Here is a 112,954-nt window from a genome sequence, read left to right as displayed (position 1 = left end):
TTGGCCGGAATCAGGTAGTTGAACCCGAACGCACCGATCTGAATGACGTTGTCGGAAATACCTGTGCCCGCCGGATTTTCGGCATCGAACTCATAGGCCGTGGCCTGAAAGCGCGTCAGCCAGTTGCCGTAGCTGCCACTCATGCCCAGGGCAGCCTGCCAGCTTGAACCACTGTCGTTGGTGTTGTTGTTGTAAAGCTGCCCACCCTTGAGCGAGGCGTTGAGCTCAGTGGTGTAGTCGGTGCCGTGGCCGAAGGTATAGGCCACACGCCCGGCCAGCTGGTTCTCTTCGGTATTGCCCTGATCGCTGCTGCCGACCGGGTTGGCGCCATAGTGTTCGTTGCCATCGCCCAGCTGGTCGGACTTGAAGAACGCAAGCGAGGTGCTCCAGGGGCCATTGTTGTGGTCCCACTTGATCCCGGCGTTCTGGTTGTCATTGAAGCCGGCCAGATATGGCAGGTTGCCATACCACCCCAGATAGCCGTAATCCATGTTGCCGAAGGGGGTCTGGACCAGACCGAGCTTGACGGTGTCGTTCTCGGAGAAGTCGTAGCCCGCCCAGGCGTGATGGAGGAAGCGGTAGCCATCGTAGAAGCGGTACTGGAACGAGTAGGACATGTCGCCGTCCTCACCGGACAGCCCCAGGATGAACTTGCTGAAGTTGACGTCGCCGGCGGTGTCCTTGTCGGCTTCATCCCAGTCGTTACCGACGTAGCCCAGCTCAAGTGCCCCGGTGAACGTGCTCTTCTTGAGCATCTTGATGGCACTGCTGTTTTCCTGCGCAAGCGTTGGCTCATCGGAGGATTGGGCATTGGCGTCCACGTTTTCCGATTCCGGCGTACGCGTGGAAGCGGTGGACTGTTGGCGCTCGAGCCGGTCAATCTGCTGCTGCATCTGCTCGAGCTGGGCGCGAAGGGCTTCGATGGTCGCTTGATCGCCCTGCTGAGGAGCGGCCTGGGCGGCACCCGCCCACATGGCAGTAGATACGCTGACGGCGAGAAACGCCGACCTGACCTGACAAGAAGACGGAGTGAGTCTCATTGGCGAGGTTCCCTTTGGATGTTGTTGGGTTTTGTTGTTGTTGGCTGCGCCCCGTGACGCAGCGTTTAAAAACGTATCACCGACCGGCAAAATGATAAATAGGTGTTATACGCACTCACTCTTAAAAACGAAGAGTTATCGATCCAGCAACCCCACATCTTCACGCGTCTAAAGGCTGGCGATGCCCACGATCACGGCGAGCGACAGCACCGGGCCAATAACGGCCACCACCAGCACATCGAGATACGATTTGGCGTGCGTCATGCCACAGATCGCAAGCAGGGTCACCACCGCCCCATTGTGCGGCAGCGCATCGAGCCCGCCGGTCGCCACCGCAGTCACCCGATGAAGCACCGCCGGATCGATGCCTGCCGCATTGCCAAGCGCCAGATACCGCTCTCCCAGCGCCTCCAGCGCAATACTCATACCGCCGGAGGCGGACCCGGTGATACCGGCCAGAATATTGATCGACACCGACAGCGAAATCAGCGGATTGCCAGGAGAGATCGCAAGGATCATTTCCTTCAACACGCCGAACGCAGGCAGCGCCGCAATCACCGCCCCGAACCCCACCAGTGACGCCGTGTTGAACATCGGCATCAGCGCGTCCTGTGCCCCGGGGCTCATCGCGTCGAGAAGCGTCCTGAAAAGACGCGGATTGGTGGCCAATACCGACAGACAGGCCACCACCAGAGACACGATGATGGCCCACACCCCGATCACCGAGGCTGGCTCGATGCCGCCCCACTCAGGCTCACGCAAGAAGCTATAGTCGAACGCCGGCAACAGCCAGATCGACAGCACCAGATTCAGGGCAAGCACCAAAACGATCGGCAATAGCGCCTTCGAAAGCGTCGGGTCGGTGGGCCGTGGCGTCGAATCGGTGGCGGCCTGCTCATCGGCGCCATGGCAGCCACCGAAGCCCTCACCGGCTTGGCGCGCCTGACGTTCGCGGTACTTGAGCCACCCATAACCGACAAGAGCCATGACTGCAGCGGCCGTAAGCCCGAGCCACGGCGCGGCAAACGCGGTCGTACCGAAATAGGGCATGGGAATGGCGTTTTGAATGGCAGGCGTCCCTGGAAGCGCCGTCATGGTGAACGTGAAGGCGCCAAGCGCAATCGTGCCCGGAATCAGGCGCGCCGGAATGTCTGCCGCCTCGAACAGCGCTTTTGCAATGGGAAACACCGCAAAGGCCACAACGAACAGGGACACGCCGCCATAGGTCAACACCGCGCAGCACACGATGATCGCAAGGATCGCGTTGCGCTGGCCGAGCGCACTCACGGTGCGGTGCCCGATGGTGCGCGCCGCACCGGATTCCCCCATGAGCCGGCCGAACAACGCGCCCATCAGAAAGAGCGGAAAGTAGGCCACCACAAAACGCCCCATCGCCTCCATGAACACCTGCGTGTAGCTTGCAAGCACTGGCGCACCGTTTAAAAACGCGGCCACCGCAGCCAGTGCCGGCGCGGCAAGCAGCAGTGACACCCCCCGGTAGGCCAGAAAGATCAAAAGTATAAGAGTGGTGAAGATCAGGACAATACCGAGCATGAGGCACCTGCGATCGTTATTGGAGAGGTGCGCTCAGTCTAGTGAAAAATATTAACTATTACGGATATTCGAATATGACTTTGGTCTGGCCATGCACGGCCAGATCGGCGTGAGACGTAAACGATGACCCTAAAAAAAGCGCCCGTGAGGGGCGCCTTTTCGAACTCGAGCGTGACCGTTCAGGCCAGCTTGGCTGCAGTTTCCGCCACCAGCTTGCCCTGATACCGCGCGATGGCAAGCTCACGATCATCGGGCTGACGCGAACCGTCACCACCGGCAAGCGTTGTCGCGCCATAGGGCGTGCCGCCGCTGACCTTTGAGATATCAAACAGCTCATCGGTGCCGTAGCCGATCGGCACTAACACCATGCCGTGGTGGGCAAGGGTCGGCCAGAAGGTGGTAATGGTCTGCTCTTCGCCACCGCCGGTTCCGGTCGAGGCAAAGACGCTTGCGACCTTGCCGAAAAGGGATTTGTTGGCCCAGAGTCCACCGGTTTGATCGAGGAAGGTGCGCATCTGCCCGGCCATGTTGCCAAAGCGCGTCGGCGTGCCAAACAGGATGGCATCAAACTCGGCAAGCTCCTGAGGCGAGGCAACTGGATGAGGCTGGTCGGTCTTGCCGCCGGCCTTTTCAAACGCGTCCTGGTCCATGGTTTCCGGCACCCGCTTGATGGTCACGTCGGCGCCCGCGCCTCGCGCGCCTTCGGCCACGGCTTCAGCCATGGTCTGAATATGACCGTACATCGAGTAATAAAGTACCAGTACCTTAGCCATCGATTTCTCCTTCACTCCTGAATGGGCGATGCGTGCCCTCCCAGTGTAGACAGGCTGGTCGAGTGTTCGAATGAATTCGATCAACCCGACCGTTTGATGATATCGACGAAACGAGCGCGCTTACGTAAGCGTGGAGCGCTCGAGACGAACCTTGGCCGTGAACGTGCGCATGGCGTTTTCAGACAGTGCCAGAGATTCCTGATACGCCTCTCGATTGAACGCGTCTGGCATGAACTCGTTGGGCTCGATGGCCACCGACTGACGAGGCCGCGTCGCAAGGCCTTCCCCGGTAAAGATCTGCACCACCCCACCCGACTGCTCGACCACGACCGCATACGGCGCGCCCGGCGCCTCGAGCCGGGTGGTAAAGGTCGGCGATGTGGCGGAATCGTCCGGCACGAAGCAGCAGTCCAGCGCATCGTCGCCAAGGGTAAGGCTGGTGGTCTTTGACGGCTCGAGCGCCTGCTCGCCCTCGAGCGGAATCAAAGTGTCGTCGGTGTTCACGGCGTGTGAAGGCGGCAAGGTAATACGACACACAGAGAGATCACCGCCTGGCGGGAGGAAATACGGGTGCCAGCCAAGCCCGACCGGCGCTTCGAACTCGCTCTTGTTGACCGCCTTGAATGACCAGGTCAGCTCGCTGTCGGTCAACACCATGTCGAGCTCGAGCGTCAGATTGAACGGGTACCCTTCCAGTGAGTCCGGCGTGATGGTCGCCTCGAAGCTCAGCTCGGCCACATCGTGTGTGGCATGGTGATTGACCAGCCGCCACGAAAGCGTATGCGCCACGCCGTGCAGGGCGTGATCGCCGCCATTGGTCGGCAACTGATACGTCGTTTCATGCCACGTGTACTGCCCGTTGGCCACGCGGTTGGAAAACGGCGCCAACACGGCACTGCGCGCGCCGTCGCCCGCGAAAAGCTCGTCACCATTTCTATAGCCGTCGATGACCTCGACCACATCGCCTTCAGGCGTTGCCAACGCAAGCGACATGACCGTCGCACCGAGCGAGGATTGACGAAGCCTGAGCTGTCCGTGCCCATCGAATACATCGGTGCAAGGGGCGCCCTCGACCGAATCGCATACCACTACAAATCCCATGTGCTGCCTCGCCTGACGGGGCTTCGGTGAATCGAAGCTGGATTTGCTAGATTAGATCAAAGACAGCCTCCGCGCTGCCCATTCCGCCTTATGTCGTAGAGGATTACATGACGCTTCAGATGCTCGTCGTCACGCCTGTTTCACGCCATCACCGCCACATGCTCGAACGCGCCGGCATCACGCTGCACCTCGCCCGGGACGAACAGAGTAAAACTGCCCTGATCGACTCGGCCGGTGGCGACATCGAGGCGGTCCTGACCATTGGCACCATCGGCTTCTGCGCAGACGACATGGATCGCCTGCCCAACCTGAAACTGATCTGCGCCCAGGGCGTGGGCTTTGAAGGGATCGACGTGGCGGCGGCGCACGCACGCGGCATTCACGTAAGCCATGGGCCGGGAACCAACGCCGAGACCGTGGCCGATCATGCCCTCGGGCTGGCGCTTGCCTGTGTGCGCCGGATTCCTCAAAGCGACCGAGCCGTGCGTGAAGGGCAGTGGCAAACGGCTCGTCGAAGCCTTCCAGCCCTTCATGACAAGCGCCTCGGCATTCTCGGCATGGGCCATGTGGGCCAGGCCATCGCTCGCAGGGCCTGGTACGGCTTTAACATGGCGGTCGAGTACTACAGCCGCTACCCGAAACCGAACCTGCCCTATACGCATGTGTCCTCCGCCCAGGCGCTCGCCGAGCGCAGCGACATTTTAATCGTTGCCCTGCCGGGCGGCCCCGACACGCACCATCTGGTCAATGACGCCATGCTCGCCGCCCTGGGAGAAAACGGCATATTGATCAACATCGGACGCGGTAGCGTGGTCGACACCCATGCGCTTGCAGAGGCCCTTCGCACCGGCACCCTCGGCATGGCCGGTCTTGACGTTCTCGAGACCGAGCCTGACGTGCCCGAGGCCCTGACCGCCCTTGAAGACAACCTGATCATGACGCCTCACACCGCTGGACTTTCACCCAGCGCGCTGGACGCCACCATCGATCTGGTCATTCAGAACGTGCAGGCGGTTGTCGAGCGCGGCACGCCGGTTACTCCGGTGCCAACGTAGCGGCTGCCAGGGCCTTACGATGATCAAGCCACTCCACGATGATGTGGGGCACCGTCAGACAGGCAAGACCGATGAAGGTCATCTTGAGAAGCGGCGACGCGACAGAGTATTCAGCCATCAGCGCGTAACCGACGCTGGCTGCGCCCCAGGTCGCAAGCACGATGGGGCCGGCCATGCGCAGCACCTGCCCGGACGTTCGAATCTTGAGCGCGTGACGAATTTCCTGGAAATGAATCGGGCTGTGGCACGCGCAGAAATAACAGGCGAAATACACCAGCGGGTGAAACACCGTACCGGTTGCGAGCAAAAGTCCAAGACTCGCCATCACGTGGCGCTTCTCAAGCAGCGGCCTGAGCCGGAAAAGCGCTACCGCAAGCGCCCCCCAGAACGCGACTGGCGCGGCGTTGATGAACGGTGTGGCGTCGCTTACCAAAAGTGCATGCAAGATATCTTCGACATCGCGGGGGTGAGCGTAAAACGGCGTTGCGATCACCAGCGTGCCCCACACCAGACGAAGCGACATCGGCAACGTATCGCGCCAGTCGGTGCCGAAATGCGCCGCCGACATCACCAGAAACACAAAAAGCCCGAGCGCGGGCATCAGCACCCAGCCCACCATGAACAGAGCAGACAGGCTGACGTAAGCCAGAAGAAACAGGGACAGCGCCAATACCGACTGGCTGTGATCGCCCCTTAAGACCCCACCGCGCAGCAGGCGCCTTCCGATCACATGATCGAACGCCCCATGGGGAATCCCCAGTATCGCCACCCCGAAAACCAGGACGGCCAGCATCGCGTGCGGGGAAAACGTCATGAGATGCGCGCCGAAAAGAAGCGCAGCCCCCAGGGCGAAACGGTAGAAAACGCGTCTTGAAAACGAGCGAGCGCCGTCCATGAGCCATCCCTCGCAGAATGGGGCGACCGACCGGCCGCCCCGGTGAGCCATCAGCTACGCTTTCGAACGGCGTTCAAGGCCACAAACCCGAACCCGACCTTCGCGGTCACATCCAGAATCAGATAGAACCAGCTTTCGACCGCAGCCGAGAACAGGCCGGCACCCGACGTCCCGAGCAACCACACGATGGGATAGCAGCACCACAGCACGGTCAGCATCAGCGAGAGCGTGCTGAACTCACTGCGATACGCGCCCTGGCCGGCCACTTTTTGAAGCGGGCCCCAGATGAGCGCGAGCACCACCAGAAACGAAACCATGCTGACCAACCACCAAAGGTAGTTGTAGGGCGATTCCGACAGGTTGCCCACAAGCCCGGTGACGATCATGTAGACGTCAGCCGCGATCAGCGCACACACCAGCGTGCGAATGGGGGCAAGCGTCTTGGACGCCACCATGGCAAGGCTCACCAACAGAATTGGTGTGGTGATGACCCAGTCGATGTAGCGCGCGAAAAACACATCCCGGCCGTTATGAATCAGATCGCCCTGCCCCAGCGCCATGGCCAGATAGTTGGCGAACGCCACGAACACAATGGTCATCGCGGCAATGCCGTGATGCTTCTGGTTCTCCGGCAAGCCCTTGCTCATGCGCCAGAAGGCGATACCGCCGGCGAGCATGGCTATCCAGCCGATAACCAGGGGAAATTGTACTGCTGAAGACATGACTGCACTCCTTTGCACTGTCTACGTTGAGAGACGGTTTGAACCCCTTAAACCCATTTTCTTTATCGAGACTTAAGGTGATTTCAAACGTAGACGGCCACACGGGTGCCTCGCCAGTTTTTTCCAGCGAATTAATCAAAATTTCATGATGTACGATTCAGGAGGGCTGAGCGGGCAGGCCAGCAGCCAGACCTGCCCCCTCAAACACACTAAAAACGCGGCGTCACATCGACACCCGCAATAGTGTGTAAGGCGTCTCACTGGCGTAACGCTCATCGCGCTCTGACGCGGAGCGAAGCGCCATGTCGCGGTCGTTGTCATAGGCGACGAACAGGGTCGAGGCGTCGAGTACGGCAAGCCCTTCGGCCTTGTGCTCGAACTCGAGCGCCGTGCCCTCCCGCGTGCGACAAAGCTCGGGCGCCTCGCCTCGTTGAAAGGCCTCAAGCGTCAAGGACCACAGGTAGCCCCCGATGCGCTCACCGCTGTCGTCTTCGACCTCGAAGCTGGTGAGCAAATAAAGCCGCTCGTTGAACGGATCGTACTCGAGACTTGAAAGCCCGCACTCAAAGCGCACGTCGGTTTCGGCCTCGGGCTCGAAGCGATAGATCGACGTCAGCGGTGACACGAACTCAAGCGCCCCCTGTTCGGTCACGCGGTACGGCGCACCCACGATGCGGGCCACATACTCGAAATCATCAAAATGCGTGCCCTGCTCGCGAACGCCAAACAACAGCATCCCGTCGCCCTGATCGCCTGGCACGGTCGCAAGCCCCTCGATCTTGTAATAGGGCGTGCCGATGGCGTCGGTCAGCTTCTGGCGAAGCTCGAGCGACCCGTAAATATCGTTGCGTGGGTCCGGGTCGACAACCTTGACCGCCGAGGCGTCCTCGAGCGGCCAGATCAGCAGATGGTTGTAGTCATTGAGCGCATGGCTTTCAGCATCGATCCGATCAAACCCGGTGGTCGCGATCATATAGCGCCCATCCACGGTCAGGGCAAAGTCCTCATACTTGATCGCCTGCTTGATCAGAGGCGCCGTCAGATACTCGAGGCTTTCCTCGAGCGGGTGATGGTCCTCAAGCGCGACGGCAAACACCGCCGAGCGATGCTTGCCGGGAATCGGCTTGTCGCTTGCCATCAAAAGCCGGTGGCCGTCGAAGGCCACCGCGGAAATCTCGGCGTTGACCAGTTCACCGTCGTCGTCCTTAAGGCCCGGCTCGAAGCAGTGCAGTACCCCGTGGGCCTTGATGTCCACACTCATGAAGCGCTCCCGAATCGTTGAAATGAGAAGGTGGGCTGCTGGATCGCCTTTGGGGGGGCGAGCGAGCCTCACCCCTTGGCGAGCCCGCCCAGCCGCGCAGGCTCGATCACCTCGATCCAGTAACCGTCCGGGTCTTTCACGAACGCCACATCCTTCATCTTGCCGTCGTCCGGGCGTTTGACGAACTCGACGTCGTTTTCATCGAACCAGGCAACCGCCAGATCGAGATCCGGGACCGACATGCACAAATGGCCGAAGCCCTGCGGCGCATCGTTGCCGTTGTGGTAGCTCACCTCGGGGTCCTTCTCACTGCCCCAGTTATAGGTCAGCTCGAGAAGGCCGGTGCGGGAAAATGTCCAGACAGTGCGCTCACCGTCGTCTTCCGGCAGCTGGGTTTCATCGTCCACGTGACCCAGAAAGTAGAGGGTGAACTGCATTTCCGGGAATTCGAGAGCGCGCAGAAGGCGCATGCCGAAGACGGTCGAGTAGAACGCAAGCGAGGCCTGCGGGTCCTTGACGCGCACCATGGTGTGATTGAGTCGAAACCCCTGGGTCTGCTCGGGCGCCCGGTCGCAGACACCGGGGCTTTGTTCGGGTTTTGTCATGATCAAACTCCTTGAATGGTGTCATTCAAGGGTATCTCGCCCTGTACAGGGTGCAAGCCTAACCAGGCAGCCCTCGCAGATGCGCGACCAGCATGGCCTGCCATTGAGCGCGGGCCTGCTCGGCGCAGCGCTCCTCCCCCAGATGCACCATCGCCCGCATCGCATTGACCACCACCACCGCGGCCACCTCGGCCTCACTCGCCGAAAGTTCAGGGGCATACGCCACCAACACCCGCGCCGTGCCTTCGCGTAACCCCTTCCTAAGGGTTTGCCGCTGCTCGGGCGGTACGCTTTTCGCGTCCAATAGCGCCATGGCGCAGCGACGCTCCTCGGCAAGCGAGGTTAAAAGTCCGAGCAGGCGTGCAACGATCACGTCAAGCGAAAGCGTGGGCACGGCCTGTTCGATGGCGCTCAAGTGCGCGCTCATGTGCGCGCCGTAGCGCTCGAGCAGCGTTCTGGCAAGCGCGGTCTTGGTCGGAAAGAACTGATACAGAGAGCCGATCGGCGCGCCCGCCGCTCCGGCAATCTCGGTCATGGTGGCGGCATCAAATCCCTTCGCCGCAAACACCTGCGTCGCCGCGCTCAAGAGCGCCTCGACCCGCGCCTTGCCCCGTTCGCGCTTGGGCGTGCGCGCCTGGTGGCCGTCATTTGACTTTTGTGAAGCCATCTTCATAAAATTCGTTTTGTGAGGATAGCCTCATGTATATCATGGCCGACCCAAGGCGTCGACCGCACCCTGAAAGCAACCGCAAGTTCTTTACGACAGTGAGCGAACACCGTCATGATCCAACTCGACCCGACCACCACCGCCGTAATTGCCATCGATCTCCAACAAGGCATCACCGGCATGTCGCTCGCCCCTCGAACCGGCGAAGACATTGTCCAGGCCACCGCCTCCCTGGCCGAGCGCGTGCGCCAGGCAGGCGCCACCATGACCTGGGTTCGGGTCAACTGGGGGCCGGATTTCAAGGACGCACCAAGCAACCGCGTGGATCTGCCTGCCAAACGCCCCGACGCCGGCATGCCGCCTGAGTGGGACACGCTCGAGCCGGGCCTGGCCCACGATGGCGACCTGCACGCCCTCAAGCATCATTGGGGCGCCTTTACCGGCACCGACCTCGATCTTCAGCTGCGAAGACGCGGCATCAAGACCGTCGTATTTACCGGCATCGCGACCAACATGGGCGTGGAATCGAGCGCGCGCAGCGCCTGGGAACTGGGGTATGACGTGGTCATCCTCGAAGATCTCTGCACCAGCTTCAGCGCCGAGCTGCACGAATTTCCGGTCGACAACATCTTTCCAAGAATCGCCCGAGTGATTAAAAGCGACCAGCTCGCCTTCGGGGCGTAAGCACGTGAAGCACCTGCTTCATCTGCGGCTTTCGAGGCTGCCGGCCACTCTTCAATGGCCGCTGCTGCTGGCGGTCTCGGCGGCCTTTGCAGCCGCGCTCGAGCTTGTGCGCCTGCCTGCGGCGCTGCTTTTGGGGCCGATGATCGCGGGCATCCTGTTCAGCCTGCGAGGCAGCCCGCTTCGCATCGCCCGGCCCCTTTTCTTCATGGCGCAGACGCTGATCGGCTGCATGATCGCCTCGAGCATGGATGTTTCCATCATTGGTAATCTGGCCAACAGCTGGTGGCTGTTTCTGGCGGTCACGCTTCTGGTCATCTTCGCAAGCAGCGTGCTTGGCTGGTTGATGGCCAAGTGGCAGGTGCTGCCGGGTACGACCGCCATCTGGGGCTCGTCGCCCGGCGGCGCCTCGGTCATGATGCTTCTGGCCGAATCACAGGGCGCCGATATGCGCCTGGTGGCCTTCATGCAGTATTTGAGGGTGCTGTTCGTGGCGGTGCTGGCGTCTGTCATCGCGCGCCTGTTCCTGCCGGAGGACGCCGTCGGTGCCCAGGCGATCGACTGGTTTCCAACGCTCGATGCCGTTGATTTCACCCAGACCCTCCTGATTGCCGCGATCGGCGGCTACGCGGGCCTGAAGCTCAAGCTACCGGCCGGCCAGCTGCTGGTACCGATGATCGCAGGCTCGCTTTTGAGCATGAGTGGTGCCGTTACGCTTCAGTTGCCGGAATGGCTGCTCGCGATCAGTTACGCCGTATTGGGCTGGCGAATCGGTCTCGGATTCACCCCCGCCATCATGCGCCACGCGACCCGGGCCCTCCCAAAGATCATCCTGTCGATCGTGTCACTGATCACGCTGTGCGGGCTGATTGCGACCGTGCTCGTGTACGCGTTCGACGTCGATCCGTTAACGGCCTACATGGCCACAAGCCCCGGTGGACTTGACTCGATCGCGATCATTTCCGCCTCGAGCAACGTCGATATCGGTTTTATCATGACGTTTCAGACCGTACGCTTTTTGATGGTCCTTGCCATCGGCCCGCCGCTTGCCAAGTACCTTGCCGGGCGGCTGCCGTCGCACTGAGGTCGTCGAACGCGCGGCGTCTCCCAGTTTTCAACTCGGCGGCCGATAGAGCCTTGAGGTCAAGCGTGGCGTTCGAGATACCCATTGCCGAAGACGGTTGGGCGTTTCATCATGAGCCCGAAATAGCTCGGAGCACGGCTTACGCGCGCCCTGCACCTACCTGCTTGCCGAAAGGATCATTGTCATGGCTTACGCACTGCCCCTGTCATTCCCAAACGCTGCCGCTCTGCCCCGGGTCGTGCTGACGCTTGTAGGACTTTGGGTCGTGATCGGTCTGAGCGGCTGCGCCAGTTCAAGGCCCGCACTTGAAACTCAGGACGGTTACAGCCTCGACATGACTCAGGCCCTGATTGTCTCGAGTGCCAAAAACGCGCTTGGAACGCCCTATCGCTGGGGCGGTACCACGGCATCCGGCCTCGATTGCAGTGGCCTGACGCAGCGAAGCTATCAGAGCGCCGGCATTTCGATTCCCAGAACCTCGAACCAGCAGTTTCAGAACCTGCCACGCCGTGAGCGGGCACGCCCCGGCGACCTGCTGTTCTTTGGTCCGAGAGGCCGTGCAAGTCACGTCGGCATCTACATCGGCAATAACGAAATGATTCACGCCCCGGGCGCTGGCCGCACCGTTCGGGTTTCAAACATCACCAAGCGCTACTGGCGACACCACTTTCTGGGCGTCGCCGGCCCGCGCAACTGAGCGAGGCCTGCATCCACCATGCGTGCTCCCCTTCTGTTGATCGCACTCCTTGCACTTGCAGGCTGCCAACCCAAGCTTTCCGAGGTTGCCCAGAGCAACCTGCGCGCCTTCAAGGTGGCCGACCCGAGCTCGAATCCGAATAGCCTTCCGGGCAAGCTTGAATCACTCAAGAGCGTACCGGTCAGCCGCCACATCACGCCGGAGGACTGCAAGACAGACGCATGCCCCTCCGTTGACCTGAGCTATTACCGGTTTCCCAACCGGCCACCGCTCAACGAAGCGCTTTTGAAAGCACTGGGCAAGCTCGGTAATGCGTCCGAAACCAACGACTCCCTGAGCGATTTTGTCGACACGTTTTTCAAGCACGCCAAGGGCCATCCGGACTACAACGCGCAGTTAAGCGCCAACATGCTCGATCATTACGACCATACCGTGGTGATCGCCCTCAACGGCTACGCGTTCACCGGCGGCGCCCATGGCAACGCTCAGCTGCGCTACTTCAACTACGACACGCGCCTGCAGCGCGAGATCACACTTGACGACATGCTGGCCAAGGGCGGCCGGGATACACTGGTCGCGCTTGAAAAAAATGCGCACCAACGCTGGCTCGATGCGCAGAACCTCGGTGATGAGTTCAAGGAAAAATGGCCCTTCACGCCTACTGACAACGTGGCACTTTTAAGCGACCGACTGCTGATCACCTACCAGACCTACGAAATCGCACCGTATGCGATGGGCCAAATTACGCTCTCGATCGACTACGATGATCTTAGTGGCGTATTCAAGCCCTCATTCCTGCCGGAAAATACCGACGATCAGGATGTTGAGTTCAAGGACCCGGAGGCCCAACGCATTCATGAAGCCAGCCAGAAGCTTTCCTCCCAGCGCATGCGCCCGTGATTCACTCAATGCACTCACGCCACTCACGCCTTGCCTCGATGCCGACCATCGAGGTGACGCCCTTGCGTTAAACTTGCTAGGATGGTCGGTTAATCTTTTGAAAAAGCCCACTTCATGTCTGATCTAAACGCTGGGCAACGCCCGGCGAACGGCCTGTTTACAGGCGTCGATAAGCCTCTGGCGATCACTTCATTTGCAACGGTACTGGCGTTTATCGCCTTTACAGTCCTCTGGCCGGACCGCGCCAGCGACACATTCAACGCCACCATGGCGTTCATCGAGCAGCGCCTTGGCTGGTACTACATCCTGGCGATCGGTGGCCTTCTGTTCTTTGCCATCTACCTCGGGGCCAGCCCGGTCGGGCGCGTTCGGCTCGGACGTGATGACGATGTCCCCGAATTCAGCAATTTCTCCTGGTTTTCCATGCTCTTCAGCGCCGCCGTCGGCACCGGACTGCTGTTCTGGAGCGTGGCAGAGCCAATGTCGCACTTTCAAGGCAACCCCTACGCCGCGCTTGAAAATACCGCGCCGGGGGGCACGGCCGCCGCCGAGCTCGCGCTTCGCATCACGGTCTTTCACTGGGGGCTTCACGGCTGGGCGGTGTACATCACGGTCGGCCTGATTCTTGGGTACTTTTCCTACCGTCGTGGGCTGCCGCTGACACCGCGTTCGGCGCTCTATCCGCTGATCAAGGACCGCATCTACGGCCCGATCGGGCATCTGGTCGATCTGCTGGCCATTTTCAGTACGCTGTTCGGCACGGCCACCACACTGGGGCTTGGTGTCTCGCAGATGAATGCCGGGCTCAACGCGCTATTTGGCATTCCGATCTCACCGACGGCCAAACTGATACTGATCGGCACCGTGACGCTTCTGGCAACCCTTTCGGTCTGCACGGGCCTTAAACGTGGCATCCGCATGCTCAGCGAATGGAATATTCACCTGAGCCTGATTCTGGTGCTGTTTTTTCTGATTGCCGGGCCGACCACGTATCTGCTCGGGCTGTTTTCGACCACGGTCGGTGACTATTTGAGCCACGCCATTCAAATGGGGTTCTGGGTCGACCCGAACCCGGACGATCAGTGGCAGGGCTGGTGGACGCTCTTCTACTGGGGCTGGTGGTTCTCCTGGGGCCCCTACGTCGGCATGTTCGTTGCCCGCATCTCCAAGGGCCGAACGCTGCGCTCGCTCATTTTCGGTGGCATGGGGCTTGCCGCCCTCGGCTCGATGATCTGGATCGTGATTTTTGGCGGGACTGCGCTTCACCTGCAGCTCGGCGATCAGGTCGACCTGGTCAGTATCGTCAATCAGGACAAGACGCAGGCGCTGTTTGAGACCATCAAGGCGCTCGATGTGCCCTGGGCCTCGACCGCCATGATCGGGCTGACCACGCTGATGATCGTGACCTGGTTTGTGACCTCGGCCGACTCAGGCACGCTCGTGATCTGCACCATGCTGTCGATGGGCGACAGCCAACCCCGCACGCTCTATCGCGTCATCTGGGGGCTGGGCCTTGGCGGCGTGGCCGCTGTACTGCTGTTGGCAGGCGGCCTGCAGGCGCTTCAAACCGCGGCCATTATCGCTGCACTGCCCTTTTCATTGGTGTTTTTGGTCATGTGCTACAGTTTGACCGTAGCCCTTCGCGATGAGGACGGTACACCGCCTACCGTCTACGCCAGTGCGATGCATGAGGATGTACAGCGCAAGGTTCATTCCGCATAACCGCGAACGCGTTCGCGAAGGTGGCGTTTTAAGCTAGCCTTTGGCATTGAACACGCATTCAATGGGGAGAGCTCACCATGCACACCATCGCGACCGTCAGCCTTGGCGGCGACCTGATGGATAAGCTGGATGTCATCGCTCAGGCAGGCTTCGGCGGTGTCGAAATCTATGAGCCCGACATTCACCACAGTCGGGCCAGTGCCTTCGACGTCGGCCAGAAGATTCGAGCGCTGAATCTGAAAGTAACGGCACTTCAGCCCATGAAGGACGTCGAAGCCACCGGCAACCTCAAGCGTCAGCTCGAGCGCCTCGAGGTTCGCCTGGCCATGATGGGCGCACTCAACACCTCGCTGCTGCTGGCCTGCAGCAACAGCTCTCCGAACGCTCACGATGATCGAGAACAGGCGTGTACGGATCTGCTTGCGATGGCGGAATTCGCACACCAGCGCGGATTTCGAATCGGCTTCGAGGCCCTATCGTGGGGGCGCTACATCAACTCCTACCGCCAGGCGCTCGATCTGGTCGAGACCGTCGATCACCCAGGCCTAGGACTGGTGCTCGACAGCTTCCATATTCTCGCGCGCCGTGAGCCGCTCGATGCACTGGCCACCATCGACGCCAAACGCATCTTTGCCGTGCAACTGGCAGACGCGCCCTGGTTCGAGGAAGAATCCTACCTTCACTGGAGCCGCTACCACCGCTGCCTGCCCTATGCAGGCGATCTGGCAATAGACGACTTCTTAGCCGCGCTCAAGCAGACCGGCTACAACGGCCCCTTGTCGCTTGAGCTTTTCCATGCCGCCAAAAGCGCTGAAAACTCACACGTTCGGGCAAGCGACTGTAAACGCACGCTCGACCGGGTCGAGGCCAAGCTTCATCCCGTCGAAACTACCTGAATCCCGTCGAAACTACCCGAGACCGCACGTCGAAGAACCTGAGATCACGGCAAGGAGGATGCAATGAAGTGGATCGGCCACATCGGTTTCGCCCTGTCAGGCGCGCTCATGAGCTTTAATGCATTGGCCGCCAACCCGGCCAACCCTCTTGTCAGCGATCAATGGCGAGCTCGCCCTCTGGTGCTGGTCACCCCCTCGGCAGGCAATCAGGGGTATCAGCGCATGCGTCGGCTGATTTCGAACCAGCAGACTGCATTCGATGAGCGCGACATGGTGCTCTACACCATTGAAAACGGCATCGGTCAGCGCAACGGCGCGGACATGACCACCGCCGAAACCGAGGCCATCCTCGAGGATCTGGGCGTCAAGCCGGATGGGGCGCTGACGGTAATTCTGATCGGCAAGGACGGCGGCAAGAAGGTACAGCAGACCGGATTCGTCAATCCCGAAGAGCTTTTCACGACCATCGATCGCATGCCGATGCGGCGTCAGGAGCGCACCGCTGATGACCGTGCCTCCAAGCCCGAGTAAACAGGACGTGTCTCGTGAGCCTGCTTGAGCAGGATGGCTTCAATCAGTTCACAGGCACGCGACGCGCCCTGACGGTGCTCCCCTCGAGACATCACCTCCGCCATTGCCGCGGAAAAGCCGGGCTCATCAAGTAGCCTCGACAGCCGCCTGGCAAGTGCCTTAGGGCGAGCCCGAAATGGCGCGCTCAATCCAATCCCGTGATACACCACCCGCGCGGCCACGCCGGGCTGATCGAAGGCAATCGGCAACACCAGCATCGGCACCCCAGCATCGAGTGCGTCCATCACCGTATTCAAGCCGCCATGGGTGACCACCACCCGCGCGGTTGTCATGACCTCACGCTGATCCACATTCGCCACGACTTCCGCCCCTTCTCGCGTAAGCCTTGCGCACTGACGGTCATCGAGCTGGCCACAGTGGGTAATCAGAAGCGTTCGATGGATGCGGCGACAGGCGCGGGCCAGATTGAGAAACACGGAAAACCGCCAGCCCTGAAGCGTGCCAAGGCTTGCAAAGACATCGATCGGTGTAGTTGTGCGCGCCTGACAAGCCGCGCGCTCGGGCGCAGCCGATCGAAAGGGGCCAACGCGGTGTAGGCTGGGCGCGGGGTGGGCGCGAGGAAAATCCAGCGCTTCATGCAGTTGCGCAACCGTCCCGAGCGGTGAAAGGCACTCCTCCATCGTGCGGGCCTCGACACCGAATCGCTCGGCCCACTGGCTGAGAATACGCCGATGCCGGCGCATCAGAAGCTCACTGACTCGATAGCCCCCCTGATTGCGCTTCATGCCCTGCTCTGAGGCGTCGAATGCCCAACCCAGAAAGGGCGGCGGCAACGCCGGATCCCGATCAAGCGGCAGCGCGCAGGCAACCGACAGATAAGGCAGGTTCATCGAGCGCGCCACGAGCGCCCCCGCGGTTTCCATCTGATCGACCAGCAGGGCATCGATGCCAGCCGCGCCAATGATGTCCGGCAGCCGCGCGCATAAAACATCGGTCATCCGGGCCACGTCGTCGAGCATGCGCTTGAACCGAAGCGGCCCCCGGGGGTTGGACGCCCTGGCAACCATCGCCTCGACGCTCAAGGGTAACGGGTGCTCGCGGTCAACCGGGATCAGCCCGTGTTCTGCGCCCACCCAGCGCCGACAGTACTCCGGCAACAGAAAGCTGACCCGATGACCGCATGCGCGCAGCCGATCCGCCAGCGCGCATAGCGCCGCGAGATGGCTTGGAAACGCCGGAGCGACAATCCCGATGTGCGCCACACCTACCCCCATGAACTTGACCGTCTGTCAGGCACGGCCCTTCGGCATCCGCGCACTGGCTTTCTGGCGTCACACAGGCAAAATGGCGCCAGACCATCCCAGGGCGCAGTCTATCAGATGGAATCGATACGAACGCTTAAGTGCCGCCATCGGACGCACTGATTCGTTCAATGCGCGCGGCCCTGTCGGCCCCTTTACGACACCGCTTACCCTGTACACTGTGCCAAGGCTCATGCATCACGCCCTTGCCACAACGACCCCCGCAGGATTTGCCACAGGAGACACCCATGACCACACCCACGCTTTACAACTACGGCTCCATCAACATCGACCACGTTTACCGAGTGCCGCATTTGGTCAAACCCGGTGAGACGCTCTCCAGCACGGATTACCAGCAGGTGCTCGGCGGCAAGGGCGCCAATCAATCGGTCGCGGCTGCGCGCGCTGGCGGCCAGGTCGCCCACTGGGGTCAGCTCAACGCGGGCGATCAATGGGCACTCGACGTCCTCGATGAGGCAGGCGTCGACACCCAGGGCGTCGCACGGGTCGATACCCCAAGCGGCCACGCACTGATCCAGGTCGATGATGCCGGCGAAAACTCGATCGTCCTGTTCGGAGGTGCCAATCAGAGCATCGACCACGACTTCATCGCAACGCGCCTTGCCAAGGTCGAGCGCGATGACTGGGTACTGCTTCAAAACGAGTGCAGCCATACCGCCGGCATGATCGAGGCCGCCCACGCCCGTGGACTCAAGGTCGCCTTTAACCCGGCGCCCATGACTCGGGACGTCACCGAGATGGCGCTGGATACACTCTCGATCCTGTTCGTCAATCGTGGGGAAGGCGCCATGTTGGCGGGCCTGGACGATAACGCCGACCCCGACACCGTTTTATCTACCTTGGCACAGCGCTATCCGGATACAGAGATCATACTGACACTGGGTGCTGACGGGGTTTACCATCAAAAAGGTAAACAATCATTATTCGCACCTGCAGAGCAGGTCGACGCCCGTGACACTACGGCCGCGGGGGATACGTTCATTGGCTACTTCATGGCCGCGCGCCTTGAAGGCAAGGACGTAAGCACCTGTCTGAAACACGCCACGCGCGCAGCTGCCTACAGTGTGCAGCGCGCCGGAGCGCACACCAGCATCCCGCGAGCGTGCGATCTCGAGCAGCCATAAGGGCTGGCGGGCAAGAAGACGATGAGAGAGGCTTCTTGATGGATTGGATGGATATGGCATACCCCATGCCGGAACCGCGGTTATCCCACGCAGCCGCCAGGCGCAACCGCGATCCGATACTGACCGTGCTGCAATCGGTACTGCGTCAGAATGATCACGTGCTTGAAATCGCAAGCGGCAGCGGCGAGCACGTGGTGCACTTTGCCAAGGCCTTGCCGCACACAACCTGGCAGCCCAGTGACCCGACGCCACAGTCGCTGCGATCCATCCAGGCCTGGTGCGAGCATGAAGACGTCCAGAACGTGCTCTCGCCCATCGCCCTCGATGTCACCAACCGGAACTGGCCGACCATGAGCCTGCCGGTCAGTGCCATGGTCTGCATCAACATGCTGCATATCGCGCCCTGGGAGGCTTCGATCGCCTTGTTCGACAAGGCAAGCGAGCTGCTTCCCAGGGGCGCGCCGCTGACCATCTATGGGCCGTTCAAGCGCCACGGCGAGCACACCTCACTCGGCAATGAAGGCTTTGACACCCGGCTTCGTCGGGACGACCGCCGCTGGGGCGTGCGCGACCTCGATGGGGACGTGCTGCCGCTGGCCAGCAACGCGGGTTTCGAATTCGAAACGCTTCATGAAATGCCAGCCAACAACCTGATGGTGGTGTGGAAGAAACGCTAGCGCTCTGCCCGGTCGGCGTCGACGACCGCCTCTTTACCCGCGCGTGAAATGTAGCCACGTTCGAACGCATGGCAGGCCATCTTTTCACTGCTCGAGGCAAGAATCAGTTCGCATCCAGCGTCCTGCACCTTGGCCGCAAGCCGAGCGATGGACTGATCACGGTCTGACTGCTTGTGGACACTTCGGATGTAGATGGTCTTGATACGATTGGGATAACGCTCGACGATGTCGGCGTAAATTTCCGGATCACGCTGACCACTGTCACCGATCAGGACAAACGGCAGTTCGTCATAAAGCGAGAGCATGCTCTCGATCAGATGGGCCTTGTGATCCTCGGCCTTTTTCGGCAACGGATGCTGAAGAGTAAGCCCCCATTCCCGCAGGAACAGCACCGGCCCGGCTGGAATGTTGTTCAAGTGGAAAAACGCCTCGAGAATTTCATAGATGCTCCACGGCCCGCGCGACACGTAAAGCATGGGCCGCCCCGCATCGCCGGTCGCGCCTCCGTGAAGCGCCTGATAGAACGGCGCCACGCCCGGAAACGCCGTGCGTTCATCGGCCTTTTCCATGAATAACCGATACATCATCTTGATCTTGTTGGCGACGCCCGTGTACATCACGGTGTCATCAATGTCGCTTATAACCGCCAGATCAATGTCCGGTTTCGGCACATAGATGTCGGCCACTGCCGGCAGCGTTTCTTCCGTACCGAGCACCTTGAGTTCGGCCTTGTGCCAGACCGTATCGGTCGGCAGGCTCCGGCTCAGCGTGATATGGGCATAGAAATAACCGTCGCGGTCGGTGGTGACCACGCTCTCGTGATGACCGACGCTAATGGCCACCTCACGGTCTGCAAGCCCCCAGCGCACCATGCGGCGCACGATGTCAGCCATATCACGAAGTACCCCACTCTTGAGCGGAAGCCCAAGACTTGGCTGATGGAACACGCGCCCCATCAAAAAGATTTCACGCTGGGAACCGTACCCTCGGTACGGATAGATCAGGGTCCCGCCCTGGCCTCGGTCACCCTTGACTGGGCGGGCCAGTACCTTGAGCAGCTTGCGAAACGTATACTGCGCCACCCGTTTGTGTCGGGCCATGATGTCTCCTCAGGGGCGGGTTGCGCCGTTACCGATGTCGTGCGCTCAAGATAGGTGATCTTGCCCGGGTCTGCCGCACGATGGCTTTACCCTGCCGTTCTGACCCGCTCGAACTTGCCAGTTCTCTAATGAAAACGTGCAAGAAATGCGCATCGCCCGCCCGTGCATGGTACGCTTTGCAAAACCGCGCAATGAACACTCGTTTCAGACTGCGCCATGTCTCACACAAGGTTCCGGCCCCGCATGGTTCTTGAAGAGTTTTTTATTGAAGATGACGATCGTCGTATCGTCATCACCGCCGAACAGGCCAGTCGTTTTGCCAAGGAGATGGCCGGCGACTTCAATCCGATCCACAATCCCGGCGCCCGCCGCTTCTGTGTTCCGGGAGACCTTCTATTCTCGCTCGTGCTCGCCCGATTCGGCCTTTCGCCCTGCATGACGTTCTATTTCCGCGGCATGGTCGGCGACAGCGTACCGCTCACGTTCGAGGAAAGCGGTGAGACCATTACCGTTTCCGACGCCCGCGGCAAGGTCTACCTTCACGTGGACAGAAGCGGTGAGCCGACCTTCGACCCCACCGTCATCAGCGCGTTTACCCGACGCTACATCGCCTTTTCCGGTCGAAACTTCCCGCACTACCTACAGCCTCTGATGCAGGAACATGGGGTGATGTTCAACCCCGAACGGCCGCTGGTGATCTACGACAGCATGGGCTTTTGCCTGAACCGCCTCGACGCCGAAGCACCGACGCTTCACTTCGACAAGGCTTGGCTCGATGTAGCAGGCAAGCGCGCCGACGCCCACATGCATTTCGAAATGATCGCCGGCGACGAGCGCATCGGTACCGGCGAGAAAAAGCTGGTGGTCAGTGGCCTTCAGCCCTACTGCGACGAAACCATGCAAGGCATCATCTGCGACTTCAACAAGCTGAAGGCCGCAGCGACCGCTTAAGAACGGCAGCAGTGTTTTGACACCACGCCTGGGCCGGCACTGAGTACCGGCCCACCTTGCATCAAGGCCTAGCGGGCACCGCTTCCGCTGTTGCCGCTGTTACCACCATTACCTCGGTTCCCACGTCCGCCACGGCGGCGGCGACTCGGTTTCTTGGGCTCGTCAGTGCGCGCTTCGCTGGAGGCGTTCGACGACCGACCACCGCCGGAGGGCTTGCCACTGCCCTGCGCCGGCTTCTTGCGCTGAGGCTTCGGTCCACGCGGCGGATTCAAAAGCGGAAACTGGGTCTTGGCCCGCACGATGTCGAAGTCGGACATGTCGGTTTCGGGCAGGTTCGATTTGATCAGCTTTTCGATGCGCCTGAGCAAATCCTGCTCTTCCCGGTCCACCAGCGAAATCGCCTGACCTTCGGCGCCGGCGCGGCCGGTCCGGCCAATACGGTGCACGTAGTCGGCAGGCGTTGCCGGCAGCTCGAAATTGACCACCTGCGGCAGCTGATTGATGTCGATGCCGCGCGCGGCCACATCGGTCGCGACCAGCGCCGTGATGCTCTTTTCCTTGAAGCCCGAAAGCGCCTGGGTGCGCGCGTTCTGACTCTTGTTGCCGTGGATCGCGGCCGCGGTCAGCCCGGCCTGTTGAAGGCTGTAGGTGACCTTGTTGGCCATGTGCTTGGTGGCGGTAAACACCAGCACCTGATCCCAGTCACGCGACGTGATCAGGTGAATCAGCGCCGCCGCCTTGGCGCTTTTCTCAACGTGATAGACCGACTGATCGACGGTGCGCGCCGTACTGTTGCGTGGCGTCACGTCGATCTCGATCGGATTGGTCAGAAAGCCGGTCGCAAGCGTTCGAATCTCGCTTGAGAATGTGGCCGAGAACAGAAGCGTCTGGCGCTTGGAGGGCACCAGCTTCATCAGTTTCTTGATGTCGTGAATGAAGCCCATGTCGAGCATACGATCGGCTTCATCGAGCACCAGCGTCTCAACGCCATCAAGCGCCACGGCCTTCTGACCGATGAGGTCAAGAAGACGGCCCGGGCAGGCCACCAGCACATCCACGCCCTTGCCGAGCGCGCTGATTTGCGGGTTGGCGTTGACGCCGCCGAAGACCACGGTACTGGTAATCGGAGTTTCGAAGGCCTTGCCGAATTGCTCGACGACCTCGCCGACCTGCGCGGCAAGCTCTCGCGTCGGGGTCAGAATCAAGGCTCTGGGGCGGCGCGCCTGCGCCGGACGGTTTGCCGCGGCCAGTCGTTGAAGAATCGGCAGAGCGAAGCCTGCTGTCTTGCCGGTGCCGGTTTGCGCTGCGGCCAGCACATCGCGGCCCTCAAGGCCTTCGGGGATGGATTTGGCCTGGATCGGTGAAGGTGAAGAATAACCCGCGCGCTCAATCGCACGCAGAAGCTCGGGGCAAAGGCCCAGCTCGGAAAATGACATTAACGTAACCATCTCATGCCTGCCGCGCGGGCAAGCCATCTAGAAATCAAAAGGAAGGAATGATGCGGTGAAGGCTATAAGGGCCTTGAGCCAGAGCCGGCGGTGAGCCGACCATCGAGCGCGGATACCCGACATCACGGGCGTTTTAGAAAACGCGGAAGGCACATCCCTAGTACAAGGCAGTCACAATAACGCCCGGCGATGCCGGGCGCAAACGATTCCGGTCAAGTGTACGTTAGTCGAAATAACTGAACGTCTCACCGGGCGTGATGGCCAGCACGCTTTCATAGATCAGCCGGATCACGTTTTCGACGTCCTCCCGATGCACCATTTCAACCGTTGTGTGCATGTAGCGAAGCGGCAGCGAGATCAGCGCCGAAGCCACACCCTGATGGCTGTAGGCGAAGGAATCGGTGTCGGTGCCGGTGGCCCGCGAGGACGCCGCCCGCTGAAAGTCGATCTTGTGGGCCTGCGCCGTCTCGATGATGCGGTCTCTGAGCTTTTGCTGCACGGCCGGCGCATAGGCAATTACCGGGCCCTCGCCGAGCTTTAATGTGCCCTGCGTCTTTTGCTCGATCATCGGCGTGGTGGTGTCGTGAGTCACATCGGTCACGATCGCGACATTGGGCCGAATTCGTTCGGCGATCATCTGTGCGCCTCGAAGGCCAACCTCTTCCTGCACGGCGTTGACGATATAGAGCCCGAACTCGAGCGTTTTGCCGTTTTCCTTCAAAAGCCGCGCCACCTCGGCGATCATGACGCCGCCAATGCGGTTGTCGAGCGCCCGGCAGACGAACTTGTTTTCATTGAGAATGAAGAACTCGTCGGGGTAGGTGATGATGCAACCCACGTGTACTCCAAGCGCCTCGACCTCATCCTTCGACGTGCAACCCACATCGATGAAGATATTATCCGGCTTGGGCGCCTGCTCCTTCGAGCCATTGCTTCTCGTATGAATCGCCGGCCAGCCGAACACGCCCTCGACAATGCCATTGGCCGTATGGATGTTGACCCGTTTGGACGGTGCGATCTGATGATCGCTGCCGCCATTTCGCACCACATAAATCAGGCCGCTGTCGGTGATGTGGTTGACGTACCAGGAGATCTCATCGGCGTGACCTTCGATCACCACCTTGTACTCGGCGTCCGGGTTGATTACGCCGACGGCGGTGCCGTAGGTGTCGGTAATGAACTCATCGACGTATGGGCGCAGGTAGTCCATCCAGAGCTTCTGGCCGGTCCACTCCTGGGTCGTCGGGGAGGCGTTGTTTAAATAGCGTTCGAGAAATGCCATTGCCTGATCGTTCAGGGGCACTGCATTGGCCATACCGTTCATCCTTCTTACGCAATCAAGAGACGTGAAAAGAGTCTGACGCGCCATGATTCAATGTGCAAAGGCGCGCTCATGACAGCCAGTTTAGCGTGACATTGCTGCCGGCAAGCCAGAGAAAAACGCCCGCCAGCACCACCAGTCCGCCGGATACGCCAAGCGCCATGCGAATCGAGGTATTGCGCGAATCGCTCTCCCACGCCCGGGGTCGAATGCCCTTGGTCAGAAACACCACCTGCGCGGCCAGGTTGATCGCGACGATATTGACCACAACCGACACCAGCGCCCGGCCGCCCGACAGATAATTGCCGTCACCGATGAACAGTCCGAACGCCGCCAGCGGTGGCAGCAGCGCGGCAGCCACCATGACCCCGACCAGCGCCGACATCTTGCCGGAGGCCACCATCAGCGCCGCAGCGGCCCCCGAGGCCAACGGCAGGATCAGCGTCTGAAGACTCATCACGCCTGAAAAGTTCATCATCGAGTTATCGGGCGTTGCCCGGTAGATGAACCCGATCGCGACCCCTACGATGATCGAGACCGCAAGCCCTGCAAACAGTGAGCGCGCCGCGATCCACAAGAGCTCAAGGTTGCCAAGCGTTGAGCCGAATGCGAAGGCAAGAATCGGCCCGAGCAGCGGCGCAATCACCATCGCACCGATCACGACCGCCACCTGCCCCTGATTGAGACCAATCGCCGCCACGCAGGTCGCGAACGCCGTCATCAAAAGATAATCGAGGCTAAGCGTCGCCCCACTTCGAACCGACCCGTAGATTTCCTCTCGGGCGCTGGCCGTATTCTTCTGCTCGAGCCGCTCCTGCTCTTCCTCGTCGTCGACCTCGGGCAGATTGGCCTCGGTCGCAAGCGAAAATAACCGCCAGTTATCGCGGTCTTTCAATGTGTCGGAAAGGCTGTCCATGACGTCCTGCGCCTCGGCCTGATGCAGCGCAATGTAAAACGTCGCCCGCTCCCCCTCACCGCCGGGTGAGCTTTGCCACCACTCTTTAAGCTCGAGACTGTCGAGACATTTACGAATCGCCTTCTCGTCGTCGCGTGGCGCCATCAATTGAATCAAGCGATTAGCCATGGAACCTCCCTGAAAAGCCGAATAACCTAACCTACCCCAGCGCCGCCTGCCCAGCTATAAAAAAGACACAAGAATAGGCACATCAGATACAAGATCGGGCCGCGTTGAACGCCGGCCCGATATCGATCGTGCTTTTTAAACCGTGTGCCCAGGCTACTTAGTGGCCAAGCGCATGCATTTCGTGCTCGTAAGGCGCACGCGCAGCTGGCGCACTAGACGCGAACCAGCGCTCCGGCTTCATGGTTGCAAACAGCGTGGAGGCGACGCAGGCAAGCGCGACAGAGGCAATCTCGCCGCCATCCTCGACCCAACCAACGTCCATGGCATCGCCGCCGCCCAAAAGCATATGCAGCATATCGACCACGACCCCGCAGAACACCAGCAGCCCGAAACAGGCGCCGAACACGACCAGCATGCCGACATCGCCCTTGCGCCGACCAAGCCAGGCCCATAGAAAAATCAGCGCCATCGGAATGGCCGCCAGGCCCCAGCCGATCAGCTCACCCACATCCTGTGCTCGAAGCCCGTTCCAGCTCGAGGTGATGCCACGTTGATCCAGAAACGCGCCCACGTGCTCGTGATACATCATGGTGTCGTCGAACCAGACAAACGCGTACAGCGCGGCCAGCGCCAGAAACGCTCTGGAACCGTGGCGTGAGAAGCCCACCAGAAACATGAACACCGCCACCAGCATCAGCCCCTGGGCGTAACGATTGGGCAGCGACGACTCGGCGTGCAGCGACATCAACTCAGGCGGCAGTGCCAAACTTTCCCAGACAACGCCCATGAGAACGACGATGGTCGTGAAAGCGAGAATGACCTTGACGGCGGTTTTGAACAGAGGGTTATCCCGATACTCGCGTGAGACGAGATGAATGAACGCACCCATGGCTTTAAAGACTCCCTGTCTTTTTTATGACATAAATTTGTAACAATTCTGTCATGCTGTCTTCAGGAGTTCTGTGCCGATTTGTAGGGCACTGTCGCCAACGGTAAACACGTGCGTTTGCGTCTACGCTTGAGGCATCAAACCTCGGAGGGCGTTACCGTGAGCATGGAGCTTCATTTATTGGGCTGGACACTGATTCTGGCCGTGGTCCAAATCCTGTTGCCGGCCATGTGGCGCAACCGGGAAACCGGCGTCGAATACAACGCCGGCCCGCGCGACAAGGAAGGCCCACCGATGGGCAAGGTCACTGGCCGCCTCTTTCGAGCACAGCGCAATTTGTTCGAGACCTTGCCGCTGTTTATCGCGGCGGTGCTGATCGTTCATATAACGCATCAGGAAGGCGCCATGACCCTCTGGGGCTGCTGGCTCTACCTGCTGGCGCGCATCGTGTATGTGCCGCTCTACGCCCTCGGCATTCCTTGGGTGCGCTCACTGGTCTATATGGTCAGCATGTTTGGCCTGTTGCTTCTATTGCTCGCCGTGGTGTTCTAGCGCCACATGCGCAATGACGCCTTGCGCTCGAACACGTACAATACCTGCCAATACCTTGACGCCCCGTACCGGTCATCCCGGCCGGGGCCGATTCTTACCTCCCCCCGCGAGACGCTCCCGCTGTGCTTTCTACTGCCAATATCACCATGCAGTTCGGTCCCAAGCCGCTGTTTGAAAACGTATCCGTCAAATTCGGCGCCGGCCATCGCTATGGTCTGATCGGCGCCAACGGCTGCGGCAAATCCACCTTCATGAAAATTCTCGGGGGCGATCTCGAGCCGACCAGCGGCCAGGTCATGAAAGACCCCAATATTCGTCTGGGTAAACTTCGACAGGATCAGTTCGCGTTCGAAAGCGAACGCGTGATCGACACCGTCATCATGGGTCACGAAGCGCTTTGGCACATTGCCGCCGAACGCGAGCGTATCTACACCCAAAGCGAGATGAGCGAAGAAGACGGCATGAAGGTCGCCGAGCTTGAAGTGCAGTTCGCCGAGATGGACGGCTATACGGCCGAAGCCCGCGCCGGTGAGCTTCTGTTGGGCCTTGGCATTCCACTTGAACAGCACACCCAGCCCATGAGCGTGATCGCCCCGGGCTGGAAGCTGCGCGTCCTGCTCGCCCAGGCACTGTTCAGCGACCCGGACGTGCTTTTGCTCGACGAGCCGACCAACCACCTGGACATCAACACCATTCGCTGGCTCGAGGGCGTTTTGAGCGCGCGCAACTCGACCATGATCATCATTTCTCACGACCGCCACTTCCTGAACAGTGTCTGCACCCACATGGCAGACCTGGACTACGGCGAGCTCCGGCTGTTCCCGGGCAATTACGATGAGTACATGATCGCGGCCACCCAGGCGCGTGAACGCCTGCACGCCGACAACGCCAAGAAGAAGGCTGAAATCGCCGAGCTTCAGCAGTTCGTCAGCCGCTTCTCGGCCAATGCCTCCAAGGCCAAGCAGGCCACCTCGCGCCAGCGCAAGATCGACAAGATTCAGCTCGAGGAGGTTAAACCCTCCTCACGGGTCAGCCCCTTCATTCGCTTCGAGCAGACCCGAAAGGTTCACCGTCAGGCACTCACCGTCGACAAGCTCAAGAAAGCCTGGGGCGACAACGTGCTGTTCGACCGCCTAAGCCTTCAGGTCGACGCCGGCGAGCGGGTCGCGATCATTGGGCCCAACGGCATCGGCAAGACCACGCTTCTGAACTGCCTGGTCGGCGCGATGACGCCGGACGAAGGCGAGGTCAAATGGACCGACGCCGCCGAGGTCGGCTACTTCGCCCAGGACCACGCGGACGATTTTCGCGGCGGAGAGACCCTCTTCGACTGGATGGGCCAGTGGACAAGCGAAGGCGAGCAGATGGTGCGCGGCGCCCTCGGTCGGATGCTGTTTTCCAACGACGACATCGGCAAATCGGTCAAGGTCATTTCCGGTGGCGAACAGGGCCGGATGCTGTTTGGAAAGCTGGCGCTTCAAAAGCCCAACGTGCTGGTGATGGACGAGCCGACCAACCACCTCGACATGGAATCCATCGAAGCGCTCAACCTGGCGCTAGATAACTACCCCGGCACCCTGATTTTTGTAAGCCATGACCGTGAATTCGTCGGCTCGCTGGCCACTCGCATTCTCGACATGACAGGCGATCGCGTCATTGACTTCAGCGGCAGCTACGACGACTACCTCAGAAGCCAGGGCATCCACGGCTGACACTGCCCCCAGGCCCTGGCTGAACAAAGCTGCGCCCCGCTCCGGTTCATGCCGGAGCGGGGCGCAGATCATTTCGGCCCGATGTGCAGGGCGCGGTTTTAGAAGGTCGTCCAGTCGTCGTCGGCAGTGGCTGTCTCGGCCCGCGCGGCCTGTCTGGGCGCCGTTTTCGCGCTCTTGGGCTCATCGACTCTGGTCACGTTCGAGGTTTGGGTGGAAGCGGTCGTTCTTGCGCGAGGCGCAGGCGCGGAGGATGCCATCGCCCGGTGAGCACCTTCGCCATCGAGCTTGAAGAACGCGATCTGCTCCATGAGCGAACGCGCCTGATCGTTCAGTGACTGGCTTGCCGCACTGGACTCTTCAACCAGGCTCGCGTTTTGCTGAGTGACGTTGTCCATCTGCGAGATCGCGGTGTTGATCTGCTCGATGCCCTGAGACTGTTCGCGGCTCGCGTGCGCGATTTCGGTCACAAGCGATTGCACCCGCTTAACCCCCTCGACGATCTCACCCAGGGACTCACCGGCCTGATTGACCAGCCTGGAGCCCGCCTCGACCCGATCGACACTTTGATCGACCAGCTGCTTGATCTCCTTGGCCGCATCGGCACTGCGGCTGGCAAGCGTTCGGACCTCACCGGCCACCACCGCGAAGCCCCGGCCCTGCTCGCCGGCCCGCGCCGCCTCGACCGCGGCGTTCAGCGCAAGCAGGTTGGTCTGGAACGCGATTTCATCGATCAGGCTGATAATGCCGGAAATCTGCTGGCTGGAGGCATTGATGTCCGCCATGGCGGCCACCGCCTGCTGGGCTACGTTACCGCCGTCATGAGCGGTATTGCTGACTTCGCCCACCAGCGTATTGGCGATCGAGGCATTTTCGGCGTTCTGACGCACGGTCGAGGTCATCTCATCCATCGAGGCCGCAGTCTGTTCAAGGCTCGCCGCCTGCTCCTGCGTTCGGCGATTCAAGTCGTCGTTGCCGCTCGAAATTTCCTGCGAGCCAAGCGATACGCCTTCAACGCTTGAACGTACGGTCGTGACCACCCCGGTCAGCCGGTTACGCATGTCGACCAGCGCATCAAGCATCTGCCCGAACTCATCCTTGCAGGTGACGTTGATGCGCGCATTCAGGTTGCCCTCGGCAAGTTCGGTGGCGAAATCTCGCGCCTTGGAAAGCGGCGTGATGATGCCGCGCACCAGCCAGAACGCCAGCGCAATCGCTGAGATGATCGACAGCACCATGGCCGCGACCGAGAGCGTCCGCAGCGTTGCGTAGCTCTCTTTACTGTCGACGAAGTTTTCCGCGGCCAATCGCTCGTTGATTACAATCAGATCGGTCAATTGCTCGATGATGGCGCTGTATTCGCCCTCAAGCTCTGTATCCAGAAGCGAGCGAGCGCCGTCGAAATTACCAGCGGCGGCCAGCGTCATCGCGCGGTCAAGGCTCGCGCGAAGCTCTGGCAGCTCCTTCTGGAATGCGTCGATACCGGCACGCTCCTCCGGCGCGGGGGTGCCGGAGGATAGATAGGTCGTCCACTGCTCATCGACGCGCTCGGCTAACCCGGTCATGGTCTGTCGGATGGCGGGCACCGCGCTGGCATCATTGAGCAACAGCGCCGTGGTCACTTGCGTACGGTTCATCAACAAATTGGCCCGCACCGAGCCCAGCGCTCGAATCGGTATCAAACTCTCCTCATAGGACTCGCGGAGGTCTTCCTGACCGCTGCTTGCACTGAATAATCCCAGCGAGCCAATTGCAACCAACAGGACAACGAGAAAGGCCATAGAGGCCGTCAGACGTGCTTTGACACTTCGAGTGAGAAACATGGTGAAACCCCGTGACATGTTCTTTTTATGTTCACGGCACTGATAACCCCGTCGCTACGGCATACCGTGCCCCGCCATCGGCCGCATTAAGACCGGCTCCAGTGCTATCGGCACGCCACCCGACACTCTTCAGTATTATCTAAAGCTCCACAGTAGTTACACGCTTCCCATTCCACGACCCTTCGCGTCAATCCGGCAGATTTTCCGGGCCAAACGAATCCGGCAGCAGCGCTTCCATCGAATAGCGCTTGAGCACCTCGCCCTCACCACTCACGACCACGATCTCGGTATCAACCGTTGCAAATTCACGAATGCGCTGGCGGCAATCACCACAGGGCGTGCACAACGCCTCACCCGGGCCCATCACGACCACGCGGGCAAGGGTGGTACTGCCGGTCTGAGAGACCATTGAGGCAATCGCACTGGCCTCGGCGCAAAGCCCCTTGTAGTTCGCAATTTCCACATTGCACCCAGTGAATTGCCGCCCTTGATCATCCTCGACCAATGCCGCCACTGGATGGTTGGAGTACGGCGTATAGGCGTGATTTCGAGCCGTGATCAGGCATTGGATTTCGGTGTGACTCACTGACATGGCTGTCTCCTTGAGGTAGGCCAAGCACCCGCCGGAGCGGCACCTGACTATAAGTTAAAAAAAAGAATCTAAAGAAGTGCGTGTGAATGTCGTTACTCCACAAGCACTTGCATCAACCAGAACGGTCGGTGTCCTCATCATCGCCTCACGCGAGGCGTGTTTCAAAGCGGGTTATAAAAAGAGAGCTTTAAATGACATTCAAGACCCTTGCCGCCCTCGTCGGCACCTGTGCGGCCCTGACGCTGACCGGCTGCGCTTCCATCGTTGGCGACAGCGACCAGAGCGTGACCATCAACAGTACGCCGTCCAATGCCAATGTCGTTATTACTGACGAAACGGCCAAGCGGGTTTTTACCGGCACTACACCGACCACCGTCACACTCAAGAAGTCCGACGGCAGCTATTTCGGTGGCAAGACCTACCACGTTGAACTCAAGAAAGAGGGCTATGCCCCGCGCACGGTGGATCTAACCACGTCGGCGAACGGCTGGTACATTGGCGGCAACATCTTGTTTGGCGGTCTTATTGGCTGGCTAATCGTCGACCCCTTCAACGGCGGTATGTACACCCTTTCACCGGATGAAGTGGACGCCGATCTGGGCGACGCTGTGGCCCTTGAAGGCGAGCAGAAATCGCTCAACCTCGTCATGATCGAGGATGTGCCCGAAGCCATGAAAGGCAAGCTGGTCAAGGTCGGTCAGATCTGATTCGGCTCCGGTATACCGAGCCCTTGCTCGGTATACCTTTAACTTGAGCCATCACCCGAGACACCCTTAAGCTTGAGCGCCGCCGCAAGCGCGACACTTAAAAGCACCCCGATAAACAAGGCCACCCCCGGCCATCCCTGCCAGTGCCAGAACACACCACCAAGCGTACCCGCCAAGCTCGAGCCCAGATAATAGCTGAATAGATAAAGCGATGAGGCTTGCCCTCGCGCTTGACGCGCGCGCTGCCCGACCCAGCCGCTTGCGACCGAGTGCGCGGCAAAGAAGCCGAACGTGAACACCAGCATCCCAACAAGAATCGCCCAGGACGGCGTCAGAAGTGTGATCGCAAGCCCTGTCATCATGACCACGATAAAGACCCAAAATACCCGCGGTCGGCCGAGTCGATCCGCCAGCGCCCCCGCCCAGGCCGAGCTGTAGATGCCGGAGAGGTAGACGATCGACATCACCCCAACCACGGCCTGACTGAAATGATACGGCGGGCCGAGCAGACGATAGGCGACGTAATTAAACAGCGTCACGAAGCTGCCCATCAGCAGAAACCCCTCCAGAAACAGCCAGGGAAGCCCGGCATCGCGAAGATGCATTCGCGAGGCCGACACAAGGCTTTTAAGGCTGAATGGCCGCGACTCGAAATGCCGTGAGGGCGGCAGCAGGCGTGTAAACAGAAGCGCCGTGATCAGACACAGCCCCCCCATGATCGCAAGCACCCAACGCCAGTGCAGCCAATCGACCAACACGCCACTGATCAAGCGACCGCCCATGCCCCCGATGGCGCTGCCACCGATGTAGAGCCCCATCGAGACACCGACGAAGCGTGGCGCGATTTCCTCGCTCAAATACGTCATGGCGACCGCACACAGCCCCGACAGCGACAGCCCCGCCAACGCCCGCATCACCAGCACCAGCGGCCAGTTGGGCATCAGTGCAGCGGCAAGCGTGCAGGCAGCGGCGCCAAACAGCGCCGTGACCATGATGCCCTTGCGCCCGATGGCATCTGAAAGCGCCCCGGTGATCAAAAGCCCGACCGCCAGCGCCGCGGTCGCGACCGAAAGCACCAGGCTGCCTTCGGTTGCGGTAATGCCGAACGCGCTTGAAAAGCGCGGCATCATCGGCTGTACGCAATAAAGGAGCGCAAAGGTCGAAAACGCGCCCAGAAACAACGCAAGCATGGTCGCTCGGTAGCCAGACGTGCCTTTCTCAATGAACGCGGCCTCGGCGGGGGGCACTGAGGCCGCTTCCTGTTCGCTGTGCATCACACCCTCGTTTTGATGATTGAAACCCAAACGATAGATCGGGTCGTTACGCCCTGCCCATCGGCTGCGGTCTCTTTTTTCAGAAACGCAACCAAGCAAACCAGTGCACGGCCTCTTTCGTTTGAACGCATTTCGGACCCGCACACCTGAGGCCATCGACGCCATCAGCGACCGCTTCCTGAAAGCTGACCAACGCGTCAATTAAATAAAAGGCTAGACTATCCGACAACGCAGTATTCATCACGCTTTGACAAGCCATCGACAACATGAAACGTTGTCGCTCCAATAAAAACTGACAGATCAGCCAACAAGACTTCGACTCATGAACACATCTTCTGACAACATCGCCCGCGCGAAGGGCGATCACGGCTTTTTCGGCCACCCTCGGGCGCTTGGGCCCCTTTTCTTTACCGAACTCTGGGAGCGCTTTTCCTACTACGGCATCCGGCCCCTGCTGGTGCTGTTCATGGCGGCCACGCTTCAAGACGGCGGCCTTGGCTTTTCAAGCACCACCGCCTCGGCGATTGTCGGCATCTTTGCAGGCACCCTGTACCTTGCGACCCTGCCCGGCGGCTGGCTTGCCGATAACTGGCTGGGGCAGCAGCGCGCCGTCTGGTATGGCTCCCTGATCATTGCCCTTGGCCACCTGTGCATCGCGCTGTCGGCACTGTTGGGAGCGCCGGTGTTCTTTCTGGGGCTTGCCTTCATCGTTGCAGGCTCGGGGCTTTTCAAGACCTGCATCTCGGTCATGGTCGGCACGCTGTACGGGGAAGGTGATGCCCGACGCGATGGCGGCTTCGCCATCTTCTACATGGGCATCAACATCGGCGGGCTGGTTGCGCCCCTCATTACCGGCGTTTTGATGAAGCAGCTCGGCTGGCACTGGGGCTTCGGCATCGGCGGCATCGGCATGCTGGTCGCACTTGCCATCTTCCGATTGAGCGCGGTACCGGCCATGAAGCGCGGTGATCAGCTGAGAAACCGCGAAGCCACCTGGGATGGCCCGGCAGTCAAGCGCGAAGGCGTCGGGCGCTGGGTAGCCGGCATCATGGCCGTTGTCGCGGTGGCGGTCGGGCTGACCATGGCCGGCTATATTCCGCTCGACCCGGTGGCCATTGCCACCTCGATGACCACCGTCATCATCGTCTGTGCGCTCGGCTACTTCATCTTTCTGGCCTTTTTCAACGGCCTGTCCGGGGAGGAACGGCTTCGCGTCGGCGTCTGTTTTCTGCTGGTGGCCGCCGCGGCCTGCTTCTGGGCCTCCTTCGAACAGCAGCCCACGTCCTACAACCTGTTCGGCCGAGACTTCACCGACCGCATGATCGGTGACTTTCAGATCCCGACGGTCTGGATTCAGTCACTCAATCCCTTTTTCATCATCGTGCTCGGGCCGCTGTTTGGCTGGCTGTGGCCGGCGCTGGGCCGACGCGGTCTCGAGCCCGGTAGCCCGATGAAGTTCGTGATGGGGCTTCTGTTTGCCGCCGGCGGATTCGGCCTGATGGTGCTGGCGGCGCAGCGTGTCGTGGGTGGCACAGAAGCCGTGTCGCTCTGGTGGATCACCGGCAGTATCTTTCTGCTGACCCTTGGGGAGATGTGCCTGAGCCCGGTCGGGCTTTCCAGCATGAGCGCTCTGGCGCCGTTCAAGATGCGGGGCCAGGTCATGGGGCTCTGGTTCACGGCCTCGGCGCTTGGCAATCTGGTGGCCGGACTGATCGGCGGGCACGTCAACCCGGAAGAAATCACCCAGTTGCCGGAACTGTTCGGACGCTGCGCCCTGGCACTGATCATCTGTGCGGCAGCCTTGATGCTGCTCGTGCCGGTGATGAAGCGTTACCTGGGTCATCTGGGCACGATCAACCCGAAAGGAACGACGGCCGAACAAACGACCTGACCTCTCCGTTCCTGCTAAAAAGGCGGCCTCCAGGGCCGCCTTTTTCATGGGGAACATCTTAAGTGGCTTAGAAGGTTTCCCAGTCGTCGCTGTCGGTAACGGCTTCCCGCACCGGGGCCTTCTTGGCCGGCGCCGAGGCACGTACCGGGCGCGCCGAGGGGACCGGTGAGACAGAAGCCACCGGTCTGGCAGGCACCGAGCGTTCGCTCACGGCAGCGGGCCGGCTCTCGGCAGAGGCATCCAGCGTGAAGGTGGCCATCAGCGCTGCGAGTCGCTCGGCTTCCTCCTGCATCAGCTTGCTTGCCGCCGCCGACTGCTCGACCAGCGCCGCGTTCTGCTGGGTCCCCTGGTCCATGTCGGTAATGGCGAGATTGGTCTGATCGATGCCGGCGGTCTGCTCCCGCGCGGCTTCGGAAATCTCGGAAATCAGATCCGACACCCGCGAGACCGAGCTTACGATTTCATTGAGCGTCTCGCCGGATTCACGCACCAGCGCCGTACCCTCATCGATACGTGCGCCGCTCTGCTCGACCAGCGACTTGATGTCGTCGGTGGCCTTGGCCGCGCGCTGGGCAAGCTCTCGCACTTCAGAGGCAACGACCGCGAAACCCCGGCCGTGTTCACCGGCCCGAGCCGCCTCGACCGCCGCGTTGAGCGCCAGCAGGTTGGTCTGGAAGGCGATGCCTTCGATCATGCTGACGATGTCGGTGATCTGCTTGCTGGACTCGTGAATGCCGCCCATCGCTTCGATCGCTTTTTCCATCACTTCGCCACCACGCTGGGCGTCCTTGCGCGCAGAAGACGCCTGCTGATCGGCGGCGCGGGCGCTTTCGGCGGTTTGTTTGACGGTGGCGGTGATCTGTTCCATCGAGGCCGCGGTCTCCTCGAGGCTTGCCGCCTGAGATTGAGTGCGGTCGGAAAGATCGTTGTTGCCCTGAGCAATTTCGGCGCTGCTTGAGGTGACGGTCTGGGCGCTGTTACGCACCTGAGAGACCATGTCGCCGAGCTGGACCCGCATGATCTGAAGCTGGCCGAGCAGGCTGTTTTCGGGGTAGGCGGTACCGGAGCGGTCGACCAGATCGCCCTTGGCGATCTGGCGCGCCATGGTCACGGCGTCGTTGGGCTCACCGCCGAGAACGCGTTTGATCGCGCGCATGTTCCAGAGAATGATGCCGGACAACAGCAGTGCCAACAGCAGGCTACTTAAAAGTGATGACAGGAACGCGGTCTTGAGGTCGCTCAGATAAAGGCCTGATGCCAAGTGCCAGTCCCAGGGTTTGAAATACTCGGTGTAGCCAAGTTTCGGCTCCGGCGTGGTCTCGCCGGGCTTGGGCCACACGAACTCGATAAAGCCACCGCCCTGCTTGAGGCCGTTGTCCACCATGATGTCGTAGGTCGGCTTGCCTTTCTGATCCGTCTTGCCTGCGACGTTCTGGCCATTAAGCTCCGGAAGGATCGGGTGCATCACGACGCTTGGCTTGGAATCAAACACGAACACATAGCCCGACCCCTCATTCCAGCGCATGGCATTGAGCTGGGACAACGCGTTGGCCTTGGCCTGTTCGGTTGAAATCTCGCCGCGCTGAGCCCGTTCGTACTCGGCGTTCACCAGCGTGGTCGCGATCTCGACGTTGGTTTGAAGCAAGTGGCGCTTTTCATCGAAACGCTGCGACCGCGCGTTGTTGGCCTCATACAGGCTATACACGATCATGCTTACGATGACGCTCGCCAGAATAAGAATCATGCGGGCGCGCATGGTCTCGATTTTCATCCGGTGCTCCTACGGTTTCAGAAGGGAGAAATGCCAGTAACGGCCAAAGCGCCCGCAATCTTTGGGGTCCTGTCGACTAAATAGAACGATATGACCGACTTTTTTGACGGCACTTACTGCCCACATACCGGACATCGGTGCACATCGGCTATGCTTTGCGCCTGGATTCAATTGTTTTGGAGTGTTTCATGTCCGCCCACACCCAGCGCCTCGACGCACTACGCCACGCCATGCAGGCTCATCGATTCGATGGCTGGTGGTTGCCCTCTGACGACCCGCATCTTTCCGAGTACCTGCCGGCGCACTGGCAGGGCCGGGCGTGGCTTTCAGGGTTCACCGGGTCGGTCGGGCTGCTTACGGTCACTCAGGACAAGGCCGCCCTCTGGGTCGATAGCCGCTATTGGGTGCAGGCGGAGCAGCAGCTCGCCGGCAGCGGCATCGCGCTCGAGAAATGGTCACCTCGCGACGCCGAAGCGCCGATGCAGTGGTTTGTCACGCACCTGCCCAAGAACAGCCGCGTCGGCGCCGATGGCGCGGTGCTGTCGCTCAAGGAAGCGCGCACGCTCAACGACGTTCTGCAGCCGGCAAGCCTAAAGCTCGATACCACAACTGATCTGCTTGATCACATCTGGTCGGAGCGCCCGGCGCTGCCCAACGCTCCGATCTACTGCCACGACAGCCAGTGGGTGGGCGAGTCCACCAAGGAAAAGCTGTCCTCACTTCGGAGCGCGATGACGGATCAGGGCGCCGACGCGCACCTGTTGTCCGCGCTCGATGACATTGCCTGGCTAACCAACCTCCGCGGCAGCGACGTTGAGTACAACCCGATCTTTCTGGCGCACATGCTCATTACCCAGGACCAGGCGACGCTCTTTGTCGAGGGCGACCGACTCGAGCGCGAGGCGCGCTCGGCCCTCGAACAGGCAGGTATCGAGGTCGCACCGTATGAGAACGCGGCCCGCCAGGTCGCTGAGCTGTCGCCCTCGAGCCATGTCCTGATCGACCCCTCGAAGCTGACGCTTTTGCTGGCAGACGCCGTCCCTGAAAGCGCCGACCTGATCGAGGCAAGCCAGCCCACCACGCTTGCCAAGAGCCGCAAGGGAGAAATGGAGCTTGCCCACGTTCGAGACGCGATGGAAGACGACGGCGTGGCGCTGTGTGAGTTCTTTGCCTGGCTCGATGAGGCGCTGGCCCAAGGCGAGGCGGTCTCGGAGCTGACCATCGACGAGCGCCTTCGCGAGGAGCGCCAGAAGCGCCCGAATTTTGTCGGCGAAAGCTTCCCGACCATCGCAGGTTTCAACCAGAACGGCGCCCTGCCCCATTACCGCGCAACCGAGGAAGCGTTCAGCCACATTACGGGCAAGGACGGCCTGCTTCTGATCGATTCCGGCGGGCAGTACCTGGGCGGCACCACCGACATCACGCGGATGGTCCCGGTCGGCCACCTCAACTCGAGCCAGCGCGATGGCGTCACCCGGGTGCTCAAGGGGCTGATTGCGCTGTCCTCGGCGCACTTTCCAGAAGACATTCCCGCCCCGCAGCTCGATGCCATCGCGCGCAATCCGCTCTGGCAGGCGGGGCTTGATTACGGCCACGGCACCGGCCATGGCGTCGGGTACTTCCTGAACGTCCACGAGGGGCCGCAGGTGATTTCCTGGCAGGCCGGCGCCGCACCGCGCACCGCCATGAAAGCCGGCATGATCACCTCCATCGAACCCGGGCTTTACCGTGAAGGGCAGTGGGGGGTGCGTATCGAAAACCTCGTGGTTAACCGCACTACCACCCACAACGAATTCGGTCGTTTTCTCGAGTTCGAAACCCTGACGCTGTGCCCGATCGACACCCGCACGCTCAATCTGCTGCTCTTGAATGAGGAAGAACGCGCCTGGCTCAACCACTACCACAGCGTCGTCCACGAGCGCTTGAGCGCCCGTCGAATGACGACGCGGGCGCTGGAATGGCTGCAGCGCCGAACGCTTCCGGTCTGAGGAAAAAAGGCGGGCATATCGCGCCGGCAAGCGCTCGATGAGAGGCGTGCCGGCGCGTTCAGTTCATACGGACACTCATGCTCAAAGCGTGCCGGTGCGCGTTTCACGAAGGGTCAGTACCGCCAACAGGCTCACCAGCGCCATGACGCTGACGTAGCCACCCACCCAGCTCAAGCCACCGTGTGCCACCAAGAGCTCCGAGACCCAGGGCGCCACGGACGCGCCGAGAATGCCGGCCAGATTGTAGGCCGCCGAGGCCCCGGTGTAGCGCACACGGGTCGGAAACAGCTCCGGCAACAGCGCCCCCATCGGCGCGAAGATCAGTCCCATGGCGCCAAGCGACAGACATAGAAACGCAAGTGCCCCAACCGTGGTTCCGCTACCGAGCCAGGGCCCGAGCGACAGTCCGGAGGCAATGGTAATCAGCATTCCCGCGATCAATACCGGCTTGCGGCCAAGCCGGTCACAAAGCGCTGCGGAAATGGGCGTCATGATGGCCATGAACACCACCGCGATGCATAAAAGCCCAAGAAACGCCTGCTTGTCATAGCCAAGGCTTCGAGTGCCATAACTCAGCGCAAACACCGCACTGGTGTAAAAAAGCGCGTAGCACGCCACCATCGCAAACGTCCCTTGCAGCAGGGGACGCTTGTGATGCGCCATCACATCCATAAACGGAAGCCGGGGCTCGGCAGATGCCGAAGCACTGGCTTTGGTAAAGACGGCGGACTCACTCAGGCTCATTCGAACGAAGAGCCCGACCGCAACCAGCACGGCACTGAGCAGAAACGGCAGTCGCCAGCCCCAGTCCTTGAACGCCTCCTCGCCCAACATCACCAATAGCCCCCAGAACACACCATTGGCCAGCAGGAAACCTAACGACGGACCGAGCTGTGGGAACATCCCAAACCACGCCCGCTTGCCCTCGGGCGCGTTTTCAGTGGCAAGCAGCGCCGCACCGCCCCACTCGCCCCCAAGCCCAAGGCCCTGGCAAAACCGCAGCACACATAGGGCGAGCGGGGCCATGACGCCCCAATGGTCATACCCGGGCAGACAGCCAATCAGCGCCGTCGACCCGCCCATCAGCATGAGGCTTGCCACCAGTGTGGTCTTGCGCCCGAGCCGGTCACCGAAATGGCCAAAGATGAACGCTCCCAGCGGGCGCGCCAGAAACGCCAGCCCGAAACTCATGAACGCCGCCATCGATTGCGCGGCCTCGGAGGTCGCCGGAAAGAACATCGGGCCAATGACCAGCGCCGCGGCGATGCCGTAGATATAGAAATCGTAGAACTCGATCGTGGTCCCGATCAGGCTGGCGGCGACCACCTTTCCGGTCGAATTGACCGGCGCGCCGGTGGCCGCGGAGGCGCTGGAACATACAGACGTCATTGATACCCTCTCCTATGCCGGCGCCTTTCGCCCCCGGCGCTGACACGCGCAGACACTACTTGGCCATGCGCTTTTTTTAAAAAGATCCGAATCCAGTCGGGCCAGAACGACCTTGATCCGTGGTGTACGCCCGCCCCCGGATAAGCACTCAGTCACTACTCCACTTCAGTCACACTCAATCCGGCACGGGCGCGCTTTCCCAGGACTTGTTCCGCGAGCGCCCGGTAAGCGTGGTGCCGATGGACGCCGCCATGATGGCGCTGATGGCAAGCCATTGAACGAGCGTCAGGAACTCGGCCAGAAACAGAAGCCCCGACAAGGCCGCAAGCGCCGGCTCGAGACTCATCAGGGTACCGAACATGGTGGTCGGCAAGTGCCTGAGCGCGATGATCTCAAGGGCATAGGGCAGCGCCGTCGAAAGGAGCGCCACCATTGCCACCAGCGGCACAATGTTCCAGCTGAAGCCCTCGAAGCCACTTTGGGCAAGCCCGATCGGTGCGATCACAAGCGCGGCGATCGTCACCCCGATCGCTACGCCTTCGGCGCCGAAATCGGTGCCGACCTTCTGACCGAACCAGATGTAGATGCCCCAGCACGCCCCCGCCCCGAGCGCGAACGCCACCCCGAGCGGGTCGAGCGAGCCGTTCAGGCTGTCATGCGGCATCAAAAGCACGATGCCGCCAAGCGCCAGTGCCACCCACAAAAGATCCACGACCCGATGAGACTTGAGCGTCGCCACCGCCAGCGGCCCGGTAAACTCGAGCGCCACCGCGATGCCGAGCGGAATGCGGTCGATCGACTGATACAGCAGATAGTTCATGACACCCAGCGAAACACCGTAGACCGTCAGCAGCTTCCAGTCCCGCGCGCTCGGGCGCTTGCGCCAGGGCCTCAACACCAGCAACAGCAAAAGCGCCCCGGCAATCAAGCGACATGCGGTCGCCCCCGAGGCACCGACCATCGGAAACAGCTGCTTGGCAAGCGACGCCCCGCCCTGAATCGACATCATGGACACCATCAGCAAGCCGACCGGCCAAAGGGGAACGCGTTGTGCATGCATAAAATCGAACCTCGGTAAACGCTACGGAAAAGGGCCTCAGCCACGCCCTGTATTTAAGCGCACTGACGACCAGACCAGCATCGTATATTCGCCCCTGCTCATTGTTGTCTGCGCCATGTACGCGCGATCAACCGCTCTTTAACGCACCATCGACCGGTGCCGAACACAAAAAGGCCGCCCTGTGGGCGGCCGTTCAATCGATACCCTGGCGCTATGAATCGAGCTCGTCTCGAAGCGCGGCGATGGCCTTGACGTCCTCAGGGCCTGTGCGACAGCAGCCGCCGATCAGCCGGGCGCCGGCGCTCAGCCACAGCGGCACCAGCGCGGAAAACGCCGAACCGTCATGCGCGCAGTCGGCGTCATCGCTTCCGTGCCACTGCTTGGTTGTCGGGTCGTACTGCTCGCCGGAATTGGGGTAGACCACCAGCGGCGTGTCGGTGACGGACGCCATCGCGACCAGCAGCGGCTCGATGAACCGGAGTGCGGTGCAGTTGACGCCGGTCGCGACCACCTGAGGCTGACCGTTAAGAAACGCCGCGCACTCGGCAATCGGCGTGCCGTCGCTGATGTGCCGGTCATCCTTGGCTGAAAACGTGATCCAGGCCCGCGCCGCAGGAAACTCCGACAGCACGCGCACCAGCGCCCGCGCTTCCACTAATGACGGCAGCGTCTCGCAGGCAAACAGATCCGCGCCCGCCTCAACAAGCGCCTCGATTCGCGGACGATGAAACGCCACCAACGCGTCCTCGCCTACCGCGTAATCGCCTCGGTACTCCGAGCCGTCGGCCAGATAGGCGCCGTACGGGCCGATGGACGCCGCCACCAATGGGCGGGCGCGCGTTGAATCAGCCTGCTCGGCCCAGAACGCATCGCGCGCCTCAACGGCAAGCGCGACCGAGCGCTGGATCAGCGCGCGGGCCTCGTCATGGCTCATGCCGCGCGCCATGAACCCCTCGAACGTGGCCTGGTAGCTCGAGGTGATGGTGATGTCGGCACCGGCCTCGAAATACGAGCGATGCACCTTCGTGATCAACTCGGGCGCTTCAGACAGCACCCGCGCTGACCACAGGCTGTCGTTCAAATCGCAGCCGAGCCGCTCGAGCTCGGTGGCAAGCGCCCCATCCACTACCGCAAAGGGCGTCTCGGCCAGAAGCGTCTTGATCGGGTCAGTCATGGGGTCTCTCCTCAGGCTGCGCGTTGCCCGGTACCTCGGGCCGCGTCAGGTAATACATCAAATAACACAGGGCCACGAACGGCAGCCCGAAATAGAGCGCGACCCGCTGGGAGGGGTCGAAGGCGATGCCGATCAAGGACAGCGCGCAGAACCCGAACGCCAGCAGCGGCACCAGCGGGTACAGCGGCGCGCGATAGCCAAGGCGCGCCGGGTCATGACCGGCGGCGAGGTACTGGCGTCGAAACATGAACTGGCTGGCCGCGATCACCATCCACACTGCCACCACGGCAAAACCCGAGATCGACACCAGCGCGATGTAGACCGTATCCGGTGCGAACCGGCTCGACAGCAGCGAGAACAGCCCGCCGATCATGCTGAAAATGATGGCGTTCAACGGCACGCCGCCGCGGGTAACACGACCGAACATCTGCGGCAGCGTCTTCTGCTCGGCAAGCGACCACAGCATGCGCGAGGCCGCATAAAGTCCGGAATTGGCCGCCGACAAAAGTGCGGTGATGATGACGAAGTTCATGATGTCGGCCGCGTAGGGAATGCCGGTGCGCGAAAACACCGCGACAAACGGGCTTTCGAGCACACTGGCTTCCTGCCACGGCAACAGCGCGGCAATCACGATGATGGTGCCGACGAAAAAGATGATCAGCCGCCAGAGCGTTGCCTTGATCGCGCGCGGCACGTTCTTTTCAGGCTCGACGGTTTCCCCGGCGGCAATGCCGATCAGCTCGGTCCCCGAAAAGGCAAAGCTCACCGCAAGCATCGTCATCAGGATCGGCATGACGCCGGTCGGGAACCAGCCATCGGCGGTCAAATTGCTTAAAAGCGGCGCGCCGTGGCCTTGCGCGGCGGGCGTCAGCCCGAAGATGCCGGCGGCGCCGATCACGATGAACGCAAGCACCGTCAGCACCTTGATCAGGGAGAGCCAGAACTCGGTTTCAGCGAACACCCGCGAGGAAAAGGCGTTGAGTAAAAAAATGATGGCGGCAAACAGCGCGCTCCAGACCCATACCGGCACATCACTGAACCAGTGCTGCATCAAAAGCCCGGCGGCGGTGAACTCGGAGCCAAGCGCCACCGTCCAGGTCAGCCAGTAGAGCCAGGCCACGGTATAGCCGGTGCCCGGGCCGATGGTGCGGGTAGCGTACGTGTTGAACGAGCCGGTCTCGGGCATTTCGACGGCCAGCTCGCCAAGACACATCATGACCAGATAGACCACCAGCCCACCGATCAGATAGGCGATGATCGCCCCCAGCGGGCCTGCCTGATTGACCGTATACCCCGAACTCAGAAAGAGGCCGGTTCCGATCACGCCACCCAGCGAGAGCATGACCAGATGCCGGCTTTGCATCGTACGTTTGAAATCGTTGGAAGTTGCCTGTGATGACATGAGCCGTCCTATGTGAACTGAATCCGGGCTGACGCCCGGGCGGCGGATTGTAAAGTATTAACAACGCCGCTTCAGCCACTCGGGCTGCGATCAGGCTCATTCACGAAACCGGTGGGTTTCCTACTTGAGGCCGAGCCGACTCGCCAGACGGTGCAGATTGCCGCGATCAAGCCCGAGCCGACGCGCGGTTTCCGCCCAGTTGCCATCGCACTGGGTGTATACGGCATCGATGTGACGGCGCTGAAAATCATCGACGGCTTCGCGAAGCGGCTGGGCGGTTTCCTCGCGCGCAGGCGCCGGCACTGCCGCCGTGGCGCCGCCCAGGGCAAGATCGAGGTGATCGGCCGTGAGCGTCAGAACGTCTCCGGGCCGGGGCCGCGCCTTCAGGGTCGCCCGGCTTAACACGTGTTCGAGCTCGCGCACGTTACCGGGCCAGCAGTAATCCGCAAGCGCCGCCTCGGCGCCTGTGGAGAGGCGCAGATTTCGAAGCCCGAACCGGCTGCGATTTTCCTCCAGAAAGGTGCCGGCCAGCAGCAACACATCCTCTCCCCGGGCCCGAAGCGGCGGCACCACCAGCGGATACACGCACAGACGGTGATAGAGATCGGCCCGAAAACGCCCTTCGGCCACCTCGAGTTCGAGATCCCGGTTGGTGGCGGCGACCACCCGAACGCTGGTGGTGCGGGTGTGCTCACTGCCAAGCGGCTGATACTCGCCCTCCTGCAGCACGCGCAGGAGCTTGGGCTGAAGCGCCAGCGGCAGCTCCCCCACTTCATCGAGAAACAACGTGCCGCCATCGGCCAGCGCGAAGTGCCCGCGGCGAGAGGAAAACGCGCCGGAGAAGGCGCCCTTGACGTGGCCAAACAGCTCGCTTTCGATCAGCGACGGCGACAGCGCCGCACAGTTGAGCTTGATCAGGGGGCCATCGCGGCGCGGCGAGCGCGCGTGCACCTGGGTCGCGATGCGCTCCTTGCCGACCCCGGTCTCGCCCTGAATCAGAACACTCATCTCACTTTGGGCGACCAGCGCGATTTCATCATCGAGCTGGCGCATGACATTACTTCGCCAGGTGAGCGACTGCGCGGGCAGCCCCGCCCCGCTTCGATTCAATACATCCTTGAGCTGCGCCCGGGTCTGACGGGCACACAGCGCCATATCAAGGCTTGCCCCCAAAAGCCCGGCCATGGCCCCGAGTTCATCATAATCGATGCTATCGAACTGCCCGGCCTCGAGCGCATCAAGCGTCAGCATGCCGATCATGCGGCCCTGACCGCGAAGCGCCACGCCCATGCAGTCATGCACATGAAGCGCATCACCCTCGGTATTGATCAACCCATCGAACGGGTCAGGCGAGGGGTCGTCCGGGGCGAACCGGTGCACGCCCTCGGCCTTGGCAATCACGGCAAGCCGTGGATGGGCATCGAGCTGAAACGCCCGGCCGCGCACATCGCTTGGCAGCCCGCGCACGGCCACCGGCATCAGCGCGTTCCCCTCACGCACCATCAGGGTCGCGGCGTCGCCCGGATACTGCTTGAGCAGCGCATCGAGAAGCGGCTGCCAGGACGGCGTTTCATTACGCGCGAGCCGGTTCAAAAGGTTCTGGATCTCGAGATAAATCGTTGTCATTTAGACACCTGATGTCCATTCGACATCGCCAGGCGTTGTATAAAAAACAACATGGCGGCACTAAAGCTATTAAAAATCAAGGCGTTATACATTGGCACATTTATTGCTCCAACTAATGTACATCCTTCAAACGTCCGGAGACTGCCATGATCACCCTCGCTCAGCGCCAGATTATCGCCGACACCGCCCCCGTGGTCGCGCAGCATATCACCACCATCACCACCCGCTTCTACCCGATGATGTTCGCGCGCTACCCTGAAATCGCGCCGCTGTTCAATCCGCGCCATCAACAGACCGGCGCCCAGCCGCGCGCGCTGGGCAACTCCATCGTGTCGTATGTGATGAACTACGAGGACAACGAGGCCCTCGACGGCATTCTCGGCACCATCGCGCACAAGCACGCGGCCCTTCAGATAGAGCCGGAGCATTACCGCATCGTGGGTGAGTGCCTGCTCGAAACCGCAGGCGAGGTGCTGGGCGAGGCGTTCACGCCGGAGGTGGAAGACGCCTGGGGTGCGCTTTACTGGGCGATGGCCAATGACCTGATTGCTCGGGAAGAGCGGATCTATCACGACAACGACATCAAGCGCGGCGGCTGGCGGGGCTGGCGTCCGTTCGTGCTCAGCGAGCGCATCGAAGAAGATGAAGGCGTCGTGTCACTGCGCTTTACCCCCCACGATGACAAGCCGATTGCAGCGTTTGAGGCCGGCCAGTACCTCGGTCTTCGCCTGACGCTTGAAGGCACCCGGCTGTACCGCCAATACAGCCTGACCGGCCCGGTCGATGCACCCTACTACCAGATCACCGTTAAAAAAGAGAGCCTTGGCAAGGCGAGCCGTTATCTGGATGACGAGATGGCGGTGGGCGACACCCTGCATCTCTGCCCGCCGATTGGCCTTCTGACGCTTGATCGCCGTACGGCGCCGGTGGCACTGGTCAGTGCCGGTATCGGCCAGACACCGATGATTACCCTTGCCCGTCAGGCGCTCGCCCAGGGCCGGCAGGTGAGCTATCTCCACGGCGCGACCCACCCCGAGCACTGCCCGTTCAAAAACGAGCTCGAAGCACTTAAAACCCGCTACCCCGGTCAGCTCGAGGTGCACTACCGCTTCAGTCAGGCCCCCGACGGCGCGCCCGAAAAAGGCCACATCGACCGCTCAACGCTTTCTGACCTGTTGCCGCTGGCGGCGCAACCGACCTGTTACTTCACCGGCCCCAACGCCTTCATGATCGACGTCGAGCACACCCTCGATGCCCTCGGCGTGCCCGAGGCACGCCGCCACTACGAGTGCTTCGGCCCCTTGAACGATCAGACCACCTGATTCAGGCGCTCACGCGCGGCCTGCCCTTGCGTCAATGACGCGTTCGGGGGCGGGCCGCGCCGCGTCGTACCGGCATCACTTCCAAAAGCGCGGCGCCAACGACCAGCGCGCCGCCGATCATTTCCACCGCCCCCAGTGGCTCTCCGGCCCAGAGCGCGGCGGAAAACACGCCGACAATGACCTCGCTCATCAAAAGGATCGCCAGTCGCGCAGGCTCCAGATGCGTATTGGCCCACAACAGCACCGACAGCATCACCGCCCACCACACAACGCCAAGCAGTGCGACCCAGTACCAGCTTCCACCCCAGTCGACCGCCCCCAGCGCCGACACCGGCGCGCCCATCGTCAGGGCAAGCACCAGTGACATCGCCACCGCTCCGAGCGAGAACACGAAGGTCGAGGTCATCGCGCTCGGGACGCGACGAAGCTGCATGCCGATCGAGCACACCGCCCACATGAATCCGGAGGCCAGGCCGAACCAATCTCCGAGCGAGCGCGGCAGTGGAAGCGACTCGCCCCCGCTCAACACCAGAAGAAGGCCCGCCATGCCAAGCGCGATGACCGCGTAGCGAAGCCAGGGCGTCGGCCAGCCGAGCAGGCGACCGATCAGCGTGCTCCACACCGGGGTCAGGTAGAACATCAGGATGATGATGGCCACACGCCCGTAGCTCAGGCCAATGGAATAAAGCGCGAACCCCGCGCCCCCGAGCGCGATGACCAAAAGGGTTGAAAGCTGACTGTCCCTGAGCTCGCGCCAGCGCGTGAGCGCCACCGGCGAAAGCACCAGCGCCGACATCAAAACGATCAGGAGCGTGCCCCACGCGCCCTCGAGCACCGTGCCCTCGAGTGCGCGCACCGGCCACCAGTAAAGCCCCCAGAGGGCGCCGATCACTACCACAGCGACGCTCGCCAGCCGTTGACGCTCTCGCATAACGCGCATCCCCCATTATCGTCGGTCTCAAATCAAGCCGTTCAGCCTAGTCGAGCCACGCAGGGATTACGAAAACGTTCCGCACTCGGTCGTACACGCAGGCACTTGCGTCAGTACCAGGCGCTGATGCCGGCCACGACCGCGAACCGGTCAGCCTCGTCCCGGTCGCGCATGCGCCGGGTTTCACCGTAGGTGTTCTGCCAGCTGATGCCCACGTAGGGTGATACCTGCCGGGTAACGTCGTAGCCGAGCCTGAGGCCGGTCTCACTGGTGGTAATGCCCTGACCGATCTCGAGCTCATCCACGCGCTGGGCAGAGGCGTTGACTTCAAGACGGGGCGATAGCACCCAGCGCTGGGTAATCAGCCACTCATACTCGAGTTCGAGCCGCGCACTGGTGTCCCCGCGCTCGCTCACAAACAGCGACGCTTCGGTATCGATGCCGTACGGCGCCAGCCCCTGAAGCCCGAATACGCCATAGCTTCGGCTTGGATGGGGGTCGATGTCGTGACGCAGACCGACCTGAAGATCCCAGAAGTCGTCCCACATCCGGTTGTAAAGCGCCTGTACTTCGGCGTGATCCCGCTCGCCTGTGCGCCAATCGCCCTCGCCTTCGGTCTTGAGCCAGAGCTTGTGGCGGTCATTGCCCCACCAGGCCTCGGCGTCCCAAACGTAGGCCTCACTGTCGCCTGTGCCCTGATACTCGAGCCGGTCCAGCCGCACGGTGTGATAGGCCGCCTTGTCATCGACCGGCGGCGCCCAATGGGCAGGCGAGCCGCTTCGTGGGTCGGCGTGGGCCGGCACCACCTCATCGAGCGAGGCCTTGCCGGGCAGCGGCTGAGTGCGAGGCGCTGACTGGGCCTGGGCCTGCGTACCCACCCCAAGCGCCATGGCAAGCGACACAACGAGACACGTCCAACGACCGATCGACTCACGCATGAGCGCTCTCCTTATCAAGGACACGCACCACCCGGAACATGCCCATGTCCATGTGGTAAAGCAGATGACAGTGAAAGGCCCAGCGGCCCGGTTCATCGGCCGTGATCAACAGCGACACTCGAGCCGCCGGCCGTACGCTGATGGTGTGCTTGAGCGGCAGATGCGCGCCCTGATCGTTCTCGAGCGCCATGAACATGCCGTGCAGATGAATGGGGTGCTCCATCATGGTGTTATTGACCAGCACCAGACGCACCCGCTCGCCATAGACCAGATCGATCGGAGTCGAGTCGCTGTAGGCCACGCCATCGAACGACCACATGTAGCGCGTCATGTTGCCGGTCAGGTGCAGCTCGATGGTGCGGCTCGGCACGCGCTGGTCCTTGATCGGCACCGGGCGACGCAGTTCGCTGTAGCGCAGCACGCGGTGATCAAGCCCCTCGAGCCCGGTGCCCGGCTCATCGAGCCGATTGTCCATCGTGGCCGGCACCCGAATGTCGCCCGGAGACTCACTGCCGTGCCCGGCCGCCATCGCGTGTCCTTCATGACCGCTTTCTCCGCTGTGTTTGTCACGACCGTCATGGGCGCCATGCGCCATTGAGCCGTGGCCGGCCATGGCGTGGCCGCTCGACGCGTGCGATTCAGAAGGCACGTTTTTCCCGGACATGCTCTTCCCAGACATGCTCTTTCCGGCCATGTCATGCCCGGACATGGCCGCGCCGTTCATGTCCATACCCCCCATGTCCATATCGCCCATGTCCATGCCAGCCATGTTCATATCGGCCATCGTGCGCCGGGGCGGTGGACGAAGCGCCGGTACCGGGGCTCGCGCGCCAAGGCGCGGGGTCAGGGTGCCGACCGCGAAACCGGTGCGGTCCATGCTTTCGCACATCAACGTGTAGGGCCTCGCGTCGGGCGTTATGAGGACATCGAACGTTTCCGCCACCGCGATCTGGAACTCGTCGGTCTCGACCGGCGACACCGGCTGGCCGTCAGCCTCGATCACCGTCATCGCAAGCCCCGGAATACGGATATTGAAATAGGTCATGGCGGAGGCGTTGATGAATCGAAGCCGCACGGTCTCGCCCGGGGCGAACAGCCCTTCCCATGGCGAGGCCGGCGCGTGTCCGTTGAGCAGGTAGTCGTAGGTCATGGCGGTGACATCGGCGATATCACGCGGGGTCATGCGCATTTCGCCCCACATTCGCCGCTCCTCGAGCGTGGTCGACCACCCCTTGGTCGCCACGTCGTCGAAGAAATCACCGACCGTACGCTCATCGAGGTTGTAGTAATCGCTTTGCACCTTGAGCTTGGCCATGATTCGGTGCGGGTCTTCGAAGGTCCAGTCGTTCAGGACGATGACGAAATCCCGGTCGGCGGCGTAGGGGTCCGGCCCCGCCGGATGCACCACCAAGGGCCCGATCAGCCCTTTCTGTTCCTGCATGCCGGAGTGGCTGTGGTACCAGTAGGTGCCGGTCTGTCGTACCGGAAAATGCGCCTCGAACGTCGTGTTCGGCGCAACGCCCTCGAACGCCACACCCGGTACGCCATCCATCTGAAACGGCAGCAACAGGCCGTGCCAGTGAAGCGAGGTGGGCTGGTCAAGGTGGTTATGAACCCGAAGCCGCGCTGTATGCCCCTCCCACAGCTCGATCAGTGGTGAGGGGATGGCGTGATTGACGCTGTAGGCGCTGCCGCTGCGGTCACCGAGCCGGAAGGTATCCTTTCGGATATGGGCGTCAAAGACCACATCGCGTGGTCGCCCACCCTGAACACGCCCGAGGTGACCCGGCGCGACAGAGGCGGTCGCACCTCGCGCGGCGGCCGGCATCATGGCGCTCACGGCGCCAAACGCCCCCAGGGCGGCGAGTGCCTTGAGCAGTGCCCGGCGCTGTTGAAAGGCTTTATCCATCGTGATGACCCTCACCGTCGTGATGATTCTGGCTGATAGAGCACGATGTTACCCGGTCAAGCTGACAGCACCCTGAGTGGCTTACTCCAACACTATTCACTCCAACAATAGGTGCAGCGTGACTCGAAGCCCCCCAAGCGGTGAGGCGTCGAAGCGCACCTCGCCGCGATAGCGCTCGACCATCTGACGCAGGATCGAAAGCCCGAGGCCGTGGCCCGGGCGCTGCTCATCAAGACGTGTGCCGCGTGTGCCGAGCAGCGCTCGTTGATACGCGGGCACGCCCGGGCCGTCATCATCGATGATCACGCACTCGGGGCGGTCACTTGAGACAACGACCCGCGTGCGCGCCCACTTTGCGGCGTTGTCGAGCACGATACCCAGAAGCTCCATGGCGTCCTGCCGCTCCAGCGGCAGGTGGGTCAGCGCACTTATTTCCGGCTCGAAGCGAAGCTCAATGGCGGGGTAAAGCGTTGCAAGCAGCGCCTGCATGGCCTCGAGGTCTTCCGTACAAAGGCGCCGCTGACCGGTGGCCTGACCCGCGATTCGCGAGCGCTTGAGCTCATTGGTGAGCTGCTCATCGATGGCGTGCAGGCGGTGAAGGATCTGGCTGCGGCGCGTATCGCTCAGCGGTTTGCTGCTCTGAAGCGCCTGAATGATGGCCGCCAGCGGCGTCTTGAGACCATGAGACAGATTGGCCAGAAGCTCTCTGGAACGCGCCTGACGATAGCGCTGCTCCTCGACGAACTCGTTGAGCTGGCCGACGACCCCGTCAAGCTCGGAGACGGTCTTGAGCGACAGGGCCTCCCGCTCTCCGCGTCGCAGCGCCGCCAGCTGACGGGCGAGCGCATCCAACGGGCGCAGCGAGCGCTGCACGGCCAGAAGACTCAGCCCCAGAAGCACCACCGACACCAGCACCGCGATCACGCCAACCCAGCGGTGAAGCCGGGCAAGGCCGTGCTCGACCTGAGCGAAGTCCTCCGCCACCAGCACCGTGACCGGCTGACCGTCGACCTCGCCGCGCTCGCGCCAGGCCAGCAGGTGGCGCCCCTGCCACGTCAGATCGATGGTCTGACGCGCCGGCCCGTCCAGATAGGGCGCAAGCGGTGTACGCGCTGCGGGCGTCGAGGCAACCACCTGCTCACCGCGGCGCACCAGATAAACATGGTGAAAGGCATCAAGCCCAGGCCCGGCCGTGCCGCCAGAACGGTCGACAGGGCGAGCGCCGCGTTCCGCCTCGGCCAACAGGTGCTGGGCTTCCTGAGCGAGGCGCCCGGCCAGAAACTCACGGGCCGTACTCTGCAACAACATGCCATGGAGTACCCAGGTCAGCCCCATGATGACCACCGCCACCAGCGACAGACTGAGCATCAAGCGAAGGCGCAGGCTACGCGAGATTCGAATGAAGGACATACCCGACTCCTCGACGCGTCTCGATCCGGGCGCGTCCGACCCGGCCTCTAAGCCGCGCGACGTAGACCTCGATCATGTTGGGGCTCGAGACGTCCTGATCCAGGGCGTAGAGCTGGTCGAGCAGCTGCGTCTTGGAATGCACGCGGTCGGGGTAATGCATCAGAAAGCGCAACAGCCGGTACTCGGTCGCGGTCAATGTCTGCCAGTCACCGCCTGCCACACGAAGCCGCTTGAGCGCCTCATCGAGCTCGAGGTCGGCCACCACCAGTCTGGCGCTTGCCTGGCCGCTGGCGCGCCGAATCAGCGCCTGAAGGCGTGCCAGCAGTTCCGGCTCGTGAAAGGGCTTGGTCACGTAATCGTCGGCGCCGCCCTGAAGCCCCTTAACCTTGTCTTCCCAGCTGTCGCGGGCGGTAAGCGCCAGCACCGGCACCCGTCCATCGGCCGCTCGCCAGCGTTTGAGCATTGAAAGCCCCGACCCATCCGGCAGCCCCAGATCGAGCAGCACGGCAGCGTACTGCTCGGTGTCTGCCAGCGCGTCGGCGCTTTGACAGTCACTGGCCAGATCGACGCTGTAGCCTTCCTCACCCAGCCGTTCGGCCAGGCTTTCGGCCAGGAGCTCATCGTCTTCCACCAGCAATATCTTCATGGTTTTTCCGCCCGCATTGATGGCTGACAGTGTGACTGCTCAGACTGAAGAACAGCTGACCGACGTTTTCAGTCACCCCGATTGCCCGTACTATAGCGGCATCGCTTTTCAAGGACGTCATTGATGATCAAGGCTGCCAGCGCTCTGATGGCGCTTGTGATGTTGATTCAAACCGTGCCCGCCTGGGCCGTCGCCCAATCCGCTCTGGCCGAAAAGGCCCTCGACAAGGCCAAGGTCCTCGAGCAGCGCGCCGCACATTCCAGATCCGCCCCGGTGACGCTCACCAAGGCCGGCGCCGCCGCCATCGACCCCAAGGGCGATGCCCCACTCGAAGACCCCGTCAGCTGCCTCGCCCGATCGGTCTACTGGGAAGCCAAGGGCACCGATCGTAAAAACATGGCAGGCGTTGCAAGCGTGGTAATGAACCGGCTGAGCGATCAGGCTTTCCCGGACACCATCTGCGGCGTGGTTACACAAGGCTCAGAGACCGGTCGCTGCCAGTTTTCCTGGTGGTGCGACGGCCGACCGGATCAGGCCCGTGAACTCGGGGAATACATCGAGGCCCGCGAGATTGCGCGCCAGGCGCTCAACGGCGAGCTGGGCGACCCCACCCGGGGCGCGCTCTATTTCCACGACAAGCGCGTCTCCCCCTACTGGGCGGATCTCTTCACCAAGACCGCCGAAACCGGCTCATTCGAGTTCTATCGACCCGAGAAATGAATGACCACCCGGCTCAAGGCCGGGTGCAATCCAGCACCTGCTGCTTGGGCGTGCACTGCGGCGTGACCGCGTGGGAGGCATGCGGCGTCCCTTTCGGTGCCCAGTCATAGTCGAGAAGCTCTGCCCGATAGACACCGTTGGTGACGTAGGTATTGCCCGGCTCGCTCTTGCCGAAGAAGGGGCTGACGTATTCCCAGACAATCCGTCCCTTCGGCGTGACCTGAAAGAGCCGCCCGTCCTGACCCTCATCGATCAGCGTATTGCCGTTGGGCAGGCGCTGTGCACTGCTTATAAATGCACTGTAGAAGCTCCAGGCCTCGCGCCCGGATTGATCGGCCGTGTAGAGCCAGACGATCTCCTTGGTGCGGGGATTGACCTCGAGCACGCGAGAAAACGAGAAGATGCTCTGATCGGCCGGTGGAAAACCTGCGTTGCCCTGGTTGTCAAAGATCAACAGATTCCCCGCACCGGGCAGGCCTTTTGGAATCAGGTGCACGTCGTGGGCGCCGATCAATTGATCGACCGGCCTTGGCAGCGTGCGGCTGGTGCTTGCGCGCGTTTGTTCGAAGTCCGGCCCGAGCCGCCAGACGATGTCGCCCGTTTTCCGATCGACGATGAAGGCCACATTGGCGTTGCGAGCGTTGACCATCAGATTATCCGGTGCAAACCGAGCGTCACCGTCGTCGAACCACTGATTCGGCCCGAGCGGGGTCACGGTATTGAGGTGCAGAAAGTCCGGGTCGTCAGAGGCCTTGATTCGCGACAGCGCCGCCCTTGAAAAGCCCATCTGATCAAGATGCTCGGACGCTTTCCAGCGCCAGGCGACCGAGCCATCGGGGCGCACCTCGACAATGTCATTGTCGACCACCTCAGGGGCAGCAAAGCCCGGCAGGTGGCGCGCCTTCGCGCTCAGAAGCAGCGTATTGCCGTTGGGCAGCCGGCTCATGTCGTGATGCTGCGCGGCCGGAGCGTTCTGGGTGCCCCATGTCCAGTGCCTGGCGCCGGACCAGTCCACCTCCGCGATCGAGGCATTGGTCAACCCGTTACCAGGCCCGGAAGGCCCCTTGGGCGTGTCGACCCGCCCGGACTGAACCAGAAGTCGGCCGCGCTCGCCGCCGGCCTGTTCAGGCGTCAACGGCACCGGCGGAAAGGAGCGATACGCCCAGCGATGTACCTCGTTGCCGTCCATGTCGATCAGATGCGTGTTCTGGTCGCCCCCCGGAAACAGCACATAGCCCTGGTAGGCGGCCTCTGGGTCATGCAGGGTAACCCCGGTCGGAAATACCGAGGGCATGGCAAACGCCTGAGCCCCACCAACGATCAGCGCGGTTACGCCGCCAAGACCAAGCCAGGCGTTACGAACGTGTCCCTGTAACATGCAGTGCACTCCTTGATTACGCAGGTGCGAGTTATTACACAGGCGCGAGGCCCTCCCCGCACAATGTCAGTCCATAGACCTGCAACCCCGTGAAACGTTGAGCCAATGCACAAAACACGAACAAAAAAGTACAGGGGATCACGCATTTTCCTCAGCCGTTCGGCGCCGGTACGCCGCAGTGGTCGGTTTGACCACAGCCGTCGTTGGCCGATGCAATTTCGGGTTGAAGCGTGATGTGGTCAATGCCAAACCGTGTCGACAGCACCTGCCGCACCGCCGGCAGCACCGTGGGCCAGTGCTCCAGACGCTCTACCGCCAGATGAGCCGACAGCGCGATATCGCTTGAGGAGATCGACCAGATGTGAAGGTCGTGAACGCCATGCACGCCCTCGACCTCGACCAGCGCCGTGTGCACGTCCTGGGTGTCCATCCCGCGCGGCACGCCTTCCATGAGGACTCGAAGCACATCCCGAAAAAGGCGTGTGGCCGAGACCGCAATCAGGCCGCTGACCAGAAGCGAGAGAATCGGGTCGATCGGCATCCAGCCCGTCAGCCAGATCACCACGCCTGCCGCGATGGCCGCGACCGAGCCGAGCAAATCCCCCAGCACGTGCAGCAGCGCCCCGCGCACGTTCATGTTCTGTTCACCGCGCAGCAGGATCGCCCCGACCGCAAGGTTGATTAAAAGGCCAATGAACGCGATGCCCATGACGGTCAGTCCACCGACGTCCCGGGGGGAGAAAAGGCGCTCGATGGCACTGATCACGATCGCCAGCACCACCACGTACATGAACACGACATTGAACAGCGCCCCGATGATCTCGGCGCGTTGTAATCCATAGGAGTGCTTGCGCGAGGCCGGGCGCTGCGCGATCCAGGACGCGATGGCCCCCACGCCAAGCGACAGCGAATCCGTGACCATGTGACCTGCATCGGATAAAAGCGCCAGTGAGTCGGCCAGCACCCCGCCGATGGCCTCGACCACCGCGAAGGCAAGCGTGAAGACCAGCGAGATGACAAGGACCTTGCCGCTGCCATGATGGTGGTGGCCGCCCAGCCCATGCGCGTGATGGTCGTGTCCGTGCCCGTGGCTGTGGTCGTGCCCGTGGCTATGGTCGTGTCCGTGGCTGTGGCTGTGGCCGTCGTGATGGTGATCCGACATGCTGCCTCTCGTTGTGTATCGATTGAACCCAAAGCGTAACGCATCCGCGCCGGTCAGCGAGCCTGTATCGCTCAAGCACGTGAGCTCGGTACGTCACGTCTCGCTCACCCGCCTACGCCTCACCCGCGTCGCGATGGACCCGAACGACAAGCACCGCGCATGCAAACGCGCCGTTCACAGCGTCCATGCATCAGGATACTCTCATGATGACTATTCATGAGTTCAACCAGGAGTGATGACGTGGCAGAGATTGGTATCGACGACTTCATGCAGATCGACCTGCGCGCGGGCACCATCGTTCATGCCGAGGTGTTCGAGGCGGCTCGAAAACCCGCCTATATCCTGCATGTCGATTTTGGGGATGACATCGGCATCAGGAAGTCGAGCGCCCAGATTACCGACCTCTATACGCCGGACACCCTGATCGGCCGGCAGGTGATGGCGGTTTTGAACTTCCCGGACAAGCAGATCGGCCCCATCAAGTCCCAGTGCCTGGTGACAGGCTTTCACAACGAAGACGGCCACGTCGCCCTGGCCGTACCGGACAGCCCTGTGCCCAATGGCACTCGTTTGCTTTGACGTTCGGATTGCCGCGGAACAGTTACCCGGAAATAGTTGCCGACAGGCGCGATGTTTTAGTGCGCCATTAACGCTTGCCCGGCAGGTGACTCATGGCGGCTGGGCGCCTCGGCGTTTGATGCCGATGACGTCGAGGGCTCGTCGATCAGCTCTTCCGCGTCGGTCGAGGCCATGTGGCGAATGGCCGACACCACCTCATGCGTGCCGCTGCTGATCTCCATGATGGCCTCGCCCGCCTCGCCGGCCAGCCGCATCCCCGTTTCGACTCGCCCAAGGCAGGACGCCATGCTGGTGTTCGCGCTCTGGGTCAGCGCCTGCAGATTGCCTACCGTGGCGGTGATGCTTTCGGTGGCCTCCGAGCTTCGCTGAGCGAGTTGCCGCACTTCATGGGCAACCACCGAGAACCCCCGGCCATGCTCGCCCGCCCGCGCCGCTTCGATCGCGGCGTTCAGTGAAAGCAGGGTGGTCTGCTCGGCGATCGAATGAATCGTATCGATGATCCCGCTCACCTCCATCACCCGCTGGTTAAGCGTATCGAGCACGCTGGAGGTCTGATCGATCTGAACGGAAATCTGCTGAATCTCATTGATGGTATTTTCGATGATGCTGCTGCCCCGGTCGGCGTTGGTATTGGTATTTTCCGAGACTTCAAAGGCCATCTGGATGCCCTGGGTTTCCCTGAGCACGCGGGAGGTGATGTCGGTGGCGAACTTGATGACCTTGTAAAGGTTCCCATCATCGTCGAATACAGGATTGTACGTGGCCTCAAGCCACAGTTCGTTACCGCGGCTGTCGATGCGTCGGAACTGGTCCGACATGAACTCACCGGCGTTGAGGCGGGCCCAGAACCGCTTGTACTCGCTCGACGCGGCGTAGCGGGGTTCGCAGAATATCCGATGATGCTGACCCTCGATGTCCTCGAACCGATAGCCGACGGTTTCGAGAAAATTCTGGTTGGCGTTGAGAATCCGGCCTTCCGGCGTGAACTCGATGACGGCCATCGAGCGGTTGATCGCCGTCATCAGGTGGCCGATCTCCTCATCCTTTTTCACCTGCGCACTGATGTCGGTGGCGAACTTGACGACGCGAGTGACCCGGCCATGTCGGTCACGGATCGGGTTGTAGGACGCCTCCAGCCAGATCGGATCACCTGAATAGGTCACCCGCTTGCAGCGACCATTGACGAACTCGCCTGCCCTGAGTTTGGTCCAGAGCGCGTGATACTCCTCACTTTCAGCGAAGGCCCGCGGGCACAGCATGCTGTGATGCTTGCCGACCAGCACCTCCCGGGTAAACCCCATGGTCGAGAGAAACATGTCGTTGGCCCTAAGGATCGTGCCCTGTTCATCGAACTCGATTACCGCCATCGACCGGCGAATCGCCTCGACCAGGCGTTTTAGATGCCGCGGGTATTTCAACTGAATCACGGAAGGCCTCCTTTTGGATCACCATCAAGCGGTCGCGCCCTTTGGTGTTCAACGGCCTGAGGAGGTGTTCATTTATTATTTTTTATTAATTTCAGGTTGACTTATGGTATTGGCGCCATGGCCGCTTGACTGGCATCAGAACACCGTAAGGCACTACGTTTAGAGAGACGTATTTCAATGGCATGGCTGATTACAAGGAGAGACGATGGCCAACTACGACGTTGACCCGCTGGCGTCACTGCCCGAGGTTCCCGCGTTTACGCTGACAAGCCCGGAGTTTGAGGAAGGCGGCCAACTGACCGATCGCCACAAGTTTTCAGGCTTTGGGCTTGGCGGTGAAAACATGTCCCCGGCGCTGAGCTGGTCCGGGTTTCCGGAGGACACCAAAAGCTTCGTGCTGAGCTGTTTCGACCCGGACGCGCCGAACATGAGCGGCTTCTGGCACTGGACCATCATCAACCTGCCGCCAAGCGTGACCTCACTTGAGGCCAATGCCGGCGCCGAGGGCGCACTCTCATCCGGATTCACGCTCAATAACGACTACAGCTACCGCGGTTTCGGCGGTGCAGCGCCGCCCCCGGGCGACGACCCGCATCGCTACGTGTTTGTGGTGCACGCCCTCGACGTCAAGGCGCTCGACATTCCAAACGACGCAACGCCTGCGTTGGCCACCTTCGCGCTCGGCGCCAACGTGATCGCTCGGGCAACGCTTACCGGCTATTTCGGCCTCCCTGACGCCTGAAACCTGACGCCGGCCCGATATCGCTCGGGCCGGCGTGCTCATGCCCTCCGCTGTACAGGACCAAGCCTCAGGCTAAAGGTCGAGCACCAAACACTTGCTCTTGGCCCGTGAGCAACACGGCGTGAACTGATCGTTGGCCGCGCGCTCGTGCTCTTCCAGATACAGATCACGATGATCCGGCTCGCCTTCCAGCACCCGGGTCAGGCAGGTGCCACAGACCCCTTCCTCGCAGGACACCATGATCTCGATGCCATTTTCTGCAAGCACCTGATGCACGGTCTTGTCGGCAGGAATGGTAAAAGTGGCGCCACTGCTTGCGAGCTTGACCTCGAAGCTGTCGTTATCGGCGCTGTCGACCTGTACGCCTGAAAAATACTCGGTGTGCAGCTGCTCCGTGGGCCAGCCGGCGTCCTTGCAGGTCGTGAGTACGTGATCGATAAAGCCGGCCGGGCCACAGACATACACATGCGTGTCCGGCTCGGGCTCCCCCACCGAGGCCGCCACGTCCAGCGTGCCGGCCTCCGGATCGTCATCGCAGTAGGTGCTCAGCCGGTCGGCGAAGGGCGAGGCGGCGATGTCATCGAGAAACGCCATGCGCGCACGCGAACGGGCGCAGTAGTGCAGCTCGAAATCGGTGTCGGTATTGGCCAGATGCTCGGCCATGCACAAAAGCGGCGTGATGCCGATGCCGCCGGCAAACAGCACCACCCGACGGGCGGGTTCGAGCGGGAAATGATTTTTCGGCGCGCTGATCTGTAGAAGATCGCCCTCGTGGATACTGTCGTGCATGCCCGCCGACCCACCGCGGGACTCGGCCTCGCGCAGCACGGCGATGCGGTAGCGGTCGTTTTTTGCCGAGTGGCCGCAGAGCGAATACTGGCGAATGATCTCGTCATTGATGCGCACATCGATGTGGGCACCGGCGCTGAAGGCCGGCAGTGCCCGCTCATGCGGGTCGGCCAGCTCGAAGCTTGCGATGCCCTCGGCTTCCTCGCGCCGGGAAACCACCCTCACGAACAGCGACAGCGTGTCATTGGTACTCATGATGCTTCCCTCCTGCGGGCGGACGCGCGCATGTCGCCGCGCCCGCCCCGCCTGCATGAACTCACCCGGCCTTGGCCGAGGTGGATGGGGACGCCGACTGCTCCTCCTTGAGGATGCGGTCAATCACGCGGCGCGCCTGCACGCCGCCGCCATCGATATTGAGCATCAAAAGCTTGCGGTCAGGGTATTTGAGAAGGTTTTGTTGCTGGGCTTCGAGGATCTCGAGGTCTTCGGCGAAAATCGTGCCCTGCCCTTCGCGAATGCGGTCGGTCAGTTCCTGATCCTCGGGATTGAAGTTGCGCGCCATTCCCCAGAAATACCAGATCGAGGTATCGGTCTCGGGGGTGATGAAATCGACCACCGTGCTCGAGGCCTTGAACTCGGCCGGCGCGTCGATCCCACCCTTGCCGGCAAGCGCCACGCCCACATCGATCAACACGTGGCTTGGCGGTGTGAAGCGACAGACCTGCCAGCGGTCCACCGGTTGATCGTCCGGGAGATTGTTGCCCCTGAGCGCGGCCTGCCAGAACGGCGGCGCCGAGATGTTTTCCATGTACCGGCTGGTGATGACCTCATCGCCGTCGACCTTGGTCTCCGGCGCAGACTCCTCGATTTCGGGCTGGCCGATGCTCGAGGCATGCACGTAGGTTTCGTGAGTCAGATCCATCAGGTTATCGACCATCAGCCGGTAATCGCAGCCGACGTGATACAGACCGCCGCCGTAGGCCCAGGCCGGGTCGTTGGCCCAGTGAAGCTCGGGAATAAGCGCCGGATCGGCCTGCTCGGCGTCACCGGTCCAGACCCAGATAAAGCCGTGGCGCTCTTCCACCGGGTAGGCGCGAATGCTTGGAAAGCCGCGCACGCGCTGCCCCGGCATGCTCGAGCACTTGCCGGAGCAGCTCATTTCGAGGCCGTGATACCCACACACCAGCTGGCCATCGCGCACAAACCCAAGCGACAGCGGCGCTCCCCGGTGAGGGCAAAAATCCTCAACGGCCGCGACCTTGCCTTCCTCGGCGCGAAAGAACACGATCTTTTCGTTGCAGACCGTGCGGCCCAGCGGCTTGCCATCGATTTCATCGGGTGTGCAGGCGACATACCACGTATTCTTTGGAAACATGATGTACTCCTCATTTCACGGGTCAGGGGTTTTTTCTTGTTATGGATCCCATAATAAAGGCACCAACGCCTTTATTGGACAAGATATGCTTTAGTTGGATCCAATTTTGGCAAAACCCGCTAACCCCGCACGCACAAAGGAAAAAACAGTGAGTTCAGGCACGATGAGCGTGGTGGCACGCCTCAGAAAATCGATCAGCGAGGGGGTGTATCCCGCCGGTGAGCGCATTGCCGAGCTTCAGGTCGCCAACGACCTCGGCGTCTCGCGCACCCCGGTGCGACTGGCATTTCGAACGCTGGAACAGGAAGGATTATTGGAACGGGCCGGCAAGCGGGGCTTTCGGGTGCGCGCGTTCACCGACGCCGATGTGCTGTGTGCCCTCGAGGTGCGGGGCGTGCTCGAGGGACTGGCGGCGCGGCGTCTGGCGGAACAGGGGCTCTCGACCGCCACGAAGGAGCGCCTGAACGCCTGTCTCGACGAGGGTCACGCCGTGCTCGCCAAGGGCCATCTGACCGCCGAGGACGTCACACGCTGGAGCGAACTCAACTCCCGATTTCACGCCACCATTCTCGGCGCGACCGGCAGCCAGGTCATTCAGGACGCCATTCAGCGAAACGACCACCTGCCGTTTGCCTCCGCCGACTCGCTGATCATCGACACCGAACGTCTTGGCCGAGAGTACCGCAAGCTCTGCGTCGCCCAGGTGCAACACCAGAGCATCGTGCAGGCGCTTGCCCACGGCGAAGGCGCCCGGGTAGAGCTTCTAATGCGCGAACATGCCTACATCGGTATTCGCTACGACGAACTGCTGGAACTGGATCCAAAACCCGAGGTTACCCCCGAGTAATGCCGGCTCGGTCATCGGTCCCGCCTCGTTATTAGCCACGCCTCATAGGCAATGCTTATTTCAGTCGCCTGGCGGCGTTTGGCAGGATATGCCTCTTTTTGGTGCAGGGTCTCAGGTCATGGTCAAGCAGTACATCGGCAAAATGAAAGGCGAGCCGGCGAATCGCCCACCCCCGAGCATCGGCGACGCGCTATGGTCCTGGGTCGGCGCCTTTTTAGGCATCGCAGGCGTGGGCTGGATCAGCGCCCAATCGATCGAGGCCCATGCGCTTTTGATGGTCGGCTCGTTCGGCGCAACCTCGGTGCTGCTCTACGCAGCGCCTGAAAGCCCGCTCGCCCAGCCCCGCAACGTCCTGCTCGGCAACATATTGTCGGCGCTCTGTGGCGTCATCGCCTGGCAGTTTCTTGGTGATAACTGGATCGCTGCGGCAGTGGCGGTCTCGACCGCGATTCTGATCATGCAGCTGACCCACTCGCTGCATCCGCCCGGCGGTGCCACGGCGCTGATCGCCGTGATCGGCTCGGACGAGCTGCACCAGCTCGGCTGGGGGTATGCGTTCTTCCCGGTCGGTACGGGCTGTGTATTGATGCTCTTGATCGCGATCGTGATCAATAACCTCGCCCGCCATCGCCGCTACCCGGTGCACTGGCTTTAGGCTCGCGCCCCTCCTTTCAGCTCCGTGAGTCGGCATGTGCCCGGCAAAGGCGCCCGGCTCGGTTTATAGTCACTAGACCGGCCTGACTCACGGAGACCACGCATGACGTTTATCGAGCCGCTGTATCAAAGAGCGCAGAGCATGTGGCTGGGGTTTGTCGAGGTCATGCCATTGCTGGTTGTCGCCGCGCTCTGTCTGCTTCTGAGCTGGGGCGTTGCGGCGTTTTCAGGCTATGTGATCCGAACCTCGCTTGCGCGCTCGTCGATCCGCCCGGCGCTGACCGAGCTTCTGGTCAGCCTGATGCGGGTGACGGTGTGGGTCATCGGCGTTCTGATCGCCGCGACGGTGATCTTTCCAAGCCTGACACCAGGCAAGCTTCTGACCGTGCTGGGGCTCGGGTCGGTCGCGGTGGGGCTCGCCTTCAAGGACATCTTCGAGAACTTCTTCGCGGGCGTGCTCATCATGCTGCGCCGCCCGATGCGCATCAACGATTTCGTCGAATGCGAGCAGGTGCGCGGGCGCGTTGAAAAGATCACGGTGCGAGAGACCTACCTTCGAAAGACCGACGGCCAGCTCGTGCTGGTGCCGAACAGTTTCCTGTTCAAGAACCCGGTGCACGTCCTGACGGACCTGCCCATTCGACGGTTCGATCTGGTCGTCGGCGTGGCCTACAGCGAGGACATCGACACCGCCCGGCGCGTGATCCTCGAGGCGCTGTCGCACGTCGAGGAGATCGAGCATCAGCGCGGGGTCGAGGTTTACGCGCGTGAATTCAACGCCTCCTCGCTCGACTTCACCGTCCGGTGGTGGGCCGCCTCGCAGCCGATCGACATGCACCAGAGCCGGGACAAGGTCGTCACCGCCATCAAGCGCGCACTGGATACCGCTGGCATCGAGATCCCCTTCCCCTACCGAACGCTGACATTCAAGGAGCCGTTGACGCTCAAGGACTCATCGACATCCACGGACTCATCGACGCCCGAGGCACGCGACGGCGCGCCACCGAAGGCCCCCGAGCGGTAACGGGCGCTACCGTTCACGCAACGCCGTGGGTGTCGAACCACTGGCGCAGATGCTCGATCAGGCTTCGAAGTCGGGGCGTCATTTGATCGCGGTGGGTATACACGCAGTAGAGCCCGAGCACGGCGTGTTCGTACTCCGGCATCACCTGCACCAATCGCCCATCGGCAAGCGCCTCATTCATCAGAAAGTCCGGTTGAAGCGTCAGCCCAAGCCCGGCAATCGCCATGTCCCGAAGCACCTCGCCGCTGTTGGCGGTGACACCAGGCTGGGGCGTGCCATTGTAATGGTTGCCATCGCGCATGAAATGCCAGCGCTGGCCGTGGCGAGCGTAGCGGTAGTGAAGCCCCTGATGGCGGGAAAGCGCCCAGGGGTGTTCGGGCGTGCCGTGTCGGGCCAGATACGCCGGAGAGGCACACAGCAGAACGCGCACGTCGCCGATGCGGCGCGCCACCAGCGTGGAGTCGTTCAACGTGCCGATGCGAAGCGCCATGTCAAAACCCTCCTCCACCAGATCCACCTGCCGGTCGCCCAGCACCAGCTCAAGGCTCACCGCCGGGTAGCGCGTGCGGTATTCGGCCAGAATCGGGCCGAGATAGCGCGTGCCGAACGCGTGGGGCGCACTGATGCGCAGCCGCCCGCTGAGCGAAGCCTGGTCCTCGTGAAGCGCCCCCTCGAGCCCTGAAAACTCCCGCAGGATGATCTCGGTGCGCGCAAGCACCTCCCGGCCGGCCTCGGTCAGGCTGAGCCGCCGCGTGGTGCGATTGAGTAATCGCGCGCCGAAGCGCTGTTCAAGAAAGGCGATGTGCTTGCTGACCGAGGAGCGCGACATTGATAAACGTTCGGCGGCGGCGGTGAACGCCCCTTGATGCGCCACCTCGGAAAAGACCTTCAGAGCGGTCACGGTATCCATGATTGTTTCCAGATCGAACACAATGTCTCTTTGATTAGCATGTTTATCCCGTTCAAGGAAGCAATCAAACTGCACGCATTCCAACGCATTTTGTGTTCAACGATTGTGGAGCCCGCTCATGTCAACGTCTTCCGCCGCTTCTGTCTCTTCCGCCTCTTTCACCTCTTCCGCCCCATCGACCTCGGCCATCGCTGGCCACGACGTCGCCTCGCTGCTGCTGCGTCTGGCGCTTGGCGTCATGTTCATCGCGCACGGTTTGACCAAGGTGCTGGTCTGGACACTGGCGGGCACCGGTCAGTTCTTTGAGTCCATCGGGCTGCCAGCCTGGGTTGCCTGGCCCATTACCGGGCTCGAGCTGGTCGGTGGCGTGCTCCTGATTCTGGGCGTTCGCGTGCGCTGGGTCGCGCTCATTCTCGCCGCCGAGCTGGTCGGTGCAAGCATCCCGCACCTGGGCAACGGCTGGATGTTCACCGCCCCCGACGGCGGCTGGGAATACCCGGTCTTCCTGGCAGTGACGGCGCTTGCCCTGAGCCTTCTCGATGGCGGCAAGCTGACGCTTTCCCGGCTCATCGGTCGCAACTGAGCGCGTGATATCACAGACAGGAGGTAGATCCATGGCACACGCACTGTTCATTTCCCACGGCTCGCCGCTCGAGGCGATCGATCAAAGCAAGAGCGCCCGCGCCTGGCAGGCGCTGGCCCAGTCCCTGCCCCGTCCAAAGCGCATCGTGGTGGCCTCGGCCCACTGGTCGACCACCCAGGTTCGCCTGACCGGAAGCGCGTCCCCGGAGACGATTCACGATTTCTACGGTTTTCCGGCGTCCCTGTACCGGATTCGCTACCCGGCACCGGGCGACCCGCAGCTTGCCAATGACGTGGCCGAGTGCCTGAACGCCGGCGGGGTCGAGGCGCAGGTCGATCACCGACGCGGGCTGGATCACGGCATGTGGGCCCCGCTTCGACATCTTTACCCGGACGCCGACATTCCGGTCGTTGGGCTGTCGATCAACGCTCGGGCCAGCGCCGAGTGGCACTACACGCTCGGCCAGCATCTTTGTGAGGCACTGGATGACGACACGCTCCTGATCGCATCAGGCAGCATCACCCACAACCTCACCGACGCAGGCAATAAAGCGCCGTCCATCGCGGTCTACGTCGAGGCGTTCCAGCAGTGGGTCAGCTCACGCCTCGAAACCCGTCAGGACGCCGAGCTGATGAACTACCGCGACCTCGCTCCAGGCGCCCGGCGTGCCCACCCAAGCGAGGAGCATCTGCTGCCGCTGTTCGTCGCGCTCGGCGCCGCCGACGCGGCCGCGCCAACCCGCGTCAATCCGGTGATCTCGGAACAGGCGCTGGCCATGGACGCTTATCTCTTCACACGTCGGCAGGGTGCGGCAGTGCTTCGTCACAGCGCCTGAGTCGCGCGCTCGTAAGGCGCCTTGCGCCTCAGCCGCGCACAAAAAAACCGGCGGCCCTTGAAGAGAGGCCGCCGGTTTTTTTATGCAGGAACGTCGCGCTTACACCTGCCCCCAGAACCGCCTGGCAATGTCGAGCGTCAATCTGAGCTTGTCCCACTGAGCCTGTTCGGCCAGATCATTGCCCTCCTCGGTCGAGGCGAACCCGCACTGCGGGCTCAGGCAGAGCTGATCCTTGGCAACGAACCGGGTCGCCTCCTCGAGGCGTGCCCGCACGGCGCCTTCGTCCTCGAGCGCGCCGACCTTGGTGGTAATCAACCCGAGCACCGCCTGCTGATGGCCTTCCGGAACAAACCGCAGCGGGTCGAAGCTGCCGGCGCGGTCGCTGTCGTACTCCAGAAACCAGGCATCGACCCCGACCTTGCCGAAGAGCGTCTCGGCCACCGGCTCATAGCCGCCTTCGCTGATCCAGGTCGAGCGGAAGTTGCCGCGGCACACGTGCAGGCTGACGTGCAGATCGTCGGGCTTGTCGGCCAGCGCATGGTTGATCACATCGGCGTAGATCGATTGAAGGTGGGCGGTGTCGAGCCCGCGCGCCGCGGCCGCCGCCAGCTCCTTGTCGGAGCAGAGATAGGCCCAGACGGTGTCGTCGAGCTGGAGATAGCGACACCCCGCGCGGTAGAACGCCTGCACGGCGTCGCGGTAGGTGTCGGCAAGGTCCGTGAAGAACGCCTCGCGCGAGGGGTAGACGCTTTGGTCGATGGTGCCGGCGTTTCGAAAGTGCAGCACGCTCGGGCTTGGAATCGTCATCTTGGGTGTGACGGTCGAGACGCTATCGAGGTAGCGAAAGTGCTCGAGCATCGGGTGCTCGGGATTAAAACCGACCTTGCCGTCGATGCGCACCTGCTTGGCCGAGGTCTGAACGCCCTGAAACTGAATGCCCTGCTCGCCCTGATACCCGGTCACGCCGTTCAGGTGTTCGAGAAAATCGAAGTGCCACCAGGCTCGGCGGAATTCACCGTCGGTGACGACCTTGAGCCCCAGTGCTTCCTGCTGCTCGACCACGTGCTTGATTTCACGGTCTTCCACCGCCTTGAGCTCGGCGCGCCCGATCTCGCCGTTCTGGAACTGGGTGCGCGCCTGCTTGAGCGCGGCCGGGCGAAGGAAACTGCCGACGATGTCGGCGCGAAACGGCACTTGGTGAGACATGATCCCGTCCTTTTACGTACAGCACCCATCGACGCCAGGTCATGGACACCGCCAGTGATTTAGTGAGGGCGCTAATCATGAAGGCGATAGCCACGGCGTGCCATTGGTCTCTTTTCAAGACGATCATGAACGAAATTCATGCAAGACCAGAACCGTCATCGATACGAGTCATTGATGCGGATTATCGATACGAGCCGTCGATACGCGCTGTCGATATAGCGTCATCGCCCGTGTCGCACGGCATCGGACTTATACGGGGGCGACCGCCGCACTGAGGGTCGCGCGATCAAGCTCCGGGGCGCAGCATTCCAGAAACCGGTAGGCGAAGTTGCGCAGCAGATGGCCACGGCGCACCGCGATGAGGGTGGTATTGCGCTCGAAGAAGTCGGGGGTATCGAGCATGACAAGCCCTGCATCGCGCGCCGGGTCGAAGGCAATCGAGGCCAGAATGCCGATGCCCAGCCGCAGCTCGACGTAGGTCTTGATCACGTCGGCGTCCAGCGCCGACATCGCCACCTCCGGCACCACACCGGCCGCGGCGAAGGCCTGATCGATGCACGAGCGCCCGGTAAAGCCCTCGTGGTAGGTGACGATCGGGTAACGAGCGATATCGGCAAGACCAAGCGTCGCGGCCGGCACCTCGCACAGGGGGTGGCCGTCCGGCACGACTACGCCATGCTGCCAATGATGGAAGGGAAAGGTCGCAAGCTCATGGTGCGCCTCACTAAGCGCCTCGGTGGCCATGCCGATGTCGACCTTGCCGGCCCGCAAAAGCGAGACCACCTCACCCGGGTCGCACTGTTGAAGCTCCAGATGCACCCGCGGGAAATCCTGCCGGAAGCGGGCGATGATGGCCGGCAGGATATAGCGGGCCTGGGTGTGGGTGGTCGCGATGCGAAGCCGGCCCTGGTCGTCGTGCACCCACTGCTGGGCGAGGCGCTTCAGGTTTTCACTGTCGAGCAGGATGCGCTCGATGGTCTCGGTAAGCGTCGCGCCCACCGGCGTCAGCCCGAGCAGGCGCTTGCCGCGCCGCTCGAACAGCTCAACCCCGAGCTCGTCTTCGAGGTCGCGAATGTGCTTGCTGGCCCCGGACTGGGAGGTAAACAGCGCGTTCGCGGCCTCGGTCAGATTGAACCGGCGCCGCACCACTTCCCGCACGAGTCGAAGCTGCTGAAGGTTCACGCCCACCTCATGACTTAACATTATTAAAAACGGTTTGAATATATCAGCGTGGACTTTCCGCCTGAACGTCAATGTGCTGCTAACGTTATGCGCGTTTCATCGGCTAGCCCGCGGCAAGCTCGGTGTCCGGTAGAAAGACCCGGCTGTGAGCGGGCCGAATCCACGCCTCGCCGCCCTGCACCAGCCCAAGCTCTTGAAACCGGTGCCTGGAAAGCTCGGCGTGCACCACGTGCGCGCTTTCATCGGTGCGAAGCTCAAGCCGGACCGTCGGGCCGACGCGAGAGACCAGTTCGATGCGGGCATGAAGCGCGCCGCTGTGATGCCGGTCGGCAAAGACCTCGATGTCGTGGGGGCGCACATAGGCCTCACCCGGTGCATCGCGGTAGCCTGCAAATTCCGGCGCCTCGAGCGCCACATCACCGATGCGCGCCACGCCGTTGTGTATTCGGGCGTGAAACAGATTGACGTTACCCAGGAAGCGATACACGAACGGATTGGCCGGGTAATCGTAGATCCGCTCGGGCGCGCCGTCCTGCTCGACCCGGCCCTGGTTCATCACCACCACCCGATCGGAGACTTCAAGCGCCTCTTCCTGATCGTGAGTGACGAACACGCTGGTGACGTGGATGTCGTCGTGCAGGCGTCTGAGCCAGCGACGAAGCTCGGCGCGCACCTTCGCATCCAGCGCCCCGAACGGCTCATCGAGCAGCAGCACCTTCGGCTCCACCGCCAGCGCCCGGGCAAGCGCAATGCGCTGACGCTGCCCGCCTGAGAGCTGATGCGGGTAGCGGTGAGCGGTCCAGTCAAGCTGCACCAGTGACAGGAGCGTCATCACCTTGTCCCGGATGACTGCCTTGTCGGGACGCTGGCCGCGCGGCTTGACCCGAAGGCCGTAGGCCACGTTTTCGAACACGCTCATGTGCTTGAACAGCGCATAGTGCTGGAAGACGAACCCGACGCTTCGTTTGCTCACGTGGAGGTCGGTGGCGTCCTCGCCATGAAAGCGGATGCGGCCGTTATCGGGCTGCTCGAGCCCGGCGATCACCCGAAGCAGTGTAGTCTTGCCCGAGCCGGACGGGCCGAGCAGCGCGGTCAGCTCACCGTCATTGAACGTAAGGCTTACGTTGTCGATGGCGGTGAAGTCACCAAAGCGTTTATTGACGTGGTCGATCTCGATACTCATGGCGGCCTCGAAGCGTAAAAGGGGCGAACGTCACCTGGCTCAGTGGGCGGCGCGGCGCGCACGGCGCTCGTCATGCCACTCCACCAGGCTCTTGATGACGATGGTAATCAGCGCAAGCCCGGTCAGAAGCGAGGACACGGCAAACGCGGCGGTAAACTGGTATTCGTTGTAAAGCACCTCGATGTGCAGCGGCAGCGTGTTGGTTTCCCCCCGGATGCGCCCGGACACCACCGCCACGGCCCCAAACTCGCCCATGGCGCGGGCGTTACAGAGAATCACGCCGTAAATGAGCCCCCACTTGATGTTGGGAAGCGTCACGTACCAGAACGTTTTCCAGCCGCTGGCCCCAAGGGTCAGCGAGGCCTCCTCCTCCTCCTTGCCCTGCTGCTGCATCAGCGGAATCAACTCACGGGCGATGAACGGCAGCGTGCCGAACACGACCACGATCACGATGCCCGGCACCGCGTAGAGCACCTTCAGGTCATGGGCGGAAAGCCAGGGGCCAAGCCAGCCCTGAGAGCCGAACATCACCACGAAGATCAGCCCGACCACCACCGGCGAGATCGCAAACGGCATGTCGATGATGGAGATCAACACCGACTTGCCGCGAAACTCGAACTTGGCCACCGCCCACGCGGTCGCCACCCCGAAGACCAGGTTGGCCGGCACTGCGATCGCGACCACCAAAAGCGTCAGTCGGATCGCCGCCAGCGCGTCGGGTTCGGTAACCGCCATTGCCCAGGCGTGAAGCCCCTGGCTGAACGCGCTGTACAGCACCACCAATAGCGGCAGCACCAGAAACAGCCCCAGAAAGGCAAGCGCCAGCCCGATCAGCGAGCGCTTAAGCCAGACCGGCTCCTCGGTCGCGCGGCGCCAGCGCGCAGAACGCACGGCCTCAGCCGGCACAGCCGTGATGGATGAACTCATGGACGACTCCTCAACGACGTTTGGCGGCCCACCACTGCAGGCCATTGATCAAAAGCAGCACGAGAAAGGCCGCCACCAGCATTACGGTGCCGATCGCGGCGGCGCCGTGGTAATCGAACTGCTCGATCTTGCCAACGATCAGAAGCGGGGTAATTTCCGTGCGGTACGGCAGGTTCCCGGAGATGAACACCACCGAGCCGTACTCGCCGAGGGCGCGGGCGAACGCCAATGCAAAGCCGGTCAGCGCCGCCGGCAACAGCGCCGGCAGGATGACCCGACGCACGGTGGTGAACCGGCTCGCGCCAAGACTTGCAGACGCCTCTTCAAGCTCGGCCTCGAGATCCTCGAGCACCGGCTGCACGGTGCGCACCACGAACGGCAGCCCGATGTAGGTCAGGGCCACGACCACGCCCAGCTGGGTATAGGCGACCTTGACGCCAAACAGCGTCAGATACTGCCCCACCCAGCCGGTCGAGGCGTACAGCGTCACCAGCGAGATGCCCGCCACGGCGGTCGGCAGTGCAAACGGCAGATCCACCAGCGCATCGATCAGCCGTTTGCCCGGAAAGCGGTAACGCACCAGCACCCAGGCCACCAGGCCCCCGAACACCAGATTGACGCTCGCGCCGATCAGCGAGGCGGTAAACGATAATTTGTACGACGCCATCACCTGCGGGTGGCTGATGGCCGCCCAGAACGCCGGCCAGCCCATGGTGGCGGTGTAGATCAAAAGCCCCGCCACCGGGATCACAAAGATCAACCCAAGATAAAAAAGCGACAGGCCCATCGTCAGGCCAAAGCCCGGTATCACGCTGCGCGTGCGGTTCACGCTCGTCATACACCGCCTCCTCTAGAAAGCGTTTAAACAAAGGGGTCGAGCGCGGCGCTCGGGCGCCGCAGAGGCGAGGCCCGGTGCGTTCTGGCTCAGTACTTTCTGGCTCAGTACGTTCTGGCTCAGTGCGTTCTGGCGCCGATCTCTTCGAGCATGGCGTCGAACCGCCCGCCATCGCTGAAGTGGGTGGTCTGGGCGCGGGTCCAGCCGCCGAACACGTCATCGACGGTGAAGCGCTTGACGTCCGGGAACTGGCCTTCGAATTCCCTGGCGATCTCGGGGTTGGCGGGGCGGTAGTAGTGCTTGCCGGCCAGGCGCTGGGCGGGGTCGGAATAAAGCGCTTCGAGGTAGGCCGTCGATACGGCGCGCGTGTCATGGGCGTCGACGTTCTTGTCGATGACGGTCACCGGCGGCTCGGCGGTAATGCTTGTCGAGGGCACCACGATCTCGAACTGGCCCTTGCCGAGTTCATGGGTGGCCAGCAGGGCCTCGTTTTCCCACGCCAGCAGCACATCACCGATGCCGCGCTGTACGAAGGTGTTGGTTGCCCCCCGCGCGCCGGAATCCAGTACCGGCACGTTGGCGTAGAGGTCACGCACGAACGCGTAGGCCTTGTCCGAATCGCCGTTGAAGCGCTCCAGCGCGTAGCCCCAGGCCGCCAGATAGTTCCAGCGCGCGCCGCCGGAGGTCTTCGGGTTGGGGGTGATCACCTCGACGTCGTCGCGGGTCAGGTCGTTCCAGTCCGTGATGTGCTTCGGATTGCCCTTGCGCACCAGCAGAACGATGGTCGAGGTGTACGGGGCGCTGTTGTTCGGCAGGCGCGACTGCCAGTTCGCGGGAATCAGATCGGCGCGGGTGTGGAATTGATCGATGTCATAGGCCAGCGCCAACGTCACCACGTCGGCCTGAAGGCCATCGAGCACGGCCCGGGCCTGAGACCCGGCGCCGCCGTGGGACTGACGCACGGTCACCTCATCGCCGGTCTTCTGCTTCCAGTAGCCGCGGAACCAGTTGTTGTACTCGCGGTAAAGCTCACGCGTGGGGTCGTAGGATACGTTCAGAATCTCGACATCGCGGGCAAGCGCCTGACCGGAGGCGGCGAGCGCGGCCAGCATCGAAAACACGGCAGCGCGGGCAAGGCGAGGGGGTGTCAGGCGGGGCAGCGGCATGGGGCGTCCTTTATTCGTTGAGCGGGGGCAATGCCGTTACGCTACTGCGCCCGCACCCCCAAACAAACGAATAAAAAACGGATTACTTATTACCTGGATGAATAAAGCATCTGCACCGCCACACACCGCATACCGCACTCAGCGCGGGCAGCGAAGGCGCGTAAGCGTGGTCTCGCCGATGCTCTGACCGTTGCGGTCAAGCACGTGGTACGCCGCGGTGCCCTTGTTGGCCAGAAAGGTCTTGAGCCAGTCATTGGCCGCGTAATGGCAAATGCCGTAGCTCAGATGCCCGGCAAGAAAGGTATCGACCTTCTCCTGGCGGACGGGATAGCCCCAGATGCGCGCGATGATGTCCTGCTTGGTCTCGTTCATGTGGGCATCGAACGAGAGCGTGCTGTCTCGGGCATGCACATGGCGCACGTGGATATCGGGGTCGAACTGGATCGGCCGGTCATCCTCGCGCTCGCGCTCGGCGAGCGTCTTGGCAACCAGACACAGATCCTTGCCATAGACGTGGGAATAGGCGCAGTGCCGCTTGGTCACGGCAAAGGTGTAGATCGTTGCGCACCAAAGGATAACGGCAATAAAGACAAGCAGATACTTCATGATGCGCAGGACCCTGAACCGACTCGAAACTCATGTGCGGCGTCACTCTAGCAGGCCCTGCGCGCTCATACCCGCACCGAATGCAGATCCCGCATCACCGGCCCGGCCACGCGCGGCCGACGGGGCACACGCACCGCGCCTGAGCCGGCACCATGGTAGCGTTTGATCCAGTCGACAAAGCGCTCGATGCCCACCTCGAGCGACACCTGCGGCCGGTAGCCGGTGACCGCCTGCAGCGCACTGGTGTCGGCCCAGGTGCGCTCGACGTCACCCGGCTGCATCGGCTTGAAGCGCTTGTGCGCCGTGACGCCGAGCGCACGCTCCAACAGCTCGACGAAGCTCAGAAGCGAGACCGGCTCGCCGCGGCCGACGTTGTAGATCGCGTGCGGCGTCTCACCGGCAGCGCCGGGCGCCTTCGGAATCAGGCGGACAATCGACTCGACGATGTCATCGACAAAGGTGAAATCCCGCGCCATCTGACCGTGGTTGAAGATGTCGATCGGCTCACCGCGCATCAGGCGCTCCGCGAACAGGCTCGGCGCCATGTCTGGGCGGCCCCAGGGGCCGTAGACCGTGAAGAACCGCAGCCCGGTGGCGGGCAGCCGGTGCAGGTCGGCGTAGCTGTAGGCCATCATCTCGTTGGCCCGCTTGGAGGCGGCGTAGAGCGAGGCCGGGCGGTCGACCGGGTCACTTTCCCGGAACGGCAGCGTCTCCTGACGCCCGTACACCGAACTCGATGACGCGTAGAGCAGGTGCTCGACATTAAAGCGGGTGCATACATCGAGCACGTTCAAAAACCCGATCATGTTGCTGCGACCGTACTCGTGGGGGTGCGTAACCGAATGCCGCACCCCGGCCTGCGCCGCCAGATGCACCACACGGGTAAACCGCTCGCGGGCGAACAGCGCCTCGAGCGCGGGCAGATCCGCCACATCGATCGTCTCGATGCACGGCCCCTCGAGCTGGGCGAGCCGCGCCTTCTTGAGCGAAACCGCGTAATAGTCGTTGAGGTTATCGAGCGCCACCACGCGATGCCCTTCCCGCGCCAGGCGGTTGGCGAGGTGAAACCCGATGAAGCCGGCCGCGCCGGTAACGAGAATGGTCATGCGGACTCCTGTAATCGTGACGGGCAATCTGGAATCAGATCGTTGAAAAAAAGCGGTAGACGCAGGCAGGCGGTGCTCACGGGCAGCCCTCCGAGGCGTTGGGTCGAACGTCGGTGCCGATTGGCAGCACCACCAGCGTGCCGCTTCGATAGAGAAAGGTTCGGCGAGGCGCGTGGCCCTCAAGCCAAGGCGTGAGCGTTCGCGTGCGCCCGACGGCCCAGCCCTTGGGGTGGGCGGTACGAAACCGACAGAGCGCGTGTGAATCCGACACCGGCACCAACGGCGTGCGCAGGCGGCCGGCGAACTGAAAGGTCGCCTGATAGTTGCCGCCGACGTAGGCCACCGGCACGCCCTCTCGCTGAAGTGACCCGATCAGTTCCGCCGGGCCGGTCACGCTTTCGCGCTGCCACAGCGGAAACAGCATCACCTGCACCACAACCACCACCGACGCCGTGCAGGCCACGGCCAGCGTGCGCGCGGTGGCAAGTGTGTTCCGGGCCGGCTGATACCACAGAAGCGCGCCAAGCCCGATCAGAAGCACGGCCCCAAACGGCGAGATCAGGGTGGTGTCGACCGCTCCGACGCCGAACACCAGCGCCCCCAAAACGGCGACGCCCAGCCCGGCAAGCGCCAGCGCTACTGGCTTCAGGGACGCCGGCTTCAGGGACGCCGAACCAGACCATGAAGGACGGGTCAGTCGATCCATCACCAGAAGCGCAACGCCCGGCAGCATCGGCATGAGGTAGTGCACCTGCTTGCCGCTGATCAGGGAAAACACCACCAGGGCCGGCAGCACCCAGAACCAGGCCAGACGCTGATGGCGACGACGCGGCAGGCCGGGCCACGCCGATGGCCACAGGGACCAGGGAAAGAGCAGCACCACAAGCCAGGGCAGATACCACCACCAGGGCCGGGCGTGGGCCATCGAATCGTGCAGACGATCGACGGTCTGCCCCCAGAGAAGCATGCGGGCGAACTCACCCCCACCCGCCCAGGCCGCCGTCAGCGCCCAGCCGAGCAGCAGCGCACTGCCAAGGCCGAGCGCACCCAGTGCGCGGCGCCACTGCGCACCGCTCAACGGCTCGGCCCGCCACCAGGGGCTAGTTGCGAGAATCGGTAGAAAGGTGACCAGCGCCACCGGCCCCTTGGCCAACAGCGCCGCGCCAAGCCACAGGCCGCACGCCAGCGCCCGGCGGGCATCAAACGCGCCGCTTACAAGCGGTGTGATGGCGCCGAGCAGACACGCGCTCAGAAGCACATCGAACATCAGCGCGCCGCTGTAGAGCTGCCACAGCAACAGGGTCAAGAGCACCAGCGGCGCCCACCGGGCCTGCGCCGGGGCGTAGCCAAGCCCACGGGCGATGCGGTAGAGCTGCACCAGGGCCAAAAGCGAGGCCAACGGCGAGATCAGCCTCGGCCACCAGGCGTTGACGCCGAACAGCGCCCAGCCTGCGTGAATCAACCAGAACAGCAGCGGCGGCTTGTCAGCGTAGGGCGCGCCGTTCATCACCGGCACCCAGAAATGGTGACCTACCCACATTTCCCAGGCCACCGAGACGTAGCGCGTCTCGTCGATGGGCAGCAGCGGGCGACACAGCGCGCTCACCGCCATCGCCGACCACAGCAGCGCCATCACCACCAGCGCCTGGTGGGCACGGGGCGCGGCAAGCGCGCGGATGGGGGAGATGCGACAGGTCGTTGCCATGGTGGCCTCGGTCCAAAACGGTAGCGAGCGCCATCATGGCCTCGCCGACCTTAAGGGAGCATTACGTGGCGCAGGTTTTCTCACCCGCCCCGCGCGTTAGCGCGTCGGGGCGGTGCCGGAGGGGTCCGGGAGCGTGGTCGGCGCGACCAATACCGGCGCCGCAGACGCATCGCCTGTGCACATGCGCGTCGCGGCCGCCGGAATCAGCCACCAGTGATCGCCGTTTTGCACGCCAAGGTCTTGCATGCGGGTGCGATCGATGCAGGGGTAGTCATCCGCCTGCCGTCGGCGTGCGAACAGCCAGCGGTCTGGCTCGGCCTGAAGCCAGGCAAAGGCACGGGAAAACTGCGCGGCGGTGGGGGTTTCGTGGCCGAACTGAACGCTTGGCTGGCGCGCCTGCAGCACGAACTCCTCATCGGCGTCCGGCAGCGCAAGCCAGGCGCCCTGCCCGGTGATCGATTCGACGTGGGTCATCATGTCTCGCGGGGAGCGGGCGTGGTCCTGCAGGGCGTAGGCCCAGGTCGACCAGCTGACCCAGAACACCAAAAGCCACAGCCCGAACGCCTCCAGCCCCCGGCGCGGGCCGCGCCAGGCCAGAAGTGCCGCTGCGGCAAGGCCGAGCACCACCCACCAACCCCAGGGATGCACGCCGTGGCGCTCGGCCAGCGCCTCAAGCGAAGGCAGGCCAAGCGCGCCGAGTACACCCGCCACCAGAAGCACCGCCCCCATCAGCGCCAACAGCCCCGCCCCCAGCCACTGAAGCCGCGCACGGCGCCAGAGCCCCGGCAACAGCGGCGCCAGAGACCACACCAACAGCGGCAGCGTCGGCAGCATGTAGACGCCGCGCTTGCCGGGCGAGAGTGAAAAGAACATCACGATCAGTACCAGCGCGCTCAGCGGCATCAGTACGCGAGCGTCACCGCGCCTCAACCGGCGCGCCCAGGCCGGCACCGCCCAGGGCAGCGCCAGCACCAGCGGCATCCACGCCCACGGCAGCACACTTGTCAGGTAGTAGTACCAGGGCTTCACGTGCACCCACGAGTCGGTGTAGCGCTCGCCGGTCTGCTTGAAGAGAATGTTGTCGCGGTAGGCGGCAAGGCTCGGGTCGTCGCCGAAGGTCGCGATCAGAATCATCGGCACGCCCCAGGCCGCGACGACCGCAAGAAGAACGCCAGCGCCCTTTAACAGATCACGCCCACCCACCGGCGACACCTTGCGCCGAAACGCGAACCAGAACAGCGCCGGCAGCAGCGCCAGCGGCAGAATGCCGACGCCCTTGGTCAAAATGCCCACGCCCATCGCCGCCCAGCCGGCAAGCCACCAGCCCTTCGACGGCCCAAGCAGCGCGTGGCGCAAAATGCCGTAGCTTCCAAGGGTGGTGAACAGCGTCAGCATCATGTCGATCTGGGCGGTCTTCGCCTGCAGCATGAACTGAAGCGCGCTCAGAAGCGCAACGCCTGAGAAGATCGCCACCCGGCGGCCCCACACGCGCCGGCTGAGATCGACCACCAGCAGAAGCGTTCCAAACGCGCTCAAGGCGGTCGGGATCAGAAACCCGAGCCGGACGGAGCCTGTCAGCCAGATCGACAGCGCCGAAGCCCACATGAACACCGGCGGTTTATCGGGGTAGAGCTCTCCGGCCCGATGCGGGAACCAGAACTGGCCGGTGCGCAGCATCTCGAGCGCGTTGAGCGCAAAGCGGGGTTCATCGGCCGGCCACGGGTCACGAAGCCCGATGCCGATGCCGATCAGGACGAGGGCCGTGAGCGCAAGCAGCGCCCAGGCAACGCGGTACGCCGTAACCGACGGCGCAAGGTTCAAAGGGCGCATGCAAGGCTCCTGTCGCTTAAGGGGTCGTCTCGGGCGGCGCCGCCTGGCGCTGCTCCCGACGAATCAGCATCAGATTGCGGACGTAGATCACAAGGCCGGAGCCCTGGCCGACGATGAACACCGGGTCCTTGCGGTAGATCGCGTAGATCAGGAGCGTGGCGCCGCCGCCGAGGCTGAAGAACCAGAACGTGACCGGCACGATGCTGCGCCGAGCGCGCTCGCTTGCAAGCCACTGGATGATGAAGCGCATCGAAAAGAGCGCCTGGCCGACAAACCCGAGCGCGACCCAGCCCCACTCGGGCATCACGGCGTCACCTGCCCGGAGGCGGCCGGCCGCTCGAGATCCGGCGCGTTTCTTTTATTGGATTCGGCCTCGGAGGCGGTCTCGGACCGGGGCTCGGGTTCGGACTCGCGCCCGGATTCGAAGATGAACGTCGCCGGCAGCCTGCTGCGCCGACGCAGCCACATCACCCCGACCATATCGACAAGCCCCACCCACAGCCGGTTGTTGAGGCCGTAGTGCGAGCGCCCGGCCCCGCGCGGGCGGTGATTGACCGGCACCGACACGCAGGAGCCGCCCTGGGCCCGCACCAGCGCCGGCAAAAAGCGGTGCATGTGATCGAAATAGGGAAGCACCAGAAACGCCGAGCGCCGAATGACCTTCAGCCCACAGCCGGTATCCGGCGTGGCGTCATCGAGCAGCGCCCCGCGCACGCGGTTGGCAATTTTCGAGGACACCCGCTTGAGCCAGTCATCGCGCCGGTTGGTGCGGTGCCCCGCCACCAGCGTCACGCCGGTTTCACGGGCCTTGGCAAGCGCCGCCGGCAGATCCGCCGGATCGTTCTGGCCATCGCCATCAAGCGTTGCCAGCCACTCCCCGCGCGCCGCCCAGGCGGCCTGCCACACCGAGGTGCTCTGCCCCGCGCTTTTCGCGTGGCGAAGCGGGCGCAGGCGTGCATCACGCTCGGCGCGGTGGGTCAGAAGCGTCCAGGTCTCATCGCTCGAGGCGTCATCGACCACGATAACTTCATGCGGGACCTCCCCGAGCGCCGCTGCGATTTCATCGAGCAGGCCGGGCAGATTGCCGGCTTCATCCTTGGCGGGAATCAACACCGAAAGCAGGGGAGAAGACATCGGGCAGGCCTTTTAGTGGGGTGGACGATCAATGCTAGTCAGTAACGCGCGCGGGGCTCGCCTTGCCCGCTGCGCCGTGAGCGTGCAAGTAATAGCAACGAAAACTTATCGTTTTATTAACGTTGCATGAGGGTTTTCTTAAAAATCTCGGGCCACCGCGCCCTCTATTGAAGTAATTGCAGCACTACCACGGATTGTCCAGTCCGCGGGTTTGAGACAGAATCAGGGCCTTCTTATAGAACCGCGCGACGCGCTCGCCCCGTCGCCCCTCATCTACAGGAGTGCCCATGGATCTGGCGATCTGGTTGACCTACCTAAGCGTGATTACCGCGTTGATCGCGTTTCCAGGCCCTGTCGCACTTCTGTGCATGCATCAGGGCGTGCGGGTCGGCCGGCGCCGGGCGCTGGCCTCGGTGACCGGCGGCGTCACCGCCTCACTGATACTGATGGGGTTATCTGCCCTGGGGCTTGGGGCGATTCTTGCGACCTCCGAGCTTGCCTTTCTCGCGCTCAAGGTCTTCGGGGCGGGGTATCTGATCTATCTGGGCGTGCAGGCCTGGATGAGCCCGTCAGCGCCGGTGGACATGGCGGCAAGTGATGCGCCGATGCCTGCGGCATCAACAGGCCGGCGCTTTCGCAAGGGGCTCGGCATCGGCCTCAGCAACCCCAAGGACCTGCTGTTTTTCGGCGCACTGTTCCCGAACTTTCTGGATATGAGCCAGCCGCTATGGCCCCAGCTCACGCTGTTGGCGCTGACGTGGCTCGCGGTCGATTTCACCACCATGACCACCTACGCCGCCCTCGGCGGTTCCATCAGCCGCTGGTTCAAGAGCGCCCGCCGAGTGCGGCTATTCAACCGCACCACCGGGGGGTTGTTTATCGCCGCCGGCGGGGCGTTGGCGGTGTCGCATCGGTGATGGTCGCTCGTTATATAAACGAAAGAATCCGTTAGCTAATGCGGAGACCTTAGGTGGCCACCATGTCTATAAATCATGCGGTCTCCCTGATAACGCACGTCGGTCTGTGTGGGTCAGGGATAGCTTGCCGGGGCTGGCGTGGGACTTCGAGCGGCGCGCGTTGTAAAGGCAGGCTTTACAACGAAGTACAACATTAATGCCTTTTCTCATGTACTGGCACCTAATCGGGCTAGGTCTCTATCCGTGGCCCTCATCGGATTTGCGGCATATTTGGAAACCAAGCCGACGCTGATATGCTGAACTGACTTTGACTAATTAGTGTTTACTAACTATGCGCCTTATATCCCCTTTCGAGCTTGATGAGGTCGATATACCTCTGATCGAGGATCCGTTTTTTGCTTCTAGCCGTTTAAATGAGTTATCGGATTACGACATAACCGCGCTTTATTCCAAGCTAAGTGGTCATTCTTCATCCAACCAAAACATCAACTCGATGCGTCGGGCTATAAAAAATTCGGTCGCTCAGGGTGCAATGTTTCTGATCAATCGACCAGGAGACCCTTACAAAATAACTCGGCTAGTACGCTGGAATGGCTCTAAATGGGTTATTCCCGATAATCGCCGAGCACCATTTGTTAGAGCAGAAGTGAGCCGCCTTAATGCACGAGGTTTAAATCCTCATGCTCTGGAAAGCCGACGATATCGTGGAAGCCCTGTGAACTCTTCCGGCGGGTCAGCTTCCTCGACGTATACTCCTGATACCAGTAAAGCAAACGCAGAGAAGGTAATAACTCCTGTTTTTGCACGCTCGAGAAGTGTGGGAATCGAATGCACTGATGTATGCGCTACTTCTGAGCCTTCGTCTAATAGCGGTTCGATGGCAGTACTGGCTGGAACAGCTTCAGCAACAGGTGAAATATCGCTTGGAGGGTTAGTCAACAGTACTGGCAAGGTGTTAACACAGGCGGCAGCTAGATTAGGAAGTTGGACAGCCAAAGCAGCCCGAATGACACCAGGTGGCTTTCTAATAGCCGGTATTTTCCAACCTACACAAATGGGCGATGGAACCATTCAAGGCGCTCAAGAACTGAATAACAAAATCGGGGGCACTGCTGAAACTCGAGTACGATTCCAAATTAGACGAGATAATCAAGGTCTTCTACAGGTCAGTGGTATACACACATCCCCCGGTTCAGGTATTGAGCAGGTACCAGTAATACAGGCGACCCAAGCTGGCCAAAAGTTTGAAGCTGAGGTAAGTGGTATCACCTTCACATGGACACCGAACGAGGGCCCAGTTCAACCATTAAGTACCGAATATCCAGATGTTAGCCCAGATATGCAAAGTGGTATTACGGTCTTTCCTATTTCAGATAATGTCGGCGGAAGCTCTACAGCGCTGCCTAGTCACGAAGTCGACTCTAAAGATGCCATTATTGTTTTCCCTGCCGATAGCGGCGTTCAGCCGCTTTATATTGTATTCAACAAACCTGTACAGCCGCTGGAAGTTGGCACCTACAGCGATATGGCAAAACGAAGCAAAGGTGATGGTCTCGATATAGATCACATACCCTCTCGGAAAGCCATCGAACGTAATGCTTTATCGAACAATTCGGACTTGTCAGAAGCTGAATTGAAAGCAATAAGCAATGAAGCACCTAGTGTAGCAATTCCGAGAGAAGTCCATCAGCGCGCTAGCGAGACCTATGGCGGGAGAAACACTAGAGCTAGGCAACTGTCAGATGCTCAAGATATACACAAGACAGTTGATAGCAATGTGAACGCTATATCTGATGCTCTATCAGACCAGGGTTTCTCAGAAGAAGAAATTGAGGCTGTAAGAAGTCAGCTGCATGAGTTACATCGATCACAAGGGCGTTAATAATGAATACTGAAGCAGACAAATTAATCGAATTTGCAAAATCGATCGGCCAGCAGCATCAAGCACTAGTTGACGGTGGTGTTATAGAACCTAAACAGCTTACCAAGACCTTCCCTGATAGCGAATGGTCGACTTATCACGCATTTGAAGGGGTTGAGCTTACTTTTTGGGACGAAACAATGGCTTTGGATCGCGTCCTGATCACGGTCAGAGCACGCTTAAAAAATGGGGAAGAGTTTTCAGGCAGTCTACCACTAGGGCTTAATTCCACGACCTCTCGTTCCGAGGCCATTGGGCTGTTTGGTGATCCTATAGAAAGCCAAGAAGCTCAGCCAGGGCCACCTCCGATTGGAATGATCGGACCAAAGGACACCTTTCGTATAGCTATAACAAAACGTCATCACCTACGGCTTATTCTGACTTATCAAGCCGAGAAAGATTGCCTTGCAACAGTTCTTTTTAGACCTTGAAAGACTCGAGCCAATTAGCCCATGCCTGCATCATCGCTGGCCGTTGCTCCGGCGCCATATGCTCGGCATGGGTATAGACGCCCTGGATGCCCGGCAGCTTATGTGAAAGTTGCATCTCGATCCATTCTCCGGGGTAGCCCATCTCCTTGAGCCCGGTGGCTACCACATGCCGAGTGCCATGCGGGACATGACGCCCCTCAAAGCCCATACGCTTGAGCGCCATGCCAAAAGCTGCATCAGAGAGCGGCTTGGCCGGATCGTTACGCCCAGGGAATAGCAGGCCATATTGGCCAGTCATCATATGGAGCTTTCTCAACTCCGCCAAAGCTTGCGTAGGTAATGGAACACGATGCGCCCTACCCATCTTCACCCGGTCAGAAGGCAGGCTCCAGGTTGCGTCCTGAAAATCGATTTCTTCCCAACGAGCCTGGCGCATTTCGCCCGGTCGTAACGCGGTCATCAGTAGCAGTGTCAGGCCAATTCGCACGAGGGGATTATGGTAGCTCTCGATAGCATTGACCAATTCCGGCAGTTCCTCCTGGGAAACGTGAGGAAAGCTCTTTTGCTTGTGTGGGATGAGAGCACTGGAAAGCTCAGAAAGCGGATTAGTAGAGGCACGCCCAGTGATAATGGCAAAGCGATAGATATCACGACAAAAGGAGTGGACCTTACGCCGCTGCTCGAACTTGCCCGCCTGCTCGATCCTCTTCAATAGCTCGAGCCATTCCAGCGGTTTGATCCCTTCGATAGCCTTATCACCAACATAAGGAAAAATGTAGTTTTCGAGTGCCCTGAGGCTTTCCTTGGCACGCTTTGATGTCACTTTCCATCGAGGGGCCATCGTTGCATGCCATTCATGAGCCAAAACACGAAACGTACTTTCCTGTGAGTACTGCTGCTCCCGTTTCTCTTGCTGGCGCTGCTCTACAGGATCAATACCTTGCGCTAGCAGCCGACGTGCATCGGTGCGTTTTTCTCGCGCTTGAGCAAGTGTGACCTCGGGATAGCTACCCAGGCTCATCATGTTCCGTTTCCCATTAGGACGGGTATAGCGCAAACGCCATCCACGGCTGCCTTTAGGCGAAATCACAAGTTGTAATCCCGACCCATCGATCAGGGTGATCGGTTTAGGGCCTGGCTTAGTTGCTTCTATTTTTCGGACAGTTAGCGGCATCGTGGTATAGCGGCACTCTTCGAACAGGGGTACATACCCATGAGGCTTCGATACGCTTCAAGCCATATGAGCATTGAGAAAACAGGCTCAACTCAAAACACAGACGCACGCTGGCAGGCACAGTAATCGCGCTTGAATATAAAGAAGGGGATTTTCAGGGGAGAAATAATAGAAGTGGCGCGCCCAGAAGGATTCGAACCTTCGACCCCTGCCTTCGGAGGGCAGTACTCTATCCAGCTGAGCTATGGGCGCGCGAGGTCGCCGTTGCAGCGACGCGTGGCATTGTACGGATATCCCCAGGCGTTGTCCATGTCACGAACCACGCGGGGCCTCGGCGCGTGCTCTATAGTAGCAGTACCAAGAGGCCGCTTGAGTGGCCCGTTTCATGACCGCGACACGGAGAATCGAGGATGCGAACACAGAGTTTATCGCTGGCGCTGGGTGCGCTGCTGCTGGCACCACTGGCCCTGGCCGCGCCCGAGGGCGAATCGGTGTATCAGGATAATTGCGCGATGTGCCACAGCGGGGGCGGCGGTGCGCCAACCGTCGGTGATACCAAAACCTGGCAGCACCTGGTCGAGAGCCACGGCATGGATACGCTTTATGACAACGCCATCAAGGGCGTGGGCGGCATGCCGGCGAAAGGCGGCAATTCAAGCTTGAGTGAAGCACAGGTGAAGGCGGCGGTGGAGTATATGGTCGGCCAGAGTGGGGTCGAGCTTCCGAGCCAGTAACGTCCATTAGCACTGACTGAACACAGCGCCCCGACGGGCGCTTTTTTTGATAGGGTGCATACCCCTTCGCTCAACGGTTAGAGACTCCATGGCACACGACACCACCGAGATAAACCGCCAGAACAGCGCGTTTGATGGCGATAAACCCGTCTGGCTGTTCGGCTACGGCTCGCTGATCTTCAAGGCGGGCTTCGAGTACCTTCAGCGCCGCCCGGCGTGGATCAGCGGCTATGAGCGCCGGTTCTGGCAGGGCTCTCACGATCACCGCGGCACGCCCGAAGCGCCGGGGCGGGTGGCGACGCTGATCGAATCGCCCGAGGCCACCTGCTGGGGCATGGGGTATCTGGTCACACCGGAGGTGTTCGATAGCCTCGATGTGCGCGAGAAGAACGGCTACCTACGGCGCACCATCTCGATGACGTTCGACACCAACGAAATGACCGACAGCATTGTCTACTGGGCCGGACCGGACAACGCCGCCTGGCTCGGCGAGGCGAGCGAGGCGGAAATTGCCGCGCACATCGCGGTGTCCGAGGGGCCAAGCGGCCCGAACCGCGAGTATCTGTTGAAGCTCGCCGATTCCCTGCGCGAGTTGAACGACGAGGACCCGCACGTGTTCGAAATCGAGCGCCACCTGCGCGCACTCATCGGCGAGAGCGCGTTCGTCAGCGCCTAATCGGTCGATTCGCTCTTGCCGCCGGAAAGCACGTTGGCGGCGCAGATCAACGCCAGATGACTGAGGCCCTGCGGGAAGTTGCCCAGGGCCCGGCCGCTGTCGGGGTCGATCATTTCATGCATCAAGCCGAGGTTATTGTTGCTGAGTTCGGTGACCCCCTGCATCAGCTTGTGCGCCTCCTCGCAGTCGCCGGTAGCGCCCAGCGCCTCGACCATCCAGAACGAACAGGCCAGAAACGCGCCCTCCTCCTGCGCGGCGCCGGAATAACGGTGCAGCAGCGCGCCTGAGCCCAGCTCCTCTCGAATCGCACGGTAGGTCAGCGCCATCCGCTCAGGGTTGACGCCCGTGCCGAAGCGGTGGGTCAGGCACATGGCGGCGTCGAGCTTTTCGGTGCCCGGGTAGAACACATAGGCCTGACGCGCGGGCGACCAGCAGTTCGCCTCGACCCACTCGGCAATGCGGTCACGCTCGCGCTGCCAGCGTGCTTTCCAGGTCGGCTCGATGTGGCCGTCGTCCGCCAGACGCACGGCGTGATCAAGCGCCAGCCAGCACGCCATCTTGGAATGGGTGTAGTGGTGCGTTTCCGGCAGCTCCCAGATGCCGCAGTCCTTCTGCTGCCAGCGGTCGGCGCATTGATTGGCGAGATCGCCCAGAAGCCTGGCGGTGGCGATGTCGATCACATGGCCTGCCTCGATGAACAGCGACGCGGTGGCCAGCATATCGCCGTACATGCTGGTCTGAAGCTGGTCCTTGGCGTTGTTGCCGACCCGCACCGGGCGCGAGCCCATGTAGCCTTCGAGTTCGGGGTAGCGCTCGGCCGGCACCAGCCCACCTTCCAGCGTATAGCAGGCGCGCATGTTCGGCCCATGGCGATGAATGGTGGCGGTCAACCACGAAAACGCGGCCTTGCACTCCTCCAGAGCGCCTGCGTGTACGAACGCCTTGATGACAAGACAGGCGTCGCGCACCCAGGCGTAGCGGTAGTCGTAGTTTTTCTCACCGCCAATGCCCTCGGGAAGCGAGGTGGTCGCGGCGGCGGCGATGGCGCCACTCGGGGAGTACAGCAGGAACTTGAGCGCCAGCGCCGAGCGCAGCACGCACTGCTTGTAGTCGCCGTCGTAATCGAGCTTTTCGGCCCAGTCGCGCCAGGCGAAATCGCTGACGTCGATGCGCTCGTCGATCTTGTCGATCGACGGCACCGCCAGCGGCTCGCCCTCGGCGGCCAGCAGTGCCACCATCGAGCGCACGCCTTCACGGGCCGTCAGGCACGCCGTCAGCGCGCGGTCGGAGGCCTCGGTCACGTGCACATCGTCGCTGTGGCGCACCATCACCATCAGCGGGCCGATGTTGTAGACCTCACCGAGCGTGGTGGTTTGAAGCCAGGGGCTGACGGTTTGAACCTGCGTGCCCGGCACGAACTGAATGTCGAACTCGACCTCCCCTTCCACGCCGTCGACCCGGCGCGCCAGTTCACACCAGGGCAGGCGGCCGGCGGTATTGCTATTGATCGATTCGGTCACGCGGGCCGAGCCGTTTTCGGTAATGAAGGTGGTTTCCAGCACGTTGCTGTTGTGCCGGTAGCGGCGCTCCGCCCGGTAGGGGCCACGGGGCGTGAGCACAAAATGACCGCCGTGCTCGGCATCAAGCAGCCGGTCGAACAGCGGCGAACGGTCCATGGTGGGGGCGCACCACCAGTCGATCGCGCCATCCATGTTCACCAGCGCCACCGAGCGGCCCTCGCCGATGGCAGCGTAGTTTTCAAGCGGGCTGTAGCCACGCTCGCGCTCAGGATTGGTCACGGTTCGAGTCAGGGTCATGCCGTCGGTTCCATCAGTGGGTCGGTGTCTCGGGGCGAGTCGGTAGCTTGACGCGAGTCGGTATGCTGAAAGCATAGCGCGCCAGGTCGGATTCGATAGCAGCTATGCTGTACACCACCTGATTCATATCGAAAAAGGAGAATTCGATGGGTACTCGCTTCGATCCCAGTGCGCTGCTCGAGACCTTGAAGACCCGCGCGCCGCTGGTGCACTGCCTGACCAACCGCGTCACGGTGACACCGATGGCCAACGCCCTGCTGGCGATCGGCGCGGCCCCGGTCATGACTGATCACCCAGACGACGCCGAACAGATGACCGCCTCGGCCGATGCCCTTCTGATCAATCTCGGCACCCCCACTCAGGAATCGCTCGAGGCCATGACCCGCTCGGTGCGCGTGGCGGCCGCGGATCATCGCCCGTGGGTGCTGGACCCGGTCGGCGTCGGCGCTACCCGGTTTCGTCGCACTGCCGCCCATGCGCTGCTTGAGTACCAACCAACGGCCGTGCGCGGCAACGCCTCCGAGATCATGGCGCTGGCCGATGAAGCGATCACCGGCCGCGGCGTTGACACCCAACATACGGTCGAGGACGCAACCGAGGCGGCAAACGCGCTGCTCTCCTATTCGAAAGGCGTTGCGATCTCGGGCCAGCAGGATCACCTCCTGACCGAGCTGGGTCACTGGCAGCTCACCGGCGGCAGCGCCTGGCAGCCCAGGGTAACCGGCACCGGCTGTGTTCTGGGGGCGTTGATGGCGGCGTACGGCGCGGTCAGTGATGAGCCGTTCGAGGCGTTGGCGGCAGCCCACCTTCACGCCGCGATTGCCGCCGAACTTGCCGAGGCCCGCGCCGAAGGGCCGGCAAGCTTTGCCTCGGCCTGGCTCGACGCGCTGGCCCGGGATGATCTCGCGCTGACCGAGCGAGCGATCGAGCGGGTGCACGCCCTCGGCGTGTGACAGACGCACCGATTCGGGCCAACCAGCCAATAGGCCAACCCGTAAATAGGCCAACCCGTAAATGTGACAGGTAACAAAAAGGCGCCGGCATCTGCCAGCGCCTTCAGGGCGTGCGTGTGGCGCGCACCTCAGCCCACAATGAACAGCACGCAGGCGGCGGTCATCAGGCCCATCACACCATTGAACACGCGCCACTGAGTCGGGGTGGTCAGAAAGCGCGAGATTGCCATGCCGAAGCCGGCCCACATTGAAATGCAGGGGAAGGCCACCAGCTCCATCAAAAGCGCAATGCTTATGGCGTTCAGCCACAGCACGCCTTCGTGGGGCAAAAACGTCGCCATCAGCGCCATGCCCATCACCCACACCTTCGGGTTGACGTACTGAAACGCGAACGCCTGCCAGAAGCTCTGGGGCCGGGCGGTATCGGCGTGCTCGAGCGCCGGCGGCGGTGCGGTGGCGATCTTCAGCGCCAGATACAACAGGTACGCCGCCCCGACCCATTTGAGAATCGCCTGAAGCTCCGGCACCCGCTCGAACAACGCGCCAAACCCCAGCGCCAGCGCAACAAACAGGCTGAACCCGCCGGCCATGATGCCAAGAATGTGCGGCAGCGTGCGTTTATAGCCAAACCGTGCGCCGGAGGCCGTCAACATCACGTTGTTCGGCCCAGGCGTGCCGGTCATCGACACCGCGAACAAAAGAAGCGAGGCCAGCCCTGACAGCGACAATCCACTCATGACGTACCTCCTTCCCCGGTGGGCTGCCATTCAAGCGTGATGCGGCGGTTGCGCGCCCCGCGGTTCTTGATGCTCTTGACCGTGATCGGGGCAATTTCACCGGTTCGGGCCACGTGAGTGCCGCCGCAGGGCTGGCGGTCGATCTCGCCGATGCACACCAGCCGCACCTGGCCGCCATCGGTGGGCGGGGCCACACCGACCGTCTTCACAAGCTCCGGATTGGCGGCAAGCGCCTCGGCCGTGATCCATTCGACGCTTACCGGCAGGTCCTCGGTGATCCAGCCGTTGATGCGCTCGGTAATCGCCGCCTTGTCGAGGGCGTCACCGGCGACGTCGAAGTCAAGCCGGCCCTTGTCCGGGGTCATCTGCCCGCCGGTGACGGGAAACGGCACCGCCACCGAAAGAAGGTGCATCGCGGTGTGCATCTGCATCAGCCGATAACGTCGCGCCCAGTCGAGCTCGAGTTCAACACGCGCGCCAACCGCGGGCAGTTCGCCGTCAAGGCGGTGCCAGATCAGGCCCTGCTCGCCCTTGACCGTATCGACCACCGGCATCGAGTGGCCGGCTTCGTCACGGAGCATGCCGGTATCGCCCATCTGACCGCCGCCGCACGGATAGAACACGGTGCAATCCACGGCCACGGCGTGCTCGGCCACGGCGCGAACTTCGGCCGTGATGACGTGCTGATAGGGGGCGTGATCGAACTGACGGACAGTGGCGGACATGCGATGCTCCTTGATTGTATGGGTACAATTTCAAGACACCCCCTTCAACAAGGGGACAATTACGAGCATAATCCCGCCAATATTCGCGTCAACGGATTTATTGTCACCATGACAATCTGGACTCCCGATCTCGAACCGACCGGCCCGCGCTACAAGGCGCTGGCGAATGCCATCGAACACGCCATCCATCGGGGCGATCTGGCGCCCGGCGATAGACTCCCGCCTCAACGCCAGCTGGCCGACGCGCTCGGCGTGACGATCGGCACCATTACCCGGGGCTACGGCGACGCCGAACGGCGCGGCCTGGTCGAGGGCCGTGTCGGCAGTGGCACCTACGTGCACAGCCCGAGCGGCCCGGCGGCGTTCGGGCATGTGCTGCCGAGCGAGTCACAGGGCACCATCGACTTGAGCCTGTCGCTGCCGCCGCCCACGCCTGAACGCGTGCGTCATTTCCAGCGGGCGCTGGCGCACGTCAACGCCGCAGGCGATACGCTGGCCGAGCTCTTGAGCTATCAGCCGGAAAGCGGCATGGCGGCGTGTCGTCAGCGCTTTGCCACCTGGATGACCGAGGCGCTCGAGCTTCCGGTCGAGGCCGAGGAGCTGGTGATCACGCAAGGCGGCATGCACGGCATCTTCATTTCACTGCTGGCACTGTTGGCGCCGGGGGAGCGGATCGCGTGCGAGGAACTGAGCTATCCGGGGCTGATCAGCGCCGTGCAGCAGCTTCATCTGAAAACCGCAACGGTGGGCCTCGATGAGGACGGCATCGACGTCGCGGCGCTCAGGCGGCGCTTTGAGCAGCAGCCGTTCAAGGCCATCTACGTGATGCCCGAGCACCACAACCCGACCACGGTGGCCATGAGTCAGGCGCGGCGAGAGGCGCTGGTGGCGTTCGCGCGGGAAAAGGACGTGTGGCTGATCGAGGATGGGGTGCTTTACATGGCGCCGAACAAGCGGCGCGGTACGCCGCTGTACCGGCTTGCGCCGGAGCGCACGGTGTATCTGTTTTCGGTCGCCAAGCTTCTGGGCGGCGGCTTGCGCGCAGGGGTGCTGCGCGCGCCCAGCGTGCTGCATGGTCGATTGAATGCCGCGCTCAGGGCCCAGAGCTGGATGCCGCCGCCGTTGATGGCAAGCGTTGCCTGCGCCTGGATCGAACACGGCGACGCCGACGCCCTGCTCGACTGGCAGACCGCAGAGCTGTCGGCCCGCTACCGCATGGCCCTCGAGGCATTGAACGGCCATCGAATACAAGGCGCTGAAGGGGGGTTCTATCTGTGGATTCACATGCCGGCAGGGCTTCGTGCCAGCCAGCTAATCGATGAGCTTCAACGCCAGAACGTGCGCGTGACCTCCGGCGAGGCGTTTTGCGTCGGGGCTACGGCCGCCCCTCAGGCCGTCAGGCTGTGCCTGAGCGCCGCCAATGACCGGGCGCAGCTTGCCAAGGCCTTAGAGATCGTCAAGGCAGCGCTCGACGCCCCCGAGCCTACGCTTTGGGAAACGGTATAGCGCGCGCCTTCACAGTGTGGCTTCCAGGCGCTTTCTATCCATAAGGCGGGTTATATCCATAACGCGGATTATCCACAGCGATGGCAGGGCCGCCACCGCTGTGGATGACACTCAAAATGATTTGCCACACCGCATCAATACTTCGAAAAACACGTGGGAAAACGCCGCAGAGGCAATGATTTATCCTTTTTAATCAAGTCTTTTATCAATAAGTAATTTTATATTTTTTAAAAATGTCTATTTATAATAACGCACCCAATAAAATAGACTTTAGTTCAATATAACCATTACAATATTATGTCTTCTTTCAGTGGAAACCGTTGCGTTACAAATCGGTCGCTGTCTGACGACACTTTTGCCGCCCCAACCATGAAGACCAATAAAGGCACTATAAACATTAGATAAATTGCGATAATAACCAAGGTGAAATTCTCCCTTTATTTTAATTATTTAGGATCTCTATGTGTCGCCGTAATCACTTTTACCTGAAACTTAAAGTAACATTATAACGCCCTGGAACTGTGCCGATGCGCGCACGATGCGCAGAACCCCCTTTTCGGCTCAGACCACGTAGCACAAGGCTTTACGCATATTCTCCACAAAAAATACAAGGGATTACGCGGCATCTAAAAAATGGCGTTTATGTTAGTCATCATTGAGAATGAACTTATTTTTAATTCTCTACAGACGGTCGACGAAATATCTACAAATATCTTTGACCATTTATTGAGATTCGCGCTGAAAATTACCCAAAAGATATGCCAATTGTGCTTTTAACCCGCCCACTCTCTTTCTCATTCGCTAAATAAAGATTATCTTCAGGCAGGTCTTGTTGCGGACTCAAAGTCCTATAAAAACATCGGCAGTGTTCGAGTAATTATGTGCATCGAGCGCATGTTGGAGACCGACTCAGGCATATCATCGAGGCACGATTCCCGGCCCGACCGAAGATGGCTTCTGACCGTAACGTGCAGATATCCAACAAGGAACGTGATCAGGGGATCGCGTGGGAATAAAAAAATGCAAATGACCTACCAATCCGACTACGGCAGACTTCGCCACTCTCGCTGGTACGAACGGATCCTTCTGAGCTTTCGCACCAATCTGGTCCTGGGGTTCGTGCTGACCACGGTCATTCCGGCGCTTCTAACCTGGGGCTGGCAGTGGAACAGCCAGGGCGCGATGACCACCATCATGGCAAGCGGCATTGCCTACCTGATCGCGACCAGCGCGGTGCACGCCATTTCACGCTTTCCGGGCACGAGAGCGCTTATCTACATCCTGCCGTTCATGACCATCACCTACTTTCTGATGGGCCTGTTGCTGACCACGGTCCAGCTCGATTTCTCGCTCGAACCGATGCTGATGTCCTACGCCCTCTCACTGGCGGCGGCCTATACCGGTTACTGGATCGGCAACCGTTATCGGGTGCGAAAGATCGCCGTGGTGCCCATCGGTCAGGTGGAGGATTTCTGCACGCAGAACGTGGTCGACTGGCGCTGGCTTCAGCAGCCGGATCTGAGAGACCTGCGCATCGATGGCATCGTGGTCGATCTCAAGAGCGCATTAAGCCCCGAGTGGCAGCGGTTTCTGGCTGACTGCATGATCCAGCGCATTCCGGTGCACGATGCCCAGCGGTTTCACGAGGAACTGACCGGCAAGGTCGGGCTCGAGCACATCTATCAGAACCGCTATGGGCTGATGGTGACCAACAACACCTATGAGCTCATCAAGCGCGCAGCGGATTTCGTGGTGGCGCTCATCATGCTGCCGCTGGTTCTGCCGCCCATTGCCATCGCGGCCATCATGATCAAGCGCGATGATCCGGGCCCGGTGTTTTTCAAGCAGAAACGCGCAGGCTTTCAGGGCATCGAGTTCGACGTCTACAAGCTTCGAAGCATGTACGTAAACCCCGAGAACCAGACCCCGACTGCCGGCGTCGAAGACCCGAGGATCACCCGCGTCGGGCGCGTGTTGCGCAAGTACCGCATCGATGAGCTGCCGCAGATCTTCAACGTCTTGAAAGGTGACATGAGCCTGATCGGCCCGCGCCCGGAAACGCCGTCACTGACCGCCGCCTATGAAAAGGACATTCCCTTCTTTCGCTATCGTCACGTCGTGCGCCCGGGCATCACCGGCTGGGCCCAGATCGAGCAGGGGTATGTGTCCGAGGTCGAGGGGTCAAAGCGCAAGCTCGAGTACGATTTCTACTACATCCGCAAGTTCTCGTTCTGGATGGACGTGTTGATCATCATCAGAACCATCAAGACCGTCTTCACAGGCTCCGGCGCCCGCTGACCCGGGCCAGACCTCAAAACGCATAACGCCGCCCTCTCCGGGCGGCGTTATGCGTTGAGTGCGATCACCACGTCATGTCATGACACGCGGTCGCAATGCCGGGCGTCTGTGCGGCAGGGCGGGAGTGCGCGTGCTACGGTGCAGGTTCGGCCCCGCTGTGGCCCAACCGTCGACAGGATACTCCCATGTTCGAGTCACTTACCGACCTCGCCGGTCAGTTCTTCGGGCTTGCCTCGCTGGTGCTGTGCATCCTCGCATTTTTAAATACCCGCGATGACCGCCTGATGGCGCTGCTGCTGCTCGCCAACGCCGCGTTCGCGCTGCAGTTCGCATTCTTTCAGAGCTGGACGGCATCCATCCTGTCGGTGCTGGTGATGGTGCGCATTGCCCTTGCGCGCCGTTATCCGGGCCATCGCGGGGTGATGATGGCGGTATTGATCGCAAGCGCTCTTGCCGCGTGGCTGACCTGGCAGAGCCTTGCTGACGCCCCTGCGCTCGTGGCCATGCTGGTCGGCACCGTCAGCATGTTTCTGCTCAAGGGCGTTGCGCTGCGTGTGTGTATGGCGCTTGCGGCGGCGTTCTGGCTGGCCAGTCACCTGTTGGCGGGGTCCATCGGTGGGGTCACGGCCGAGGCCATGGTGATTCTTGCCAACGCCATCACCATTACCCGGCTGATTCGGCGCCGGCAAAAAAACGCCGCGCCGCCCGGCGTCGGTGAGCCGGACGGTCATCAGACCTACCGGACCTAGGCCTTCTTGACGAACTCGGACTTGAGCTTCATCGGGCCGATGCCATCGATCTTGCAGTCGATGTCGTGATCGCCCTCGACCAATCGGATGCTCTTGACCTTGGTGCCGACCTTCACGACCTGGCTCGAGCCCTTGATCTTCAAATCCTTGATCACCGTCACGGCGTCGCCGTCACTGAGCAGGTTGCCGTTGGCGTCCTTGACCACGGGCGTGTCGTCGTCCGCGCTGGCCTCACTCGGGTTCCACTCGTGGGCGCATTCGGGGCAGATCAAAAGCGGGCCGTCTTCGTAGACGTATTCGCCGTTGCAGGCCGGGCAGTTGGGCAGGGACATGGCAGGGTTCTCCGATCGAAGGCGGGCCGAGCCGCCGAAAGGCGCGCAGTGTAGCGCACCTCGACCGAAGACGTAACGCAGAGCGACCCCGAGCCGCAGGCGGCCGGGGTCGAGTGGATCGAATGAATCAAGTAGACCGAGCCTAGACCGGCTCAGGGGTGTGGTTGCTTTTCTCGACGACAACGCCTGCAAGCTCGCCGACCATGGTTTCCTGCGGCTGGTAGTGAATCACCGAGCGAATCGCCTCGCCGCGCTTCAACAGATCAAAGGCGGTATTGAGCTGGTCGTGCTCCATGTTGTGAGTGATGTAGGGGTCGACGTCGAATCGCCCCGACAGCCACTCATCGACCATGCCCGGAAGTTCCGAGCGCCCGAGCACGCCGCCGAACGCCGAGCCTTTCCAGACACGCCCGGTCACCAGCTGGAACGGGCGGGTGGCGATCTCCTCGCCGGCGCCGGCCACACCGATGATGATGCTCTCACCCCAGCCCTTGTGGCAGCACTCGAGCGCGGCGCGCATCAGGCGCACGTTGCCCACACACTCGAACGAGAAATCGACCCCGCCGTTGGTCATGTCGATGATCACTTCATGCAGCGGCTCGTGGTAGTCGTCCGGGTTGAGGCACTCGGTCGCCCCGAGCGATTCTGCCAGCGCGAACTTGGCCGGGTTGACGTCGATGCCGATGATGCGGCCCGCGCCCTGAAGCTTCGCGCCCTGAATCACCGCCATGCCGACGGCACCGAGCCCGAACACCGCAACCGTGTCGCCCGGCTGCACCTTGGCCGTGTTGCGCACCGCCCCCATGCCGGTCGGCACCGCGCAGCCCATCACGCTTGCCTTGGCAAGCGGCGCATCCTTGTTGATCTTGGCCACCGCGATTTCAGGCAGCACCGTGTATTCGCTGAAGGTGCTGGTGCCCATGTAGTGCCTGAGCGTCTTGCCCTTGTATGAAAAGCGGCTGGTGCCATCCGGCATCAGGCCCTGCCCCTGGGTCTTTCGAATGGTCTGGCAGAGGTTGGTCTTGCCGGACTGGATGTAGGGGCAGTTCGGGTCTTCCGGCGTGTAAAGCGGAATGATGTGATCGCCCGGCACCACCGAGGTCACCCCCTTGCCAACCTCTTCGACGATGCCGACGCCCTCGTGGCCAAGCACACAGGGAAAGAGGCCTTCCGGGTCCTTGCCGGAGAGCGTGAACATGTCGGTATGGCAGAGGCTGGTGGTCACGATGCGCACCAGCACCTCGCCCGCTTTCGGGCCTTCGAGGTCGACCTCCTCGAATTCGAGCGGCTGATTCGGCGCCCAGGCAATTGCAGCACGTGTCTTCATGAAACCTCCCAAGAGTACGAATACCGGGCAAGACAGCGCCCGAACTACAAAACGTTATAACATAACATTTACGGCGCGCAAGCCGTTGTCCTTGAGGCTTCGCTCAGTCACATGCCGACGTCGCGTTTGCGAACGTAGCGCTGTTATTCAGAAGAATCGTTTTTTCATAAACGCTGCACCCTCATGTCAGCCGCTTCATCATGTACTGCGAGTTCGGATCGTCGGTGTAGGCGGCGAAGGCCGGGCAAGGCTCGAAGCCGAATGCCTGATACAAGCGCCGGGCCGGATCGAAATACGGTTGCGCGCCGGTTTCAAGTCTTAAACAGTGATAGCCGAGCCGTGTTGCCTCATCGATCAAGTGCGCAAGCAAACACCGCGCCACGCCCCGCCGAAGAAACGCGGGGGCTGTGCGCATCGACTTGAGTTCACCCTCGCCTGCCCCGAGCGGTTTCAGTGCCCCGATGCCAGCCAGATCCTCACCCAGCCACAGACCATAGAGGGCGATCTCGGAAGCTGAGTACTGCTCGAGCCCAAGCGCGTGCCGACTCTCGGGCGGGCTGGTTGCGGCCATGTGCTCCAGGTGAAACTCGATCAATGCGCACACGGCCGGGTGCGCTGTCGTGACACGGGTCAACTGCATGCTGTGATCTCCTGAGCCGAATCGAACGCCGCTCGCCTCGCTGGGTACGATCCCTCATAATAGTGCGCTTTCCGCTCGATCTCCCGACTTCGACAGGTGGTGCGCCATGTCCGATATCCGCGACCGAATCAACGGCCTCAACCCACGCCAGCGCGAGGCCGTGCACGCCATCGAGGGGCCGTGCCTGGTGCTTGCGGGCGCAGGTTCCGGCAAGACCAGCGTGATCACGACCAAGATTGCCTACCTGGTGCAGGAATGCGGCATGAGCGCGCGACGCATCGCCGCCGTAACCTTCACCAACAAGGCCGCCCGCGAGATGAAAGAGCGGGTGCAGTCGATGCTGCCGGGCAAGAGCGGTCATGGGCTTACGGTCTCGACCTTTCACACCCTCGGGCTCAACGTCATCCGCGCCGAACTCAAGACCCTCGGCCTGCGCCCGGGCTTTTCGCTGTTCGACCCAGAAGACGCCAAGACCCTGCTGAAGGATCTGATGCACAAGGACGCTCAGGTCGATGCCGAGCAGATATCAAAGGTGCAGGGCCTGATCTCCCAGTGGAAGAACGATCTGGTACTGCCGGGCAAGGCGATCTCTCACGCCGAGACCGAAGACGAGGCTTTCGCCGCCCGCATCTACGAGCACTATGTGCGCCATCTGAAAGCCTACAACGCGGTGGATTTCGACGACCTGATCCTGCTGCCGGTGACCCTGTTCGAGCGTCATCCGGAGGTGCTGGCCAAGTGGCGCCGGCGCATTCACTACATGCTGGTCGATGAGTATCAGGACACCAACTCGAGCCAGTACCAGCTGGTGCGAATGCTGATGGCCGAGCGCCAGAACTTTACCGTGGTCGGCGACGACGATCAGTCGATCTACGCCTGGCGCGGCGCGCGGCCTGAGAACCTGATTCAGCTCGGGGAAGACTTTCCGAGCCTCAAGGTCATCAAGCTCGAGCAGAACTATCGGTCTACTTCGATCATCCTCAAGGCCGCCAACACGCTGATCAGTAATAACCCGCACGTCTATGAAAAGACGCTGTGGTCGGACAAGGGCCGAGGCGAGGCGATTCGGGTGCTGCTCACCCGCAACGAGGAGGCCGAGGCCGAGCGGGTCGCCAGTGAAATGCTGACCCGGCGGATCAAGGAATCCGCCCAGTGGCGCGATTTCGCGGTGCTCTATCGTGGCAACTTTCAGGCCCGGCTTTTGGAGCTGAAGCTTCAGCACTACCAGATTCCCTACAAGCTCTCCGGCGGCACTTCGTTTTTCTCGCGCAACGAGATCAAGGACGCGATGGCCTACCTGCGGGTGCTGATCAACCCCGACGACGACAACGCCTTCCTGCGGGTGGTCAACGTGCCGCGCCGCGAGATCGGCCCGACCACGCTTGAAAAGCTCGCCAACTACGCCGGCGAGCGCCGCGTCAGCCTGTTTTCGGCCTGCCATGAGATGGGGCTCGGTGAAGTGCTGCCCGAACGGGCCATCGAGCGTCTGGGCCGGTTCGCGCATTTCATCGACGGCGTGCGCAAGCGAATGGATCAGGGTGAATCCATCGCCGCCATCCGCCAGATGTTTCTGGAAATGGACTACGAGGCCTGGCTCTACCAGAACGCCAGCGCCCCGCAGATCGCCGACAAACGGATGGCCAACGTCTGGATTTTGATCGACCAGCTCGAACAATCGATGCAGCGCGAGGCCGATGACAACGGCGATGTCGAGAGCGACGACGAGACCGACAGCGTCGAGGCCGCGATTTCACGGCTGGTGCTGCGCGACATTCTCGATCAACAGGCGCAGGAAGACGACGCCGACCGCGTGCAGCTTCTGACCATGCACGCCTCCAAGGGCCTCGAGTTTCCCCACGTCTACGTGATGGGGCTTGAAGAAGAGCTTTTGCCTCATCGCAATTCGATCGAAAACGGCGACATCGAGGAAGAGCGGCGGCTGGCCTACGTGGCGATCACCCGTGCCCGCCAGACGCTGACCCTGACCCTTGCCCGCCAGCGCAAGGCGTTCGGGGAGATGATGAACTGCACCCCGAGCCGCTTTCTGGACGAACTGCCGGAAGAGGATCTGGAGTGGGAAGGCCGCCCCGACAAGGACGACCCGGAGAAGAAACGCGAGCGCGGCGCCAGCGCCATCGCCGGGCTGCGCTCACTGCTGGGCTGATCGATACGCGGCTGAGGCGCTCACGCGCCCCTGTCGAGATCCACCGCGCCCTCGAAACCGAGCTGACGCCAGGCATCGAACACGATCACCGCACAGGCGTTCGACAGGTTCAGGCTGCGGCTTTCCGGCAGCATCGGAATGCGAAGCCGCTGAGCTTCCGGCAACGCATCGATCATGGCCTGCGGCAGGCCCCGGGTTTCGGGGCCGAACACCAGCGCATCTCCTGACTGGAACCCCGCCTCGGTGTACGAGGTGCGCCCGCGGGTCGAGACCGCGAACACGCGCGCCGGCGCAACGGAGGCCATGAACGCGTCAAAGTCGACGTGGACCTGCACCCGCGCCCATTCGTGGTAATCGAGCCCGGCGCGGCGCAGGCGCTTGTCATCAAGCACGAACCCGAGCGGCTCGATCAGATGCAGGCGAAACCCCGTATTGGCGCACAGCCGGATGATGTTGCCGGTGTTCGGCGGAATCTCCGGCTGATAGAGCACGATGTCGAGCATCAGAAGCCGACGCTCACCCCAAAGACCGGGCCGCTGTCGAGGGTCGAGGTGTCATGACCATCGAAATCGGCGCGCACATAGCGATAGCCGACGTAGCCGTAGGTATTGGCCAGAAGCGTTGCCCGAAGCTGGGCGCCGTACTCATAGCCTTTTTCGTAGTCGCCGTGGCTCAGGCCTTCCGGAGTATAGAAGCCGTAGCCGCCGACCGAGACGCGCGGAATCGGAGTATCGACGAACGCCGAACCGCCAAGGCCGACACCGCCGCCGTGGCCCCGATGGGCATCCCAGTACTGATAACGGGCGCCGACGCTCAGATCGACCAGCGGTGTGTAGGGCGAGAACATCAACGAGCCGGAGTAGGCCTTGTTGGTGTGGCCGTTGTCGTCGGTTTCAAAATAACCGATGCCAGCGTCAAGCCCCGGGAACAGGCCTTGCGAGGCGTTGACCTGAGTGCCGTTGGAGCTGGTGTTGGCGTTCAGGCTCAGGGCAAAGGAATTCGTTGCGGCGAACGCTAGCCCGAGGCCTGCGGCGCATGAGAGAATTTTTTTCATGGTGTGTCATCCTTGAATGAAGTCGGTAGAAACAACGTCGGTAGCCGCCTGATCAGCTCGAGCGCTCGACACCATAGCGGGCGCGGTAGTCACGAATGGCTTCGGCGTGACCCTGAAGCGACTCCCCGGCGTACGTTTCAAGGTACTCTAGTATGAGATCCAGCGTCACGATCGGCACGACCGGCATACCGAACTCCGCCTCGACCTCTTGAATGGCGCTCGTTTCACCCTGACCGCGTTCCTGACGATCCAGCGCCACGATGACGCCGGCGGCAGTGGCTCCGGCACCGTTTATCAGCGCCATGACTTCACGGATGGCGGTGCCCGCCGTAATCACATCATCGATGATGGCGATGCGGCCGGCGAGCTCGGCGCCGACGATCTGCCCGCCTTCACCGTGATCCTTGGCTTCCTTGCGATTGAACGCAAAGGGCAAATTGCGGTCATGGTGGGTGGCAAGCGACAGGCTCGTGACCGATGCCAGCGGAATGCCCTTGTAGGCCGGCCCGAAAATCACATCGATATCGAGCCCGGCACGTTCAATGGCATTGGCGTAGCATCGACCGAGCATGTCCAGTGCTCGACCGGTATGAAAACAGCCGGCATTGAAAAAATAAGGACTGATCCGACCGGACTTCAAAGTGAACTCGCCGAACGAGAGTGCGTTTTCGGAAATGGCGAATTCGATGAATTCTCGCTGATAGTCAAGCATGTCGTTCCCTTTGATGAGCCAGTCGGTTTACCAAAACGGTCAAAGCTCGGGTATCATACACGCGCGAAAAACAAGGGACCACGTATGAAAATCGCCAGCATCAACGTCAATGGTATCCGAGGTGCCGTCGAGCGGGGATTGCTCGACTGGATCGCCGAGCAGGACGCCGACGTCATCTGTATTCAGAACCTCAAGGAAAAAAGCTTCGAGTTCGAGGAAGCGCTTTTGTACCCCTCAGGCTACGAAGGCTATTTTCTCGATGCCGAAGAAGACGGCGTGTCGGGCGTGGGGATCTACTGCAAGCAGATTCCGAAGGCCATCATGTACGGGCTCGGCTTCGAGCAGTGCGACAACGAAGGCCGCTTTCTGCAGGCCGACTACGACAAGTTCAGCGTGGTCTCGTTTTTGATGCCCGAAGAGCCGCACGCCAAGCAGCGCTTCATCACGCAATACACCGAGTATCTGACCAAGCTGAGCCGCAAGCGCCGCGAATACATCCTCTGCGGCACCTGGAACATCGCCCACAAGACCATCGATCTGGCCCACTGGGCCGATTATCAGGGCACCCCGGGCTTTCGCCCGGAAGAGCGCGCGTTCATGGATCAGGTGTTCGGGCCGCTGGGCTTCATCGACACCTTCCGTGAGATCAAGCGCGACGGCGGCCACTACACTTACTGGCCCAAGCTCGACAGCGACCTGCCGCGCCAGCGTCAGGACGGCTGGCGGCTGGACTATCAGGTCGTCGGCCCCAACCTTCAGCGCACCATCAAGAACGCCTGGGTCGACACCAACGCCACGTTCTCAGAGCATGCGCCCCTGATCGTTGAATACGATCTGCCTCTGTAAGCGCGACGGTCCCTCGCCGACAACGCCAGCTCTCGGGCTGGCGTTGTTGTATCGATCAGCCAGATCAGGGGTGTGACGCCAAACGCGTCTGATTACTCGCGCACGTCCAGCGCCTGACGCTGATGCACAAACAGATCCTTGCCGCCCTTCTCGGCCAGATCCAGCATCGCGTTCAGCTCAAGCCGTGAAAACGGCGCCTGCTCGGCGGTGCCCTGCACCTCGATCAACCCGCCATCTTCGGTCATCACCACGTTGAGATCGGTGTCGGCGTTGGAGTCCTCGTCGTAATCCAGATCCAGCACCGGTGTGCCCTTGTAGATACCGACCGAGACCGAGCTGACCAGCTGCTTGAACGGGTCACTCTTGATCTGGCGCTTGCGCTGCATGTGGCGGATCGCCTCCATCAGCGCCACGCAGCCGCCGGTGATCGCTGCCGTGCGCGTGCCGCCATCGGCCTGAAGCACATCACAATCCACCGTAATGGTGAACTCGCCGAGCTTTTTAAGATCCACCGCCGCGCGCAGGCTACGCCCGATCAAGCGCTGAATCTCGAGCGTGCGCCCGCCCTGCTTGCCGCGCGATGCTTCACGCCCGCCTCGGGTATGGGTCGCGCGCGGGAGCATGCCGTACTCCGCCGTCACCCAGCCCTGATTCTTGCCCCGAAGCCAGCGCGGCACCCCGGCCTCCACGCTTGCGTTGCAAAGCACTCGGGTATGGCCGAACTCCACCAGCACCGAGCCTTCGGCGTAGCGGGTGAATTCACGGGTCAGCTTGATCTCGCGCAGGGCATCGGGGGTACGTCCACTTGGGCGCATTGGAAAACCTCATCTGTCAGTAAGTAAGCGCAGCGCGCCGTCGAAGTACGCCCATTCTACACGCTTGGGCGCGTTAATCCGTTACACTGCGCCACAACCTGAGTCGACCGAGGTCGACCGCCTGACGTTTGATCACAAGGAGTGCTCCCATGGCGCACAGCATGACCGCCTTCACCCGCCAACACCGTGAAACGCCCTGGGGCACGCTGAGCCTCGAGCTGCGCTCGGTCAACCAGCGCTATCTCGAGCCGCACTTCCGCCTGCCGGAAACCTTGAGAAACCTCGAGCCGCACTACCGGGAAAAGCTCAGAAAAGCGGTCGCGCGCGGCAAGATCGAATGCCACCTGCGCTTCGAGCAGGACGACACCGCCAAGAGCCTGACCATCAACCACACCCGGCTCGAAACCCTGGCCCAGACCATGGAAGCCATTCAACGCAGGCTCCCGCAAAGCAGCATGCCCAGCACTCTGGCGCTGCTGGACTACCCCGGCGTCACGGCCTCCGAAGGCGTCGATAACGACGCGCTCCACGCCGAGGCGCTCGCGCTGTTTGACCACGCAATGACCGATTTCCTCGAAGGCCGCGCCCGCGAAGGCGAGCGTTTGGCAGAGCTGATTCGCGAGCGCCTGACCGGCATTCGCGCACAGGTCGCGGACGTACGCGCCCACCTGCCCGCCGTGCTCGAGCGCCAGCGCCAACTCATCCTCGAGCGGCTCGAGCAGGCCAAGGCCGAACTCGACCCCGCCCGACTTGAAGCCGAAATGGCGCTGCTCGCGCAGAAATCCGATGTAGCAGAAGAACTCGACCGGCTCGAAACCCATGTGGATGAAGTCGAGCGCCAGCTCACGCAAAAAGGCCCCGTCGGCCGCCGGCTCGACTTCCTGATGCAGGAACTCAATCGCGAAGCCAATACGCTCTCCTCCAAGGCGGTCGTCACCGACACCACCCGCTGCGCGGTGGAGCTTAAAGTGCTGATCGAACAGATGCGGGAACAGATTCAGAATATGGAGTGAGGCAAGTACCCGCCCTCCCGCAAGCGGCTGGGCCGGCCTGCATTTACTCTCAGCACATGAAGGGCTTTTATGACCCACGATGACGACATCCACTTCCTGAAGCGATGCATCGCGCTTGCAACGGAAGCGCTGGAAGCGGGGGATGAGCCCTTTGGCTCGGTTCTGGTCGATCGCAACGGCCGCCTCCTCAAGGAAGCCCGTAACCGGGTGGGCGGTGGCGACGCCACTCAACACCCGGAGTTCGAGCTGGCACGTTGGGCCGCGCAGCATCTTGGTGAGGACGAGCGTTATCAGGCGACGGTCTTTACCTCCGGAGAGCACTGCCCCATGTGCGCCGCGGCGCACGCGTGGGTCAAGCTCGGGCGCATCGTGTACGCAAGCTCCACCCGCCAGCTCACCACCTGGCTTGAAGAGCTGGGCGTTGAGGCACCGCCGTTGAAGCCTCTCGCCATTACCGAGGTCGCCCCCGGTATTCCCGTAGACGGCCCCTACCCGGCGCTGGCGCAGGAGATTCACGCCCTGCATCGACGCTACCACGGCAAAAACTGACCGAGTCTCTGGCCCAAGCCGCGAGCATCCGCGCAATGCACGTGCTTACGTCCAGTCAGGCCCATCAAGCGCATCAAGCGGCACTTTCAAATAGCGGGTGCCGTTACTCTCCGGCTCGGGCAGGCGCCCGCCTAGAATGTTGACCTGCAGCGCGAACAGCATCAGCTTGGGCATCGGCAGTTCGCGGTCGCGCCGCTCACGCAGCTCAACGTACTCCGCCTCACTGCTGTCATCCAGGCGATGTTTGTTGGTTTCGCGCTGCTCGCGTACGGTGCTTTCCCACTCGGGAGCGCGCCCCTCCGGCATGTAGTCGTGCCCGGTAAAGAGCCGCGTCTCATCAGGCAGCGTCAAAATGGCCTGGATCGACTGCCAAAGCTCGCGCGCACTTCCGCCGGGAAAATCGGCCCGGGCGGTGCCGAAATCGGGCTGGAACAACGTGTCGTGAACGAAGGCCGCATCCCCGATCACATAGGTGATCGAGGCAAGCGTATGGCCCGGGGAATGCATCACGCGACACTTGAGCTCACCGAGGGTAAAGGTGTCGCCGTCATCGAACAGATGCTCCCACTGGCTGCCATCGTCGTTTAGATCCGGCCAGTTGTAGATTTTTTTCCAAAGGGTCTGCACGTCCATCACGGGTCGGCCGATGGCGGTCGGCGCCCCGGTTTTCTCATGGAGATAGCGCGCGGCGGAGAAGTGATCAGCGTGCGGGTGGGTATCCAGAATCCACTCGAGTTCAAGCCCTTCCTGCTCGATGTAAGCCAGCAGCGCATCGGCTTGGTGCGTGGCGGTCGCGCCGGACTTTTCGTCAAAATCGAGCACCGGATCAATGATCGCGCAGCGGTTTGTGGCGGCGTCGCTTACAACGTATTGGACACTGAACGTGCGCGGATCGAAAAAGCCGGCAACATCGGGGGTGCCGCGGCTTTGATCCCCTCGGGAAAGCGCGAAGGTTTTCATAAAGGCTCCTTGAAACATCACACCTCAAGGATAGTCAGGCGGGGCTATAACGTTGGGCCGATGTGAAATATCCAAGAGTCGATTAACCACCAGCCTAGAGGCGACATTACCTTCTGTGGTTTAAGCGCGTATATATGTGAGCCTTTCACTGCGTATTTGAGTTGACTTAACGCGCGAGTATCACTCAAACTTCGATGCAAATGGACTGGGAGTGCCCGGTCGGCGTCTAAACCTCGGTGAGTCTCATCGGGGTTTTTCGCTATCTAGACGATGAAAATACTCAGGGTAAATGCTTGAGTCCCCACTGATCGTAACCATTTCCAACCGTGTTTCGACCGCCCTCGCAGTAAAACTTGGCTCGCAAAACACCGAAGGCCTGATTGGGCTGTTCCGGCTTGAGCACATGCCGACCGATGGGCCGCGCCACTAGATCCGCCAACTGTAACCCCGCTGAATTACTGGTTTTTGCCGCCATGCGAATGCTGAACGGTAGGTCACGTTGATATTTATTATCGCCGTCGCAGATACGGCGAAACTCCAGCTCGAGCTCGTCATCCTCTTTCGCGCCACGCTTTTCGACGATCACATGGGTCGTCAGTGTTTCCTGGCCTTTTTCCTTCACAAAATCAAAGAGCGTTTCCAGGCAGTGCTTGAGCGCCAAATGGTACGGATTATCTATCTCCTCCCGGTGATACAGTCGGTGCTTTTCGATCACGCAAGAGGCAAGGATGAAGTTGCTCTGATCGATCAGCGTACTCAGCCGCCCCATGAATGCCTGTTTGTCTGCTCTATTTCTAAACAGCCTAAAATCGCCCTTTTCCTTGCGAATCTCGTGTTCGTGCAAAATAACGAGATCATGACCGAAGTAATCGAATTTCAGCTGCTGAAGCGCCGGAACAACGTTAGATAGATAGTGGTTTTTGTAAAAGATACAAAAGGCCAGTACGAAGACCGGATAATTGGGATCGATATTGGTCATACCGTGGTCGCCACTTTCGTCGACATACACTACGAAATCACTGAACCCGCGCGCATTACCGATCCCTGCTGCGTCATTGGTCATGACCATCAAATCCCCTCCACTTCCATGCCGCGCTCAGCCAGCCACTGCTTGCGATTCTCGTAATCCGGCATGGCACGCTTGAGCTGGGAGAGAGTTAATGGCATTGAAAAGGTCCTGAGAGTAAGTCGCACGAATAAAGGTGTCGCGCGAATCGAGCAAGCGGCACATGCGTAAGCATGAATAAATAATGGGGCAAATAGTGTCATGAATCCGAGCAGAATCAACCGCTCCATTCCGCTTGCCAGTAAAAGGCTCCGCCATGTGCACACCTGACTTGTCTACGCCCTCTGCCCCGCTTTTCTCGCCAACTGATCTTCTGGTAGGCCTAAGTGGCGCCGATCGCACGCTGCTTTGCACGTGCCTTGCCCTCTTCGATGACAGCCGCTGGCAACAACGGCTTGCGCACTTAAGTGATCAAACCCGCGAGCACATTAAGCGCTTGGGGCAACGTGTCGAGCAGTGGCGGCACAAAGATGATGCAGATACTGGCTTGCCTGCCCTGCCGGCTCCGGAGCTTGAGGAAAGCGCGCAGGAGCTCAGCCAATGCCAGCGTAACTGGCATGGCTCGGCCTACAGTAACGACGAGCTGCGTGCTCTTTTGTGGGTAAGGCTTCGCACCGCCCTTGACCTTGAGCCCGCGCTTGCTGCATCGGTGCGCGGCTGCACGCCATTGGCCGATGACGTCACCGCGGCTCTGATCCATGCGCTCGACCCGCCAGGAACACTCAAGTCCGGCCAACGCGTTCTTTATAAGAAAGGGTGGACAAAAAAAGATCGCCCCGCGCTAACGCTTGATGACATCGTGTTGCCCGTACTGGATGAGCTGCTCGAGGCGTCTCTTACCGACGAAGAGGATGCCCCAAGCGCCGAAGACCGGCGAACCCTGCTCATGCGCTCCATTACCGCACTCGATGATCTGGGCACTCAGGATATGGATCGGCTGCTCCAACAGACCGAGGCTGATCGCTATAACGATGCCGCTCTTCGAAACACGTTCTTGCTTGGCGGCTCATTGGGCGCGTTCGGTATAGGCGCCAGTGCCGGCGGGTTCTCAACCTACGTACTAGCCGCCCAAGCCTCTGCCTTCATCCCGTTGGTCAGTGGGACTGGGTTGGTGTCCTTTGTTTCGGTACTTTCGAATCCAATCACGGTGTTGGGCGTGGCGGGCGGAGGCGGCTACTGGCTGCTCACTTCCGCAACTAAACGAGTACGTGCAGCCATCGCTGCGCGCGTTGCGGCCATGCTTGCCTTGCAAAGCAAGCTGAGCGGCCCCTCAGGGCTCGAACGCCTGCCGGACTGCTTTGCGTGCATTGCCACGCTTTATAAAAACGACGAGCTGGCAAAGGGAGGGCTCGATAAGTATTACCAGCAATGGCGTCGGCTAGGATCGCTCTATGCGCAAGCGCCTGCGGCGCCGCCTAAGTCAGTACTGCGCCATTCAACCCGTCCCTTACGTTCTGAGCATCCTAAAGCCGGTGACGAAGCGCATCCAGCAAACAGTACAGCCACGACTGAGCTGCAAAATGCCGCAGCGATGGCCACGCTCACACTCGGAGACGCCCTGTATACGCTGGCCGCGATCAATCCTCATGTTATCGCCGCTGCCGATTTTTCGCGACTGGACGCTATCGACAATGAATGGAGCTTCGCACAGCTTGCCGAACACATCCTTACCGGCAGTGACGGAGCGCGCCTTGGCGCCGTGAGTCAGCTAAAAGGGTATGTGGCCGAGCAAGCCGTAGCAGCACAACTTATCGATGCCGGTCACACGGTCAGCCTGCCGGAGGTTTCGAACCAGTCCGGCTGGGATCTACTGGTGGACGGGCACCCCGTACAAGTCAAGTTCCACGCCACACCTGCCGGCATCGCCGAGCATTTCGAACACTACTCCTACCCGGTCATTGCCAACGAAGAGCTAAGAGACCACATACCGGAACAGTGGGCTGACCAAGTTTTCTTCATCGATGGCTTGAGCGGCGAACTGATCGAGCAGATCACTCGTGACTCTCTGACAGCCGGCGCTCATTTGCTCGATCATGATGTGATTAGCATGGCGGCCATCATCAGCACCGCCCGGGGCGTACTGGCCTACCGGAAAAACGAACTCAGCTTTCGTCAGACGCTGGAACAGATTCTACTGGATGGCGCAATACGAACAGGCCTTGCTGCAGGTGCGAGCGCGGCCGGCTCCGGGATAGGCTTTTGGGTGTTTGGCCCAGCTGGAGCCCTTTGCCTAGGCAAAGGGGCTCCGATTCTTAGTCAGATGATAACGCCCAATGTAAAAACGCGACTAAACACGTCGATCAAGGGTGCGGCGCATCACCAGTGGGAAGCGAAGACGCATCATCTTATCTCGGCCCTAATTGCCCGGCTGCGCGAAGCCCTGCAGCATAAACGCACGGTGTCTCAGCAGCGAAGTCAATCAATGCCCCGCGGAGAGTTGGGGGAATATCTTAGGTGGCGCTTGAGCGATGACGCGCTCTTTTTCGAAGAATGCGACACCCGCTTGCGCGCCATAAGCTCGGCAAGCTTACCGGAGCAGCGGCTTGCGGATACTCTCAAGGTCATAACAGTGTGTGGCGTGCACCCTGTCACTTATCAAAGCGAACTCACGGCCGTGAACGAGGCACTCAAAAATCGGCCTGGCCTTGCGCAACTTATCGATCACGACCGCTTGAACGCTGCACTGACCGACACACTGACGCGAGCACGCGACGCAGGCAGTTACCTAAAAACACGCTCAAGCGACTTCAGTGAACACGGGCTGAACGACAAGGCAAAATCTTTTATGAGCCGATGGCGCAAAAAATGATGTTTCAGCGCCGTAGCCATTTTTAACTGTACGGATTTGGATCAAAAAATGAGCGCCAGCATGAGCCGACCGACACCTTGGAGTGACGCGGAAGTCGAGGCCACCGTCATTACGTACCGCGAGATGCTCATCGCAGAACTCAGCGGCCAGCGCTACACCAAGAGCAAACTCAACGAGAAACTCATTGAAAAGCTCGAGGGGCGCTCCAAGGGTGCGATCGAGTTCAAACACAGCAACATCAGCGCGGTCTTGCGCGACGCCGATTGCCCCTACGTCGAGGGCTACAAACCCCGAAGCAACTATCAGCAGAGTCTGGTCGAGGCGGTCGAGCGCTATTTGCTGAGTACAGAGCTATTTGACCGCGCGGCACGCTCCGCCACCGACCGCCCGGTGATCGATGCCATGCACACGGTGGATGAGCGAATGATCGTCGAGCCGCCCGAGACGAGCCCGCCTCAAACGCGTGTCAAAGAAGCCGGCGCCGCGTATACGGTGCGAACGCCACAAAAACGCGATTACTTAGCTCGGGAGCGCCGCAACCGCGAACTCGGCCTTGCCGGTGAGCAGCTAGTGGTGCGCTTGGAGAAACACCGCCTGACTCAGGCCGGCCAAGGGGCGCTTGCCGAGCGCGTCGAGCACGTTGCCGTGACTCAAGGCGATGGGCTGGGCTTCGATGTGCGCTCGTTTGACGCCAACGGTGATGAACGATTGATCGAGGTCAAAACCACCGCCTTTGCCAAGGAAACCCCGTTTTTCATTACCCCCAACGAGCTCGAGTGCGCTCGTGATAACGCCGAGCACTACCATCTATTTCGGCTTTTCAATTTCCGCAAGAACCCCCGGCTTTTTTGCCTGAAAGGCGACCTCTATGGGCAACTCTGGCTCGAGCCGGACAGCTACCGCGCTGGCGTTCGCTGAGCGGGTACGCAGTATCGGCGTGGTGAGCTGGCGGGGCGTTTCTTGCGCCTGTGCCACGTCACAAACACCCTAACCAACTGAATTTAAGGGCTTTAACCTAATGGCAAACGGGCGCTGGTGTATTGGAGTACGCCCGCTCGTTTAGCCATTGGTCGACGTTTGTCATCGAGTTGCCGATCTGTGCTAACGCCTTCGCGTGCCGATACGCACTATGGAATGCATCGCATTCGAACACGCATTCGTTGAGGGACGCGCACAATGAACAACAATACCAAGATCGATTTCATCTACCTCTCCGAGCAGGACATGATCCGGGCCGGCGTTACCGACATGGCCGCCTGTGTGGACACCATGGAAGAGGTCTTCCACCTGCTGCACATCGGTGATTACCGCATGGCCGGGCCGAACAATGACTCCCACGGCGCGATGATCATGTTCCCGGAAGAATCGCCCTTTCCGACCATGCCGAAGCCGACCGCGGATCGCCGCATGATGGCGATGCCGGCCTATTTAGGCGGCAGCTTCTGCACCTCCGGCGTGAAGTGGTACGGCTCCAACATCGCCAACCGCGAAAAGGGCCTGCCCCGCTCGATTCTGATGTTCACGCTGACCGACCCCGACACCGCCGCACCGCTGGCGTACATGTCAGCGAACCTGCTGTCGGCCTACCGCACCGGCGCGGTGCCAGGCGTTGGCGCCCGCCATCTGGCGCGCAAGGATTCCCGCGTCATTGGCCTTCTGGGCCCGGGCGTGATGGGTCGTACCAGCGTGGCGGCGTTCATGGCGGTCTGCCCTGACATCGACACCATCAAGCTCAAGGGCCGCAGCGAGAAGAACATCACCGGCTTTGTCGAGTGGGCAAGCGAGCACTACCCGCAGGTCAGCGTCGAGATCGTCGACACCGAAGAAGCGGTAGTACGCGATGCCGACATCGTGACCTACTGCGCCTCCGGCGAAGTCGGCAACCCGGACAAGTACCCGATGGTCAAACGTGAGTGGGTCAAGCCCGGTGCGTTTCTGGCCATGCCCGCGCCGTGCAACTTCGATGCCGGCATGGAAGCGCCGGACGTACGCAAGGTACTCGATGACACCGGCCTGTATGAAGCCTGGTACGAGGAAGTCCCCAAGCCCGCGCACAACTGCATTCCGCTGGTCGGTGTAAAGTTCATGGACATGATTCACGCCGGTACGCTTGAGGCCAGCGCGCTTGAAGACCTCGGCGCGATCGTCTCCGGCGATAGCCCGGGGCGTCAGAGCGACGACGAAATCATCATGATGTCGGTCGGCGGCATGCCGGTCGAGGACGTCGCCTGGGCAACGGTTGTCTACCGCAAGGCCGTGGAACAGGGCATCGGCGTATCCCTCAATCTGTGGGACGAGCCCGCGCTCAAGTAAGCGCCGCTCGCCCAACCTGCGGGCACCGCGCCGTGCGCCGGTGCCCGCCCCTTCATCGATATCAAAACGAGCGCAGTCCAATGACGACGATTACCAAGGTCAAGACCGGTTCCAAATTCGAAGACCACGCCAGCTATTCTCGCGTGGTGGCTGTAGATAACTGGATCCTTGTATCCAATACCGCCGGGCGCAACCCGGACACCAAGGAAATTCCCGACGACGTCAGCGAGCAGTTGAAGCAGGTGTTTGCCAACATCGAGCGCGGCCTTGCCGCCGTCGACAGTAACCTTGCCGATGTGGTGTCCGCGAAAATATTCATTCAGAACCCGGCCGACACCGAAACCGTCATGACGCTGTTCGGCGAAACCATGCGCGGCGTTGACCCGGTCATCACCGTGACCTGCCCGCCGCTCGGCTCTGAGGTCTACAAGGTCGAGCTGGAAGTGACCGCGTACCGTGGCGCCGGCCGCGCCGAAACCACCCGGATCGACACCTCCGCTCAGTGAGGCAGCGTTTGCCCCCTTAACTTCGAGTCAACGCAGTACGACCGGCCTGTCCGGTCGTACTGCGTTGGGTCACCGACCGATCAGGACGCGTTCATGGCACCGAAAATCGCACCCGTCGAGACTTCCACTGATTTTCCCGAATCGACCACCGTGGTCATCATCGGGGGCGGCATCATCGGCCTGACCGCCGCCCTGACGCTCGCCGAGCGCGGCGTCTCCGTCACGGTTCTGGAAAAGGGCCGCATCGCCGGCGAACAGTCTTCCCGCAACCTGGGCTGGATTCGAAAGACCAGCCGGCACAAGGAGGATGTGCCACTGGCGCTGGCCTCCGACCGGCTGTGGGCCACGATGAATGAGCGTACCGGAGGCGATGTCGGCTATCGCCAGTCCGGCATCATGTTTCTCTCGCGCACGCCGGATCAGCTCGCCGTGCACGAAGCCTGGCTCAAGTCGGTCTCGAGCCTGTCGCTTGATTCGAAAATTCTGAGCGCACGCGAGGTCGATGCGCAGGTGCCGGGCGGTCGCGGCGACTGGGCCGGGGCCATTTTCACGCCGTCCGACGGCTGCGCCGAGCCGACGCTTGCCTCCAGCGCCATCGCCCGCGCCGCCATCAAGCGCGGTGCGGTAATTGTCGAGCACTGCGCGGTGCGCAACCTCACCCGCGCCGGCGGCAAGGTCAGTGGCGTTGTGACCGAGCGCGGCGAGATTCGCTGCGATCAGGTTCTGCTGGCCGGCGGCATGGGCTCCCGACGGTTTCTGGGCAACATCGGTATTTCGCTGCCGACGCTGCCTCTGATTCTGTCGGTGGTTCGTACCACCGCCATGAACGGCCCCACTGACGCCGCCGTCGGCGGGCCGGACTTCTCGTTCAGAAAACACAAGGATGGCGGGTTTATCGTGACCCAGCGCGGCGCGCTGGACGCCCCGCTCACACTCGATCACCTGCTGGTCGGCTCGAAGTATCTGAGCGCACTGCGCGCGCAGTGGGGGCTGATGCAGATCTCGATGGGCAAGCATTTCTGGCGGGATCTGACGATGCCGCGGCGCTGGAAAAACGGCAAATCGCCGTTCGAACAGGTGCGCACCATCGACCCGCCGATCAACCAAAAGCTCAATGATGAGGCGTATCGCAACCTGTCCGCGGCCTGGCCTGCATTCGAGAACATGAGCGTGGAAGAGTCCTGGGCGGGGATGATCGACATTACGCCGGATTCAAACCCGGTCATCGATGCCGTGCCCGGCGTTCCGGGGCTGACGCTTGCCACCGGCTTCTCCGGCCACGGGTTCGGAACCTCGCCGGCCGCCGGTCAGCTTGCGGCGGATCTGGTCATGAACAGCGAGCCGCTCATCGATCCGCGCCCCTACCGGTTCGGCCGCTTCTAGGCCGGCCGGTTCCAGCTCGACCGTACACTTGCAGACCGCTAGGCCACGCTCGGTCGGGCCGCTTCGAGCGCCCGGTCGCGGGTGGCCGAAGGCAGCTCCTGAAACAGGCGCCGGTATTCGCGACAGAAGTAGCTCTGATGAAAAAAACCCTGGCCGGCGGCGGCGTCGGCCAGGCGCTGGGTCGGGTCTTGAAGCAGGTTTCGGCGCACCGCGTTGAGCCGCAGCGCCCGCAGGTAGTTGACCGGTGACTGCCCCACTTCAGCCTGAAAACTGTATTGAAGCGTCCGGCGTGAAATCTTCAGCTGGTCACACAGCGCCATCAGGGACGGTGGGTCTTCGGGCTGGCTGCGCAGCAACGCCTGGCAGCGGTCGACAATGTAGCGCCGGGTGCGATAGTTGCTGACGTCCGGCTCAAAGGCCAGCACACACTCACTCAACAGTAGCTCGATGCTGTCCTCGAGCTGGCGCATCAGCGACTGCTGAAGCGTCGGCGTCATCAGCTCGTGGGCGGGGCGCTGGCGCAGGTAATCGGTCATGCCCTGCCACTGCCCGCGCACCTGATTCAAAAGCTCCTTCGGCACCTCGAGCCGGCGCAAGCGATGCTCATCGCGGCCAAGCCAGGGGTGTCGGCTTCGGTCGATGGAGGCCACCAACAGGTCGTAGTTCGATGGCGCCACACTCCAGAACTGGTCACAGCTTGGCAACACGGTCACCGCGTCGCTGCTGTACAGGTCACTGTTGGACCAGCGTATCGGCGTGACCAGGTGCCACTGCGACTCGGGAAAATGCATGCGCTGAGACAGCTCCAGATTGGCGCTTTCCCGGAAAAGACGCACCTCGCGGCTGACAACATCCACGATCTCGCCGGAAAAACAGCCGGCCTCGATCTGGCTGGATTCCTGCTGCCAGCCGTCCAGACGCTGGGCATGCTCGGTGGCATCAAGGCAGTGATGCAGTGTAATGGTCATGAATGACTCCTTCGGGCGCATCGCTCGTGGTCATGGCATGAAGTTTGCATTATTGCTACCCCCCCTCCATTCGACCAAGGGTGTGCTTGACCAATGGATGGTGGTGTCGGTTCGTTTTTTTCTTTAGAGTCGATTGAACCATTAAAATGTTAATGAATATGGTGACCCAATGCTAACCACGAATGCAACCTCGCTGTCGTTCGATGCCTGGCTTGGCGCCGTAAGGCAAACATGTGGCAATTTCGATTCCAAACCCAGAGACCGCCGAAGCTTTCAGGGCAGTGTTTCAAGCCGCTCCAATGGCGGAATCGATATTGCAAACATCGTCACGAACGCAGAAAAGATTACCAATCGTCGCCCGCAACACCGCGATGAGGACCGTTTCTGTTTCCTGGTGGTGCAAAAACAGGGGCACGCCACCCTGATTCAAAACGACGTCGCCATCACATTGCGCCCCGGCGAAATGGCGCTGATGGATTCGGTCGAGGCCTGCGACATCATCCCCCACGGCCTGATCGAGCACGATTCACTGCATCTATGTCGCAGTGCGGTCGCCAAGCGCTTCGGCGATACCAAGATTCCGTTCATGAAGATCACCGCAGACTGCGCCAGCAGTCAGATCCTGCAGCTGGTGGTCAATCGGATGATCACCGAGCCGCTGGCCGCGACCGAGGCGCGTGAACGCGGCGTCTCGGAGTCGCTGGTCGCGCTGTTGCCGGCCATCCACCAGCATCAGGCGC

The 112,954-nt window shown here is 61.5% G+C and carries 106 protein-coding genes and 1 tRNA gene (2 of these 107 cut by a window edge); 44 read left to right on the top strand and 63 right to left on the bottom strand.

All coding sequences use genetic code 11. The annotated features are described in order from the left end of the window. The 4 genes from NAT49_RS12985 to NAT49_RS12970 form a co-directional block, all read right to left on the bottom strand. A protein-coding gene (locus NAT49_RS12985; protein ID WP_251594893.1) for an OprO/OprP family phosphate-selective porin crosses the window boundary here: on the bottom strand, window positions 1–1,040 show its 5' portion. The gene continues 304 nt to the left of window position 1, outside the view; 1,040 of the gene's 1,344 nt are visible here — the first part of the coding sequence; it begins with the start codon at window positions 1,038–1,040; the stop codon falls past the left edge of the window. 168 nt (window positions 1,041–1,208) lie between these two features. Continuing rightward, window positions 1,209–2,594 (bottom strand): GntP family permease, encoded by a 1,386-nt coding sequence (locus NAT49_RS12980; RefSeq protein ID WP_251594891.1) that lies wholly within the window; start codon window positions 2,592–2,594, stop codon window positions 1,209–1,211. A gap of 179 nt (window positions 2,595–2,773) precedes the next feature. Continuing rightward, window positions 2,774–3,367, bottom strand: a complete 594-nt coding sequence (gene wrbA, locus NAT49_RS12975) for an NAD(P)H:quinone oxidoreductase (protein WP_251594889.1) — start codon at window positions 3,365–3,367, stop codon at window positions 2,774–2,776. 120 nt (window positions 3,368–3,487) lie between these two features. Then, on the bottom strand, window positions 3,488–4,468 hold the full coding sequence (locus NAT49_RS12970; RefSeq protein WP_251594887.1) for an aldose 1-epimerase: 981 nt from the start codon (window positions 4,466–4,468) through the stop codon (window positions 3,488–3,490). Window positions 4,469–4,575: 107 nt separating this feature from the next. Here NAT49_RS12970 and NAT49_RS12965 point away from each other — a divergent pair, with 107 nt between their 5' ends. Beyond that, a complete protein-coding gene (locus tag NAT49_RS12965) occupies window positions 4,576–5,523 on the top strand; it encodes a 2-hydroxyacid dehydrogenase (RefSeq protein WP_251594885.1) in 948 nt (315 codons plus the stop codon). On the opposite strand, the gene NAT49_RS12960 is transcribed toward NAT49_RS12965, so the two are convergent. The 5 genes from NAT49_RS12960 to NAT49_RS12940 all read right to left on the bottom strand — a co-directional run bounded on the left by NAT49_RS12960 (window position 5,504) and on the right by NAT49_RS12940 (window position 9,673). Next, on the bottom strand, window positions 5,504–6,418 hold the full coding sequence (locus NAT49_RS12960) for a Brp/Blh family beta-carotene 15,15'-dioxygenase (protein ID WP_251594883.1): 915 nt from the start codon (window positions 6,416–6,418) through the stop codon (window positions 5,504–5,506). The genes NAT49_RS12965 and NAT49_RS12960 overlap by 20 nt on opposite strands. A gap of 50 nt (window positions 6,419–6,468) precedes the next feature. Next, a complete protein-coding gene (locus tag NAT49_RS12955) occupies window positions 6,469–7,140 on the bottom strand; it encodes a bacteriorhodopsin (protein ID WP_251594881.1) in 672 nt (223 codons plus the stop codon). 223 nt (window positions 7,141–7,363) lie between these two features. After that, window positions 7,364–8,401: a hypothetical protein gene (locus NAT49_RS12950; protein ID WP_251594878.1), complete on the bottom strand. Its 1,038-nt coding sequence runs from the start codon at window positions 8,399–8,401 to the stop codon at window positions 7,364–7,366. A gap of 68 nt (window positions 8,402–8,469) precedes the next feature. Continuing rightward, window positions 8,470–9,006: a lactoylglutathione lyase gene (gene gloA / locus NAT49_RS12945; RefSeq protein WP_251594877.1), complete on the bottom strand. Its 537-nt coding sequence runs from the start codon at window positions 9,004–9,006 to the stop codon at window positions 8,470–8,472. A gap of 58 nt (window positions 9,007–9,064) precedes the next feature. Further along, window positions 9,065–9,673: a TetR/AcrR family transcriptional regulator gene (locus NAT49_RS12940; protein ID WP_251594875.1), complete on the bottom strand. Its 609-nt coding sequence runs from the start codon at window positions 9,671–9,673 to the stop codon at window positions 9,065–9,067. Window positions 9,674–9,787: 114 nt separating this feature from the next. On the opposite strand from NAT49_RS12940, the gene NAT49_RS12935 reads away from it, so the two are divergent. The 7 genes from NAT49_RS12935 to NAT49_RS12905 all read left to right on the top strand — a co-directional run bounded on the left by NAT49_RS12935 (window position 9,788) and on the right by NAT49_RS12905 (window position 16,184). Continuing rightward, complete coding sequence (locus tag NAT49_RS12935; protein WP_251594873.1) at window positions 9,788–10,357, top strand: hydrolase; 570 nt, start codon at window positions 9,788–9,790, stop codon at window positions 10,355–10,357. A 4-nt stretch (window positions 10,358–10,361) separates the two neighbouring features. After that, window positions 10,362–11,438 carry an AbrB family transcriptional regulator gene (locus tag NAT49_RS12930; protein ID WP_251594872.1) on the top strand — a complete coding sequence of 359 codons (1,077 nt, stop codon included), beginning with the start codon at window positions 10,362–10,364 and terminating at the stop codon, window positions 11,436–11,438. Between the two features lie 184 nt (window positions 11,439–11,622). After that, entirely contained in the window at window positions 11,623–12,135 is a 513-nt protein-coding gene (locus NAT49_RS12925) for a C40 family peptidase (protein ID WP_251594870.1), read from the top strand. A gap of 18 nt (window positions 12,136–12,153) precedes the next feature. Continuing rightward, window positions 12,154–13,035 (top strand): RsiV family protein, encoded by an 882-nt coding sequence (locus NAT49_RS12920; RefSeq protein WP_251594868.1) that lies wholly within the window; start codon window positions 12,154–12,156, stop codon window positions 13,033–13,035. Between the two features lie 114 nt (window positions 13,036–13,149). Beyond that, the gene (locus NAT49_RS12915; RefSeq protein ID WP_251594867.1) at window positions 13,150–14,757 is read left to right on the top strand and encodes a BCCT family transporter; all 1,608 of its coding nucleotides are present in this window, start codon (window positions 13,150–13,152) and stop codon (window positions 14,755–14,757) included. Window positions 14,758–14,834: 77 nt separating this feature from the next. Next, on the top strand, window positions 14,835–15,653 hold the full coding sequence (locus NAT49_RS12910; protein WP_251594865.1) for a sugar phosphate isomerase/epimerase family protein: 819 nt from the start codon (window positions 14,835–14,837) through the stop codon (window positions 15,651–15,653). A gap of 63 nt (window positions 15,654–15,716) precedes the next feature. Continuing rightward, window positions 15,717–16,184, top strand: a complete 468-nt coding sequence (locus NAT49_RS12905) for a DUF4174 domain-containing protein (RefSeq protein ID WP_251594863.1) — start codon at window positions 15,717–15,719, stop codon at window positions 16,182–16,184. Here the strand turns inward: NAT49_RS12905 and NAT49_RS12900 are convergent. After that, window positions 16,142–17,458, bottom strand: coding sequence for a glycosyltransferase (locus NAT49_RS12900; protein WP_251594861.1), 1,317 nt, complete (start codon window positions 17,456–17,458; stop codon window positions 16,142–16,144). The two genes, NAT49_RS12905 and NAT49_RS12900, sit on opposite strands and share 43 nt — an antisense overlap. Window positions 17,459–17,733: 275 nt before the next feature. On the opposite strand from NAT49_RS12900, the gene NAT49_RS12895 reads away from it, so the two are divergent. Continuing rightward, the gene (locus NAT49_RS12895; RefSeq protein ID WP_251594859.1) at window positions 17,734–18,630 is read left to right on the top strand and encodes a ribokinase; all 897 of its coding nucleotides are present in this window, start codon (window positions 17,734–17,736) and stop codon (window positions 18,628–18,630) included. A gap of 53 nt (window positions 18,631–18,683) precedes the next feature. Then, the gene (locus tag NAT49_RS12890) at window positions 18,684–19,307 is read left to right on the top strand and encodes a DUF938 domain-containing protein (RefSeq protein WP_251594857.1); all 624 of its coding nucleotides are present in this window, start codon (window positions 18,684–18,686) and stop codon (window positions 19,305–19,307) included. Here NAT49_RS12890 and NAT49_RS12885 read toward each other — a convergent pair. Continuing rightward, window positions 19,304–20,407 (bottom strand): App1 family protein phosphatidate phosphatase, encoded by a 1,104-nt coding sequence (locus tag NAT49_RS12885; protein ID WP_251594855.1) that lies wholly within the window; start codon window positions 20,405–20,407, stop codon window positions 19,304–19,306. The genes NAT49_RS12890 and NAT49_RS12885 overlap by 4 nt on opposite strands. 243 nt (window positions 20,408–20,650) lie before the next feature. Here NAT49_RS12885 and NAT49_RS12880 point away from each other — a divergent pair, with 243 nt between their 5' ends. Continuing rightward, on the top strand, window positions 20,651–21,358 hold the full coding sequence (locus NAT49_RS12880) for a DUF3581 family protein (protein ID WP_251594852.1): 708 nt from the start codon (window positions 20,651–20,653) through the stop codon (window positions 21,356–21,358). 68 nt (window positions 21,359–21,426) lie between these two features. Here the strand turns inward: NAT49_RS12880 and NAT49_RS12875 are convergent, their stop codons facing one another. From NAT49_RS12875 to NAT49_RS12860, 4 genes are all read right to left on the bottom strand, one after another. Then, window positions 21,427–22,794, bottom strand: coding sequence for a DEAD/DEAH box helicase (locus NAT49_RS12875; protein ID WP_251594850.1), 1,368 nt, complete (start codon window positions 22,792–22,794; stop codon window positions 21,427–21,429). Between the two features lie 235 nt (window positions 22,795–23,029). Next, the gene (locus NAT49_RS12870) at window positions 23,030–24,121 is read right to left on the bottom strand and encodes a M42 family metallopeptidase (protein ID WP_251594848.1); all 1,092 of its coding nucleotides are present in this window, start codon (window positions 24,119–24,121) and stop codon (window positions 23,030–23,032) included. 76 nt (window positions 24,122–24,197) lie between these two features. Then, a complete protein-coding gene (locus tag NAT49_RS12865; RefSeq protein WP_251594847.1) occupies window positions 24,198–25,211 on the bottom strand; it encodes a TIGR00341 family protein in 1,014 nt (337 codons plus the stop codon). A 157-nt stretch (window positions 25,212–25,368) separates the two neighbouring features. Continuing rightward, complete coding sequence (locus NAT49_RS12860) at window positions 25,369–26,100, bottom strand: DUF8692 domain-containing protein (RefSeq protein WP_251594845.1); 732 nt, start codon at window positions 26,098–26,100, stop codon at window positions 25,369–25,371. A 165-nt stretch (window positions 26,101–26,265) separates the two neighbouring features. Here NAT49_RS12860 and NAT49_RS12855 point away from each other — a divergent pair, with 165 nt between their 5' ends. Together NAT49_RS12855 and NAT49_RS12850 are read left to right on the top strand one after the other, a co-directional pair. After that, window positions 26,266–26,652, top strand: coding sequence for an MAPEG family protein (locus NAT49_RS12855; protein ID WP_251595252.1), 387 nt, complete (start codon window positions 26,266–26,268; stop codon window positions 26,650–26,652). Window positions 26,653–26,774: 122 nt separating this feature from the next. Continuing rightward, window positions 26,775–28,364: an ABC-F family ATPase gene (locus tag NAT49_RS12850; protein WP_251594843.1), complete on the top strand. Its 1,590-nt coding sequence runs from the start codon at window positions 26,775–26,777 to the stop codon at window positions 28,362–28,364. A 98-nt stretch (window positions 28,365–28,462) separates the two neighbouring features. Here NAT49_RS12850 and NAT49_RS12845 read toward each other — a convergent pair whose 3' ends face one another. Together NAT49_RS12845 and cdd are read right to left on the bottom strand one after the other, a co-directional pair. Next, window positions 28,463–30,184, bottom strand: a complete 1,722-nt coding sequence (locus NAT49_RS12845; RefSeq protein ID WP_285836138.1) for a methyl-accepting chemotaxis protein — start codon at window positions 30,182–30,184, stop codon at window positions 28,463–28,465. Between the two features lie 187 nt (window positions 30,185–30,371). After that, window positions 30,372–30,776 (bottom strand): cytidine deaminase, encoded by a 405-nt coding sequence (gene cdd / locus NAT49_RS12840; protein ID WP_251594839.1) that lies wholly within the window; start codon window positions 30,774–30,776, stop codon window positions 30,372–30,374. A 191-nt stretch (window positions 30,777–30,967) separates the two neighbouring features. On the opposite strand from cdd, the gene NAT49_RS12835 reads away from it, so the two are divergent. After that, window positions 30,968–31,483, top strand: coding sequence for a hypothetical protein (locus NAT49_RS12835; RefSeq protein ID WP_251594837.1), 516 nt, complete (start codon window positions 30,968–30,970; stop codon window positions 31,481–31,483). A gap of 38 nt (window positions 31,484–31,521) precedes the next feature. Here the strand turns inward: NAT49_RS12835 and NAT49_RS12830 are convergent, their stop codons facing one another. Then, entirely contained in the window at window positions 31,522–32,757 is a 1,236-nt protein-coding gene (locus NAT49_RS12830; protein ID WP_251594835.1) for an MFS transporter, read from the bottom strand. 322 nt (window positions 32,758–33,079) lie between these two features. On the opposite strand from NAT49_RS12830, the gene NAT49_RS12825 reads away from it, so the two are divergent. After that, window positions 33,080–34,648, top strand: a complete 1,569-nt coding sequence (locus tag NAT49_RS12825) for a peptide MFS transporter (RefSeq protein ID WP_251594833.1) — start codon at window positions 33,080–33,082, stop codon at window positions 34,646–34,648. Window positions 34,649–34,715: 67 nt separating this feature from the next. Here the strand turns inward: NAT49_RS12825 and NAT49_RS12820 are convergent, their stop codons facing one another. After that, on the bottom strand, window positions 34,716–36,419 hold the full coding sequence (locus NAT49_RS12820; RefSeq protein ID WP_251594831.1) for a methyl-accepting chemotaxis protein: 1,704 nt from the start codon (window positions 36,417–36,419) through the stop codon (window positions 34,716–34,718). Between the two features lie 188 nt (window positions 36,420–36,607). Here NAT49_RS12820 and NAT49_RS12815 point away from each other — a divergent pair, with 188 nt between their 5' ends. Further along, window positions 36,608–38,407 (top strand): aminopeptidase P family protein, encoded by a 1,800-nt coding sequence (locus NAT49_RS12815; protein ID WP_251594829.1) that lies wholly within the window; start codon window positions 36,608–36,610, stop codon window positions 38,405–38,407. 81 nt (window positions 38,408–38,488) lie between these two features. Here the strand turns inward: NAT49_RS12815 and NAT49_RS12810 are convergent, their stop codons facing one another. The 5 genes from NAT49_RS12810 to norR form a co-directional block, all read right to left on the bottom strand. Next, window positions 38,489–39,796 (bottom strand): MFS transporter, encoded by a 1,308-nt coding sequence (locus NAT49_RS12810; protein WP_251594827.1) that lies wholly within the window; start codon window positions 39,794–39,796, stop codon window positions 38,489–38,491. 175 nt (window positions 39,797–39,971) lie between these two features. Beyond that, on the bottom strand, window positions 39,972–40,856 hold the full coding sequence (gene rhtA, locus NAT49_RS12805; RefSeq protein WP_251594824.1) for a threonine/homoserine exporter RhtA: 885 nt from the start codon (window positions 40,854–40,856) through the stop codon (window positions 39,972–39,974). A gap of 211 nt (window positions 40,857–41,067) precedes the next feature. Further along, on the bottom strand, window positions 41,068–42,030 hold the full coding sequence (mmuM, locus tag NAT49_RS12800) for a homocysteine S-methyltransferase (RefSeq protein ID WP_251594822.1): 963 nt from the start codon (window positions 42,028–42,030) through the stop codon (window positions 41,068–41,070). Then, entirely contained in the window at window positions 42,023–43,432 is a 1,410-nt protein-coding gene (locus NAT49_RS12795) for an amino acid permease (protein ID WP_251594820.1), read from the bottom strand. The genes mmuM and NAT49_RS12795 overlap by 8 nt, the downstream gene beginning before the upstream one ends. A 120-nt stretch (window positions 43,433–43,552) precedes the next feature. Beyond that, window positions 43,553–45,058, bottom strand: a complete 1,506-nt coding sequence (gene norR / locus NAT49_RS12790; protein ID WP_251594818.1) for a nitric oxide reductase transcriptional regulator NorR — start codon at window positions 45,056–45,058, stop codon at window positions 43,553–43,555. Window positions 45,059–45,204: 146 nt separating this feature from the next. On the opposite strand from norR, the gene NAT49_RS12785 reads away from it, so the two are divergent. Beyond that, a complete protein-coding gene (locus tag NAT49_RS12785) occupies window positions 45,205–46,380 on the top strand; it encodes a globin domain-containing protein (protein ID WP_251594816.1) in 1,176 nt (391 codons plus the stop codon). A gap of 31 nt (window positions 46,381–46,411) precedes the next feature. Here NAT49_RS12785 and NAT49_RS12780 read toward each other — a convergent pair whose 3' ends face one another. The 5 genes from NAT49_RS12780 to NAT49_RS12760 all read right to left on the bottom strand — a co-directional run bounded on the left by NAT49_RS12780 (window position 46,412) and on the right by NAT49_RS12760 (window position 52,214). Then, complete coding sequence (locus NAT49_RS12780; protein ID WP_251594814.1) at window positions 46,412–47,311, bottom strand: DMT family transporter; 900 nt, start codon at window positions 47,309–47,311, stop codon at window positions 46,412–46,414. 110 nt (window positions 47,312–47,421) lie between these two features. Further along, a complete protein-coding gene (locus NAT49_RS12775; protein WP_251594812.1) occupies window positions 47,422–48,249 on the bottom strand; it encodes a copper resistance protein B in 828 nt (275 codons plus the stop codon). After that, window positions 48,242–50,158 carry a copper resistance system multicopper oxidase gene (locus NAT49_RS12770; RefSeq protein ID WP_251594810.1) on the bottom strand — a complete coding sequence of 639 codons (1,917 nt, stop codon included), beginning with the start codon at window positions 50,156–50,158 and terminating at the stop codon, window positions 48,242–48,244. The genes NAT49_RS12775 and NAT49_RS12770 overlap by 8 nt, the downstream gene beginning before the upstream one ends. A 96-nt stretch (window positions 50,159–50,254) precedes the next feature. Continuing rightward, window positions 50,255–51,568: an ATP-binding protein gene (locus NAT49_RS12765; protein WP_251594808.1), complete on the bottom strand. Its 1,314-nt coding sequence runs from the start codon at window positions 51,566–51,568 to the stop codon at window positions 50,255–50,257. Continuing rightward, window positions 51,543–52,214, bottom strand: a complete 672-nt coding sequence (locus NAT49_RS12760; RefSeq protein ID WP_251594806.1) for a response regulator transcription factor — start codon at window positions 52,212–52,214, stop codon at window positions 51,543–51,545. Before NAT49_RS12760 ends, NAT49_RS12765 begins: the two co-directional genes overlap by 26 nt. A gap of 123 nt (window positions 52,215–52,337) precedes the next feature. On the opposite strand from NAT49_RS12760, the gene NAT49_RS12755 reads away from it, so the two are divergent. Further along, window positions 52,338–52,934, top strand: coding sequence for a cell wall hydrolase (locus tag NAT49_RS12755; RefSeq protein WP_251594804.1), 597 nt, complete (start codon window positions 52,338–52,340; stop codon window positions 52,932–52,934). Window positions 52,935–52,947: 13 nt separating this feature from the next. Here NAT49_RS12755 and NAT49_RS12750 read toward each other — a convergent pair whose 3' ends face one another. Together NAT49_RS12750 and NAT49_RS12745 are read right to left on the bottom strand one after the other, a co-directional pair. Then, the gene (locus NAT49_RS12750) at window positions 52,948–54,312 is read right to left on the bottom strand and encodes an aryl-sulfate sulfotransferase (RefSeq protein ID WP_251594802.1); all 1,365 of its coding nucleotides are present in this window, start codon (window positions 54,310–54,312) and stop codon (window positions 52,948–52,950) included. Window positions 54,313–54,463: 151 nt separating this feature from the next. Continuing rightward, the gene (locus NAT49_RS12745) at window positions 54,464–55,474 is read right to left on the bottom strand and encodes a cation diffusion facilitator family transporter (RefSeq protein WP_251594800.1); all 1,011 of its coding nucleotides are present in this window, start codon (window positions 55,472–55,474) and stop codon (window positions 54,464–54,466) included. A 240-nt stretch (window positions 55,475–55,714) separates the two neighbouring features. On the opposite strand from NAT49_RS12745, the gene NAT49_RS12740 reads away from it, so the two are divergent. After that, window positions 55,715–56,053: a tRNA-binding protein gene (locus NAT49_RS12740; protein WP_251594797.1), complete on the top strand. Its 339-nt coding sequence runs from the start codon at window positions 55,715–55,717 to the stop codon at window positions 56,051–56,053. Between the two features lie 56 nt (window positions 56,054–56,109). Here NAT49_RS12740 and NAT49_RS12735 read toward each other — a convergent pair whose 3' ends face one another. Beyond that, window positions 56,110–57,480 carry a methyl-accepting chemotaxis protein gene (locus tag NAT49_RS12735; RefSeq protein ID WP_251594794.1) on the bottom strand — a complete coding sequence of 457 codons (1,371 nt, stop codon included), beginning with the start codon at window positions 57,478–57,480 and terminating at the stop codon, window positions 56,110–56,112. 205 nt (window positions 57,481–57,685) lie between these two features. Between NAT49_RS12735 and NAT49_RS12730 the strand changes: the two genes are divergently transcribed. Next, window positions 57,686–58,222 (top strand): YbhB/YbcL family Raf kinase inhibitor-like protein, encoded by a 537-nt coding sequence (locus NAT49_RS12730; RefSeq protein WP_251594793.1) that lies wholly within the window; start codon window positions 57,686–57,688, stop codon window positions 58,220–58,222. Between the two features lie 72 nt (window positions 58,223–58,294). Here the strand turns inward: NAT49_RS12730 and NAT49_RS12725 are convergent, their stop codons facing one another. Both NAT49_RS12725 and NAT49_RS12720 read right to left on the bottom strand, forming a co-directional pair. Next, the gene (locus NAT49_RS12725; protein ID WP_251594790.1) at window positions 58,295–59,266 is read right to left on the bottom strand and encodes a PDR/VanB family oxidoreductase; all 972 of its coding nucleotides are present in this window, start codon (window positions 59,264–59,266) and stop codon (window positions 58,295–58,297) included. A gap of 61 nt (window positions 59,267–59,327) precedes the next feature. Beyond that, window positions 59,328–60,386: an aromatic ring-hydroxylating dioxygenase subunit alpha gene (locus tag NAT49_RS12720; protein ID WP_251594788.1), complete on the bottom strand. Its 1,059-nt coding sequence runs from the start codon at window positions 60,384–60,386 to the stop codon at window positions 59,328–59,330. 148 nt (window positions 60,387–60,534) lie between these two features. On the opposite strand from NAT49_RS12720, the gene NAT49_RS12715 reads away from it, so the two are divergent. The 3 genes from NAT49_RS12715 to NAT49_RS12705 all read left to right on the top strand — a co-directional run bounded on the left by NAT49_RS12715 (window position 60,535) and on the right by NAT49_RS12705 (window position 62,911). Further along, a complete protein-coding gene (locus tag NAT49_RS12715; protein WP_251594786.1) occupies window positions 60,535–61,233 on the top strand; it encodes a GntR family transcriptional regulator in 699 nt (232 codons plus the stop codon). Between the two features lie 88 nt (window positions 61,234–61,321). Then, window positions 61,322–61,888 (top strand): HPP family protein, encoded by a 567-nt coding sequence (locus tag NAT49_RS12710; protein ID WP_251594784.1) that lies wholly within the window; start codon window positions 61,322–61,324, stop codon window positions 61,886–61,888. 102 nt (window positions 61,889–61,990) lie between these two features. Continuing rightward, the gene (locus NAT49_RS12705; protein ID WP_251594782.1) at window positions 61,991–62,911 is read left to right on the top strand and encodes a mechanosensitive ion channel family protein; all 921 of its coding nucleotides are present in this window, start codon (window positions 61,991–61,993) and stop codon (window positions 62,909–62,911) included. 13 nt (window positions 62,912–62,924) lie between these two features. On the opposite strand, the gene NAT49_RS12700 is transcribed toward NAT49_RS12705, so the two are convergent. Then, the gene (locus NAT49_RS12700) at window positions 62,925–63,821 is read right to left on the bottom strand and encodes a LysR family transcriptional regulator (protein WP_251594780.1); all 897 of its coding nucleotides are present in this window, start codon (window positions 63,819–63,821) and stop codon (window positions 62,925–62,927) included. A gap of 118 nt (window positions 63,822–63,939) precedes the next feature. Here NAT49_RS12700 and NAT49_RS12695 point away from each other — a divergent pair, with 118 nt between their 5' ends. Next, window positions 63,940–64,404, top strand: coding sequence for a DoxX family protein (locus NAT49_RS12695; protein WP_251594778.1), 465 nt, complete (start codon window positions 63,940–63,942; stop codon window positions 64,402–64,404). Between the two features lie 31 nt (window positions 64,405–64,435). Next, complete coding sequence (locus NAT49_RS12690) at window positions 64,436–65,239, top strand: DODA-type extradiol aromatic ring-opening family dioxygenase (protein WP_251594776.1); 804 nt, start codon at window positions 64,436–64,438, stop codon at window positions 65,237–65,239. Window positions 65,240–65,338: 99 nt separating this feature from the next. Here the strand turns inward: NAT49_RS12690 and NAT49_RS12685 are convergent, their stop codons facing one another. From NAT49_RS12685 to NAT49_RS12630, 12 genes are all read right to left on the bottom strand, one after another. Continuing rightward, complete coding sequence (locus NAT49_RS12685; protein WP_251594774.1) at window positions 65,339–66,445, bottom strand: 5-methyltetrahydropteroyltriglutamate--homocysteine S-methyltransferase; 1,107 nt, start codon at window positions 66,443–66,445, stop codon at window positions 65,339–65,341. Window positions 66,446–66,694: 249 nt separating this feature from the next. After that, complete coding sequence (locus tag NAT49_RS12680) at window positions 66,695–67,627, bottom strand: LysR substrate-binding domain-containing protein (protein WP_251594772.1); 933 nt, start codon at window positions 67,625–67,627, stop codon at window positions 66,695–66,697. A 103-nt stretch (window positions 67,628–67,730) separates the two neighbouring features. Further along, window positions 67,731–68,810, bottom strand: a complete 1,080-nt coding sequence (locus NAT49_RS12675; protein ID WP_251594770.1) for a sulfate/molybdate ABC transporter ATP-binding protein — start codon at window positions 68,808–68,810, stop codon at window positions 67,731–67,733. Window positions 68,811–68,849: 39 nt separating this feature from the next. Next, window positions 68,850–69,737, bottom strand: coding sequence for a sulfate ABC transporter permease subunit CysW (gene cysW, locus NAT49_RS12670; protein WP_251594769.1), 888 nt, complete (start codon window positions 69,735–69,737; stop codon window positions 68,850–68,852). 10 nt (window positions 69,738–69,747) lie between these two features. Then, entirely contained in the window at window positions 69,748–70,575 is an 828-nt protein-coding gene (gene cysT / locus NAT49_RS12665) for a sulfate ABC transporter permease subunit CysT (RefSeq protein ID WP_251594767.1), read from the bottom strand. Window positions 70,576–70,691: 116 nt separating this feature from the next. Next, window positions 70,692–71,738, bottom strand: a complete 1,047-nt coding sequence (locus tag NAT49_RS12660) for a sulfate ABC transporter substrate-binding protein (RefSeq protein ID WP_285836136.1) — start codon at window positions 71,736–71,738, stop codon at window positions 70,692–70,694. Window positions 71,739–71,876: 138 nt separating this feature from the next. Beyond that, complete coding sequence (locus NAT49_RS12655; RefSeq protein WP_251594765.1) at window positions 71,877–72,344, bottom strand: hypothetical protein; 468 nt, start codon at window positions 72,342–72,344, stop codon at window positions 71,877–71,879. A 65-nt stretch (window positions 72,345–72,409) separates the two neighbouring features. Beyond that, complete coding sequence (locus tag NAT49_RS12650) at window positions 72,410–73,450, bottom strand: SDR family NAD(P)-dependent oxidoreductase (RefSeq protein WP_251594763.1); 1,041 nt, start codon at window positions 73,448–73,450, stop codon at window positions 72,410–72,412. A 76-nt stretch (window positions 73,451–73,526) separates the two neighbouring features. After that, window positions 73,527–75,155, bottom strand: coding sequence for an ArnT family glycosyltransferase (locus NAT49_RS12645; protein WP_251594761.1), 1,629 nt, complete (start codon window positions 75,153–75,155; stop codon window positions 73,527–73,529). A gap of 96 nt (window positions 75,156–75,251) precedes the next feature. Continuing rightward, the gene (locus NAT49_RS12640) at window positions 75,252–76,985 is read right to left on the bottom strand and encodes an ArnT family glycosyltransferase (RefSeq protein WP_251594759.1); all 1,734 of its coding nucleotides are present in this window, start codon (window positions 76,983–76,985) and stop codon (window positions 75,252–75,254) included. A 16-nt stretch (window positions 76,986–77,001) separates the two neighbouring features. Next, window positions 77,002–77,289 (bottom strand): lipid-A-disaccharide synthase N-terminal domain-containing protein, encoded by a 288-nt coding sequence (locus NAT49_RS12635; protein WP_251594757.1) that lies wholly within the window; start codon window positions 77,287–77,289, stop codon window positions 77,002–77,004. Next, a complete protein-coding gene (locus NAT49_RS12630; protein WP_251594755.1) occupies window positions 77,289–78,119 on the bottom strand; it encodes a glycosyltransferase family 2 protein in 831 nt (276 codons plus the stop codon). The genes NAT49_RS12635 and NAT49_RS12630 overlap by 1 nt, the downstream gene beginning before the upstream one ends. Window positions 78,120–78,406: 287 nt before the next feature. On the opposite strand from NAT49_RS12630, the gene NAT49_RS12625 reads away from it, so the two are divergent. From NAT49_RS12625 to NAT49_RS12615, 3 genes are all read left to right on the top strand, one after another. Continuing rightward, window positions 78,407–79,036, top strand: coding sequence for a LysE family translocator (locus tag NAT49_RS12625; RefSeq protein WP_251594753.1), 630 nt, complete (start codon window positions 78,407–78,409; stop codon window positions 79,034–79,036). A gap of 331 nt (window positions 79,037–79,367) precedes the next feature. Then, on the top strand, window positions 79,368–80,918 hold the full coding sequence (locus NAT49_RS12620; protein WP_251594751.1) for an S-type pyocin domain-containing protein: 1,551 nt from the start codon (window positions 79,368–79,370) through the stop codon (window positions 80,916–80,918). Window positions 80,919–80,920: 2 nt separating this feature from the next. Then, window positions 80,921–81,388 (top strand): DUF6392 family protein, encoded by a 468-nt coding sequence (locus NAT49_RS12615; RefSeq protein WP_251594749.1) that lies wholly within the window; start codon window positions 80,921–80,923, stop codon window positions 81,386–81,388. Here the strand turns inward: NAT49_RS12615 and NAT49_RS12610 are convergent. Beyond that, window positions 81,378–82,562, bottom strand: coding sequence for a tyrosine-type recombinase/integrase (locus tag NAT49_RS12610; protein WP_251594747.1), 1,185 nt, complete (start codon window positions 82,560–82,562; stop codon window positions 81,378–81,380). The genes NAT49_RS12615 and NAT49_RS12610 overlap by 11 nt on opposite strands. A 175-nt stretch (window positions 82,563–82,737) precedes the next feature. Continuing rightward, window positions 82,738–82,814: transfer RNA gene (locus NAT49_RS12605), tRNA-Arg, on the bottom strand. A gap of 158 nt (window positions 82,815–82,972) precedes the next feature. On the opposite strand from NAT49_RS12605, the gene NAT49_RS12600 reads away from it, so the two are divergent. Continuing rightward, on the top strand, window positions 82,973–83,296 hold the full coding sequence (locus NAT49_RS12600) for a c-type cytochrome (protein WP_251594745.1): 324 nt from the start codon (window positions 82,973–82,975) through the stop codon (window positions 83,294–83,296). 88 nt (window positions 83,297–83,384) lie between these two features. Next, window positions 83,385–83,972, top strand: a complete 588-nt coding sequence (locus tag NAT49_RS12595) for a gamma-glutamylcyclotransferase (RefSeq protein ID WP_251594744.1) — start codon at window positions 83,385–83,387, stop codon at window positions 83,970–83,972. Here NAT49_RS12595 and NAT49_RS12590 read toward each other — a convergent pair. Continuing rightward, a complete protein-coding gene (locus NAT49_RS12590; RefSeq protein WP_251594742.1) occupies window positions 83,969–85,789 on the bottom strand; it encodes a glycoside hydrolase family 15 protein in 1,821 nt (606 codons plus the stop codon). The genes NAT49_RS12595 and NAT49_RS12590 overlap by 4 nt on opposite strands. Before the next feature lie 146 nt (window positions 85,790–85,935). On the opposite strand from NAT49_RS12590, the gene thiM reads away from it, so the two are divergent. Then, window positions 85,936–86,742 (top strand): hydroxyethylthiazole kinase, encoded by an 807-nt coding sequence (thiM, locus tag NAT49_RS12585; RefSeq protein WP_251594740.1) that lies wholly within the window; start codon window positions 85,936–85,938, stop codon window positions 86,740–86,742. 128 nt (window positions 86,743–86,870) lie between these two features. On the opposite strand, the gene NAT49_RS12580 is transcribed toward thiM, so the two are convergent. Next, the gene (locus NAT49_RS12580) at window positions 86,871–87,479 is read right to left on the bottom strand and encodes a LysE family translocator (RefSeq protein ID WP_251594738.1); all 609 of its coding nucleotides are present in this window, start codon (window positions 87,477–87,479) and stop codon (window positions 86,871–86,873) included. Next, the gene (locus NAT49_RS12575; protein ID WP_251594736.1) at window positions 87,476–88,204 is read right to left on the bottom strand and encodes an alanyl-tRNA editing protein; all 729 of its coding nucleotides are present in this window, start codon (window positions 88,202–88,204) and stop codon (window positions 87,476–87,478) included. Before NAT49_RS12575 ends, NAT49_RS12580 begins: the two co-directional genes overlap by 4 nt. Before the next feature lie 108 nt (window positions 88,205–88,312). Here NAT49_RS12575 and NAT49_RS12570 point away from each other — a divergent pair, with 108 nt between their 5' ends. From NAT49_RS12570 to NAT49_RS12560, 3 genes are all read left to right on the top strand, one after another. Then, window positions 88,313–89,710: an aminotransferase-like domain-containing protein gene (locus NAT49_RS12570; protein WP_251594734.1), complete on the top strand. Its 1,398-nt coding sequence runs from the start codon at window positions 88,313–88,315 to the stop codon at window positions 89,708–89,710. Between the two features lie 1,020 nt (window positions 89,711–90,730). Next, window positions 90,731–92,008, top strand: coding sequence for a sugar transferase (locus NAT49_RS12565; RefSeq protein ID WP_251594732.1), 1,278 nt, complete (start codon window positions 90,731–90,733; stop codon window positions 92,006–92,008). A 185-nt stretch (window positions 92,009–92,193) separates the two neighbouring features. Then, window positions 92,194–92,757: a YgjV family protein gene (locus NAT49_RS12560; RefSeq protein WP_251594730.1), complete on the top strand. Its 564-nt coding sequence runs from the start codon at window positions 92,194–92,196 to the stop codon at window positions 92,755–92,757. Here the strand turns inward: NAT49_RS12560 and NAT49_RS12555 are convergent. The 3 genes from NAT49_RS12555 to NAT49_RS12545 form a co-directional block, all read right to left on the bottom strand. After that, the gene (locus NAT49_RS12555) at window positions 92,754–93,089 is read right to left on the bottom strand and encodes a zinc ribbon domain-containing protein YjdM (protein ID WP_251594728.1); all 336 of its coding nucleotides are present in this window, start codon (window positions 93,087–93,089) and stop codon (window positions 92,754–92,756) included. The two genes, NAT49_RS12560 and NAT49_RS12555, sit on opposite strands and share 4 nt — an antisense overlap. A gap of 142 nt (window positions 93,090–93,231) precedes the next feature. Next, window positions 93,232–94,416, bottom strand: coding sequence for an S-(hydroxymethyl)glutathione dehydrogenase/class III alcohol dehydrogenase (locus NAT49_RS12550; RefSeq protein ID WP_251594726.1), 1,185 nt, complete (start codon window positions 94,414–94,416; stop codon window positions 93,232–93,234). Between the two features lie 181 nt (window positions 94,417–94,597). After that, complete coding sequence (locus tag NAT49_RS12545) at window positions 94,598–95,056, bottom strand: GNAT family N-acetyltransferase (protein ID WP_251594725.1); 459 nt, start codon at window positions 95,054–95,056, stop codon at window positions 94,598–94,600. Between the two features lie 106 nt (window positions 95,057–95,162). Between NAT49_RS12545 and rep the strand changes: the two genes are divergently transcribed. Further along, window positions 95,163–97,220 (top strand): DNA helicase Rep, encoded by a 2,058-nt coding sequence (rep, locus tag NAT49_RS12540; RefSeq protein ID WP_251594723.1) that lies wholly within the window; start codon window positions 95,163–95,165, stop codon window positions 97,218–97,220. A 20-nt stretch (window positions 97,221–97,240) separates the two neighbouring features. Here the strand turns inward: rep and trmL are convergent, their stop codons facing one another. From trmL to pyrE, 3 genes are read right to left on the bottom strand one after another with little or no spacing between them, the layout of a single operon-like run. Continuing rightward, window positions 97,241–97,723: a tRNA (uridine(34)/cytosine(34)/5-carboxymethylaminomethyluridine(34)-2'-O)-methyltransferase TrmL gene (gene trmL, locus NAT49_RS12535; protein WP_251594721.1), complete on the bottom strand. Its 483-nt coding sequence runs from the start codon at window positions 97,721–97,723 to the stop codon at window positions 97,241–97,243. Next, complete coding sequence (locus tag NAT49_RS12530) at window positions 97,723–98,274, bottom strand: YfaZ family outer membrane protein (protein ID WP_251594719.1); 552 nt, start codon at window positions 98,272–98,274, stop codon at window positions 97,723–97,725. Before NAT49_RS12530 ends, trmL begins: the two co-directional genes overlap by 1 nt. A gap of 52 nt (window positions 98,275–98,326) precedes the next feature. Further along, a complete protein-coding gene (pyrE, locus tag NAT49_RS12525) occupies window positions 98,327–98,986 on the bottom strand; it encodes an orotate phosphoribosyltransferase (RefSeq protein WP_251594718.1) in 660 nt (219 codons plus the stop codon). Between the two features lie 84 nt (window positions 98,987–99,070). On the opposite strand from pyrE, the gene NAT49_RS12520 reads away from it, so the two are divergent. After that, a complete protein-coding gene (locus NAT49_RS12520; protein WP_251594716.1) occupies window positions 99,071–99,832 on the top strand; it encodes an exodeoxyribonuclease III in 762 nt (253 codons plus the stop codon). Window positions 99,833–99,924: 92 nt separating this feature from the next. On the opposite strand, the gene rph is transcribed toward NAT49_RS12520, so the two are convergent. Beyond that, window positions 99,925–100,647: a ribonuclease PH gene (rph, locus tag NAT49_RS12515; protein ID WP_251594714.1), complete on the bottom strand. Its 723-nt coding sequence runs from the start codon at window positions 100,645–100,647 to the stop codon at window positions 99,925–99,927. Between the two features lie 149 nt (window positions 100,648–100,796). Between rph and NAT49_RS12510 the strand changes: the two genes are divergently transcribed. Together NAT49_RS12510 and NAT49_RS12505 are read left to right on the top strand one after the other, a co-directional pair. Further along, the gene (locus NAT49_RS12510) at window positions 100,797–101,660 is read left to right on the top strand and encodes a YicC/YloC family endoribonuclease (protein WP_251594712.1); all 864 of its coding nucleotides are present in this window, start codon (window positions 100,797–100,799) and stop codon (window positions 101,658–101,660) included. Window positions 101,661–101,729: 69 nt separating this feature from the next. Then, window positions 101,730–102,209 (top strand): nucleoside deaminase, encoded by a 480-nt coding sequence (locus NAT49_RS12505; protein WP_251594710.1) that lies wholly within the window; start codon window positions 101,730–101,732, stop codon window positions 102,207–102,209. Between the two features lie 45 nt (window positions 102,210–102,254). On the opposite strand, the gene NAT49_RS12500 is transcribed toward NAT49_RS12505, so the two are convergent. The 3 genes from NAT49_RS12500 to NAT49_RS12490 form a co-directional block, all read right to left on the bottom strand. Next, window positions 102,255–103,169, bottom strand: coding sequence for an MBL fold metallo-hydrolase (locus NAT49_RS12500; protein ID WP_251594707.1), 915 nt, complete (start codon window positions 103,167–103,169; stop codon window positions 102,255–102,257). A 280-nt stretch (window positions 103,170–103,449) separates the two neighbouring features. Then, entirely contained in the window at window positions 103,450–104,232 is a 783-nt protein-coding gene (locus NAT49_RS12495) for a DUF3800 domain-containing protein (protein WP_251594705.1), read from the bottom strand. Window positions 104,233–104,638: 406 nt separating this feature from the next. Then, the gene (locus tag NAT49_RS12490; RefSeq protein ID WP_251594704.1) at window positions 104,639–104,935 is read right to left on the bottom strand and encodes a hypothetical protein; all 297 of its coding nucleotides are present in this window, start codon (window positions 104,933–104,935) and stop codon (window positions 104,639–104,641) included. A gap of 186 nt (window positions 104,936–105,121) precedes the next feature. Between NAT49_RS12490 and NAT49_RS12485 the strand changes: the two genes are divergently transcribed. The 5 genes from NAT49_RS12485 (at window position 105,122) to NAT49_RS12465 (ending at window position 111,246) form a co-directional block, all read left to right on the top strand. Next, complete coding sequence (locus tag NAT49_RS12485; protein WP_251594703.1) at window positions 105,122–107,044, top strand: PDDEXK-like family protein; 1,923 nt, start codon at window positions 105,122–105,124, stop codon at window positions 107,042–107,044. A 60-nt stretch (window positions 107,045–107,104) separates the two neighbouring features. Then, window positions 107,105–107,962 carry a protein NO VEIN domain-containing protein gene (locus NAT49_RS12480; protein WP_251594701.1) on the top strand — a complete coding sequence of 286 codons (858 nt, stop codon included), beginning with the start codon at window positions 107,105–107,107 and terminating at the stop codon, window positions 107,960–107,962. A gap of 258 nt (window positions 107,963–108,220) precedes the next feature. Further along, complete coding sequence (locus NAT49_RS12475; protein WP_251594699.1) at window positions 108,221–109,357, top strand: ornithine cyclodeaminase family protein; 1,137 nt, start codon at window positions 108,221–108,223, stop codon at window positions 109,355–109,357. Between the two features lie 80 nt (window positions 109,358–109,437). Beyond that, the gene (locus NAT49_RS12470; protein WP_251594697.1) at window positions 109,438–109,863 is read left to right on the top strand and encodes a Rid family hydrolase; all 426 of its coding nucleotides are present in this window, start codon (window positions 109,438–109,440) and stop codon (window positions 109,861–109,863) included. Between the two features lie 93 nt (window positions 109,864–109,956). After that, a complete protein-coding gene (locus tag NAT49_RS12465; RefSeq protein ID WP_251594695.1) occupies window positions 109,957–111,246 on the top strand; it encodes an NAD(P)/FAD-dependent oxidoreductase in 1,290 nt (429 codons plus the stop codon). A gap of 38 nt (window positions 111,247–111,284) precedes the next feature. On the opposite strand, the gene NAT49_RS12460 is transcribed toward NAT49_RS12465, so the two are convergent. Next, window positions 111,285–112,214 carry a helix-turn-helix domain-containing protein gene (locus NAT49_RS12460; RefSeq protein ID WP_251594693.1) on the bottom strand — a complete coding sequence of 310 codons (930 nt, stop codon included), beginning with the start codon at window positions 112,212–112,214 and terminating at the stop codon, window positions 111,285–111,287. A gap of 169 nt (window positions 112,215–112,383) precedes the next feature. Between NAT49_RS12460 and feaR the strand changes: the two genes are divergently transcribed. After that, window positions 112,384–112,954: the 5' portion of a transcriptional regulator FeaR gene (gene feaR, locus NAT49_RS12455; protein WP_251594691.1), read on the top strand. The gene runs 368 nt beyond the window's last position; 571 of the gene's 939 nt are visible here — the first part of the coding sequence; the start codon lies at window positions 112,384–112,386; its stop codon lies beyond the right edge, outside the window.

Origin of the sequence: Larsenimonas suaedae, from assembly GCF_023712105.1 — a bacterium.
GTDB classification, from domain to species: domain Bacteria; phylum Pseudomonadota; class Gammaproteobacteria; order Pseudomonadales; family Halomonadaceae; genus Larsenimonas; species Larsenimonas suaedae.
This window is presented reverse-complemented; position numbering and strand designations above follow the sequence as displayed.

Bases quoted from the DNA above. Each gene is read 5' to 3' on its own strand.
- NAT49_RS12510 (WP_251594712.1), top strand. From the start codon at position 100,797: ATGGCGCACAGCATGACCGCCTTCACCCGCCAACACCGTGAAACGCCC.
- norR (WP_251594818.1), bottom strand. From the start codon at position 45,058: ATGACAACGATTTATCTCGAGATCCAGAACCTTTTGAACCGGCTCGCG.
- NAT49_RS12955 (WP_251594881.1), bottom strand. From the start codon at position 7,140: ATGTCTTCAGCAGTACAATTTCCCCTGGTTATCGGCTGGATAGCCATG.
- NAT49_RS12895 (WP_251594859.1), top strand. From the start codon at position 17,734: ATGACCACACCCACGCTTTACAACTACGGCTCCATCAACATCGACCAC.
- NAT49_RS12920 (WP_251594868.1), top strand. From the start codon at position 12,154: ATGCGTGCTCCCCTTCTGTTGATCGCACTCCTTGCACTTGCAGGCTGC.
- NAT49_RS12575 (WP_251594736.1), bottom strand. From the start codon at position 88,204: ATGTCCGCCACTGTCCGTCAGTTCGATCACGCCCCCTATCAGCACGTC.
- NAT49_RS12485 (WP_251594703.1), top strand. From the start codon at position 105,122: ATGCGCTCCATTACCGCACTCGATGATCTGGGCACTCAGGATATGGAT.
- NAT49_RS12910 (WP_251594865.1), top strand. From the start codon at position 14,835: ATGCACACCATCGCGACCGTCAGCCTTGGCGGCGACCTGATGGATAAG.
- gloA (WP_251594877.1), bottom strand. From the start codon at position 9,006: ATGACAAAACCCGAACAAAGCCCCGGTGTCTGCGACCGGGCGCCCGAG.
- NAT49_RS12750 (WP_251594802.1), bottom strand. From the start codon at position 54,312: ATGTTACAGGGACACGTTCGTAACGCCTGGCTTGGTCTTGGCGGCGTA.
- NAT49_RS12940 (WP_251594875.1), bottom strand. From the start codon at position 9,673: ATGGCTTCACAAAAGTCAAATGACGGCCACCAGGCGCGCACGCCCAAG.
- NAT49_RS12580 (WP_251594738.1), bottom strand. From the start codon at position 87,479: ATGAGTGGATTGTCGCTGTCAGGGCTGGCCTCGCTTCTTTTGTTCGCG.
- NAT49_RS12795 (WP_251594820.1), bottom strand. From the start codon at position 43,432: ATGTCATCACAGGCAACTTCCAACGATTTCAAACGTACGATGCAAAGC.
- NAT49_RS12775 (WP_251594812.1), bottom strand. From the start codon at position 48,249: ATGCGTGAGTCGATCGGTCGTTGGACGTGTCTCGTTGTGTCGCTTGCC.
- NAT49_RS12965 (WP_251594885.1), top strand. From the start codon at position 4,576: ATGACGCTTCAGATGCTCGTCGTCACGCCTGTTTCACGCCATCACCGC.
- NAT49_RS12815 (WP_251594829.1), top strand. From the start codon at position 36,608: ATGTCCGCCCACACCCAGCGCCTCGACGCACTACGCCACGCCATGCAG.
- trmL (WP_251594721.1), bottom strand. From the start codon at position 97,723: ATGCTCGACATCGTGCTCTATCAGCCGGAGATTCCGCCGAACACCGGC.
- wrbA (WP_251594889.1), bottom strand. From the start codon at position 3,367: ATGGCTAAGGTACTGGTACTTTATTACTCGATGTACGGTCATATTCAG.
- NAT49_RS12980 (WP_251594891.1), bottom strand. From the start codon at position 2,594: ATGCTCGGTATTGTCCTGATCTTCACCACTCTTATACTTTTGATCTTT.
- NAT49_RS12685 (WP_251594774.1), bottom strand. From the start codon at position 66,445: ATGTCTCACCAAGTGCCGTTTCGCGCCGACATCGTCGGCAGTTTCCTT.
- NAT49_RS12720 (WP_251594788.1), bottom strand. From the start codon at position 60,386: ATGTTTCCAAAGAATACGTGGTATGTCGCCTGCACACCCGATGAAATC.
- NAT49_RS12905 (WP_251594863.1), top strand. From the start codon at position 15,717: ATGAAGTGGATCGGCCACATCGGTTTCGCCCTGTCAGGCGCGCTCATG.
- NAT49_RS12925 (WP_251594870.1), top strand. From the start codon at position 11,623: ATGGCTTACGCACTGCCCCTGTCATTCCCAAACGCTGCCGCTCTGCCC.
- rph (WP_251594714.1), bottom strand. From the start codon at position 100,647: ATGCGCCCAAGTGGACGTACCCCCGATGCCCTGCGCGAGATCAAGCTG.
- NAT49_RS12870 (WP_251594848.1), bottom strand. From the start codon at position 24,121: ATGGCCAATGCAGTGCCCCTGAACGATCAGGCAATGGCATTTCTCGAA.
- NAT49_RS12780 (WP_251594814.1), bottom strand. From the start codon at position 47,311: ATGCGAGAGCGTCAACGGCTGGCGAGCGTCGCTGTGGTAGTGATCGGC.
- mmuM (WP_251594822.1), bottom strand. From the start codon at position 42,030: ATGACTGACCCGATCAAGACGCTTCTGGCCGAGACGCCCTTTGCGGTA.
- NAT49_RS12695 (WP_251594778.1), top strand. From the start codon at position 63,940: ATGTCAACGTCTTCCGCCGCTTCTGTCTCTTCCGCCTCTTTCACCTCT.
- NAT49_RS12470 (WP_251594697.1), top strand. From the start codon at position 109,438: ATGACGACGATTACCAAGGTCAAGACCGGTTCCAAATTCGAAGACCAC.
- NAT49_RS12760 (WP_251594806.1), bottom strand. From the start codon at position 52,214: ATGAAGATATTGCTGGTGGAAGACGATGAGCTCCTGGCCGAAAGCCTG.
- NAT49_RS12865 (WP_251594847.1), bottom strand. From the start codon at position 25,211: ATGGCTAATCGCTTGATTCAATTGATGGCGCCACGCGACGACGAGAAG.
- NAT49_RS12660 (WP_285836136.1), bottom strand. From the start codon at position 71,738: ATGCCGCTGCCCCGCCTGACACCCCCTCGCCTTGCCCGCGCTGCCGTG.
- NAT49_RS12490 (WP_251594704.1), bottom strand. From the start codon at position 104,935: ATGGATCAGAGCCGCGGTGACGTCATCGGCCAATGGCGTGCAGCCGCG.
- NAT49_RS12755 (WP_251594804.1), top strand. From the start codon at position 52,338: ATGATCAAGGCTGCCAGCGCTCTGATGGCGCTTGTGATGTTGATTCAA.
- NAT49_RS12855 (WP_251595252.1), top strand. From the start codon at position 26,266: ATGGAGCTTCATTTATTGGGCTGGACACTGATTCTGGCCGTGGTCCAA.
- NAT49_RS12555 (WP_251594728.1), bottom strand. From the start codon at position 93,089: ATGTCCCTGCCCAACTGCCCGGCCTGCAACGGCGAATACGTCTACGAA.
- NAT49_RS12970 (WP_251594887.1), bottom strand. From the start codon at position 4,468: ATGGGATTTGTAGTGGTATGCGATTCGGTCGAGGGCGCCCCTTGCACC.
- NAT49_RS12620 (WP_251594751.1), top strand. From the start codon at position 79,368: ATGCGCCTTATATCCCCTTTCGAGCTTGATGAGGTCGATATACCTCTG.
- NAT49_RS12730 (WP_251594793.1), top strand. From the start codon at position 57,686: ATGGCCAACTACGACGTTGACCCGCTGGCGTCACTGCCCGAGGTTCCC.
- cdd (WP_251594839.1), bottom strand. From the start codon at position 30,776: ATGTCAGTGAGTCACACCGAAATCCAATGCCTGATCACGGCTCGAAAT.
- NAT49_RS12810 (WP_251594827.1), bottom strand. From the start codon at position 39,796: ATGACGTCTGTATGTTCCAGCGCCTCCGCGGCCACCGGCGCGCCGGTC.
- NAT49_RS12915 (WP_251594867.1), top strand. From the start codon at position 13,150: ATGTCTGATCTAAACGCTGGGCAACGCCCGGCGAACGGCCTGTTTACA.
- NAT49_RS12595 (WP_251594744.1), top strand. From the start codon at position 83,385: ATGGCACACGACACCACCGAGATAAACCGCCAGAACAGCGCGTTTGAT.
- NAT49_RS12625 (WP_251594753.1), top strand. From the start codon at position 78,407: ATGGATCTGGCGATCTGGTTGACCTACCTAAGCGTGATTACCGCGTTG.
- NAT49_RS12570 (WP_251594734.1), top strand. From the start codon at position 88,313: ATGACAATCTGGACTCCCGATCTCGAACCGACCGGCCCGCGCTACAAG.
- NAT49_RS12675 (WP_251594770.1), bottom strand. From the start codon at position 68,810: ATGAGTATCGAGATCGACCACGTCAATAAACGCTTTGGTGACTTCACC.
- NAT49_RS12630 (WP_251594755.1), bottom strand. From the start codon at position 78,119: ATGTCTTCTCCCCTGCTTTCGGTGTTGATTCCCGCCAAGGATGAAGCC.
- NAT49_RS12950 (WP_251594878.1), bottom strand. From the start codon at position 8,401: ATGAGTGTGGACATCAAGGCCCACGGGGTACTGCACTGCTTCGAGCCG.
- NAT49_RS12565 (WP_251594732.1), top strand. From the start codon at position 90,731: ATGCAAATGACCTACCAATCCGACTACGGCAGACTTCGCCACTCTCGC.
- NAT49_RS12615 (WP_251594749.1), top strand. From the start codon at position 80,921: ATGAATACTGAAGCAGACAAATTAATCGAATTTGCAAAATCGATCGGC.
- NAT49_RS12880 (WP_251594852.1), top strand. From the start codon at position 20,651: ATGGTTCTTGAAGAGTTTTTTATTGAAGATGACGATCGTCGTATCGTC.
- NAT49_RS12825 (WP_251594833.1), top strand. From the start codon at position 33,080: ATGAACACATCTTCTGACAACATCGCCCGCGCGAAGGGCGATCACGGC.
- NAT49_RS12785 (WP_251594816.1), top strand. From the start codon at position 45,205: ATGATCACCCTCGCTCAGCGCCAGATTATCGCCGACACCGCCCCCGTG.
- cysT (WP_251594767.1), bottom strand. From the start codon at position 70,575: ATGACGAGCGTGAACCGCACGCGCAGCGTGATACCGGGCTTTGGCCTG.
- NAT49_RS12495 (WP_251594705.1), bottom strand. From the start codon at position 104,232: ATGACCAATGACGCAGCAGGGATCGGTAATGCGCGCGGGTTCAGTGAT.
- NAT49_RS12465 (WP_251594695.1), top strand. From the start codon at position 109,957: ATGGCACCGAAAATCGCACCCGTCGAGACTTCCACTGATTTTCCCGAA.
- NAT49_RS12900 (WP_251594861.1), bottom strand. From the start codon at position 17,458: ATGGGGGTAGGTGTGGCGCACATCGGGATTGTCGCTCCGGCGTTTCCA.
- NAT49_RS12710 (WP_251594784.1), top strand. From the start codon at position 61,322: ATGCCTCTTTTTGGTGCAGGGTCTCAGGTCATGGTCAAGCAGTACATC.
- NAT49_RS12505 (WP_251594710.1), top strand. From the start codon at position 101,730: ATGACCCACGATGACGACATCCACTTCCTGAAGCGATGCATCGCGCTT.
- NAT49_RS12600 (WP_251594745.1), top strand. From the start codon at position 82,973: ATGCGAACACAGAGTTTATCGCTGGCGCTGGGTGCGCTGCTGCTGGCA.
- NAT49_RS12765 (WP_251594808.1), bottom strand. From the start codon at position 51,568: ATGTCCTTCATTCGAATCTCGCGTAGCCTGCGCCTTCGCTTGATGCTC.
- rhtA (WP_251594824.1), bottom strand. From the start codon at position 40,856: ATGCATGCACAACGCGTTCCCCTTTGGCCGGTCGGCTTGCTGATGGTG.
- NAT49_RS12610 (WP_251594747.1), bottom strand. From the start codon at position 82,562: ATGCCGCTAACTGTCCGAAAAATAGAAGCAACTAAGCCAGGCCCTAAA.
- NAT49_RS12545 (WP_251594725.1), bottom strand. From the start codon at position 95,056: ATGCAGTTGACCCGTGTCACGACAGCGCACCCGGCCGTGTGCGCATTG.
- NAT49_RS12875 (WP_251594850.1), bottom strand. From the start codon at position 22,794: ATGTCATTTTCCGAGCTGGGCCTTTGCCCCGAGCTTCTGCGTGCGATT.
- NAT49_RS12770 (WP_251594810.1), bottom strand. From the start codon at position 50,158: ATGGATAAAGCCTTTCAACAGCGCCGGGCACTGCTCAAGGCACTCGCC.
- NAT49_RS12700 (WP_251594780.1), bottom strand. From the start codon at position 63,821: ATGGATACCGTGACCGCTCTGAAGGTCTTTTCCGAGGTGGCGCATCAA.
- NAT49_RS12960 (WP_251594883.1), bottom strand. From the start codon at position 6,418: ATGGACGGCGCTCGCTCGTTTTCAAGACGCGTTTTCTACCGTTTCGCC.
- NAT49_RS12635 (WP_251594757.1), bottom strand. From the start codon at position 77,289: ATGCCCGAGTGGGGCTGGGTCGCGCTCGGGTTTGTCGGCCAGGCGCTC.
- NAT49_RS12835 (WP_251594837.1), top strand. From the start codon at position 30,968: ATGACATTCAAGACCCTTGCCGCCCTCGTCGGCACCTGTGCGGCCCTG.
- cysW (WP_251594769.1), bottom strand. From the start codon at position 69,737: ATGAGTTCATCCATCACGGCTGTGCCGGCTGAGGCCGTGCGTTCTGCG.
- thiM (WP_251594740.1), top strand. From the start codon at position 85,936: ATGGGTACTCGCTTCGATCCCAGTGCGCTGCTCGAGACCTTGAAGACC.
- NAT49_RS12590 (WP_251594742.1), bottom strand. From the start codon at position 85,789: ATGACCCTGACTCGAACCGTGACCAATCCTGAGCGCGAGCGTGGCTAC.
- NAT49_RS12530 (WP_251594719.1), bottom strand. From the start codon at position 98,274: ATGAAAAAAATTCTCTCATGCGCCGCAGGCCTCGGGCTAGCGTTCGCC.
- NAT49_RS12860 (WP_251594845.1), bottom strand. From the start codon at position 26,100: ATGGGTGCGTTCATTCATCTCGTCTCACGCGAGTATCGGGATAACCCT.
- NAT49_RS12475 (WP_251594699.1), top strand. From the start codon at position 108,221: ATGAACAACAATACCAAGATCGATTTCATCTACCTCTCCGAGCAGGAC.
- NAT49_RS12885 (WP_251594855.1), bottom strand. From the start codon at position 20,407: ATGGCCCGACACAAACGGGTGGCGCAGTATACGTTTCGCAAGCTGCTC.
- NAT49_RS12520 (WP_251594716.1), top strand. From the start codon at position 99,071: ATGAAAATCGCCAGCATCAACGTCAATGGTATCCGAGGTGCCGTCGAG.
- NAT49_RS12830 (WP_251594835.1), bottom strand. From the start codon at position 32,757: ATGCACAGCGAACAGGAAGCGGCCTCAGTGCCCCCCGCCGAGGCCGCG.
- NAT49_RS12935 (WP_251594873.1), top strand. From the start codon at position 9,788: ATGATCCAACTCGACCCGACCACCACCGCCGTAATTGCCATCGATCTC.
- NAT49_RS12550 (WP_251594726.1), bottom strand. From the start codon at position 94,416: ATGAAGACACGTGCTGCAATTGCCTGGGCGCCGAATCAGCCGCTCGAA.
- NAT49_RS12690 (WP_251594776.1), top strand. From the start codon at position 64,436: ATGGCACACGCACTGTTCATTTCCCACGGCTCGCCGCTCGAGGCGATC.
- NAT49_RS12640 (WP_251594759.1), bottom strand. From the start codon at position 76,985: ATGCGCCCTTTGAACCTTGCGCCGTCGGTTACGGCGTACCGCGTTGCC.
- NAT49_RS12645 (WP_251594761.1), bottom strand. From the start codon at position 75,155: ATGGCAACGACCTGTCGCATCTCCCCCATCCGCGCGCTTGCCGCGCCC.
- NAT49_RS12820 (WP_251594831.1), bottom strand. From the start codon at position 36,419: ATGAAAATCGAGACCATGCGCGCCCGCATGATTCTTATTCTGGCGAGC.
- NAT49_RS12745 (WP_251594800.1), bottom strand. From the start codon at position 55,474: ATGTCGGATCACCATCACGACGGCCACAGCCACAGCCACGGACACGAC.
- pyrE (WP_251594718.1), bottom strand. From the start codon at position 98,986: ATGCTTGACTATCAGCGAGAATTCATCGAATTCGCCATTTCCGAAAAC.
- NAT49_RS12845 (WP_285836138.1), bottom strand. From the start codon at position 30,184: ATGTTTCTCACTCGAAGTGTCAAAGCACGTCTGACGGCCTCTATGGCC.
- rep (WP_251594723.1), top strand. From the start codon at position 95,163: ATGTCCGATATCCGCGACCGAATCAACGGCCTCAACCCACGCCAGCGC.
- NAT49_RS12560 (WP_251594730.1), top strand. From the start codon at position 92,194: ATGTTCGAGTCACTTACCGACCTCGCCGGTCAGTTCTTCGGGCTTGCC.
- NAT49_RS12650 (WP_251594763.1), bottom strand. From the start codon at position 73,450: ATGACCATTCTCGTTACCGGCGCGGCCGGCTTCATCGGGTTTCACCTC.
- NAT49_RS12655 (WP_251594765.1), bottom strand. From the start codon at position 72,344: ATGAAGTATCTGCTTGTCTTTATTGCCGTTATCCTTTGGTGCGCAACG.
- NAT49_RS12725 (WP_251594790.1), bottom strand. From the start codon at position 59,266: ATGAGTACCAATGACACGCTGTCGCTGTTCGTGAGGGTGGTTTCCCGG.
- NAT49_RS12480 (WP_251594701.1), top strand. From the start codon at position 107,105: ATGAGCCGACCGACACCTTGGAGTGACGCGGAAGTCGAGGCCACCGTC.
- NAT49_RS12460 (WP_251594693.1), bottom strand. From the start codon at position 112,214: ATGACCATTACACTGCATCACTGCCTTGATGCCACCGAGCATGCCCAG.
- NAT49_RS12890 (WP_251594857.1), top strand. From the start codon at position 18,684: ATGGCATACCCCATGCCGGAACCGCGGTTATCCCACGCAGCCGCCAGG.
- NAT49_RS12500 (WP_251594707.1), bottom strand. From the start codon at position 103,169: ATGAAAACCTTCGCGCTTTCCCGAGGGGATCAAAGCCGCGGCACCCCC.
- NAT49_RS12705 (WP_251594782.1), top strand. From the start codon at position 61,991: ATGACGTTTATCGAGCCGCTGTATCAAAGAGCGCAGAGCATGTGGCTG.